Annotated in this window: 119 protein-coding genes (2 of these 119 running past the window's edge); 41 read left to right on the top strand and 78 right to left on the bottom strand. The window is 37.7% G+C overall.

Going from position 1 to position 114,489, the window contains the following annotated elements; all coding sequences use genetic code 11:
• From AC1RJ8_RS12795 to AC1RJ8_RS12775, 5 genes are all read right to left on the bottom strand, one after another.
• A protein-coding gene (locus AC1RJ8_RS12795) for a hypothetical protein (RefSeq protein ID WP_492954026.1) crosses the window boundary here: on the bottom strand, positions 1 to 90 show its 5' portion. Its footprint begins 219 nt before the window's first position; only the first 90 of its 309 coding nucleotides appear in the window; the start codon lies at positions 88 to 90; the stop codon falls past the left edge of the window.
• Between the two features lie 17 nt (positions 91 to 107).
• Positions 108 to 2,309 carry a peptidase domain-containing ABC transporter gene (locus AC1RJ8_RS12790; protein ID WP_492954027.1) on the bottom strand — a complete coding sequence of 734 codons (2,202 nt, stop codon included), beginning with the start codon at positions 2,307 to 2,309 and terminating at the stop codon, positions 108 to 110.
• 78 nt (positions 2,310 to 2,387) lie between these two features.
• Positions 2,388 to 3,548, bottom strand: a complete 1,161-nt coding sequence (locus tag AC1RJ8_RS12785) for an HlyD family secretion protein (RefSeq protein ID WP_492954028.1) — start codon at positions 3,546 to 3,548, stop codon at positions 2,388 to 2,390.
• Between the two features lie 272 nt (positions 3,549 to 3,820).
• Positions 3,821 to 5,530 carry a peptidase associated/transthyretin-like domain-containing protein gene (locus AC1RJ8_RS12780; RefSeq protein ID WP_492954029.1) on the bottom strand — a complete coding sequence of 570 codons (1,710 nt, stop codon included), beginning with the start codon at positions 5,528 to 5,530 and terminating at the stop codon, positions 3,821 to 3,823.
• Between the two features lie 99 nt (positions 5,531 to 5,629).
• Positions 5,630 to 5,863, bottom strand: coding sequence for a hypothetical protein (locus tag AC1RJ8_RS12775; protein ID WP_492954030.1), 234 nt, complete (start codon positions 5,861 to 5,863; stop codon positions 5,630 to 5,632).
• 306 nt (positions 5,864 to 6,169) lie between these two features.
• On the opposite strand from AC1RJ8_RS12775, the gene AC1RJ8_RS12770 reads away from it, so the two are divergent.
• The 8 genes from AC1RJ8_RS12770 (at position 6,170) to AC1RJ8_RS12735 (ending at position 13,937) form a co-directional block, all read left to right on the top strand.
• Positions 6,170 to 6,322 carry a hypothetical protein gene (locus AC1RJ8_RS12770; protein ID WP_492954031.1) on the top strand — a complete coding sequence of 51 codons (153 nt, stop codon included), beginning with the start codon at positions 6,170 to 6,172 and terminating at the stop codon, positions 6,320 to 6,322.
• Between the two features lie 131 nt (positions 6,323 to 6,453).
• Positions 6,454 to 6,636 (top strand): hypothetical protein, encoded by a 183-nt coding sequence (locus tag AC1RJ8_RS12765; RefSeq protein WP_492954032.1) that lies wholly within the window; start codon positions 6,454 to 6,456, stop codon positions 6,634 to 6,636.
• A gap of 63 nt (positions 6,637 to 6,699) precedes the next feature.
• Entirely contained in the window at positions 6,700 to 8,133 is a 1,434-nt protein-coding gene (locus AC1RJ8_RS12760; protein ID WP_492954033.1) for a S41 family peptidase, read from the top strand.
• A 338-nt stretch (positions 8,134 to 8,471) separates the two neighbouring features.
• The gene (locus AC1RJ8_RS12755) at positions 8,472 to 9,257 is read left to right on the top strand and encodes a sensor histidine kinase (protein ID WP_492954034.1); all 786 of its coding nucleotides are present in this window, start codon (positions 8,472 to 8,474) and stop codon (positions 9,255 to 9,257) included.
• On the top strand, positions 9,257 to 9,982 hold the full coding sequence (locus AC1RJ8_RS12750) for a LytR/AlgR family response regulator transcription factor (protein ID WP_492954035.1): 726 nt from the start codon (positions 9,257 to 9,259) through the stop codon (positions 9,980 to 9,982). Before AC1RJ8_RS12755 ends, AC1RJ8_RS12750 begins: the two co-directional genes overlap by 1 nt.
• Positions 9,983 to 10,352: 370 nt before the next feature.
• Entirely contained in the window at positions 10,353 to 11,987 is a 1,635-nt protein-coding gene (gene pruA, locus AC1RJ8_RS12745) for an L-glutamate gamma-semialdehyde dehydrogenase (protein ID WP_492954036.1), read from the top strand.
• Between the two features lie 68 nt (positions 11,988 to 12,055).
• Complete coding sequence (locus AC1RJ8_RS12740; RefSeq protein ID WP_492954037.1) at positions 12,056 to 13,564, top strand: sulfatase family protein; 1,509 nt, start codon at positions 12,056 to 12,058, stop codon at positions 13,562 to 13,564.
• A gap of 112 nt (positions 13,565 to 13,676) precedes the next feature.
• Positions 13,677 to 13,937, top strand: coding sequence for a hypothetical protein (locus AC1RJ8_RS12735; protein ID WP_492954038.1), 261 nt, complete (start codon positions 13,677 to 13,679; stop codon positions 13,935 to 13,937).
• A gap of 65 nt (positions 13,938 to 14,002) precedes the next feature.
• Here AC1RJ8_RS12735 and can read toward each other — a convergent pair whose 3' ends face one another.
• The 3 genes from can to AC1RJ8_RS12720 all read right to left on the bottom strand — a co-directional run bounded on the left by can (position 14,003) and on the right by AC1RJ8_RS12720 (position 16,763).
• Positions 14,003 to 14,659, bottom strand: a complete 657-nt coding sequence (gene can / locus AC1RJ8_RS12730) for a carbonate dehydratase (RefSeq protein WP_426326018.1) — start codon at positions 14,657 to 14,659, stop codon at positions 14,003 to 14,005.
• A gap of 2 nt (positions 14,660 to 14,661) precedes the next feature.
• Positions 14,662 to 16,269 carry a SulP family inorganic anion transporter gene (locus AC1RJ8_RS12725; RefSeq protein WP_492954039.1) on the bottom strand — a complete coding sequence of 536 codons (1,608 nt, stop codon included), beginning with the start codon at positions 16,267 to 16,269 and terminating at the stop codon, positions 14,662 to 14,664.
• A gap of 149 nt (positions 16,270 to 16,418) precedes the next feature.
• Positions 16,419 to 16,763: a hypothetical protein gene (locus tag AC1RJ8_RS12720; RefSeq protein ID WP_167296971.1), complete on the bottom strand. Its 345-nt coding sequence runs from the start codon at positions 16,761 to 16,763 to the stop codon at positions 16,419 to 16,421.
• A gap of 884 nt (positions 16,764 to 17,647) precedes the next feature.
• Here AC1RJ8_RS12720 and AC1RJ8_RS12715 point away from each other — a divergent pair.
• The 7 genes from AC1RJ8_RS12715 to AC1RJ8_RS12685 all read left to right on the top strand — a co-directional run bounded on the left by AC1RJ8_RS12715 (position 17,648) and on the right by AC1RJ8_RS12685 (position 23,552).
• On the top strand, positions 17,648 to 19,189 hold the full coding sequence (locus AC1RJ8_RS12715; RefSeq protein ID WP_492954040.1) for an acyl-CoA carboxylase subunit beta: 1,542 nt from the start codon (positions 17,648 to 17,650) through the stop codon (positions 19,187 to 19,189).
• Positions 19,190 to 19,279: 90 nt separating this feature from the next.
• Positions 19,280 to 20,452 (top strand): MFS transporter, encoded by a 1,173-nt coding sequence (locus tag AC1RJ8_RS12710; protein WP_492954041.1) that lies wholly within the window; start codon positions 19,280 to 19,282, stop codon positions 20,450 to 20,452.
• Positions 20,453 to 20,470: 18 nt separating this feature from the next.
• Positions 20,471 to 21,073, top strand: a complete 603-nt coding sequence (locus tag AC1RJ8_RS12705; RefSeq protein ID WP_492954042.1) for a hypothetical protein — start codon at positions 20,471 to 20,473, stop codon at positions 21,071 to 21,073.
• A 2-nt stretch (positions 21,074 to 21,075) separates the two neighbouring features.
• Positions 21,076 to 21,483, top strand: coding sequence for a GNAT family N-acetyltransferase (locus AC1RJ8_RS12700; protein ID WP_492954043.1), 408 nt, complete (start codon positions 21,076 to 21,078; stop codon positions 21,481 to 21,483).
• Positions 21,484 to 21,574: 91 nt separating this feature from the next.
• The gene (locus tag AC1RJ8_RS12695; protein ID WP_057932128.1) at positions 21,575 to 22,690 is read left to right on the top strand and encodes a M42 family metallopeptidase; all 1,116 of its coding nucleotides are present in this window, start codon (positions 21,575 to 21,577) and stop codon (positions 22,688 to 22,690) included.
• Positions 22,690 to 22,956 (top strand): hypothetical protein, encoded by a 267-nt coding sequence (locus tag AC1RJ8_RS12690; protein ID WP_492954044.1) that lies wholly within the window; start codon positions 22,690 to 22,692, stop codon positions 22,954 to 22,956. Before AC1RJ8_RS12695 ends, AC1RJ8_RS12690 begins: the two co-directional genes overlap by 1 nt.
• 188 nt (positions 22,957 to 23,144) lie before the next feature.
• Complete coding sequence (locus AC1RJ8_RS12685; protein ID WP_492954045.1) at positions 23,145 to 23,552, top strand: PAS domain-containing protein; 408 nt, start codon at positions 23,145 to 23,147, stop codon at positions 23,550 to 23,552.
• A gap of 5 nt (positions 23,553 to 23,557) precedes the next feature.
• On the opposite strand, the gene xth is transcribed toward AC1RJ8_RS12685, so the two are convergent.
• The 7 genes from xth to AC1RJ8_RS12650 form a co-directional block, all read right to left on the bottom strand.
• Positions 23,558 to 24,334 (bottom strand): exodeoxyribonuclease III, encoded by a 777-nt coding sequence (gene xth / locus AC1RJ8_RS12680; RefSeq protein WP_492954046.1) that lies wholly within the window; start codon positions 24,332 to 24,334, stop codon positions 23,558 to 23,560.
• Positions 24,335 to 24,648: 314 nt separating this feature from the next.
• Positions 24,649 to 25,017, bottom strand: a complete 369-nt coding sequence (locus tag AC1RJ8_RS12675) for a response regulator (RefSeq protein ID WP_492954047.1) — start codon at positions 25,015 to 25,017, stop codon at positions 24,649 to 24,651.
• Positions 25,018 to 25,095: 78 nt separating this feature from the next.
• Positions 25,096 to 25,614, bottom strand: coding sequence for an RNA polymerase sigma factor (locus tag AC1RJ8_RS12670; protein ID WP_492954048.1), 519 nt, complete (start codon positions 25,612 to 25,614; stop codon positions 25,096 to 25,098).
• Between the two features lie 125 nt (positions 25,615 to 25,739).
• Entirely contained in the window at positions 25,740 to 26,390 is a 651-nt protein-coding gene (locus tag AC1RJ8_RS12665; RefSeq protein ID WP_492954049.1) for a response regulator, read from the bottom strand.
• Between the two features lie 40 nt (positions 26,391 to 26,430).
• Positions 26,431 to 27,507, bottom strand: a complete 1,077-nt coding sequence (locus tag AC1RJ8_RS12660) for a PAS domain-containing sensor histidine kinase (protein WP_492954050.1) — start codon at positions 27,505 to 27,507, stop codon at positions 26,431 to 26,433.
• 366 nt (positions 27,508 to 27,873) lie between these two features.
• Positions 27,874 to 28,989 (bottom strand): Gfo/Idh/MocA family protein, encoded by a 1,116-nt coding sequence (locus tag AC1RJ8_RS12655; protein ID WP_492954051.1) that lies wholly within the window; start codon positions 28,987 to 28,989, stop codon positions 27,874 to 27,876.
• A gap of 178 nt (positions 28,990 to 29,167) precedes the next feature.
• Positions 29,168 to 29,593 (bottom strand): helix-turn-helix domain-containing protein, encoded by a 426-nt coding sequence (locus AC1RJ8_RS12650; protein ID WP_492954052.1) that lies wholly within the window; start codon positions 29,591 to 29,593, stop codon positions 29,168 to 29,170.
• Positions 29,594 to 29,868: 275 nt separating this feature from the next.
• On the opposite strand from AC1RJ8_RS12650, the gene AC1RJ8_RS12645 reads away from it, so the two are divergent.
• From AC1RJ8_RS12645 to AC1RJ8_RS12610, 8 genes are all read left to right on the top strand, one after another.
• Positions 29,869 to 30,285 carry a DUF1801 domain-containing protein gene (locus AC1RJ8_RS12645; protein ID WP_492954053.1) on the top strand — a complete coding sequence of 139 codons (417 nt, stop codon included), beginning with the start codon at positions 29,869 to 29,871 and terminating at the stop codon, positions 30,283 to 30,285.
• A 366-nt stretch (positions 30,286 to 30,651) separates the two neighbouring features.
• The gene (locus tag AC1RJ8_RS12640) at positions 30,652 to 33,069 is read left to right on the top strand and encodes an alpha/beta hydrolase family protein (protein WP_492954054.1); all 2,418 of its coding nucleotides are present in this window, start codon (positions 30,652 to 30,654) and stop codon (positions 33,067 to 33,069) included.
• A 378-nt stretch (positions 33,070 to 33,447) separates the two neighbouring features.
• Positions 33,448 to 34,344, top strand: a complete 897-nt coding sequence (locus AC1RJ8_RS12635; RefSeq protein WP_492954055.1) for a DnaJ C-terminal domain-containing protein — start codon at positions 33,448 to 33,450, stop codon at positions 34,342 to 34,344.
• A gap of 5 nt (positions 34,345 to 34,349) precedes the next feature.
• The gene (locus AC1RJ8_RS12630; RefSeq protein WP_492954056.1) at positions 34,350 to 34,655 is read left to right on the top strand and encodes a chaperone modulator CbpM; all 306 of its coding nucleotides are present in this window, start codon (positions 34,350 to 34,352) and stop codon (positions 34,653 to 34,655) included.
• Between the two features lie 94 nt (positions 34,656 to 34,749).
• The gene (locus tag AC1RJ8_RS12625; protein ID WP_492954057.1) at positions 34,750 to 36,324 is read left to right on the top strand and encodes a helicase HerA-like domain-containing protein; all 1,575 of its coding nucleotides are present in this window, start codon (positions 34,750 to 34,752) and stop codon (positions 36,322 to 36,324) included.
• A gap of 11 nt (positions 36,325 to 36,335) precedes the next feature.
• Positions 36,336 to 36,998, top strand: coding sequence for a hypothetical protein (locus AC1RJ8_RS12620; protein ID WP_492954058.1), 663 nt, complete (start codon positions 36,336 to 36,338; stop codon positions 36,996 to 36,998).
• A gap of 125 nt (positions 36,999 to 37,123) precedes the next feature.
• The gene (locus AC1RJ8_RS12615) at positions 37,124 to 38,023 is read left to right on the top strand and encodes a nucleotidyltransferase family protein (protein ID WP_492954059.1); all 900 of its coding nucleotides are present in this window, start codon (positions 37,124 to 37,126) and stop codon (positions 38,021 to 38,023) included.
• Entirely contained in the window at positions 38,014 to 39,090 is a 1,077-nt protein-coding gene (locus AC1RJ8_RS12610; RefSeq protein ID WP_492954060.1) for a phosphotransferase enzyme family protein, read from the top strand. Before AC1RJ8_RS12615 ends, AC1RJ8_RS12610 begins: the two co-directional genes overlap by 10 nt.
• A 689-nt stretch (positions 39,091 to 39,779) precedes the next feature.
• On the opposite strand, the gene dnaK is transcribed toward AC1RJ8_RS12610, so the two are convergent.
• Entirely contained in the window at positions 39,780 to 41,690 is a 1,911-nt protein-coding gene (gene dnaK, locus AC1RJ8_RS12605; RefSeq protein ID WP_057932249.1) for a molecular chaperone DnaK, read from the bottom strand.
• Positions 41,691 to 42,121: 431 nt separating this feature from the next.
• Between dnaK and AC1RJ8_RS12600 the strand changes: the two genes are divergently transcribed.
• Both AC1RJ8_RS12600 and AC1RJ8_RS12595 read left to right on the top strand, forming a co-directional pair.
• Positions 42,122 to 42,481, top strand: coding sequence for a DUF1304 domain-containing protein (locus AC1RJ8_RS12600; protein WP_492954061.1), 360 nt, complete (start codon positions 42,122 to 42,124; stop codon positions 42,479 to 42,481).
• A gap of 50 nt (positions 42,482 to 42,531) precedes the next feature.
• Complete coding sequence (locus tag AC1RJ8_RS12595; protein ID WP_492954062.1) at positions 42,532 to 43,107, top strand: murein L,D-transpeptidase catalytic domain-containing protein; 576 nt, start codon at positions 42,532 to 42,534, stop codon at positions 43,105 to 43,107.
• A gap of 169 nt (positions 43,108 to 43,276) precedes the next feature.
• Here the strand turns inward: AC1RJ8_RS12595 and AC1RJ8_RS12590 are convergent, their stop codons facing one another.
• A complete protein-coding gene (locus tag AC1RJ8_RS12590) occupies positions 43,277 to 44,464 on the bottom strand; it encodes a class I SAM-dependent methyltransferase (protein WP_492954063.1) in 1,188 nt (395 codons plus the stop codon).
• A 245-nt stretch (positions 44,465 to 44,709) separates the two neighbouring features.
• Between AC1RJ8_RS12590 and AC1RJ8_RS12585 the strand changes: the two genes are divergently transcribed.
• Together AC1RJ8_RS12585 and AC1RJ8_RS12580 are read left to right on the top strand one after the other, a co-directional pair.
• A complete protein-coding gene (locus tag AC1RJ8_RS12585; protein ID WP_492954064.1) occupies positions 44,710 to 46,446 on the top strand; it encodes a GMC family oxidoreductase in 1,737 nt (578 codons plus the stop codon).
• A 10-nt stretch (positions 46,447 to 46,456) separates the two neighbouring features.
• Entirely contained in the window at positions 46,457 to 47,089 is a 633-nt protein-coding gene (locus AC1RJ8_RS12580; RefSeq protein ID WP_492954065.1) for a gluconate 2-dehydrogenase subunit 3 family protein, read from the top strand.
• Between the two features lie 174 nt (positions 47,090 to 47,263).
• Here AC1RJ8_RS12580 and AC1RJ8_RS12575 read toward each other — a convergent pair whose 3' ends face one another.
• From AC1RJ8_RS12575 to AC1RJ8_RS12410, 34 genes are all read right to left on the bottom strand, one after another.
• Complete coding sequence (locus AC1RJ8_RS12575; RefSeq protein WP_492954066.1) at positions 47,264 to 50,233, bottom strand: glycoside hydrolase domain-containing protein; 2,970 nt, start codon at positions 50,231 to 50,233, stop codon at positions 47,264 to 47,266.
• A 471-nt stretch (positions 50,234 to 50,704) separates the two neighbouring features.
• Complete coding sequence (gene rplQ, locus AC1RJ8_RS12570) at positions 50,705 to 51,229, bottom strand: 50S ribosomal protein L17 (protein WP_492954067.1); 525 nt, start codon at positions 51,227 to 51,229, stop codon at positions 50,705 to 50,707.
• 104 nt (positions 51,230 to 51,333) lie between these two features.
• Positions 51,334 to 52,326, bottom strand: a complete 993-nt coding sequence (locus AC1RJ8_RS12565) for a DNA-directed RNA polymerase subunit alpha (protein WP_025145205.1) — start codon at positions 52,324 to 52,326, stop codon at positions 51,334 to 51,336.
• 85 nt (positions 52,327 to 52,411) lie between these two features.
• Positions 52,412 to 53,020 (bottom strand): 30S ribosomal protein S4, encoded by a 609-nt coding sequence (gene rpsD / locus AC1RJ8_RS12560; protein WP_029282720.1) that lies wholly within the window; start codon positions 53,018 to 53,020, stop codon positions 52,412 to 52,414.
• A 61-nt stretch (positions 53,021 to 53,081) separates the two neighbouring features.
• Complete coding sequence (gene rpsK, locus AC1RJ8_RS12555; protein WP_010599885.1) at positions 53,082 to 53,471, bottom strand: 30S ribosomal protein S11; 390 nt, start codon at positions 53,469 to 53,471, stop codon at positions 53,082 to 53,084.
• Between the two features lie 151 nt (positions 53,472 to 53,622).
• Positions 53,623 to 54,000, bottom strand: coding sequence for a 30S ribosomal protein S13 (gene rpsM / locus AC1RJ8_RS12550; protein WP_010599886.1), 378 nt, complete (start codon positions 53,998 to 54,000; stop codon positions 53,623 to 53,625).
• 68 nt (positions 54,001 to 54,068) lie between these two features.
• Complete coding sequence (gene rpmJ, locus AC1RJ8_RS12545; RefSeq protein ID WP_010599887.1) at positions 54,069 to 54,185, bottom strand: 50S ribosomal protein L36; 117 nt, start codon at positions 54,183 to 54,185, stop codon at positions 54,069 to 54,071.
• A gap of 1 nt (position 54,186) precedes the next feature.
• Positions 54,187 to 54,405 carry a translation initiation factor IF-1 gene (gene infA, locus AC1RJ8_RS12540; RefSeq protein WP_010599888.1) on the bottom strand — a complete coding sequence of 73 codons (219 nt, stop codon included), beginning with the start codon at positions 54,403 to 54,405 and terminating at the stop codon, positions 54,187 to 54,189.
• 71 nt (positions 54,406 to 54,476) lie between these two features.
• On the bottom strand, positions 54,477 to 55,262 hold the full coding sequence (map, locus tag AC1RJ8_RS12535; RefSeq protein WP_230149484.1) for a type I methionyl aminopeptidase: 786 nt from the start codon (positions 55,260 to 55,262) through the stop codon (positions 54,477 to 54,479).
• Positions 55,263 to 55,270: 8 nt separating this feature from the next.
• The gene (gene secY, locus AC1RJ8_RS12530; protein WP_029278656.1) at positions 55,271 to 56,611 is read right to left on the bottom strand and encodes a preprotein translocase subunit SecY; all 1,341 of its coding nucleotides are present in this window, start codon (positions 56,609 to 56,611) and stop codon (positions 55,271 to 55,273) included.
• A 7-nt stretch (positions 56,612 to 56,618) separates the two neighbouring features.
• Positions 56,619 to 57,065 carry a 50S ribosomal protein L15 gene (gene rplO / locus AC1RJ8_RS12525; RefSeq protein ID WP_025145210.1) on the bottom strand — a complete coding sequence of 149 codons (447 nt, stop codon included), beginning with the start codon at positions 57,063 to 57,065 and terminating at the stop codon, positions 56,619 to 56,621.
• A 104-nt stretch (positions 57,066 to 57,169) separates the two neighbouring features.
• On the bottom strand, positions 57,170 to 57,349 hold the full coding sequence (rpmD, locus tag AC1RJ8_RS12520; protein WP_010599892.1) for a 50S ribosomal protein L30: 180 nt from the start codon (positions 57,347 to 57,349) through the stop codon (positions 57,170 to 57,172).
• Between the two features lie 4 nt (positions 57,350 to 57,353).
• Positions 57,354 to 57,872: a 30S ribosomal protein S5 gene (gene rpsE, locus AC1RJ8_RS12515; protein WP_010599893.1), complete on the bottom strand. Its 519-nt coding sequence runs from the start codon at positions 57,870 to 57,872 to the stop codon at positions 57,354 to 57,356.
• A 17-nt stretch (positions 57,873 to 57,889) separates the two neighbouring features.
• A complete protein-coding gene (gene rplR, locus AC1RJ8_RS12510) occupies positions 57,890 to 58,243 on the bottom strand; it encodes a 50S ribosomal protein L18 (RefSeq protein ID WP_029278655.1) in 354 nt (117 codons plus the stop codon).
• A gap of 5 nt (positions 58,244 to 58,248) precedes the next feature.
• The gene (gene rplF / locus AC1RJ8_RS12505; protein ID WP_492954068.1) at positions 58,249 to 58,806 is read right to left on the bottom strand and encodes a 50S ribosomal protein L6; all 558 of its coding nucleotides are present in this window, start codon (positions 58,804 to 58,806) and stop codon (positions 58,249 to 58,251) included.
• A gap of 18 nt (positions 58,807 to 58,824) precedes the next feature.
• A complete protein-coding gene (gene rpsH / locus AC1RJ8_RS12500) occupies positions 58,825 to 59,223 on the bottom strand; it encodes a 30S ribosomal protein S8 (RefSeq protein WP_010599896.1) in 399 nt (132 codons plus the stop codon).
• A 175-nt stretch (positions 59,224 to 59,398) separates the two neighbouring features.
• On the bottom strand, positions 59,399 to 59,668 hold the full coding sequence (rpsN, locus tag AC1RJ8_RS12495; RefSeq protein WP_025145214.1) for a 30S ribosomal protein S14: 270 nt from the start codon (positions 59,666 to 59,668) through the stop codon (positions 59,399 to 59,401).
• Positions 59,668 to 60,234 (bottom strand): 50S ribosomal protein L5, encoded by a 567-nt coding sequence (rplE, locus tag AC1RJ8_RS12490; RefSeq protein WP_086547740.1) that lies wholly within the window; start codon positions 60,232 to 60,234, stop codon positions 59,668 to 59,670. The genes rpsN and rplE overlap by 1 nt, the downstream gene beginning before the upstream one ends.
• The gene (gene rplX, locus AC1RJ8_RS12485; protein WP_029278653.1) at positions 60,231 to 60,572 is read right to left on the bottom strand and encodes a 50S ribosomal protein L24; all 342 of its coding nucleotides are present in this window, start codon (positions 60,570 to 60,572) and stop codon (positions 60,231 to 60,233) included. Before rplX ends, rplE begins: the two co-directional genes overlap by 4 nt.
• Position 60,573: 1 nt before the next feature.
• Positions 60,574 to 60,942: a 50S ribosomal protein L14 gene (rplN, locus tag AC1RJ8_RS12480; RefSeq protein WP_010599900.1), complete on the bottom strand. Its 369-nt coding sequence runs from the start codon at positions 60,940 to 60,942 to the stop codon at positions 60,574 to 60,576.
• A 1-nt stretch (position 60,943) separates the two neighbouring features.
• Positions 60,944 to 61,198, bottom strand: a complete 255-nt coding sequence (gene rpsQ, locus AC1RJ8_RS12475) for a 30S ribosomal protein S17 (protein ID WP_010599901.1) — start codon at positions 61,196 to 61,198, stop codon at positions 60,944 to 60,946.
• Between the two features lie 13 nt (positions 61,199 to 61,211).
• Entirely contained in the window at positions 61,212 to 61,424 is a 213-nt protein-coding gene (gene rpmC, locus AC1RJ8_RS12470) for a 50S ribosomal protein L29 (protein WP_025145217.1), read from the bottom strand.
• Positions 61,425 to 61,497: 73 nt separating this feature from the next.
• Complete coding sequence (rplP, locus tag AC1RJ8_RS12465) at positions 61,498 to 61,920, bottom strand: 50S ribosomal protein L16 (protein ID WP_010599903.1); 423 nt, start codon at positions 61,918 to 61,920, stop codon at positions 61,498 to 61,500.
• 40 nt (positions 61,921 to 61,960) lie between these two features.
• Entirely contained in the window at positions 61,961 to 62,806 is an 846-nt protein-coding gene (gene rpsC, locus AC1RJ8_RS12460; protein ID WP_086547741.1) for a 30S ribosomal protein S3, read from the bottom strand.
• Between the two features lie 9 nt (positions 62,807 to 62,815).
• Complete coding sequence (gene rplV / locus AC1RJ8_RS12455) at positions 62,816 to 63,178, bottom strand: 50S ribosomal protein L22 (protein WP_029278650.1); 363 nt, start codon at positions 63,176 to 63,178, stop codon at positions 62,816 to 62,818.
• A gap of 7 nt (positions 63,179 to 63,185) precedes the next feature.
• Positions 63,186 to 63,452, bottom strand: coding sequence for a 30S ribosomal protein S19 (gene rpsS, locus AC1RJ8_RS12450; RefSeq protein ID WP_010599906.1), 267 nt, complete (start codon positions 63,450 to 63,452; stop codon positions 63,186 to 63,188).
• Entirely contained in the window at positions 63,452 to 64,276 is an 825-nt protein-coding gene (gene rplB, locus AC1RJ8_RS12445) for a 50S ribosomal protein L2 (RefSeq protein WP_492954069.1), read from the bottom strand. Before rplB ends, rpsS begins: the two co-directional genes overlap by 1 nt.
• A 20-nt stretch (positions 64,277 to 64,296) precedes the next feature.
• A complete protein-coding gene (gene rplW, locus AC1RJ8_RS12440; protein ID WP_029278648.1) occupies positions 64,297 to 64,587 on the bottom strand; it encodes a 50S ribosomal protein L23 in 291 nt (96 codons plus the stop codon).
• Position 64,588: 1 nt separating this feature from the next.
• Entirely contained in the window at positions 64,589 to 65,218 is a 630-nt protein-coding gene (rplD, locus tag AC1RJ8_RS12435; protein ID WP_029278647.1) for a 50S ribosomal protein L4, read from the bottom strand.
• Between the two features lie 4 nt (positions 65,219 to 65,222).
• On the bottom strand, positions 65,223 to 65,840 hold the full coding sequence (rplC, locus tag AC1RJ8_RS12430) for a 50S ribosomal protein L3 (RefSeq protein WP_492954070.1): 618 nt from the start codon (positions 65,838 to 65,840) through the stop codon (positions 65,223 to 65,225).
• 172 nt (positions 65,841 to 66,012) lie between these two features.
• Positions 66,013 to 66,408 carry a DUF1634 domain-containing protein gene (locus AC1RJ8_RS12425; RefSeq protein ID WP_492954071.1) on the bottom strand — a complete coding sequence of 132 codons (396 nt, stop codon included), beginning with the start codon at positions 66,406 to 66,408 and terminating at the stop codon, positions 66,013 to 66,015.
• Positions 66,408 to 67,241: a sulfite exporter TauE/SafE family protein gene (locus AC1RJ8_RS12420; protein ID WP_492954072.1), complete on the bottom strand. Its 834-nt coding sequence runs from the start codon at positions 67,239 to 67,241 to the stop codon at positions 66,408 to 66,410. The genes AC1RJ8_RS12425 and AC1RJ8_RS12420 overlap by 1 nt, the downstream gene beginning before the upstream one ends.
• A 194-nt stretch (positions 67,242 to 67,435) precedes the next feature.
• Positions 67,436 to 68,023, bottom strand: coding sequence for a hypothetical protein (locus AC1RJ8_RS12415; protein ID WP_492954073.1), 588 nt, complete (start codon positions 68,021 to 68,023; stop codon positions 67,436 to 67,438).
• A 9-nt stretch (positions 68,024 to 68,032) separates the two neighbouring features.
• Complete coding sequence (locus AC1RJ8_RS12410; RefSeq protein ID WP_492954074.1) at positions 68,033 to 69,289, bottom strand: prephenate dehydrogenase/arogenate dehydrogenase family protein; 1,257 nt, start codon at positions 69,287 to 69,289, stop codon at positions 68,033 to 68,035.
• Between the two features lie 171 nt (positions 69,290 to 69,460).
• Between AC1RJ8_RS12410 and AC1RJ8_RS12405 the strand changes: the two genes are divergently transcribed.
• The gene (locus AC1RJ8_RS12405) at positions 69,461 to 70,072 is read left to right on the top strand and encodes a hypothetical protein (protein ID WP_478359262.1); all 612 of its coding nucleotides are present in this window, start codon (positions 69,461 to 69,463) and stop codon (positions 70,070 to 70,072) included.
• Positions 70,073 to 70,452: 380 nt separating this feature from the next.
• Here the strand turns inward: AC1RJ8_RS12405 and AC1RJ8_RS12400 are convergent, their stop codons facing one another.
• The 4 genes from AC1RJ8_RS12400 to AC1RJ8_RS12385 form a co-directional block, all read right to left on the bottom strand.
• Positions 70,453 to 71,331 carry a PorP/SprF family type IX secretion system membrane protein gene (locus tag AC1RJ8_RS12400; RefSeq protein ID WP_492954075.1) on the bottom strand — a complete coding sequence of 293 codons (879 nt, stop codon included), beginning with the start codon at positions 71,329 to 71,331 and terminating at the stop codon, positions 70,453 to 70,455.
• Positions 71,332 to 71,344: 13 nt separating this feature from the next.
• On the bottom strand, positions 71,345 to 71,848 hold the full coding sequence (locus AC1RJ8_RS12395; protein ID WP_492954076.1) for a T9SS type B sorting domain-containing protein: 504 nt from the start codon (positions 71,846 to 71,848) through the stop codon (positions 71,345 to 71,347).
• 5 nt (positions 71,849 to 71,853) lie between these two features.
• Entirely contained in the window at positions 71,854 to 74,202 is a 2,349-nt protein-coding gene (locus tag AC1RJ8_RS12390) for a beta strand repeat-containing protein (protein WP_492954077.1), read from the bottom strand.
• A 279-nt stretch (positions 74,203 to 74,481) separates the two neighbouring features.
• Positions 74,482 to 75,825: a deoxyguanosinetriphosphate triphosphohydrolase gene (locus AC1RJ8_RS12385; RefSeq protein WP_492954078.1), complete on the bottom strand. Its 1,344-nt coding sequence runs from the start codon at positions 75,823 to 75,825 to the stop codon at positions 74,482 to 74,484.
• Positions 75,826 to 75,962: 137 nt separating this feature from the next.
• On the opposite strand from AC1RJ8_RS12385, the gene AC1RJ8_RS12380 reads away from it, so the two are divergent.
• Both AC1RJ8_RS12380 and AC1RJ8_RS12375 read left to right on the top strand, forming a co-directional pair.
• The gene (locus AC1RJ8_RS12380) at positions 75,963 to 76,610 is read left to right on the top strand and encodes a hypothetical protein (protein WP_492954079.1); all 648 of its coding nucleotides are present in this window, start codon (positions 75,963 to 75,965) and stop codon (positions 76,608 to 76,610) included.
• A 109-nt stretch (positions 76,611 to 76,719) separates the two neighbouring features.
• Complete coding sequence (locus tag AC1RJ8_RS12375; protein WP_492954080.1) at positions 76,720 to 77,082, top strand: hypothetical protein; 363 nt, start codon at positions 76,720 to 76,722, stop codon at positions 77,080 to 77,082.
• 481 nt (positions 77,083 to 77,563) lie between these two features.
• On the opposite strand, the gene AC1RJ8_RS12370 is transcribed toward AC1RJ8_RS12375, so the two are convergent.
• The 8 genes from AC1RJ8_RS12370 to AC1RJ8_RS12335 all read right to left on the bottom strand — a co-directional run bounded on the left by AC1RJ8_RS12370 (position 77,564) and on the right by AC1RJ8_RS12335 (position 82,885).
• Complete coding sequence (locus tag AC1RJ8_RS12370) at positions 77,564 to 77,833, bottom strand: hypothetical protein (RefSeq protein WP_492954081.1); 270 nt, start codon at positions 77,831 to 77,833, stop codon at positions 77,564 to 77,566.
• 127 nt (positions 77,834 to 77,960) lie between these two features.
• The gene (locus tag AC1RJ8_RS12365; RefSeq protein ID WP_492954082.1) at positions 77,961 to 78,254 is read right to left on the bottom strand and encodes a hypothetical protein; all 294 of its coding nucleotides are present in this window, start codon (positions 78,252 to 78,254) and stop codon (positions 77,961 to 77,963) included.
• A gap of 51 nt (positions 78,255 to 78,305) precedes the next feature.
• On the bottom strand, positions 78,306 to 78,611 hold the full coding sequence (gene rpsJ / locus AC1RJ8_RS12360) for a 30S ribosomal protein S10 (RefSeq protein WP_008244591.1): 306 nt from the start codon (positions 78,609 to 78,611) through the stop codon (positions 78,306 to 78,308).
• Positions 78,612 to 78,747: 136 nt separating this feature from the next.
• A complete protein-coding gene (gene fusA / locus AC1RJ8_RS12355; RefSeq protein WP_086547756.1) occupies positions 78,748 to 80,862 on the bottom strand; it encodes an elongation factor G in 2,115 nt (704 codons plus the stop codon).
• Between the two features lie 129 nt (positions 80,863 to 80,991).
• The gene (rpsG, locus tag AC1RJ8_RS12350) at positions 80,992 to 81,459 is read right to left on the bottom strand and encodes a 30S ribosomal protein S7 (RefSeq protein WP_029278632.1); all 468 of its coding nucleotides are present in this window, start codon (positions 81,457 to 81,459) and stop codon (positions 80,992 to 80,994) included.
• Positions 81,460 to 81,476: 17 nt separating this feature from the next.
• Positions 81,477 to 81,890 carry a 30S ribosomal protein S12 gene (rpsL, locus tag AC1RJ8_RS12345; protein ID WP_029278631.1) on the bottom strand — a complete coding sequence of 138 codons (414 nt, stop codon included), beginning with the start codon at positions 81,888 to 81,890 and terminating at the stop codon, positions 81,477 to 81,479.
• 340 nt (positions 81,891 to 82,230) lie between these two features.
• A complete protein-coding gene (locus tag AC1RJ8_RS12340; protein ID WP_492954083.1) occupies positions 82,231 to 82,590 on the bottom strand; it encodes a helix-turn-helix domain-containing protein in 360 nt (119 codons plus the stop codon).
• On the bottom strand, positions 82,574 to 82,885 hold the full coding sequence (locus AC1RJ8_RS12335; RefSeq protein ID WP_492954084.1) for a type II toxin-antitoxin system HigB family toxin: 312 nt from the start codon (positions 82,883 to 82,885) through the stop codon (positions 82,574 to 82,576). Before AC1RJ8_RS12335 ends, AC1RJ8_RS12340 begins: the two co-directional genes overlap by 17 nt.
• A gap of 177 nt (positions 82,886 to 83,062) precedes the next feature.
• Here AC1RJ8_RS12335 and AC1RJ8_RS12330 point away from each other — a divergent pair, with 177 nt between their 5' ends.
• Both AC1RJ8_RS12330 and AC1RJ8_RS12325 read left to right on the top strand, forming a co-directional pair.
• Positions 83,063 to 83,968, top strand: coding sequence for a prohibitin family protein (locus AC1RJ8_RS12330; protein WP_492954085.1), 906 nt, complete (start codon positions 83,063 to 83,065; stop codon positions 83,966 to 83,968).
• Positions 83,969 to 83,986: 18 nt separating this feature from the next.
• Complete coding sequence (locus tag AC1RJ8_RS12325) at positions 83,987 to 84,559, top strand: rhodanese-like domain-containing protein (RefSeq protein ID WP_492954086.1); 573 nt, start codon at positions 83,987 to 83,989, stop codon at positions 84,557 to 84,559.
• A gap of 12 nt (positions 84,560 to 84,571) precedes the next feature.
• On the opposite strand, the gene AC1RJ8_RS12320 is transcribed toward AC1RJ8_RS12325, so the two are convergent.
• The 9 genes from AC1RJ8_RS12320 to AC1RJ8_RS12280 form a co-directional block, all read right to left on the bottom strand.
• Positions 84,572 to 85,030 carry a hypothetical protein gene (locus AC1RJ8_RS12320; RefSeq protein ID WP_492954087.1) on the bottom strand — a complete coding sequence of 153 codons (459 nt, stop codon included), beginning with the start codon at positions 85,028 to 85,030 and terminating at the stop codon, positions 84,572 to 84,574.
• Positions 85,031 to 85,175: 145 nt separating this feature from the next.
• A complete protein-coding gene (locus AC1RJ8_RS12315; protein WP_492954088.1) occupies positions 85,176 to 87,992 on the bottom strand; it encodes a TonB-dependent receptor in 2,817 nt (938 codons plus the stop codon).
• A 114-nt stretch (positions 87,993 to 88,106) separates the two neighbouring features.
• Positions 88,107 to 88,505 (bottom strand): hypothetical protein, encoded by a 399-nt coding sequence (locus tag AC1RJ8_RS12310; protein ID WP_492954089.1) that lies wholly within the window; start codon positions 88,503 to 88,505, stop codon positions 88,107 to 88,109.
• A gap of 177 nt (positions 88,506 to 88,682) precedes the next feature.
• On the bottom strand, positions 88,683 to 88,904 hold the full coding sequence (locus tag AC1RJ8_RS12305; RefSeq protein ID WP_230144600.1) for a VF530 family protein: 222 nt from the start codon (positions 88,902 to 88,904) through the stop codon (positions 88,683 to 88,685).
• Between the two features lie 23 nt (positions 88,905 to 88,927).
• A complete protein-coding gene (locus tag AC1RJ8_RS12300; RefSeq protein ID WP_492954090.1) occupies positions 88,928 to 89,536 on the bottom strand; it encodes a class I SAM-dependent methyltransferase in 609 nt (202 codons plus the stop codon).
• 16 nt (positions 89,537 to 89,552) lie between these two features.
• Positions 89,553 to 89,960, bottom strand: a complete 408-nt coding sequence (locus tag AC1RJ8_RS12295) for a RidA family protein (protein WP_492954091.1) — start codon at positions 89,958 to 89,960, stop codon at positions 89,553 to 89,555.
• A 120-nt stretch (positions 89,961 to 90,080) separates the two neighbouring features.
• Positions 90,081 to 92,066, bottom strand: coding sequence for a M1 family metallopeptidase (locus AC1RJ8_RS12290; protein WP_492954092.1), 1,986 nt, complete (start codon positions 92,064 to 92,066; stop codon positions 90,081 to 90,083).
• Positions 92,067 to 92,390: 324 nt separating this feature from the next.
• Positions 92,391 to 93,131, bottom strand: a complete 741-nt coding sequence (locus AC1RJ8_RS12285; RefSeq protein WP_492954093.1) for a carboxypeptidase-like regulatory domain-containing protein — start codon at positions 93,129 to 93,131, stop codon at positions 92,391 to 92,393.
• A gap of 68 nt (positions 93,132 to 93,199) precedes the next feature.
• The gene (locus AC1RJ8_RS12280) at positions 93,200 to 93,547 is read right to left on the bottom strand and encodes a Spx/MgsR family RNA polymerase-binding regulatory protein (protein WP_492954094.1); all 348 of its coding nucleotides are present in this window, start codon (positions 93,545 to 93,547) and stop codon (positions 93,200 to 93,202) included.
• A gap of 351 nt (positions 93,548 to 93,898) precedes the next feature.
• Here AC1RJ8_RS12280 and AC1RJ8_RS12275 point away from each other — a divergent pair, with 351 nt between their 5' ends.
• From AC1RJ8_RS12275 to AC1RJ8_RS12265, 3 genes are all read left to right on the top strand, one after another.
• Positions 93,899 to 95,434, top strand: coding sequence for a sensor histidine kinase (locus AC1RJ8_RS12275; RefSeq protein ID WP_492954095.1), 1,536 nt, complete (start codon positions 93,899 to 93,901; stop codon positions 95,432 to 95,434).
• A gap of 224 nt (positions 95,435 to 95,658) precedes the next feature.
• Entirely contained in the window at positions 95,659 to 95,973 is a 315-nt protein-coding gene (locus AC1RJ8_RS12270; RefSeq protein ID WP_492954096.1) for a GIY-YIG nuclease family protein, read from the top strand.
• A gap of 47 nt (positions 95,974 to 96,020) precedes the next feature.
• On the top strand, positions 96,021 to 96,695 hold the full coding sequence (locus AC1RJ8_RS12265; RefSeq protein WP_492954097.1) for a LytR/AlgR family response regulator transcription factor: 675 nt from the start codon (positions 96,021 to 96,023) through the stop codon (positions 96,693 to 96,695).
• A 263-nt stretch (positions 96,696 to 96,958) separates the two neighbouring features.
• On the opposite strand, the gene AC1RJ8_RS12260 is transcribed toward AC1RJ8_RS12265, so the two are convergent.
• Positions 96,959 to 103,348, bottom strand: a complete 6,390-nt coding sequence (locus AC1RJ8_RS12260; RefSeq protein WP_492954098.1) for an alpha-2-macroglobulin family protein — start codon at positions 103,346 to 103,348, stop codon at positions 96,959 to 96,961.
• Between the two features lie 164 nt (positions 103,349 to 103,512).
• Between AC1RJ8_RS12260 and ribH the strand changes: the two genes are divergently transcribed.
• Positions 103,513 to 104,004, top strand: coding sequence for a 6,7-dimethyl-8-ribityllumazine synthase (gene ribH / locus AC1RJ8_RS12255; RefSeq protein WP_492954099.1), 492 nt, complete (start codon positions 103,513 to 103,515; stop codon positions 104,002 to 104,004).
• Positions 104,005 to 104,334: 330 nt separating this feature from the next.
• Entirely contained in the window at positions 104,335 to 104,667 is a 333-nt protein-coding gene (gene ytxJ / locus AC1RJ8_RS12250; RefSeq protein WP_492954100.1) for a bacillithiol system redox-active protein YtxJ, read from the top strand.
• A gap of 540 nt (positions 104,668 to 105,207) precedes the next feature.
• On the opposite strand, the gene AC1RJ8_RS12245 is transcribed toward ytxJ, so the two are convergent.
• A complete protein-coding gene (locus tag AC1RJ8_RS12245; protein WP_492954101.1) occupies positions 105,208 to 106,725 on the bottom strand; it encodes a malate:quinone oxidoreductase in 1,518 nt (505 codons plus the stop codon).
• A 385-nt stretch (positions 106,726 to 107,110) separates the two neighbouring features.
• Between AC1RJ8_RS12245 and AC1RJ8_RS12240 the strand changes: the two genes are divergently transcribed.
• Positions 107,111 to 108,412 (top strand): hypothetical protein, encoded by a 1,302-nt coding sequence (locus AC1RJ8_RS12240; RefSeq protein ID WP_492954102.1) that lies wholly within the window; start codon positions 107,111 to 107,113, stop codon positions 108,410 to 108,412.
• Positions 108,413 to 108,568: 156 nt separating this feature from the next.
• On the opposite strand, the gene AC1RJ8_RS12235 is transcribed toward AC1RJ8_RS12240, so the two are convergent.
• Both AC1RJ8_RS12235 and msrA read right to left on the bottom strand, forming a co-directional pair.
• On the bottom strand, positions 108,569 to 108,919 hold the full coding sequence (locus AC1RJ8_RS12235; protein WP_492954103.1) for a VOC family protein: 351 nt from the start codon (positions 108,917 to 108,919) through the stop codon (positions 108,569 to 108,571).
• A gap of 193 nt (positions 108,920 to 109,112) precedes the next feature.
• Positions 109,113 to 109,712, bottom strand: a complete 600-nt coding sequence (gene msrA / locus AC1RJ8_RS12230) for a peptide-methionine (S)-S-oxide reductase MsrA (protein WP_029279958.1) — start codon at positions 109,710 to 109,712, stop codon at positions 109,113 to 109,115.
• 270 nt (positions 109,713 to 109,982) lie between these two features.
• On the opposite strand from msrA, the gene AC1RJ8_RS12225 reads away from it, so the two are divergent.
• The 3 genes from AC1RJ8_RS12225 to AC1RJ8_RS12215 all read left to right on the top strand — a co-directional run bounded on the left by AC1RJ8_RS12225 (position 109,983) and on the right by AC1RJ8_RS12215 (position 113,408).
• Positions 109,983 to 110,945, top strand: coding sequence for an isopenicillin N synthase family dioxygenase (locus tag AC1RJ8_RS12225; protein WP_057932189.1), 963 nt, complete (start codon positions 109,983 to 109,985; stop codon positions 110,943 to 110,945).
• 111 nt (positions 110,946 to 111,056) lie between these two features.
• A complete protein-coding gene (locus AC1RJ8_RS12220; protein WP_492954104.1) occupies positions 111,057 to 111,899 on the top strand; it encodes a DUF6929 family protein in 843 nt (280 codons plus the stop codon).
• Positions 111,900 to 111,989: 90 nt separating this feature from the next.
• Positions 111,990 to 113,408 carry an FAD-binding oxidoreductase gene (locus AC1RJ8_RS12215; RefSeq protein ID WP_492954105.1) on the top strand — a complete coding sequence of 473 codons (1,419 nt, stop codon included), beginning with the start codon at positions 111,990 to 111,992 and terminating at the stop codon, positions 113,406 to 113,408.
• Between the two features lie 60 nt (positions 113,409 to 113,468).
• On the opposite strand, the gene AC1RJ8_RS12210 is transcribed toward AC1RJ8_RS12215, so the two are convergent.
• Positions 113,469 to 113,990 (bottom strand): hypothetical protein, encoded by a 522-nt coding sequence (locus tag AC1RJ8_RS12210; protein ID WP_492954106.1) that lies wholly within the window; start codon positions 113,988 to 113,990, stop codon positions 113,469 to 113,471.
• 19 nt (positions 113,991 to 114,009) lie between these two features.
• Positions 114,010 to 114,489, bottom strand: the final stretch of a protein-coding gene (locus AC1RJ8_RS12205) for a serine hydrolase domain-containing protein (protein ID WP_492954107.1). The gene runs 1,278 nt beyond the window's last position; the window shows 480 of its 1,758 coding nt (coding positions 1,279-1,758); its start codon lies beyond the right edge, outside the window; it ends in the stop codon at positions 114,010 to 114,012.

The raw sequence follows: 114,489 nt of genomic DNA, 5'->3' as shown, positions 1-114,489 counted from the left end.
TCTTGCTAAATTTTCAGGAGCACCCGTACGGCTTTCTTTTATCAGTTTATGGATAATCTTAATGCGATCGATATATTCTAATAGTTTCATAGTAAAACTGATGAGGATTAAATGCTATCTCTTACAAACTCTAGTGCGGGTGTTATCAAACTTGGCAGGTCATCATCACCAAATTGCTGTTTCCATAAATTGGCGTAATGGCCATTTGCCATCATCATTTCAGTATGACTTCCCTCTTCTACAACCTTTCCTTTATCTAATACAATAATCTGATCGGCTTTTCTAATCGTAGGTAACCGATGCGCAATGATGATGATTGTTTTCTTTTGCATCCTCAATAAATCTATTGTTCGTTGCACATACTGCTCTGAGGCTGAATCTAAAGAGGAAGTGGCTTCATCTAGAATTAAAATTTCAGGATTACGGTACAGTGCCCTTGCTATTGCAATCCTTTGCTTTTGTCCGCCTGACAAAGAGGCTCCATTTTCGCCTAAGTAAGTCTGAAAACCTTCTGGCAAAGCTTCAATAAAATCGATAATCCCCAGTTGTGTACAAATACTAATAATCTGTTGCATATTGGGTTCATAATCGCCAATGGCAATATTTTCGATTACATTTCCTGCAAAAAGGTCAATTTTTTGCGGCACAACACTTAGCAAATTTCTTAAAGAGGCGTTGTTCAAATACTTAAGCGCATGATTACCGATAAAAATATTGCCTGATTGTATGGGATAAATATTTTGAAGTAATGACATTAAGGTAGACTTCCCAGATCCGCTCTCTCCTACAATTGCAGTAAAACTTCCAACCTTAATTTTTAGGTTTAAATCATCAAACACATTTACACGACTGCCATACCTAAAAGCGACATGTTCGAACCTGATATCGCCCATTAATTCTTTCGTAAGGAAAATGCTCGACGAATTTTGTTCAATCTCCAGGTCCATAATTTCGAACAAACGATCAGAGGCGATCATGGCATCCTGGATAGATTTATTTGCTCCAATTAAGGAAGTAGCCGGGCCAGTAAAATAACCAATGAGGGTATAGAAAGAAAATAATTCCCCAGGGGTAATTTCGCCATCTAAAACATAACCTGCACCCACCCAAAGCAAAATAATAGTGAGCATACGGGCAATAACCTCGGTAGATGTTCCGGAAAAAACTGAATTTAATCCTGATTTATAAATTGTTCTGAGCAGACCAATAAAATGAGTTTCTGTTTTTTCGTTGGTAAACCTTTCAAGGCCAAATCTTTTAATTGTGGCTACATTATTTAAGCCCTCAACCAATTGCGATTCCAACTCGGCCGACTCCTCCATCAACTTCCTTTGCATCTTCTTGTTTAGTTTATTGCTGATGAAATAAATCAATAAATACAATGGAATAACAGCCAACATTATTAAGGCAAGTTTCCAATAATAACTGAACATTAAAATAAAAGAGAATACAACAATAAAGCCGTTTACAACCAGGTTAATGGAAACATCGTTGATAAAAGCCCTTATTTTAACGGCATCGTTTACCCTTGAGATAATTTCGCCCACCCGCATGGTATCGAAAAACTGTTGAGGCAGTTTTAAGAGGTGTTTATAGTAGCCCAATATCAACCGGGCATCTATCTGCTGCCCCGTACGGATTGTAAAAATGGTTTTAGCCGTTCCAATAAATAATTGCAGCGCTAAAATGGCCACCATCATTAAGCTCATTAAATTAAGCAGGTTCCGATTACCTTCTACCAAAACATGGTCGGTTATTTTTTGAACAAAAACTGAGGTAGATAGTCCAAGTATGGTATAAATCAAAGCACCAAAAAGTGCCTGCGTTACAATACTTTTATGCGGTTTAATCAGGTTCCAAAAACGGCTTCTGGTATCAACCTTTTCATTGCCTTGCTTAAAATCCTCATCAGGTAACAACAGAACCAGTACGCCTGTCCATTCACTTGTAAATTCATCAATAGTTTTGCGGTGTTTTTTCCCATCACCCGGGTCCATTACTTCAATGTATTTATCGGTTACGCCATAAATAACTACATAATGCTGCAATTGTTTCCTTACCACCACATGCGCAATAGCGGGCAATGGAATTTTAGAAAGACTATCTAAACTGCCCTTTACGCCTTTTGCTTCAAACCCCAGTTTATTTGCAGCTTCTATCAAACCTAAAACATTGGTTCCTTTTTGATCGGTGCTGGCCAATTGGCGGATGCGTGCAACGGGCATTTTTAATTTATAAAACGCAGCTATAGATGCCAAACAAGCGGCGCCACAATCGGTAATATCGCGTTGTTTTATTAGTGTAGACATTAGAAGAGAGATGTGAGATTTGAGACTGGAGAACTGAAATTGGTGATTTGCGTGTTTTCGACTTTGGTCTTTAAGCTTTTAGCTTTTAACTCCGTTTGGATTTAACCAATCATCGACTTTATCATAAAGTAATTGATACAAGTTTCGTTCTGCAATGGTAAAGTGTGCATTAAAGGTCATCCCCTTTTTTACCTGCCCTTTATAACCATTTTTTAACTTTAAATAATCCTTGTCCAGTTTACACTTTACTTTAAAATAAGGGCTTTGATTAATCAATATAATATCATCAGAAATGTCGGCTGCTACACCAGCAAGCAAGCCCCATTGGTTATAGTTAAAAGCATCGATCTGAAACCTGACGGTTTGACCAGCTTTAATTAAACCGATGTCAGCAGGTTTAATATAACAAATGGCCAGCAAAGCACTATCAGGCGATATCTCGCCAATTTTCTGATTGGCGGCAATGAACGAACCCAATTGTAAACCTGATAGATTTTGCACCGTTCCGGACACTCCTGCGGTTAAATGATATAATTTCTCCTGCTCGGTTAGCTGGATTTTCTGGCCAGCGAGATCTTTTAATTCTTTTCTATACTGATTAGATTCTGTTTGCCACTGCGTTTTGTACTTTTTAGCCACCAAATTAAAATCAGAGCGCGCCTGATCGTAGTTAAACTTATATTGCTCATACTCTGCTTCGGTAACAACCTTCTTGCTATACAATGTTTCATACCTTTTATAAATTTTGTAGGCCTGTTCGCGTGCATTTAGTGCATTTTGAATCTGTTCCGCGTATTGTTGCCAGCTTGCTGCATACAGGCCGGTTTGCAATGCAGGTTGCCCTGCATTGCTTAAGTCGACCAGTTTTAGAACGAGGAGCGCATCATTTAACAAATTTTTTAATTCACCGGAACGATTATTCAAAATCACATTTTGTGTTTCGGGTATAGTAGGGTCTATATTTAAAAGGAGCTGGCCTTTCTTAATTTTTTTGTTATCGGTTAAATTAATCAAGGTAATTTTCCCTGCCACTGGTGCCAGCAGTTCTGTTCTTTCGATATTACTCTGTAAAGAACCATTCCCTTTAATGCTTACTGTTGTGTAAATAAAAGGTAGTGCGGCAAAAGCAACAAGCGTGAATAATATGGTGGCAGAATAAATAATTTGTGTCCGCACCTTGGTATGGTGTAAAAAAATGATGGAATTATCTTCAAAATTGGCGTCTTCTATAAAGGGCATAATCATCAATTAGCTTGGTTAAGACCAAGTTTGCAATTATTAAATTATGTCAGAAAAAAGATACACGAAAAGGGAGATTGTAGGGATGAAAATGTTTTTGACCTTTAGAAAATAAAAAACCGATAGATGCACAAATAGGCATTATTGGCTAAAAATATTTCAATCGTATTAAGCTTTCTAAGCATTAATCTATATCACATCTAATTAAATATAGCCCTTTACTCAAATACAGTTTAAATTAATTTGAATTTTTAATAGGAATCAGCCCTCTGTTATTTCTTAAATATAATGCCTAGCCCTATAGCATAATGGCTAGGGGTAATACTTAGGGTATTTAGAATAGTGTTATTTAGACCAGAGTTAAATCCTGAAGATAAAAATATTGCTTTTTTGTGGGTTAACTCATAGGATAGCCTTAGCCCATAATTAAAAGTATTATTGCGGACTTTACCTTCATGATAACGAACAACTATCTGTTCAAAACCAGCGTAAGGTGTAAATGTTAAATTTCTTGAATTTTTATTCAAAATAAAATCGTTTGAAATATTCAAATTATAGGTAGAAAGATTGATATGTTTATCGTTACGCAGGTTCGTATTTACCTGAAATCCTAAAAATAGATTTTTATACAATCTATAATTAATGCCTAATCCAAGGCCATAATTAATGCTTTCTGAAACGTGGTAAAATTGATCTTTTATTAATACGGGAAATTTTGTCAAGCCTAATGCGGTACGCACATTATCTTTATTAAAATAGTCAAATATCCTTCTTCCAAACTGTCTCTTTATTTTTTGATTATCTAAATTAGCTATTCCATTATTACTTTTGATTGTATCAAGCGATTCACTGGATAATCTTTCCATTCGCCCATCCTTTTCGGCTTTTTGAAACAAACGACGATTATTCTCCCATTCCTCATTATTTCCGGGTTTATTAATTAATAAAACATCATCCCGATGTTGAACAATATCTTTATATGAAATCTTATCCACATTTATGCTATCGATTTCGGTTCTAATAAAATCAACTGTAGTGTGAGGTGACTCTTTTTTCAATTCGGACGAAGCGAAAGTGTGGGTTTCTTTTAAGTACCACTTCGCCCCTATTTTTTCATAAGCAACCCGATAATTTAATATTTTAAGAGGCAAAAAGCCAACCCTAACCAGGTTGTAAGTATATGTGTTTGCGGCAACAAATGCGTAGGTGGCTGTATCTATGTACAATGTTGCCTGGATTTTATCATATTGCTTACTGGTATCACGTGTTGTTATATTAATTACAAATACTTTATGATTATCATACATCTCCTTACCTGCAAGTAAATAATCAAACTTCTTTTTTTTAACAATTTTATGTAGGATATAATTATTATGAGCAATATCCTGGAAATCAACAACATTATAGTTCGATGTGTGCTTCAGATACTTAAGAGTTTTATCATACAACGTATCCATTCGATTTTGCACCACAGCAACCGTGGTTTTTTCATTTGAATTGTAAGCTGGTACATAAGCTTTTATTAAAGCATCCGATTTAAAATATTCAGACTGGTTACGCCATGATTGTGTTCTCAATATTCCTTTGATAATAATAGGCTTATTGGGGTAGTTATAAACAATTCTTTTAATTGCTTTTTTTATAATATCATCACCTGCTCCAATTATAACTTCCTGTAATTCAGTGCTGCTTTCGGTTAATTTAACATCATAAAAATGGTTAGCCTGATATATTAAACGAATATTAAAATAGCCTACATGACTGAAGTTTATTCCAAGCGCTGTTAAAGTCTTTAATGGAGCAGTTATTTCAAAAGAACCATCATGATCTGTACGTGCATATACATTACCTACTTTTACGGTCGCTCCTGATAATTTTATGTTATTTTTTGCATCTACTACCCTACCTTTTAAAGTTGCGGATTGTGTATAAGCATTGCTTGATACTAATAATAAAAGATAAATTATAAGTGTAAATTTCATATTTAACAATAAGTGATCTGAAGAATATTTTAAAAATAGATAAAGAAGGAATTGGATATAATTTAAAATTATTTCCAATTCCTAATTAATATTAGTCAATTAGATTGGAATAATAACTGCACCGGCTCCGGCGCCAATTAATCCTGCGGTAAACCAGTTATCGCTACCAGATACCACCTCACCATTTATGGTAACCTCGCCAGAAACAAGAGCAAGAGTGGCACCAACAACAAAACCAATTAGCGCTCCAAAAATGCCACCGCCTACAGTTTCATTTATTTCCTTAGCATCCATCTCCTGAACACCGAAGTCTTGTAATTTTAAATTTTTCATTTTAGTTTTTTAAGTTTATTCCCTACTCTTTTAAGGCTTTTCAGGTTCCGCCTATGTTGGCCTAACATGAAACAAGTATTGGACATTAAATTTCAATCAAAAAAAAAGATACACTAAAAGGCTTTTTATAGGGATAAAAGAGATATAACATCGAAATAGTTCAATATTGAATCAAACTGGCGCCAATTAGATCTTACATTAAACTACACAGAAGGTAATACAAATATGTATTTTAAAATAGTTTATCCTTTAAGTATAAATATCGACTATAATTGTAATTGAAAACTATGAAAAAAATTATCCCAAATGCCCTGTAATTTCTTCAATTTAATTTACCCGGCAGCCGGATTAATACGTGCAGGCAATGATGGGACCGATTTAGGTATTAAACCGGATATAGCTATACCAGCAGATGGTACCGATTGGGTTGGCTATGTAAAGAAGTATAAAACTAAATAACAGTCATCGTTTAAGACCTACAATCTATTGGTTTGGTACAGATAAACGACCGTTTGGTGTATATTTTTTGGCTATTGAATTCAGAAATAACACTTTTAAACACATTTAATTAACTATCTAATATTACAATTATGAAAAACAAAAAATTAGAAAAAAAGACTTTGTTTGTTTTTAAGAAAAACAACCTTACCAATTTGACAAAAGAGCAAATGAGAAAAATTTATGGAGGGGAGACAACAAATGGGGCCGGAGGAGACTTGTCTACAAATCATGGGTGCGTAGAGCAAAAAACGTTAGTCACAATAAGTGATTAAAATTCTAAATAAGCCTCTCCAAACTACTGCCCGCTAATAAATACTTAATAAGATTAAAGTAAAATGCCATATTATTTAAAAAACCTTCTTTTAATAATCCTTCTAATTATAAATTTCTCGGCTAATGCGCAAAATTGTAATTGCGGAGAAAATTTCAAATTTATGGTGGAAAAAATCCAGAAAAATTATGTTGGTTATAATGACAAAATTAAACCTTCTAATCGAGGAAAATTTTCTTTTTTTACGGATAGCCTTCAAAAGGTAGCAAATAACGCAGGTGATTATCAATGTCTACCCATTTTTAGAGAATGGATTTCTTATTTTAATGATAAACATCTTAGTATTATTTATAATGATTCACATTTTAACAAAGATCAAATAAGAAAATATTATTCAAATGAAGAAAAAACGGATTGGTCTAAGGCTTCTTTGAGTGCTTATCTAGCTTCAAATTCAACTGACCAAATTGAAGGCATTTGGAATAGTTACACAGGAACTTATCAGATTGGAATTGTTAAGGATAAAAATGATACTAAAAAATTTATTGGCTTTATCATTAAAGCGGATGGAGTAAGATGGGTTGAGCAACAAATCAAACTAAAAATTACAAAAAAGGATAATCAATACTTTTTAGATTATTTTAAGGCAAGTGATCATTCGATCACACAAATACCATTTAATAAGCTGGGGGATACTTTAACTATGGGTGAAGGGATGAATGCTAAATGGTATAAAAGCTCTGTTAATATTTCACAATTATCAAATAAGAGTGCAGATAAAGATCTTCCGCCAAGCTTTAAAGTTTTAGATAATAAAACTTGTCTATTTGAAATGCCTACATATGCTTCACTAGATTATGTAACTACTGTTGATAGCCTCATTAAAGAAAATGCAAGTATCTTAAGGAAAAGTGATCATTTGATAATTGATCTTCGTAATAATTTTGGAGGTTCTATACTCGTTTACAAGAAATTAATCCCTTATTTATATACCAATCCAATTTTAACAGAGGGCGGTAGTGTACTTGCAACAGAGGATAATATCCGTGATTATTATTCAGATATCCCAACTAATGTTTCAGATAGTATGAAAAAGATATTCACTAAGAATCTAAATCTGCTAAAAAATCATGTTGGTGAAATTTATAATTTATATCCTGTGGATACCATTATCTTAGCTAAAAAACTTAGTTATCCAAAAACTGTCTCCATATTGATTAATCGCAACACATCTAGTGCTGCTGAACTTTTCCTTTTAGAAGCAAAGCAAAGTTCTAAAGTAAAGGTTTTTGGAACCAATTCTTCAGGTGCTATAGACTATCTTGAGGTTGTGCGAACAAAAATGCCTTGTGGCTTTTACACAATTGGCTATTCAGCCGCCAAATCTAATCGTTTACCAGATAATCCCTTAGATAATGTTGGGATCAAACCTGATATCGAAATACCTAATAATGTAGTCGATTGGGTAAAATTTATCAGAAATTATAAAAAGAAGTAATGTCAAACAAAAAAAATATATTTATATATCATATTATTTTTTGGCTAGGCTATATGTCATTAAGTAGTTTGATGGAATTTGCTGGAGATCCAAAAAATTATTTTTTTAGTATCCCAGATTTTATTTTCACGCAATTTCCTAATATCTGTACCTTTTATTTGAGTCTTTTAGTATATTCAAAGTATGTAAGCCCAGTTAAAATTCTGCCACTAATATCGGGGTTTATTTTGGTATATCTTTTCTCGTCTTTTAATTGGTATGTGACTGGTTATCATATAAGACCTCTCGTGCGCGCCAATGGAGACCCAACGCCTCCATTTGTTTTTTGGCGGCATTTAATGGGTACATTTTGGGTATTTATTAGATATTCGACATTAGCTTTTGGTTATTATTATGCCAGAGAAGGGATAAAATATCAAAAAAAACTACGCCTCATCGAAAAAGAAAAACATGAAGCAGAATATGCTTTTCTCCGTGCACAGATTAACCCACACTTTTTAAATAACACGCTTAATTTCTTTTTCGCAAAGTCTTTACCCTTATCAGAAGAATTGGCCAACGGGATCATGACGCTTAGTGAAATCATGCGCTATTCCCTAGAAATGGATAAAGATGATCGCATGACTTTAATAGATGAAGAAATCGAGCACATTAAAAATGTAATTAAAATTAATCAACTTCGTTTCAATAATAAGTTACAGATCGATTTTAATGTGAATGGAAATACCGATAATGTAAGACTGATTCCATTAATTCTAATTACCATTGTAGAGAATATCTTAAAACATGGCGATTGTACAGATAATTTGCATCCGGTTAAAATAGCCCTAAACATTAACGAAATTGATCATCATATCCATTTAAACACCTGGAACAAAAAGAAAAAAGGGCCTAAAGAACTCTCGAGTGGTATAGGTATGGAAAACATAAAAAAACGCCTTATTAATCATTACAATAAAGGCTTTGCTTTAAGTATTAACGAAACCGAACTCGATTATAGCCTCGAGTTAGTTTTACCTTATAATAAAGCGACCGATCATCAAGAAAAACCAAGTTCATCTGATAATTTAGGCTTTTTAGAGCATTTCAAGTTACCGCAAATTAAACCTCAACCATACGCCTAATGATTAACTGCATCATTGTTGATGACGAAGACCATGCCATTGAAGTAATACAACATTACCTTAAATCCGTTGCCGCAATACAGATCACCGCAACATTTACCAATCCGATTGATGCCCTGAGTTTTTTAAGCTGCAACCCGGTAGATCTCATTTTTCTGGATATTCATATGCCAGAGATATCGGGCATTGATTTCATCCAAACGATGAATAACAAAGATGTACAGGTGATACTTACTACTGCCTATAAAGAGTTTGCCACTGCCGGTTTTGATCTTGATGTAGTTGATTATTTAGTTAAACCTATCCCCTTGCCCCGTTTTTTACAAGCCATCAACAAGGCTCAAAAAATCATTAACACTAAAAAAGTTCATACCCCCGTGAACCAGCAGGATAATGATTATTTCATGGTTAAAACAGAGGCTAAAGGTAAAATGCTAAAAATTAATATTGCCGAAATTGATTTTGTTGAAGGCATGAAAAATTATATTGCTTTCCACCATAATGGGATTAGAACGCTTGCACTCCTAACCATGAAAGATGCAGAGGAAAGATTGCCCAAAACGCAATTTATCCGGGTGCAGAAATCGTTTATAGTGGCACTTAATAAAATCACCTCCATTGATGGAAACAGGATTATTTTAAAAGGTATTTCGGCTGAAATATTGATAGGAGAAACTTACCGTAAAGATTTTTTAGATATGATGAAACAAAAGCTACTTTTGTAACCGGTATCGACAACTTTCTTGCCGCCTTATCTGTAAAGTTGTCAAATCTTATTATAAAATCTAAACTAACCATATTTCCGTGCAGTCAGATGTTACCATCTGACTGGTAATACGTAAATCTAATTAACCAGTGTCGGTTGGTAACAACCGACACCACAAAGGGCAAAAAAATGTATAAATAAATCTGTGGTTAAAAAACCTTTTACATCTTAAACCCCACACTACCCATATTTTAACCTCAATACCCTCAAAATTAACCACTACCTAAACCCATCAACACAGTCAAACGTTTGCTCTATTTTCTTTACAGAATAATAGAATTGCCTACCCCAAAAAGCATTATCTTTGTCCAAATCATAAAAAATAAAATATGCTTAAAGGATTTTTTAACGTACCCACTCCGGTAAACGAACCTATATTAAATTATGGCCCAGGCAGTAAAGAACGTGCACTTTTAAAAGAAGCACTTGCAGAGGCACGCTCACACCAACAAGACATTCCGATGTATATTGGCGGCAAACAAGTTCATACCCAAAAAAAGGGGAAAGTTGTTCCACCGCACGATCACCAACATATTTTAGCTCAATTTAGCATTGGCGACAAAACACATATTACACAAGCGATTGATGCTGCTTTAGCGGCAAAAGCAGATTGGGAAAACCTGGCTTGGGAACACCGGGCTGCAATTTTCTTAAAAGCTGCCGACCTAATTGCAGGTAAATACCGTTATAAATTAAATGCTGCAACCATGCTTGGCCAAAGCAAAAATGCCTACCAGGCTGAAATTGATGCAGCATGTGAGCTTATCGATTTCTTACGTTTTAACGTAAGCTACATGGTAGATATTTACAAACAACAACCTCCTGTTTCTCCTCGTGGAAGCTGGAACCGTGTTGAACAACGCCCATTGGAAGGCTTTGTGTTCGCCCTTACTCCTTTCAACTTTACTGCAATTGCTGCTAATTTACCGGCATCGGCAGCTATGATGGGTAATGTTGTAGTTTGGAAACCTGCTGATACACAAGTTTACGCGGCTAACCTTTTAATGGAAATTTTCCGTGAAGCAGGTGTGCCTGATGGCGTAATTAACTTAGTATATGCTGATGGCCCTGAAACCGGTGAAGTGATTTTTAACCACCCGGATTTTGCAGGTATCCACTTTACAGGCTCTACAAAAGTTTTTCAGGAAATCTGGAAAACAATTGGAACGAACATCCACAAATACAAATCGTATCCGCGTATTGTTGGCGAAACCGGTGGTAAAGATTTTATCCTGGTTCACCCATCTGCACAAACAAAAGCAGCAAGTACGGCAATTGTTCGTGGTGCTTTCGAATACCAGGGACAAAAATGTTCAGCGGCGAGTCGTGTTTATATTGCAGAAAGCCTTTGGCCAGAAATTAAAGAGCAGATGTTAACCGATCTTGCCAGCTTTAAAATGGGCGGGACAGAAGATTTTGGCAACTTTATTAATGCTGTTATCGATGAACGTTCTTTTGATAAATTGGCAAAATACATTGATCAGGCTAAAAAAGATAAAGGAGTTGAAGTTATTGCCGGTGGAAATTATGATAAGAGCAAAGGTTATTTCATCGAACCAACAGTTTTAGTGGTTGATGATCCAAAATATACAACCATGTGCGAAGAGTTGTTCGGCCCTGTTTTAACGGTTTATGTTTACGCAGATAAAAATTTCGACCAGATTTTAGAAGTAATCGATACTACCTCGCCGTATGCCTTAACTGGTGCTTTAATAGCACAAGATAGATATGCAATTGAAAAAGCAAGTCATGCGCTACGCAATTCGGCCGGTAACTTTTACATCAACGATAAGTGTACAGGTGCTGTTGTAGGTCAACAGCCATTTGGCGGCGCAAGAGGCTCCGGCACAAATGATAAAGCGGGCTCAATGATCAATTTATTGCGTTGGGTTTCTCCTCGCACTATTAAAGAGGTTTTCGAATCGCCAACTGATTACCGTTACCCATTCTTAGCAGAAGATTAATATTAAATATAAGGCCAAGCATGATTGTTTGGCCTTTTTTATGCCTAACCGGATATCCTTTTCTAACCATGAACCACAAATTTTTATTATCCCTCCTTATTGGCCTCGCCAGCTTTAACTTTTACGCTACCGCACAAAAGAAACCCAATGTAATTATCATCTATGCCGACGATTTAGGTTACGGCGACCTCAGCTGTTACGGCGCAACAAAAATTAAAACCCCAAATATTGACGCCCTGGCAAAGCAAGGGCTGCGATTTACCAATGGTCACGCAACCGCATCTACTTGTACGCCTTCGCGTTATTCTTTAATGACTGGAAGATATGCATGGCGTAAAAAAGGAACAGGTGTATTGCCAGGCGATGCTGCATTGATTATCCCAACAGATAATAGTGCTCTACCTTCAATTTTCCAGCAAGCTGGTTATAAAACAGGTCTTGTTGGCAAATGGCACTTAGGCTTGGGCAATGCAGTAGAAAAAGACTGGAACAAAGAAGTAAAGCCCGGGCCAAAAGAAGTAGGTTTTGATTATTCCTTTATTTTCCCGGCTACGGCCGATAGGGTACCAACTGTTTTTATGGAGAATCAATTGGTTGTAGGTTTAGACCCTAAAGATCCGATTACAGTTGATTATAAAAATCCAATCGGTACCGACCCAACAGGAAAAGACCATCCAGAACTGTTAAAAATGCCTGCTGAAGCCAATCATGGGCATAACCAAACCATTGTTAATGGCATTGGCCGTATTGGTTATATGCAGGGAGGCAAACTTGCCCGCTGGACTGATGAGGAGATTCCGTTCACCTTTTTAACCAAAGCGAAAAATTTTATCGAAGAGCATAAACAGGAACCTTTTTTCCTGTATTATGCGTTAACAGAACCGCATGTACCACGCTTATCTGCCACTATGTTTAAAGGGAAAAGTGAATTGGGTAATCGTGGTGATGTAATTTTACAACTCGATTGGGCGGTTGGCGAAATAACAAAACAACTAAAATACCTTGGCCTTGATAAAAATACGATGATCATTTTCAGTAGCGATAATGGCCCTGTAATTATGGATGGCTACGAAGATCAAGGTTTCGAAAAATTAAATGGCCATACACCTGCAGGTAGTTTACGCGGAGGCAAATACAGCATTTTAGAAGGCGGCACACGCGAACCTTTTATTATTTCGTGGCCCGCACAAATCAGACCGGGCGTTTCTGGAGCCTTAGTTTCACAGATTGATTTTTTGGCCTCGTTTGCCAGCTTTTTCAATGTAGAAAGCAAAAATGCAATTGACAGTAAAAATGTGTGGGGTGCTTTTACCGGAAAAGACCAAAAAGGCCGTGATTTTTTTATCGAACAGAGTAATCAACTGGCAATTGTTAAAGATAACTGGAAATATATCAGGCCATCAAAGGGAGAAGCTTTTTACAAACTTACCCATACCGATAGTGGAAACCTGCCCATAGTGCAACTGTATAATTTAAATGATGATCTGGGTGAAAAGAACAACCTTGCATTAAAATACCCGGAAAAGGTGAAAGAATTGGAAACTTTATTAAGTACTGAAGAAGCGAAAACTAGATAAAACAGATCAGTTGTTCGATTTCCCTGACCAATTCGATTTATACAACGCCTGTTAAAGATGTAAAACCAATCTTCTTTTATGCTGTTTTATATAAGTAGCTTAAAATAAGATCATGGAAAACACAAAAGATAACAATAAAAACCTAGGCAATAAAAATGCTGATAACGGTGCCGATAAAACCAATATGCCCGAGCAGCAGGTACCGCGCCACCGGAGCAACGATAACGAAAAGAAAAATAGTGTTGAAACTGAAGCAGGTAACCTCGGGAGAGATTTCGGAATGGGCGATTTTGGTTCGGAAGAAGCAAGAACAGATGCCGAGAAAGGCAATAAAGGAGAAGCAGGTAATATGCCCAATACCACAGAAAAATAAAAGCCCCCGATGTAAAATCGGGAGCTTTTCCTAACAACTAAAAAATAGCACTTATTATGGTGCTTTTATCCTACTTTAAACGCAGGAGCAACATCATCAAGACAAGTACAGGTTACTTTTAAGTCTTTAATGATTCCTGTTTTTAAACTATAAACCCAGGCATGGACTGCTAACTCCTGGCCATTGGCCCAGGCACTTTGTACAATTGATGTATTAGTTACATTTGCAGCACCCTCAATGGCATTTAATTCAACTAAGCGGTCAAAACGCTGATCAGGATCTTTGATTGTTGCCATTTCACGTTCGTGCGTACGGTATACATCGCGGATATTTCTCAACCAGTTATCAATAATTCCAACCTGTTTATTGCCCAATGCAGCTTTTACGCCACCGCAGCCGTAATGACCACAAACAATTACGTGCTTAACCTTTAATACATTAATGGAATAATCCAGCACTGAAAGTAAATTCATATCGGTATGTACCACCACATTGGCGATGTTTCTATGTACAAAAATATCGCCTGGTCTGGTATTGGTGATCTGGTTTGCAGGCACACGGCTATCAGAACAACCAATCCACAATACTGGTGGGCTCTGACCTTCAGAAAGTTTATCAAAAAAGGCAGGATCACTGTCGATCGTATCTTTAACCCAGTCCTTATTGCCTTGTAACAGGCTATCGTACGTTATATCTTTCGTATCTATTGTTTTTGCGCACATAATTATAATTTATTAATATCTTCTTCTACTTTAATATTTAATTTTGGTACTGTATAATGTTTTTGGATGTTCTCCAACTTTACGATAATACCCTTGGTATAGGCATTATGTTTGTAATTATAAATCGTTTCCAGTACATCAGGATCGATATACCTGGCATTCGAACCATCAATAATTACATCTGTTTCTTTCGGAATATTCGTTAAAACTACTTGTATTGCTGCTTTGTTCAGAAAGGAAACCTCTTCTGCCAGTTTAATCCTGATGTGCTTTTTGTCGCCTTCATTTGTAATCCTGTAAAAGAAAGGGTTACGCATATTGGTACGGAGTAAATAAAAAATAGAAACCAACATACCAACAGCCACACCTTTTAGCAGATCGGTAAATAAAACTGCAAGTACCGTAACTACAAATGGCACAAACTGGTCCCATCCCTTATGGTACATGTGTTTAAATAAACTAATACGGGTTAGTTTATATCCCGTTACCAGAAGGATTGCGGCTAAACATGACAACGGAATCATGTTAATTACCCCTGGAATAAACAAAAGTGAAAGTAATAACCAGCAGCCATGAAAAATAGCCGACATTTTTGTCCTGGCACCAGCATTAACATTTGCCGAACTACGAACAATTACCGATGTCATAGGTAAACCCCCAACCATTCCACTGGTGATGTTGCCTAAACCCTGGGCGATTAATTCTCTGTTTGTTGGCGTTACACGTTTAATTGGATCTATTTTATCAACAGCCTCTATGCTTAGTAACGTTTCTAAACTTGCTACTACAGCAATAGTTGCAGCTGTAATATAAACATTTTTATTAGCCAACTGAGAGAAATCGGGCATGGTAAACAGGCCTAAAAATTCGCCGAAGCCACTTACCACTGGAATTTTCACCATCTGATCGGCACGTAGTGGATGATCAGTACCGGCAAAAAGTATAGTTCCAATAACACCTAGTGTTACTACCAATAGTGGTGCAGGTACAACCGCTAATTTTGGAAATTTAGGCCAAACAATCAGAATAGCTATCGATAATAAACTGATAACCACCGCAGCCAAACTAAAATGGCTTAATGCTGCAGTAATCGCAGAAAAAGTATTTTCGTGATCTTGCTGAAAAAATCCTTCGTCGCCACTAAAATCGGTATCAACCCCCAATGCATGTGGCAACTGCTTTAAAATCAAAATCAGTCCGATTGCTGCAAGCATCCCCTCAATTACACTCGAAGGGAAGTAGTTACCAATAGTTCCCGCTTTAACCAGGCCTAAAATCATTTGGAATACCCCTGCCAGTACAACTGCCAGTAAAAAGGTTTGATAATTGCCCAATGATGTTATGGCACCCAAAACGATAACGGTTAAACCCGCTGCTGGGCCACTAACGCTCAGTTGCGATCCACTGAAAGAGGCAACCACTACCCCTCCAATAATACCAGTGATTAAACCAGCAAATAACGGTGCACCTGAGGCTAGTGCAATACCTAAACATAATGGCAAAGCCACCAAAAACACTACAATACTTGCAGGTAAATCTTTCTTTAAATTCTTTTTAAGAATATATTTCTTCACATCCGAACCTGAAAAGGCCGGGTTAAACTTTTGCATAACGATATAATTATCTAGTAAATTTTAACGAATAAATCGCGGGGGAATCTTAAAAGCGATCAAGGAACAGCATATCGTATAAATATTTAAACACAACATCGCCGCTCAAATCACTGATTGCACATAATAAAGTTACCCCAATAAAAAGACTAGATAAAGTTAGGTGGAGGTGTTGGCACCGTAGGGTGATATGGATCTACATATCTTTTGAAATGTTCGATAAAACTGCTCTTCAGAAAGAAATGGCTTGAAGAGAACTCGTAAGAAAAGATAGGATGATTAAGTTCAACGAGTTTGAAATCGGTAAATTTTGCAGTGTCTTTGGCGGTATCTTTTCCGCCTTCATGCTCTAACTCGATTTGCATGATTACAGCGTTCATAATTTCCTTATCAATACTCGTACAAAATACCGGTGCACCAGATATACCCATCTTCGCCATGAAGATGAACATGAATGAAGCAACGATTAAATACTTGTATTTCCTTAAAAACATCTAAAATCCTAATGTTGTTTTAATACTAACGGTTACAAAAATAAACGGATAATTGGTTTTTCAATGCTTTAAGCTGTAAAAAAAATGTAATATAACAGATAGGCGACTGTATTCGAGATAAAAAAATTTACTGTTTAAAGATTTTGGGAAACACTGATCCAGTTATAAAATTAAATTAACCATGGCCAAAAAAGATATTGCTCCAGTTAGATTTAGTGAACAAGGCATGATCCAAATAGCATAATTTTGCCTATAGGCGGATGAAAGGCTTGGGTTTCTTGCACCAGCCCAGGTTAAATAAACCCGATTGTCGGGAAGAGCTTCCGATCCTTCATCGGAACTCGTACCAAAAAGCGGGACCTAACCTGCCAAAAGCCCAGAACCATTCGTTTCCTATTAAATATTATTATTTTTTATTTGGAAATGAAAGGTTAGTATTTCATAGGTGCTGTAGCCCCGCCATCCGCTTTACTTCGTTGCACTATGTGTTCGCTCCTGTCGGGTTTATTTAACAGCGGTTTGTTTTCAAAGCACCAGCCCAGGTTAAATAAACCCGGTTGTCGGGAAGCGCTTCCGATCCTTCATCGGAACTCGTACCAAAAAGCGAGCCCTAACCTGTATAATCTTTAGACATTTTTGTATTTTATCGTCACCCTGAATTTATTTCAGGGTCTTAATGGGCAGAAAGATGCTGACCACGTAGTAGCTACAAGGCAATTGAAAACACTATTTCTACTTGTAAAATAAATTCAGCATGACGATCGCAACTCTAGCCCGCCATCTGCATTACTCAACATCACCTGTTGGGCTGGGATAAAATAACATTCCGTTGGCCTTGCATTACCGTTAGTAATTTTTAATTTTAAAATCTCATAGCTTCAGCAATGGATAAAAAAATAGCATTACTCAAAGATAAAATCAACCAGGCCAACCTTGGTGGCGGGCAGGCACGAATCGACAGTCAGCATAAAAAAGGTAAACTTACGGCCCGCGAGCGCATTCATTTTTTAATGGACGAAGGGAGCTTCGAAGAAATTGGTATGATGGTTACCCACCGAAGTACTGACTTTGGCATGGAACGCGAAAAATATCTTGGCGATGGTGTAGTAACGGGCTATGGAACAATTAATGGCAGGTTAACCTATGTATTCTCTCAGGATTTCACCGTGTTTGGAGGCTCACTCTCTGAAACTCATGCCGAGAAAATTTGCAAGCTTATGGATATGGCCATGAAAAATGGTGCACCACTGATCGGTTTAAATGATAGTGGCGGTGCCCGTATTCAGGAAGGGGTTGTTTCTTTGGGCGGCTATGCCGATATCTTTTATAAAAATGTACAGGCCTCTGGCGTAATTCCGCAGCTATCGGCCATTATGGGGCCATGCGCAGGTGGAGCTGTATATTCGCCAGCCATTACCGATTTTATTTTGATGGTAGAAAATACTTCTTATATGTTTGTTACTGGCCCAAATGTAGTTAAAACGGTAACACACGAAGAAGTAACCTCAGAAGAATTAGGGGGTGCCAGTACACATGCTACAAAATCGGGCGTTACCCATTTTGCCTGTGCCAATGAAATTGAGGCGATTAACCATGTAAAGAAATTACTGAGCTATATGCCGCAAAATTGTGAGGAAATAGCCGATCATTTACCCTACGAAACAGCTGATGAAAGCCGACCAGAATTAAATACGTTTATGCCAGAAAATGCTTCGCAGCCTTATGATATACGCGAAGTGATTTCTGCCGTGACCGATGCCGGCAGCTTTTTAGAAGTGCATGCGGCTTATGCTGAAAATATTGTGGTAGGCTTTGCCCGTCTTGCAGGAAGAAGCATTGGGATTGTAGCCAATCAGCCCGCTTATTTAGCAGGTGTTTTAGATAGCAACTCTTCTACCAAAGCGGCACGTTTTGTGCGCTTTTGCGACTGCTTTAATATCCCATTATTGGTATTTGAAGATGTTCCGGGATTTTTACCAGGTACAGATCAAGAGTGGAATGGTATTATCACCAATGGGGCAAAATTATTGTACGCTTTTAGCGAGGCTACTGTACCGCGCATTACTGTAATTACCAGAAAAGCTTATGGTGGCGCGTATGATGTGATGAACAGCAAACATATTGGTGCAGATATGAACTACGCCTGGCCTAGTGCAGAAATTGCTGTAATGGGTGCAAAAGGCGCCGCAGAAATTATTTTTAAAAGAGAAATTACTTCAGCAGAAAACCCTGAAGAAAAATGGCTGGAGAAAGAAAAATTATATTCAGACATCTTTGCTAATCCTTATCGTGCGGCCGAACGCGGCTTTGTTGATGAGGTGATTGAACCAGCGCAAACCCGTACAAAGTTGATAAAAGCCTTTAAGATGTTGGAAAATAAGGTGGTGAATAATCCGAGAAAGAAACATGGAAATATACCTTTGTAGAAAATAATCCACAGTCATTGGTCAATAGTTAGGTTTGTATCAATCCATAACATTAAGATTCATGGCTGAGGACTTCCGACTTAAGACTAAATGCAGATTACTCAGAAATTATCACGCGCCGATATCCTCCTCATGGCTTTTTGCACCGGCCTAATTGTTGCAAATATTTATTACTGTCAACCGCTGGTGATCTTAATTGCGAAAGATTTTAACCTCACCGAAACCGATGCAGGAAAAATCACCTACCTCACGCAAATTGGCTATGCCCTGGGTCTTTTTCTTTTGGTACCACTGGGAGATATGTTTGAGCGTAAAAAACAGATTCTTGTGATTACCGGCCTGGCCATTCTGGCGCTGCTGATTGCTGCTGTTTCGCATACCTTCTTTGTATTAGAAGTTGCTTCTGTCTTGATCGGAGGCTGTTCTATCGTCCCCCAACTGATTTTGCCCTTAGCAGCGAATTTAAGTACCGATGAGAACCGGGGAGCCAACATTGGCATGATTATGAGCGGTTTACTGGTTGGGATTTTGGCCTCAAGAGCAGTAAGCGGAAGCATTGGTTTTTGGTTAGGCTGGAGAGCCGTTTATTATATCGCGGCCGGAATTTGTGGTCTGCTTATTCTTTTAATGGCCAAACGTTTTCCACAAAGTCATCCTGCTTTTAAAGGCAGCTACAAAGAACTCATGCGTTCGATGTTCAGTTATATCAAAACCCAACCTGCCCTAAGGGAGACTTCGATTATTAACTTCCTGGCTTTCGCCATTATTAGCGCATTCTGGACGACAATGGTATTGTTTCTGGCTAACCCGCCCTTTAATTTGCAAACGTTACAGATTGGATTATTTGGAATTGCTGGCGCAGCGGGTGCATTGGCGGCACCGTTAGTTGGAAAGTTAAGCGATGGCAACAATCCACGCAAGAACTTAATGATTGGTTTTATATTACAAATCGTTAGTATCGCTTTGTTTTATTTTACTGGCAGCCATTTGTACCTATTTGTAATTGGCATTGTGCTTATAGACATCGGCCAGCAAGCCATACATGTAACCAACCAGACCCGAATTTACACCTTAATACCAGAGGCAAGAAACAGACTGAACACCATTTTTATGTCGGTTAGTTTTATTGGTGCCAGTTGCGGCTCAGCCTTGGGTTTGTGGCTTTGGGACCAAGGCGGATGGGCATTATTCTGTTATGGAATGACGGGTATAATCGTTCTAAATATTTTAATTTATCAGTTTTACGGAAGAAAAAACAAATAACTAATCGATAAAAATTTCATGAAATCTAAAAACGCAATCAAAACATTTTCGGCCTTACTTATTTGCCTGGCCATTTTCGGTAAAGCAAAAGCTCAAGACAGTACGAATGTAGAGCAGCCAACCGAAGTAAAATCATTAAATAAAATAAGGCTGAACCTCTTGTCTTTGCATTATGAAAGAGAACAAAAGATAGGAAAACTAACTACAGCCTACGTAGGTGCGGGTATAGCAGGAACCTTTTTGTTAGAGTATAATTACAATTATAACAGTGGAAGTGACACTAAAACCTATTTTGATCTTTCACCAAACATGTACGCCGGAATCAGGAAATATTACAATTTTGAAAACAGAATAAAAAAAGGAAAAAAAACCATTAATAACGCGGCTAATTATTTTGGTCTCGATGTAGCTACATATTTTTCTCCCTTGCTTAAAGAAGGCAACATTAATCAATATAATGTGATAGATTTTGAAATCGGAATCACTCCTCAATGGGGCATCCAACGAAGTATTGGTAAAAAAACAAATTTTGAACTCTCATTAGGTCCAACTATACGCATCAATAAATATGAAACCTATTATGGTGTTGATGGTAGAATAGGCTTTAGCTTTTTATTATAACTATGGTTCAAATTGAGCAAATATTCCCTTCTCTAACCTGGCGGATCAGGCATGAGGCTATGTATCCAGAATTACCTTTTGATAGTGTAAAACTTCCCGATGATTTTGACGGCATCCATTTTGGATTATACCTCGATCATAAATTAACGGGAGTAGTTTCTTTATTTCATGATGGGGATATTTATCAGTTCCGTAAGCTTGCTATCCTGCCCGATACTCAAAAAGCAGGTTATGGCTCGCAACTAATGGCCTATATCCTTGATTTTTGTAAAATTCAAAAAGCGACAAAACTATGGTGCAATGCACGTGTAAATGCTAAGGAATTTTATTTTAAATTTGGCTTCCATGAAACAGATAAAACCTTTTTTAAAGATGGTTACGATTTTGTGGTAATGGAAAAAGAACTTTAAATTACCAACCGTCATGCTGAATTTAGTTCAGCATCTCATTAATCAGATCCTGAATCAAGTTCAGGATGACGAATAATTATAGAATAATATTATGGCTAAGAAAAAAGACGACGAAAAGAAAAAACATGTTGCTGTGGTAACTAAAAAATCGCTGCAGTTTCTAGAAGAATACATCAATAACCCTGCGCCTACCGGTTACGAATGGGAAGGGCAAAAACTTTGGTTAAACTATTTAAAACCATATATCGACGAACATTTTATCGATAACTACGGTACTGCTGTAGGTGTTATTAACCCTAAAGCTGCTTTTAAAGTAGTTATAGAAGCACATGCCGATGAAATTTCATGGTATGTAAATTATATTACCGCAGATGGTTTAATATATGTAATCCGCAATGGCGGTTCAGATCATCAGATTGCGCCATCAAAACGTGTGAATATTCATACTGAAAAGGGCTTGGTTAAAGCGGTATTCGGTTGGCCGGCAATCCATACCCGACATGGCGAAAAGGAACAGGCACCAGAATTAAAAAATATCTTTTTAGACTGTGGTTGTACTACAAAAGAAGAAGTAGAAAAATTGGGCATTCACGTAGGCTGTGTAATTACCTACGAAGATGAGTTTATGGTTTTGAACGACCGCTATTATGTTGGCCGTGCCTTAGATAACCGTGTGGGCGGCTTTATGATTGCCGAAGTAGCACGTTTATTAAAAGAGAACAAGAAAAAACTTCCTTTCGGCTTATATATTGTAAACTCTGTGCAGGAAGAAATCGGTTTACGCGGTGCCGAGATGATTGCCCAGCGCATTAAACCAAATGTGGCCATTATTACCGATGTAACACACGATACCACTACGCCAATGATCAACAAAAACATTCAGGGCGATTTATCGGCCGGTAAAGGTCCAGTAGTTTCGTATGCACCAGCTGTTCAAACCAATTTAAATAAATTATTAATTAAAACGGCTGAAAAAAACCATATTCCTTTCCAGCGCCAGGCATCTTCGCGTTCTACCGGAACCGATACCGATGCTTTTGCCTATTCGAATGGCGGCGTACCATCAGCATTAATTTCGCTGCCGTTACGCTATATGCATACTACCGTAGAAATGGTACACAAAGAGGATGTTGACAATGTAATCAGCTTGATTTATGAAAGCTTGTTGAACATTACAGACGGTCAGGATTTCAGAGAGTTTAAATAATGAAAAAAGTAAATCACCAAAAAATCATCATCAGCACCTTGCTAAAGGTTTTGCTAATGATTGTTATTATTTTCATTCTTAACTCCTGGCCAAACATTAAACAGAGTTTTAGTGGTAATATCCCACCATTTAGTTACTGGCTGGATCATAGTTTCAAAATAAGTAATATCATCCTCATCTTAGGATTTGGTGGTTATTTCTATTATAAAGATTTAAGCGATCAAAAAGAACTGATAGAAAAGTCGAAAAATACCAATCAGCATTAATTAATTCCCATATAAGTCAAGTTTTAAAGCTTGACTTATTTTTTTACCTGCTCGGGCAGCTACGCTAAACATCCTACCTTTTGCTCCGCATTTTATTTAAATCCCTGGGCACTACGTTTATTTTTATTAATGCTCAAAATATTTTTACATTGTTTATGTAATTTCCCCAAATAGTTTATCCTTTATTTATGAGTCCAAATAAGAAAAATATTGATCTATCCATTATTTGCGATGATCATTGGGATGTGGTATTTGACCACGTTGGCCTTGGTTTTTGGGAGTTGAGTATCGCAACTGGCATACTCCGTTCAACCCGGTCATTTAAGAAAAACTTAGGCTGTCCACCAGATGAGGTTTTAAGTTATGAAAAAGTTTTAGGCTTAATCCTACCTGAAGACCTTGACCTCGTTCAGGACGAAATTGAACTCACGGTTTCGCGAGAAAAAAAGAGTTACCACACAATATATAGAATTTGCCGGCCTGATGGAGAAATTAGGTGGATAAAAGCCGATGGAATACTATCGCAACAGGACGGCGAATGCTTAAAATTAATAGGAACAATTTTAGATGTAACCGATTTAAAGAATAAGCCTTAATCATATTAAGCCTCGTTTAGTTCAATCCATACCGGACCGTGATCGCTTGTTTTTTCCCAGCCCCTCACTTGTTTGTCTACTCCTGCAGATTTTAAGCGATCACTAACTTGGGGACTCAGTAAAAAGTGATCAATTCTTAATCCCGCATCTCTACCATATGCATTCCTGAAATAATCCCAAAAGGTATATATCGTTTCTGTAGGGTATAATTTTCTGATCGCATCTGTCCAGCCTTGCGCCATTAAATTTTGAAATGCCAACCGGGTTTCGGGACGGAATAAAGCATCTTCAACCCAACGTTCTGGTTTATAAGCATCCAGCTCCGTAGGTATTACATTATAATCACCACATAAAACTACTGGCAAGTTATATTCTAACAGTTTTGCCGCGTGGGCTGTAAAACGTTCAAACCATCGTAACTTATATTCGAATTTTGGTCCTGGCGCCGGATTTCCGTTCGGAAGGTAAAGACAACCAATTATAACATTATTCACCATCGCTTCGATGTACCGGCTGTGCAAATCTTCAGGATCGCCATCCAAATTTCGTTTTAGCTCTTTTATTTCCAGGTTTCGAGCCAGTATAGCAACGCCATTCCAACTTTTTTGACCATGCCAAATGGCATTATAACCAACATCTTTAATAGCCTGCTCGGGAAACTTTTCTTGCGGTGCCTTTAGTTCCTGTAAACAAACTACATCGGGTTGGGTTTCTTCCAGCCAACGTAAAAGAACAGGTAAGCGCCCATTTATTCCGTTTACATTATAAGTTGCTATTTTCATCTGTATCAATATGTTTTAATGGTGATGAAGCAATCATGATTGATCAGAGTATAATTTTGGAAAATCATGATAATTTCATTTTATAAATCTCCGCAATAAAACTCAAAAATGAAACTAAGTATTTCAGATCTTAAAACTAAGAGTGGCTCAACAATCCTTCTAATATGTAATCTTTAACTATTTACACCGCTTTTTAAAACTAATAATAAACTAAAATGTTTAATTTTGGAGATTCATTCATGTTTGAGCGCATGTTTGAGTTTAGATATAGGGATAGGCTGTTTAGTCTATCCCTTTTTTTGCTCAAATGATCTTCAATTTTTATCCAACAATGTTTTCACTATCTGTTGGAGATCCATAATATCAAAAGGTTTTTCAATGATGGCAGTTGGTGAGCAGCCTAAATTTTCCATGTTTACAGCCGAAAGCAATATAATGGGCAAATGAGCTGTTTTACGATTGTGTTTTAATTTATTGCAAATATCCCGACCATCATGTTTACCAATACGGATATCCAATAAAATAACATCTGGCAGAAAATCAGCGATTGCATCTTCCAGATCATCGGCGCTTAAAACGCCTTTAACCAGGTAATGCTCTCCCTCAAAAATTAAATTTATAATGTCGTGGATGTTCTCATCATCATCAACTATGAAGATTTTTTTAACTAGCATGTTGCTCATATGCAACAAATCTAATTTAAGTTAATTAGCCCACATGACGTATTTATACCTGAATTTACCGAATAAATGAGGAGAAAATTAGGCAGCCAAACCAGATTTATAATTTTTAAGCATCTTTTTTAAAAGTCCTCTCGCTACATGTATTTTGGTTTTAACAGTACCCAAAGGGATATCGAGCTCAGCAGCAATTTCATGATATTTATAACCTTCAAAATAACGGCAAAAACAAAAACGACAATCTTCTGGCAAGGCATTTAATGATTTTTGGATGTCCTCCATCATAAATTTTGCTGTACCACCGTTAGATGATGCGCTTGGAACCAGTTGGATGGAAGTTAAATCCTCTTCCTGCTGGATCATTTCATTTTTCCGTTTTACCTTATAATAGTGATTAAGAAAGGTATTTTTTAGAATTGTAAAAAGCCAGGCGCGCACATTACTTCCCATTTCAAACTTAGCCGAAAACCTAAATGCCTTCATAAAGGTATCTTGAACTAAATCAGCTGCATCGTCTTCATCACGCGTATAGGCTAATGCACGATCAAAAAGTGGTTGTCTGTATTGGTATATGTCACAATTGAAATTTAATGTTTCCATGATTCGTTTTAGGTATGATGTAAATATTCAACAAACAGTACCTTGCAATGTTATTTGTAGAAATACCCGATTTTTTACGGTTTATTTAAAACGTTGAAAAAATGCCCTAAAACGATCAAAAAATACTAAGCTACATAACCATTTCGCATAGCAAAACGAACTAAAGAAGCAGAGTTTTTTGTGCCGGTTTTACTGATCAACGCTTCTCTCTGGCTCTCTACTGTCCGCCTGCTTAGGTACAATTTGTCTGCTATCTCTTGGTTGGTCAACCCATCTGCAATGAGTTTTAATACATTAATTTCGCGTTCAGAAAAGTTGATTTCAGTATTCATTTTTTGCGAAAGCATGTTTAACTGGGTATTAAAACGCTCTAAAATGGAGATGCATAAATTAGAGGAAAGATACCGTTTTCCCTTCATTACATGCTTTAAGCAAAACAGCAATTCATCTTCTTCGATATCTTTTGACAGGTAAGCAAAAGCACCTGATGTAAAGGCATTTGACGCATACTTTTCATCATCTAAAATAGACAAAACAACAACTTTTATATCGTATCCCCGCTCCCTAATGGTACTGGCTAAAGCTATTCCATCGAGCCTGGGCATTACAATATCTGATAAAATGATATCAGCTTTTATTCCCTTTTCCAAAAGATCCAAAACCGCTAAACCGTCTGATACTTCTGCAACAACCTTGATGCCTTCGTGTTTTTCTATAAGTGCTTTAAGTGAGGTTCGGATAATATGGTGATCATCCGCAAGAATAATGTTAATCATAACTCAAATATAACTTACGCTGTTTTAAAATTAAAAAAGGCTACTTAGGCAGCTCAATATAGAAGGTAGTTCCGATACCAATTTTGCTTTTAAACCAGATTTTTCCTTGGTGCAGCTCAACAATTGCTTTGATTATGCCCATACCAAATCCTCCCGATTCTTCGCCTTTTAAACCTGGCCTTAAAGTTTCGGGCAAATGATCAAAAAGCCCAGCCTGCAAGGCATCTGGAATTCCAACCCCATTATCGGCTACAGTAATTAAAACAGTACTTTCATGTTCCTCGGCATGTAAAGTGATATTTCCATGATCGGCAGTAAATTTTATTGAATTTGAGATTAGATTATTGATTACCTGCATAAATTTCATACTATCCAAGTGCAGATAAATCTGTTCGGCAGAACTTGTGAATTTAATATTCTTCATTTTGCCTAGTTTTGATCGTTTGTAAAAACGAACCACATCTCTAAGTTCCCAGACTAAATCGGCACGCTCCTTGCCAATTTCTATTATCGATGATTTTAAAAACTCCCGGTTAATCATACTCCGTACCAAAAGCAGGTTACGCTCACACATATCATGAATAAACGCTAACGAGTTTATCATCTGCTCATCGCCTGTTTGGGCAACACCTTTTTTCATAGATGAGGCAGTTAATTTCATCATGGCCAGCGGTTCTTTTAAATCGTGCGCCAATACTTCCAAGGTGATATTTTTTCTGGCGTTTATTTGTTCAATATGGATTTTATTATGGCGCATTATCGTGGTATCTTCTACTGTACCCACTAAACGCTTTACTTCCCCATCGGCAACAGCAAACACAGTTACCCGCACATACTTTTCTCTATCAACAAATAGTAAACGGAATTCATATTTTTTCTCTGTACCATCTTCAAGGCACTCCTTGTAACAGGACTTTACATGTGCCGAATCTTCAGGGTGTACCCGCTTAAAAAGTAACTGTGGCTTGGCCATAATTTCATCAATGCCAAGTTCCCAAATTTTACTTATCGATTTATTGAGGTATGAAAAATTTTGCGCCGTGTAATCGAAAATAAAATACCCGTCAGCAGAACGATCCCCCAGATTACAAAAAAGTTCGTTATTTAATTCGGTCATGATTTAGTGCTTGATAACTTGTACATAAGGATAATTAAGAAGCTCCTGAGCAGTCAAATCACAAACACCATACACCGTAAAATGTTTTATATAAAAAAATTACGTAAACCTACTTTACATATAGTGGTATTTTGTTCCGTTATGTAAATATCATACACGATTCTGTAGAGATATTAACATTTTCCACACGATGTGCAAAATTATTTTGCAGATCAAAACCAACTATTGCCTAAATTGTTAAGCATAAAGGAAAGATAAAAAAGTCCTGTGAGCGGGAGATCCGCGGAGGGCAGGCACACCATAGAGAAGGCACCATTCTTCTTACCAATAGCCATCACACAGGTGGCTATTTTTATTATTTAGTAACTATCTTAAAATCACCTTTTTACCCGTTTGAGCTGATTTTTTCGCAGCCGCTAAAATTTTGACCACAATTAAATTATTCGGCAGCGAGGATAAATCATTTGCAGGATTAATTTCTCCTTTTAAAACTGCAGATAGATAACTTAAGTGGTTTGAATAAATTGGCTTCAATGTCTTAGCCTGGTAAATTTTATAGTCGTCCTTCCCATTATTCTTTAGCCTTAACGTTTTATCATTAATGGCCTGCATGTATCCATTTACACCAAATACTTCCATATCTTTTATGCTAAAGGGCCAATTCCATGATGCTTCGATAATTCCTGTAGCTGATGGATACTCCAATAAAATTGTTGCATCGTCATCAACATTCGGATAAACATCTTTTTTAATCTGATGGGTAACTGCGCTAACCGAGATTGGGGCTTTTCCATCCATTAACCAGGTCATTAAATTGGCACCATAACAGCCAAAATCTACCAATGCGCCTGCCCCGTTCTGATTTGGATCAGTTAACCAGCTTAAAAACTCAGCACTTACCCCAATTTCTTTTGGTCCCTGATGGCCGTCGTGCACAATTATTTTTCGCAAGGCACCAATGGTATTCGCTTCCTTTACATCTTTATAAAGCTCCTGATTACTCGCATACCAGGTAGTTTCATAATTGGTGAGTACGTGTACTTTATACTGTGCAGCTAGTGCAGCCATTCTTTCTGCCTGTTTAACTGTTATCGCCAACGGTTTTTCTACCATTACCGATATGCCGAGGGGAGCGGCAGCTTCAACTACAGCCAAATGTTCGCTTATGGCATTGTATGCCAAAACAACATCAGGTTTCTTTTTCTTTAATAAATCAGGAAGGTTCTTATAAAATAGGCTATCGGGAATTTTATAGCGGTTTTTAAACCTTTTAACCAGCTCAGGATTACTTTCGGCAATGCCAATAATGTTCACTTCAGCTTTTTGGTAACTGTTCATAATAAGATAAACATGATCGTGAGTTAGCCCTGCTATTGCCACATTTAATTTTTGCTGTGCTTTAACAGCACAAGAAATAACTAAAAAGCAAAGAATAAAGCTATTGGTGATAAAAAAGTACCTAATCAGATAAGTAGTCCTCATACGCTCATTTCTAAAATTGATATTACCAAATTAGAAATTTAAAAAGCTCTTGATGTTAATACCTAAAAATATTACAATGTTGAAGATAGGAAAATGAGATGACCAGCGGTAAGATGTAAATAAAAAGAAAAATCTAACGGGATGACTTAGCTTATTTCTATTGGCAAAAAACTTAGTTTTATTGATATAAAAATGTATCAGATCTTTTATTTCTAAGGGGGAATTCCTTATCAATTGGCTCTAACTCTTGCTGCTCTTCTGTAATTAACAGGTCGTTGTACTTTTCCAGCAGATGAATATATTTATTCATCCAGAAATACACAGAATTATTATCCGAACCGATTTGTTTACCCGGATCTGCCGTTTGATTGATGGATTCGGCATTGTATTTAGGGAAAGCTTCCGGAAATGCCGAAGAAAGATCCTGACCTAATAACTTGCCTACCTGCCAAATTACTTCGTGCCCAATTCTGTCTTGACCAAACCAGTTGTAAATTGTTCTGCGGCTTACATTAAGTTTCCTTGAAAGCTCACTGATGCCCATGCGATCTCTGCGCACTAAGCGTTCAAGAATTTCTCCTTGTTTTTGTTGTTGTGTTGTCATTGAGATAATTAATTTTTAAAAAAATGAAAAAAATAATTAAATCAGTTATCGGGGACGATTGACAATTCAAATGTAAGAATAAGTGTATAAGGTTGTATAAAAGGTGTTGATTTTTTGACATATGTCAAACTGCATTAGCGAAATACTGTGAAATACGCTCAAAATGAATGATTTTTAAGCCTACTCTTCTTAAGAAATAACGTATTACTTTAAATACAATAACCGCAGAAATTGAAATTATTTGATCAAATCCTTATATTCATCATAAAAAAGACATGGCACAGAATAAAACTACCGAAAACGATTTAAGCGTTCCAGACTTTTTAAATACCATTCCCAATGAAAATAAAAGAGCCGATTGTTTTAACCTGTCGGATATCTTAAGTTTAACCACAGGTTTTAAAGCTAAAATGTGGGGAAATGCCATTGTTGGTTTTGGAAGTTACCATTACAAATATGAAAGCGGCCGTGAAGGCGATGCACCATTGGTTGGTTTTTCTCCAAGAAAAGATGCCATAGTTTTATATCTATCTTCTCAATTTAAAGATCGTGAAGAATTGCTTTCCAAATTCGGTAAACATAAAACATCCAAAGCCTGTATCTATGTAAAAAAAATGAGTGATATCCATATCGAAGTTTTAAAAGAAATGATTATCAACGCTGTAGCCCACACAAGCAGCTTGTATCCTTAATAGAAGATGTAAAACATATGATGGAACTGGGCTACTATAGTATGAGCGTTTTTCATTTGCCACAAATGCACAGAAATCAACATAAGATATAGACTATCCTCCCAAGTACAGCAAAGCATCTTATTACCACTTCATATGCATCTATTCTTGCGGCTAAAAGATTGCCGCATAATCTTAACTCCTCAATGGTTAAAACAATAATATCGGGAACTTAAAGACATTAAAAAGGTCGTTTATTAAAAAGATTATTCAGTACCTTCAGAATGACAGAAAATCATCCCTTCGTGATGTAAATAAGAAGTTACGCGATAATAATTTAAATTTTACAATATTTGATCATTCCTTATTTCGAACAAAAAACTGGAAATGATAAAAAAATTACACCTCTATTTATTAATAGCGGGCACTTGTGTTTCGCTTAATTCGATTGCACAAGATGCAGTAAGCTACCAAACACCCCCAAAAGAAATTGCCGATTTATTACTTGCCAAACCAACACCTGGTATAAGTATTGATGGCAAAGCAGAATGGATCTTGTTTAGCGAGCGAAACTCGTATCCTTCAGTAGAAGAACTGGCTTTACCCGAATACAGAATTGCAGGCTTACGGTTAAACCCAAATAATTACTCCCCCAGCAGGCAAACCTACATCAACAATTTCAGCTTAAAAAACATCAAATCCAACCAAACGTTTCAGGTTTCAGGATTACCAACTCCATTATACGCCAGCAACATTAGCTGGAACCCATCAGAAAATAAAATTGCCTTTACCCATACCACTCAAAAAGGAGTAGATCTTTATATTATTGATCTTGCTACAAAAAAAGCAGTCAAAACCAATAAGGCTTTTTTAAATGTGGTTTTAGGTAGTGGCCTTACGTGGTTAAACGATAATACCATTATCTACCGCACGGTAACTAAACCTGCAAGCGCTGCACCTACAAAACCGTTGATGCCCAAGGGGCCAACCATTCAACAAAATTTAGGGAAAGCTGCACCAAGCGCCACTTTTCAGGATCTGATTAAATCACCTTTTGACGAACAACTGTTCGAGTTTTTTGCAACTTCACAATTGGTAAAAAATACAGCAGGTGTAGAAACAGCCATTGGTAAACCAGCTATTTACGGATCTACAAGTTTATCGCCTGATAAAAATTACATGATGATCGAAACCATACGCAAACCTTTTTCTTATTTGGTTACTGCCAATGGTTTTCCATCAACGGTAACCATTACTGATTTAACCGGTAAAACCATTAAGGTTGTTGCTGAACTACCTTCATCAGAGGGTACGCCATCTGGTTATGACAATACGCAAAATGTACCGCGTGGTTTCGATTGGAGAGATGATGAACCTGCTACACTGGTTTGGAGTAAGCCATTGGATAGTGGTTTAATTAAAAAAGATGTTCCCTTTCATGATGCGGTTTATGCGCTAAGCGCACCTTTTACAGGTACAGAAAAAGAATTATTTAAAACACAGACCCGCTACCGTGGCGTACAATGGGGTGATGCCAACCTTGCCCTGATTATGGAAGGTTTACGTAGCAAACAAACCAATAAAGTGAGCCGTTATAACCCTACAACAGGCGAAGTAGAAGAACTATACAGCCGCAACCAAACAGATGCTTACGGCAACCCAGGTTCTCCGGTTACTACGAAAAACAAATATGGCCGGCAGGTAATTAAAACAGTTGATAATGGCACTAAACTGTTAATGAACAATATAGTAGGTTCATCAGAAAAAGGAGACTTACCTTTCTTAGCCAAATTCGACTTAACCACTAAAAAGAATGAGATTATCTGGCGCAGCGCCGAAGGAACCTTCGAATATGTAAGTGATGTAATAAATCCTGATAAACTGGTTTTGCTTACCCGTAAAGAGAGTCAGAAATTAGTACCTAACTACTTTATTAAAAACTTGATGCTTCGCATCGCCGATCAACCAATTACTAATTTCACTAATCCATATCCATCTTTAGAAGGCATTACCAAACAGAAAATTTCTTACAAACGTGCCGATGGTGTAGATTTAACAGGCGACCTGTATTTACCTAAAGGTTACAACAAAGACAAAGACGGGCCATTACCTTCATTAATTTGGGCTTACCCACGCGAGTTTAACTCTGCAGCCGATGCCGCACAGATTCGTGGTTCGAAAGATAAATTTACTACAATTAGCTGGGCCTCTCCTATTTTCTGGGTAACCCGTGGTTATGCAGTCCTCGATAACGCAGAAATGCCAATCGTAGCCAAAGACGGTAAAAAACCTAACGATACTTTTGTAGATCAGTTACAGCTCAATGCGGAGGCAGCCATTAATAAACTGGCCGACTTAGGCGTTGGCGATAAAAAACGGATGGCCGTTGGAGGACATAGTTACGGCGCATTTATGACCGCAAACCTACTGGCTCATACTAATCTTTTTGCTGCAGGTATTGCCCGCAGCGGCGCTTATAACCGTACACTTACACCCTTTGGCTTCCAAAACGAAGAACGCACCTATTGGCAGGTACCTCAGTTGTATTACGAAATGAGCCCGTTCAGTTATGCAGATAAGATTAAAACTCCGATATTGTTAATCCATGGTGATTCTGACGATAACCCAGGCACCTTCCCTATTAATAGCGAACGTTTGTTCAATGCCATTAAAGGTGCCGGTGGTACTACCCGTTTTGTATTTTTACCTTATGAAGCACATAGCTATCGCGGCAAAGAAAACTTGTTGCATATGCTTTGGGAGCAAGACCAATGGTTAGAAAAATATGTAAAAAACAAAAAATAAATCTCTCTCTACCTTTATCGATTAAAGTGCCTCTATATGGGGCACTTTTTTTGTTTAAGGATGTTTCCTTTTCGTGGTGTCAGATATTTCTATCTGATACTATACAATAAATATTAGTTCAATCACTCAGTTTCTGTCTTTCCGATAATTATGTTTATTATAAGTCTATTGATCAGTCAGATGGTAACATCTGACAGCACATAAAAGCCAGTTAAGATAATTGCCGAAAATCTTAATGTTCTTAATTTCTTAATGGCGAAGTATCTCAAACTATCCTACCTAAGTGGTTAAGACAATTCCCATTGAAATACACCATTATAAAACCTACATTTATACAATAAAATTGAACATTACTGTTATTTATTTGTTAAAGCCATTATGGACTACATAGACTATTATAAAATCCTCGATTTAAAAAAAGACGCAACGACTGAGGATATTAAAAAAGCTTATAGAAAATTAGCCCGAAAGCACCATCCCGATCTTAACCCCAACAATGAGGAAGCCAATAAAAAATTTCAGCAAATTAATGAGGCAAACGAAGTTTTAAGTGATCCGGAAAAGCGTAAGAAATATGACAAGTATGGTAAAGATTGGCAACATGCCGATCAGTTAGATGCGCAGCAACAGCAGCAAAGGCAATACCAGTCGCAAAGTGGTGGATATGGCGGTAATAGCTATTCAGGAGGTTTTGGAGGCGAAGATTTTTCTGATTTCTTTTCTTCGATGTTTGGCGGTGGCGGAGGCAGAAGCAGTAGAAATTCTCCTTTTAAAGGTCAGGATTATAATGCCGATTTGCAACTGAATCTACTCGATGCTTATACCACGCATAAACAAACCTTAACCGTAAATGGTAAACAAGTACGCATTACCATTCCGGCGGGAGTAGAAAATGGGCAGAAAATTAAACTAGCAGGTTACGGTGCACCAGGTGTTAACAATGGTCCCCCGGGAGATTTATACATTAAATTCAACATTACAGATCATCCAAAATTTAAACGAAAAGGAAACGACATCTACATCCAGGAAGAAATAGACCTATACACCGCCATTTTAGGTGGCGAAAAAATTGTAGAAAGCTTAAACGGCAAGGTCAAACTTAAAGTGCCTGAGGGGACACAGCCCGATGCTACACTACGTTTAAAAGGAAAAGGGTTTCCTCTTTATAAAAAAGATAATCAGTTTGGCGATTTATATATCAAATGGCAGGTAAAATTACCTACCAATCTAAATGTAGAACAAAAAGAACTATTCGAAAAACTTTCCAAATTCTAACCATTATGGGAACCAATCTAATACCTGTAGAAGACATCTGTGCTTACCACCACGTTGAGATCAACTTTATCCAATCGCTTGAAGATTTTGGCCTGATCCACACCACGGTTAAAAAGCAATCGCACTTTTTGCCTGTTGATGAGTTGACCAAACTGGAGCAGTATCTTCGTCTAGCACACGACCTGGAAATCAACTTAGAGGGTATTCATGCTGTTTCGCATCTGCTTAATCAATTGCAAAATATGCAGGAGGAAATAACCGCACTTCAGAACGAACTAAATTATTATAAGCAACTTAACCAACACCGTTAAACAACCGTTTGTGCAGTGTTTTGCATTAAAAGTGGAAACAAAAACACAATCTTTTTAAGATATCTTTCTTAAATTGGCAATCTAATTTAAAAAAATGAGTGATATTTCTTCAAAATTCATCGAAAAAATAAAATCATCCTACGCCCCTTCAGGCTCGTACATTTATTTAGGCGCCGGAATTTTAGACGGTCAGGTTTACAGCGAAGCTGAGGTTAATTTGTCGTTAAAAATGATGAATAGACATGGTTTAATTGCTGGAGCAACCGGAACAGGTAAAACACGTACCCTGCAATTATTGGCAGAGCAACTGTCAGATGCCAGCGTCCCTGTTTTTATGTTAGATGTTAAAGGAGATTTATCAGGTTTAAACCAGCCAGGCTCCGTTAATCCAAAAATAGAAGAAAGAGCACAACAGCTCAACAAACCCTTTTCTCCATCTGGTTTTCCGATAGAGGTTTACTCGCTCTCCGGCAAAATGGGTGCACAAATGCGGGCAACCGTGCTTGAGTTTGGTCCCACGTTATTATCGAAAGTTTTAGACCTGAACGATACCCAGGCAGGCGTAATGGCCGTAATCTTTAAATATGCCGATGATAACAAAATGCCTATTATCGATTTAAATGATTTAAAGAAACTGGTTTCTTATCTATCAGAAGGTGCCGGAGCCGCCGAAATAAAAAGCAGTTATGGCACTATTTCTACCGCTACTTCCGGTACAATATTAAGAAAGATTGTCGCTATTGAGCAGCAAGGATTAGCGGGTATGTTTGGCGAAAAATCTTTTGACATTGAAGACCTTTTCGAGCGTGTTGATGGCAAAGGAACCATAAGTTTGTTAAATATTGCAGATGTTCAAAATCAACCAGTACTGTATTCTACCTTTTTGTTAAGCTTACTGGCGGAGTTATTTAATACCATGCCCGAAGTTGGCGATTTAGACAAACCAAAACTGATTTTCTTTTTTGATGAAGCCCATTTATTGTTCAAAAATTCTTCGAAAGCATTTTTAGAGCAGATTGAAACCATTATCAGGTTAATTCGTTCAAAAGGAATTGGTGTTTTCTTCTGTACCCAGGCACCTACCGATGTACCTGAAAGTGTTTTAGGGCAATTGGGTAACCGTGTACAACATGCATTAAGGGCATTTACACCTAATGATGTAGATGCTTTGAAAAAAACAGTTAATACCTATCCAAAATCAGATTTCTACGAGATCGACAAAATATTAACTTCACTGGGAACAGGACAGGCTTTGGTTACGGTATTAAATGAAAAAGGCATACCTACAGAGGTATCTGCTACCATGCTCACCCCACCAAGAGCTGTAATGGGCCCACTTACCGCTGCAGATTTCGATCAGCTTGTTCATGCCAGTTCTAAGTATGCTAAATATAAAGACCCTATCGATCCTGAAAGTGCTTATGATATTTTAACTAAACGCATTAATGAGCAAACTGCAGCAGCAGAACAAGAAAAACAGGAAGCTGAAGCTCAAAAACAGGCCGAACAAGAAAGCAAGCCTAAACCGGGCGAAAAGAGCCTTGTTGAACAGGTAATGGGTGCAACAATAACACGCCAAATTGGTAAAGAAATTGTTCGCGGTATTTTTGGCATGCTTACAGGAAAGAAAACTCGCTCAAAAACTGGTGGTGGTTTATTTGGATTTTAAATAACTTAACTATGAAGTATCTATTTTTAGTTCTCTCGCTTATTTCATTAAATTCCTACAGTCAATATGCACTTACTCCATTTGCAGAAGTTCAGGGCACCCAATTAAGAGAAATAAAGTACGAAGATGTAACAGGCTCTCCCTATTTATTTGATTACTGGCTTAAAGGGAAAGTAACGACCAAATCGGGTAAACATTATGAAAACATGCCATTAAAATATAATGTAATGGATGATAAGCTGATTTTCAAACATGAAAACGGCAATTTGATGCATTTTGCAGAACCAGTTACAGCATTTGAACTTTTAAATCCAGAATTAAACATATCGAATAAGTACATTAATGGGTTGCCGATAGTAGATCATTTTAATAATGATTCTTATTTTGAAGTTATCTTTTCAGGACAGACTTCATTATTTAAAAAAACGAATAAAAAGATTATTGAAAGTAAACAATACGGCTCTGCAGTTATCAATAAATCTTTTAATACGACAGATAGCTATTTTATACTTAGCAATGGTGATTTTTCAAAAATTACGCCAACAAGAAAGACAATTCTGGCTTTATTCCCTTCTAAAGAACAAGAATTAAATAATTATTTAAAAAAAGAAAAGATTGATTTCAAACAAGACAGTGATTTAAAAAGGTTATTTGAATACTTAACTAAAATATAAAAATAAAACCCCTGGTTATTTATAATTAAAATTAAAATAGCATTACTATTTTCGCATTATGAATACAATATGATTAAACTAATTTATTTTAATCATATAAAATTCTCAAAATAAAATAACAATAGATGAAACCTACCCTATTAATATTGGCTGCAGGTATGGCAAGCCGTTATGGAAGTATGAAACAAATCGATGGTTTTGGCCCCAATGGCGAAACCATTATCGATTATTCAATATATGATGCAATTAACGCTGGCTTTGGCAAAGTTGTATTTATTATCAAAGAAGAGTTTGTAAATGAATTTAAAGCCATTTTCGAACCAAAACTTGAAGGAAGAATAGAAACCGAATATGTTTTCCAAAACTTCGATCTAAAACAATTTGGCATAGAAGAAGAAATATACAGGGAGAAACCCTGGGGTACTGCACATGCAATCCTTTCAGGCAGAAACGCAATTAAAGAACCATTTTGTGTAATTAACGCTGATGATTACTATGGTTTTGATGCCTTTAAAAAGATGGTCGATTTCTTAACTACAGAGGTAACAGACAGCAACTATGCTATTATCGGTTATGAGGTTGGCAAAACTTTATCAGAATTTGGTGCTGTTTCGCGTGGCGTTTGCAAAGTAGATGCAGCTGGCAATCTGGAAGAAATTGTAGAACGCACAAAAGTTTATCCTAAAAATGGCAGTATTTTTTATGAGGAAAATGGCGAAGAGTTCCCATTAGCCTATGAAACGCCTGTTTCAATGAATTTCTGGGGATTTACACCTGCGGTTTTCAAAATTACGGAAGAATTGTTCAGAGAATTTGCTGAAGCAAACAAAGATAAACCTAAGGCAGAATTCTTTATTCCATTAATTGGCGAAAACCTGGTAAAAAGTAATACAGCGACCTTTAAAGTAGTACCAACCTCAAACAAATGGTTTGGTGTTACCTATAAAGAAGACAAACCTTATGTTCAGGATAGCATTGACCAATTGGTTAAAAACGGAACATATCCAGAAAAACTATGGAACTAGATTTAGATTCCGAAGTTTTAAAAGCCTACGGATACGCTAAAGAAAATACAAAAATTACACAAATAGGTACGGGTTTAATTAACCGTACTTATTTGCTTTCGCCCCTATCCGAAAAGAAGAAATACATTCTTCAAAATATAAATACTTCGGTTTTTAAATCACCACAGGCCATTGCCAACAACCTGCGGGCTATTGCCGATTACCTCACCTTCACTTACCCTGAATATCTTTTTATCAAACCTGTTTCTACCACAAATAGTGAAGAAATGGCGCACATTCATCATGAATATTGGCGGATGCTTCCTTTCGTGCCAAACACCATCTCATTAGACGTTTTAGCCGATCCTAAGCAGGCATATGAAGCTGCAAAACAATTTGGCAAACTGAGTAGATTATTAGATGATTTTGATGCAAAAACACTTCAGCCTACTATCCCGGGTTTCCACGATTTAGGTTTAAGGTACGAACAGTTTACTTTGGCCCTAAGCCATGCAGAAGAAACTTTAAAAGAAGAGGCAAAAACACAAATTGAAGATGCGCTGGCACATAAATATATTTTAGATTATTATACCTCATACTCCCACAGAACGGATTTTCCAGATCGTGTAATGCACCACGATACCAAAATCAGCAATGTTTTATTAGATAATAAAACTTACGAAGGTATCTGCGTAATCGATTTGGATACCATTATGCCTGGCAAGTTTATTTCCGACCTGGGCGATATGATGCGTACTTATCTTTGTGCCTTCTCTGAAAACGAAACCGATCTGGATAAAGTGAAGATTCGTTTACCTTACTTTGGGGCCACAATAAAAGGTTACTTATCTGAAATGAAAAGTATTTTAACCAAAACAGAAAAAGAGCTGATCTTATTCTCAGGAAAATATATTATTTATATGCAGGCCCTGCGCTTCCTAACTGATTTTTTAAGCGGTGATAAATACTATCCTATTAGTTACCCCACACAAAACTTAGACCGTACCAAGAATCAGTTTAAACTATTGCATGAAATTGCTATAAACGAAAAAGAGTTACAGGATATTATTGAACAGAATTTAATTTAGATTTTGTCGTTCGTCAACCTGATCCCATAGCTATCGGATTTATTTCAGTGGCCAAAGCTTGGTTGCACTCTGCTACCAATTGATAGTTTAATAAAAATCCTCGTCATCTCGACTGAAACGCAGTGGAATGGAGATATCTATCTCGATAGATTTAGCTTCGCTGAACACTTCGTGGTTCTCGGCTACGCTACACCCGATAGCTATCGGGTCAGCTCGAAATGACGACCTCTATTAAAACCTCGCAGATTTTTAAGACCTGCGAGGTCTAAAACATCAGCCATAAACAACAAACCCTCCTCCATAAACCCGACAGCAGCGAAAATACTTTTTTAAAACAGTTGCGCTAATACGAGGCGAAGTAACCAATAGAAAAGATGCTTCGTTCCTCAGCCTGACAGTTGTTCTTTAAAAAGATTGAAGCGAATGGCGGGACTGCTGTTTCCGAAAAGGTACAGAACCCTTGATTTTCTAATTGTTTTCAACCATAGACATATAAGTATAAGTTCTTGTTTAAACCTGCGAGGTTAGCATGAAAAGATTGCTTCCCCGAAAGGTCGGGACAGGCTGTCGGCTGAAAAAGCCTTCTCGCAATGATGATTTTGCACAAAAAAAGCGCTCCTGAACTTAATCAGAAACGCTTTTATTTTATCTCCCCAAGACTTAAGGCTCAGGAATCAGACTCAAGACTATTATTTCTTATCGTCTTCTTTTACTTCTTCAAAATCAACATCAGTAACGTTATCGCCACCACCTTGAGGCTGACCATCAGCTTGTGGTTGTTCGCCACCTTGAGGTTGCTCACCAGCTTTGTACATTTCTTCTGATGCTACGTTCCATGCAGCTTGCAATTCAGCTTGTGCTGCATCGATATCTGCAAAGTTACGTGATAAATGCGCAGCTTTTAATTTCTCTAAACCAGCTTCGATTGGTGCTTTTTTATCAGCAGATAATTTATCACCAAACTCTTTCAATTGTTTCTCGGTAGAGAAAATTAAAGCATCAGCACCATTGATTTTATCAGCTTCTTCTTTCTGCTTAGCATCGTCTGCTGCATTAGCTTCAGCTTCTTCTTTCATTTTTTTGATCTCAGCATCAGTTAAACCTGAAGATGCTTCGATACGGATTTTTTGCTCTTTACCGGTCGCTTTATCTTTAGCACTAACGTGTAAGATACCATTGGCATCAATATCAAACGATACTTCTACCTGAGGCACACCACGAGGTGCTGGTGGAATACCATCTAAAATGAAACGGCCAATTGTACGGTTCTGAGCAGCCATTGGGCGCTCACCTTGTAAAATGTGGATCTCTACTGAAGGCTGGTTATCAGCTGCCGTTGAGAAAGTTTCCGATTTTTTAGTTGGGATAGTTGTGTTAGACTCGATTAATTTAGTCATTACACCACCCATCGTTTCAATACCTAATGATAAAGGCGTAACGTCTAATAACAATACATCTTTAACATCACCAGTTAACACACCACCTTGAATAGCAGCACCGATTGCCACAACCTCATCAGGGTTAACACCTTTACTTGGCTCTTTACCGAAGAAAGCTTTAACCGCTTCCTGAATAGCAGGGATACGTGTAGAACCACCTACCAAGATAATTTCGTCGATATCGCTTGTGCTTAAACCAGCATTTTTCAAAGCAGATTTACAAGGATCGATTGTACGTTTAATCAAACTATCAGCCAATTGCTCAAATTTAGCACGAGATAATGTACGTACCAAGTGTTTAGGGCCACTAGCATCAGCAGTAATGTATGGTAAGTTAATTTCAGTAGAAGTTGTGCTTGATAACTCAATTTTAGCTTTCTCAGCAGCCTCTTTTAAACGTTGTAAAGCCATTGGATCTTTAGCTAAATCCATGCTGTTTTCAGCTTTGAATTCGCTCGTTAACCAATCAATAATAATGTGGTCAAAGTCATCACCACCTAAGTGTGTATCACCATCAGTAGATTTTACTTCAAAAACGCCATCACCCAATTCTAAAACAGAAACGTCATGCGTACCACCACCACAGTCAAAAACAACGATTTTCATGTCTTTGTGTGCTTTATCCAAACCATAAGCTAAAGCAGCTGCTGTAGGCTCGTTAATGATACGTTTTACAGTTAAACCTGCAATCTCGCCAGCTTCTTTAGTAGCTTGACGTTGTGCATCGTTAAAATAAGCTGGTACAGTAATTACCGCTTCAGTTACTTCCTGACCCAAGAAATCTTCAGCAGTTTTTTTCATTTTCTGTAAAATCATCGCAGAAATCTCTTGTGGAGTATATTTTCTGTCGTCGATTTCAACACGTGGTGTATTGTTATCACCTTTAACTACTTTATATGGTACACGTCCAGCTTCTTTCGCACTTTCGTCGTAGCTGTTACCCATAAAGCGTTTAATCGAATATATCGTTTTTGTTGGGTTGGTTATAGCCTGACGTTTAGCAGGCTCGCCAACCTTACGCTCACCGTTTTCTGCAAAAGCAACAATAGACGGTGTAGTACGTTTACCCTCACTGTTTGCGATAACTACAGGCTCGTTGCCCTCCATTACGCTCACGCAAGAGTTTGTTGTTCCTAAGTCTATTCCAATAATTTTTCCCATTGTATTTGTATTTTCTCTTTTTAAAGTATTATAATTTCTACTCCTGTTAAACAATGCTTGTGCCAATTGGGTTTTGGCAGATAATACCGGTGAAAGACTGATAAAATGTAAAAAAAGAGGCAATAGTTTACTGACAGCATGACAGAATAAGCTGAAAGGCTAAAGCTTTAAAGACTAAAGCTAAGTGTAAATTCCCTAAAATGATTTGAAAATGACAGTCAGCAGTACTTCGGAAGCAGCAGTCCCGCTAACCGCTTTACTTCGTTTCACTCGTGTTCGCTATTATCGGGTTTATTAAACAGCTTTTTTGCGCTTGGGTAATAAAAACACAAGCAGAAATAAGGAGTGATTATCTAAATCCCCTCAAAGTTTTATATCTTTAAATGACAATTAATCGGTGCAATCATTAAATCTGTGTAATCCAATCTATAATGCAATTAGCAGCTCAAATCGTAATTGGCTTAGTAGCCTTCATCCACATCTATATCCTTTGGTTAGAAATGTTTGCCTGGACCACAAGAGCGCCAAAGGTTTTTAAAACGATCCCAAAAGATTTATTTGTGCCAACAAAAACATTGGCAGCAAACCAGGGATTATATAATGGCTTTTTAGCTGCAGGTTTAATTTGGTCATTATGCATAACCGATCATCACTGGAAATTTTATGTAGCCGTATTCTTTTTAACCTGTGTTATTATCGCTGGCATTTATGGTGCAGCCACAGCAAGTAAAAAAATTCTTTACGTACAATCAATTCCAGCTTTAATAGCACTGATTTTATTGCATCTGTAAGTTGCATTCTATTGGTTGGTGTCGCACCAACCGACATGCCATAACATTATATGCACAAGCTATCCGTTCTCCTTATCTTGTTTACGCTGCTCGGTTTTAAACCCAGGGCCAATAACAAAATAAGTGCAGACAGAATTAAGGGTGCATTAGCCTTCTGTAAGAAAAATAAGATGGATACCACAATCGCCATTATGGTTGATATGAGTATCCATTCAGGTAAAAAAAGAATTTTTGTTTACGATTTTAAGCAAAAAGAAATCACCATCGGGGGGCTTTGTGCCCATGGTGTTGGTAGCGGAAGTACCCCAACAAAACCGGTTTTCAGCAATAAAGGAGGGAGTTATTGTACTTCATTAGGTAAATACAAAGTTAAAGGCCGCTCATACAGCAATTGGGGGATTAATGTGCATTATAAAATGTACGGTTTAGAAAAAACAAATAGTAGTGCTTTTAAACGGATTGTGGTTTTACATTCCTACACGCCAGTTCCCAACCAGGAAATTTACCCCCAAACTTTATTCGGACAAAGTGCTGGCTGTCCCGTTTTGTCAGACGGTACCATGCGAAAGATTGATGCATTGCTCAAAGCCAAGAAAAAACCGGTACTACTTTGGATTTATGAATAAGTGTTAAATTAATAAAAGCGGTCGTCACCCTGAACTTGCTTCAAGGTCTGGTTAACAAGGAGGATCGATACAATTGACCAGTGTCTTACCCAACGAAAACGCGCCATCTGTTTTTATAATGCATAATGGATGCTGAAATAAATTCAGCATGACGGCCATATTAGAAAATCTACAACTCCAACAATCTTTCCAAATGATGGTAACCAATTCCAAAATATTCTTTACTGGCTTTAATTTTTTGTAAAATTTCCGCCTTCCGCTCTGCGCCAAGCCCTTTGCCCTTCACCCCAACCACAAGCACATTTTTAGGTGTATGCGCATCCGAAATAAATTCGAAAACTTTGGTTTTATATCCGAAGTATTCTAAGATCAAGGCGCGGATCCCATCGGTAACCATTTCTGCCTGGCGTTCTAAAAAGATACCATATTTAGTTAAAAACGACACATCATTCTTCACTTTATTTTGCTCTATTTCCCTGCGAATCTGTTTGTGGCAACAAGGTGCAACAACAATCAGTTCAGCATTGGCTTTAATTCCTTTAAAAATGGCGTCATCGGTAGCGGTATCACAGGCATGGAGGGCAATTAACAAATTTACATGCTCAGCATTATAATCCTCAATCGTTCCCTGAACAAAATTCAATCTACCGAAAGCAGATTTAACAGCAACCTGATTACACAAATCAACCATATCCTGGCGATATTCTACGCCTACAACTTCAGTTTCCAATTTTAAAACCGAATGCAGGTAATCGTAGAGTGCAAAAGTTAGATAACCTTTACCAGAGCCCATATCAGCCACCTTTTTAATGGTTCCTTCTGGCAGCTCTTTAATCAAAGAACTTAAAATTTCGATATAATGGTTAATCTGGCGGAATTTATCCTGCGCATTCTTGAATACCTTTCCTTCTGCATCGGTGATTTTCAGTTCTGTCAAATATGACTTCGCATCAGGTTTAATCAACCTGGCTTTTTCTTTATCATGGTTGGCCGACGGCGCTGCTGCACTTGATGCTTTGCTTTCCCTAAAAACAACCTTACCATTGTTCAGTTCCTCCAAAATCAGATCCTTTTCGGTGGTAAACAAAGTACCGATTTTAAAACCTTTATTCAGATAATTACCAATCAAATCTATTGCTTCATCAACTACATAGTTTTTTACCACATCGCGGGTTTTATAGCGATAGGTAAAGGCCAGTTTATCTTCACGTTTAATCACAACCTTGCGGATAAGAATCTGCTTTAGTGCTACTTCTTCACCTTTATAGTTCCCTAAAGATACCTTTACAAAACTTGCTGTATTTAGGCTTTCTTTTAAAGCTGCAGTAAATTGTTCTATATATTCTGACTCTGGCATTGATAAATTTTAACGACAAAGATAATCAAGTTTATCCGGAGCAGAACATATCCATAATAATGTAACAATAGAGCGACCGTTTTAAGGGTTATTTGATTAAAAACGGCTAATCGGGCGATCACGTAATACGATTTAGAAATACAAATGGGCAATATTATCTATATTGATTCCAAAATAGTCGGACACTTCTATTTCAAAAAAATAAACTTTAGATTAGAGTATATAAAAATAGCTAACCACAATTCATGAGTGACTTTCAGATAAAAAAATCGCCTACCGTTTATGATGCCATTATTGTTGGCTCAGGTGCGGGTGGTGGAATGGCTGCATATGTACTGGCACATGCAGGTCAAAAGGTTTTAATGCTCGAAGCTGGTCAAAATTTCGATCCGCGATTAGATTCACATCAATTAAAATGGCCTTGGGAATCTCCCCGTCGCGGCGCCAGTACAACGCGTCCATTTGGAGATTTTGATGCTTCTTATGGAGGATGGGAATTAGAAGGCGAGCCTTATACCCAGAAAAACAAAAGCGAATTCGAATGGTTCCGTTCACGGATGCTCGGTGGGCGCACCAATCACTGGGGACGAATTTCTTTGCGGATGGGTCCGGACGATTTTAAACCTAAAGATGGCTTAACCGATGCCTGGCCCATTACCTACGCGGATGTAAAACCGTTCTACGATAAAGTTGACCGTATGATCGGTATTTATGGAACGGCAGAGGGTTTAGAAAATGAACCAGACGGAATCTTTATGAAACCGCCAAAACCGAGATTAAACGAACTTTTCATCAAAAAAGGTGCAGAAAAAGCTGGTGTAAAGGTAATTACCGGCCGTGGATCTGTACTTACCGAAGCCTTACCCAATAACAACGACCGTGCACCTTGTTTTTACTGTGGTCAGTGCGGAAGAAGCTGCAAGGTTTATGGCGATTTTTCTTCTTCTTCATGTTTGGTAAACCCTGCCGTAAAAACAGGAAATCTGACTGTGATTACCGATGCCATGGTGCGCGAAGTAATTACCGATAAAGACGGTACTGCAAAAGGCGTTTCATACGTAAACCGAAAAGACTTGCAAGAGTATCAGGTAAATGGTAAACTCGTTATTTTAGGTGCCAGTGCCTGCGAATCGGCCCGCATATTGTTGAATTCAAAATCAACATCTCACCCAAACGGCCTGGCCAATAGCAGTGGCGTGGTTGGAAAATATCTGCACGATTCTACCGGAGCAAGTGTTTCGGGTTTTCTCCCTCAGTTAATGGACAGAAAACGTTATAATGAAGATGGTTTGGGCAGTGTACATATCTATTCGCCGTGGTGGTTAGATAACCGTAAACTAAACTTCCCGCGTGGTTACCACATCGAATATTGGGGCGGCATGGGGATGCCTGCATATGGTTTTGGCGGCGGCGTAGCCCAAATGAACGGAATGGTACCTGGCAGAGATGGCAAAATGAAAGAAGCCGGAGGTTACGGAAAATCGTTAAAGGATGATTACCGCCGTTTCTATGGAACTGGTGTCGGAATGGCTGGTCGCGGAACGGCAATAGCCAGAGAAGACAACTATTGTGAAATTGACCCCAATACGGTAGATAAATATGGTATTCCGGTTTTAAGGTTTAACTATAAATGGGCTAAAGATGAAATTCTGCAGGCTAAACATATGCAAGAAACCTTCCTTTCCATCATGAAAGAAATGGGTGCAGTGGTTACTTCCGAAATTCAGGGCGCAGATACCAATTACGGTTTACTCAACCCCGGAAAAATTATCCACGAAGTTGGAACCATCCGCATGGGCGACGATCCTAAAAAATCAGCATTGAATAAATACTGCCAGGCGCACGACTGTAAAAACCTGTTTGTGGTTGATGCTGGTCCATTTGTTCAACAAGGTGATAAAAATGCCACCTGGACTATCCTGGCCCTATCTATGCGTACTGCTGAATATATTTTAGCTCAAAAGAAAAAACAAAACATTTAAGAATTACCATATGAATAGACGTGATTCCATAAAAGCATTAGGTTTAACAGCTGTTAGTACTGCGGTACTGTTAGAAGCCTGTAAACAGCCTGAAACAAAAACCGAAGTAGCCGCACCAGAAGAAACTGCAAAAGAAGCTGGAAGAGAACAGTGGGAAATAGACCGTGATAAGAAATTAAAAGCGGAAACCTTTTTCACTAAACACGAAATGGCTACCATTACCGTTCTTGCCGATATTATCATTCCTAAAGATGATGTATCGGGCAGTGCGTCTGATGCCAAAGTGCCGGAGTTTATCGAATTTATTGTAAAAGATATCCCTGAACATAAAGTACCGATGCGTGGCGGCCTGAAATGGCTGGATATATACAGCTTTAATAAATTCCAAAAATCATTTGTTGAGGCATCCGAGGATCAACAAATTTCAATTGTAGATGAAATTGCATACCCTAAAAAAGCGAGACCGGAAATGCAGGCGGGTGTAACCTTTTTCAATAGAATGAGAAATTTAACTGCATCAGGTTTTTACACTACAGAAATTGGCGTAAAAGATATTGGTTATGTGGGTAATGCACCAAACCAGTGGGCCGGTGTTCCAGCAGATGTGCTGAAACAGTACGGAATGGAGAATGTGAAGATATAGCTTCTCAAAAAAAATCGTCATCTCGACTGGAGCATAGCGAAATGGAGAGATCTATAATAGATTTCTCGACTGCGCTGCACTCCGCTCGAAATGACGATATAATATTATTTGCATTATCGGTACGTCGCTTCTGTTACAAAGTTCCTGAAACAAGTTCAGGGTGACGACGATATTTTATTCCACTATCAAAATCAAACCTTTTCCTTTTTCAAGAGGAACCGATTTTCCATCAGGATAACTTCCAGAAGTTTGAAACTTATCAATCGCAGGAGCTGTTATTTTTACTTTACCGGCTTCTAAACCCAGTTTGGCCCAGTCGATGGTTAAATTAACCTTTACATCCCCCTCTGCCCAGCTTGCCAATGCAATCATTGTTTTACCTTTTTGTTTGTAAACAGTTGCCAGCACTTTTGCATTGTCGGTTTTAACCGGACAGTTTTCACTCCAGTAACCGATCATCTCAGATCCTTTTATGCCGAAATTGTCCCAAGCTTTCCATAACGGTTTTGGATCACTTTTGTCAGACCAGCCCAAGCGGCTTGTCATGCCATAAATCATACCACGCCAAGGGTTTCCATCATCCTGTAACATCTCTCCCATTAATCCAAAAGGAATTCCGCTTACTTCTGTTAAAAAGAAATCGGGATTGTTTTTCTGGTAATCGAAGTATTCGCCAAACCATAAACGGTTCAAATAAGGGAAATGCTCCAGATATAAAATGGCACTATTGTTAAAACCATCACTTTTGTTGTACTGATTTGCTGAGTGCAGGTCGATAATACCCGGGTGGCTATCCTGTGTCAATACACGTTTTATACGTTTCATGGTTACGCGGTCAAATGCCACATCATCCAAGTATACCCCATCAATCCCAACGTTGTTTACCAACCAGTTCATCCCTTCTACGTAATAGTTGTGCCAACGGTTCATTCCGCTGTTAATTACGGCCGCATCTTTAATTTCGGGTACAAACCAGGCGGCAATATAATTAGAATCTAAATGCTCCTGTAACCAGCTAAACCCTCCTCCTTTACCCGGAGAATATACTTCAGTTCCCAAACTTCTTAAAGCTGGCCACTCGTAAGCATGGTTAGAAAGCTCCCGAACCGTATTATAAATTTTAACTTTTAAACCTTTAGAATGTGCACTACCAATATAATCTTTCATCTTTTTCCATTCGATAAATGGATAGTTGATCCAGGGGTTGATCGGTGTGGCATGGTGAATGTTCACTACTGTTGCGCCTTTAGCTTTGATCGTATCTAAATCACCATATTTATGGTAAAAACGGTTATCCCATTGAAAATCGGTGTTAAGCAAATGAAAAGGCGTGATCAGTAAATTGAAATTATAGTATAACACATCACCCTTTTTCATGCTTCTTGCACCGGTAAAATTGTCGGCAAGCATCGAACTGCCCTTAACATTGATCTGGATACCACCTTTATCTCCATTACCCCACGATTTAGGCAACAATAAAGGCTTTTGAAGGTAGAAATTAGTATTAAGCGGGCGAACATAGTTTTCGTCTCTTAAGTTGTAATACAGACCCGCATTTACGTTCCCAATCCAAACGGCATCCTGATTTTTATTGGCCACATCCCATTTCCACTTTACGGTATCTGGTCTAACGCCACCCTTTTCACCTAAGCCCATCAAATATTTTGTCGAATTCTTATCAAAAGGGATATGAAAATCGACATTACTAAACTCCACATCCTTTAAAGCAGTTACCTTAACTACATAATGTACATAGCCATCAAACTCCAAAGCACCTTCCAAATCCATTTTCAGGTTTTCTGAAGTGTTGGTTGCTTTCCATTTTACTGTTCCAGCTTCTTTACTCGTGATCTGGAAATCACTTGGAACAAATTTCTCCTGCGTTTTCGGCGTATTAAAAAAGTGAAAGTGAATAGGCTCTGCCAAAATGTTATTGGGTTTTTCGCTGTAAGCCGTCATCTCTGCGTTGAAGAACGTTTGAATCTGCTTAGGGAAACCATCAGTATTAATTTCGAACTTTCTACCTAAAAGCGAGATTACATTGCCCTCAACAGTTAGCGGTGTGTAAGGCGCAACAACCGTGTTCGCTTGTGCCAAAGTAGAATTTAACCAGGTTAAGCGGGTCTGTTTATCTGGGGTTCCTACACCCGCATCGGCTAAAACTTCGTTACCTACCGTAATTTTGGCATCGATTACTTTAGATTTCCCATTGGCTTTGACCGTAAATTTTCCGGCATAAATGCCTGCAGCTGTATTTTTAGGGATGTTAACCGTAATCCACATTGGCTGAATTTTCCCAGAGGTCACATTTACGGTTTCAACCAAAGGTTTGTTATCGTAACTCGTTCCATTGGTATTTAAGCAATTGATATATTTTGAAGAAATTACTTTTCCGGCTTCATTTTTTAAATCTCCGAAGCTAACCACAACATTCTTGAGATCTTTCAAAGCAAATACGCCTAATTGAAAAGCATAGTTTTCGCCTTTACCAGCCGAGCCTGTAAAAGTATTTGCAGCACCTTTTTGTACCCAACGATAAGGTAAATCGTGCTGCATTTTGATTGGAAACATTCTATCTTCTGGAAAAACGATAAAAGCTTCTGCTGCATATTTGGCCTTTATTGCAGCGGTTTCTTTTCCAGTGGCAATTACTTCCATTGGATAAAAAGAATTGAAAGTATCGATCGACTGGATCTCGACAACAGAAGCATTCACTTTAACCTGCTTAGCCGCTGTTAACCATGCCTGGTCAGCCTGTTTGGGCTTTAAGTAAACTCCTTTCGGATAATTACTTCTTCCTTCATTTTTATAAGCGAGGTAGTAAATATAATATTTTCCAGCTCCACGTGCTTCGAAATAAACATCAGCACTTTCTCTTGTCAGTTTATCTGTACCCACAACCGAAACCATTTTACCATTGGCATCTTGTACGAGGATTCCTTTTAATTCCGGATGTTCATCCCTCCGGCGCCAATCAATTTTAGCATGGGCAATTTTGCCTGTACCAGCAAACTGCACAACAACTCTATGGTTGCCTAACGAATCAGGGTTCCAGGCATTGTTACCATTGGTATATTTTAGCGTTTGTGCATTAAGAGATAGCTGTCCGAAAAGACAGAGTAATAGAAAAAGCCTAAATTTCATTTCAAATTTGTTTGAGGCTAATTTATAGATAGCTAGCTAAAATAATGCTATGTAATAAAAAAATGAGACAAACGTTTGCTTGATTTGGTTCATTGGTTCATTGATCAATAGTTCAATAGTTCAATAGTTCAATAGTTCAATGGTGCTGATCATGTGCCTAATGGAATGATGCCAAAAGTAATGCTACTCAAATAACTATTATCTGACAGCAAAAAAATCTTGCAGACTATTGCGATTGCATAGGTTCATAGTGGTGTCAGATGTTCCCATCTGACACAAAAAATTAATCAATTTCCACAAATCACTTATAAACCTTCGGTATCCATCAGATGGTAACATTTGACGGCACGAAAATTCTATGCTTTTAATAATATAGAAACAGTCAGATGGCAACATCTGACAGCATAAAACGGCACAAAAAAAAGTCCTGCTCTTTCGAACAGGACTTTTTTGATCTTAAGGTGAATAAAATTATTCTCCTTTTGGTTCTTCAGTAGCTGGAACTTCTTCAGCAGGAGCAACTTCTTCGGCAACTTCAGCTTTCGCTTCAGCAGCTTTAGGTGCAGCAGTAGCTTTACTTCTACCACGACGAGTTGTTTTCTTCTCTTCTTTAACCTCTGCATCTTTACCGTAAACTGTATTGTAGTCTACCAATTCAATTAAAGCCATTTCGGCGTTATCACCTAAACGGTTGTTTAATTTAATGATACGAGTATAACCACCTGGACGGTTTGCAACTTTCTCAGCAATTTCGCGGAATAAGATTGTTACTACTTCTTTATCTTGTAAGTAAGCAAATACGGTACGACGTGAGTGAGTAGTATCATTTTTTGATTTAGTGATAATTGGCTCAACATAAGTACGTAAAGCTTTAGCTTTAGCTAAAGTTGTTGTAATTCTTTTGTGCAAAATAAGTGATGAAGCCATGTTAGCTAACATCGCCTTTCTGTGGCTTGCGGTTCTACCTAAGTGGTTTACTTTTTTACCGTGTCTCATTGTTTTTTAATTGAGTGTATACCGTCTCGTTGCAATTAAGCTGAGGGAATTATACACTGTGAAAAATTATTTATTTTTCTAAGTCCCTTTAGGGGATTTAGGGGTTACTCTTCGTCTAATTTGAATTTAGACAGGTTCATACCAAATGATAAACCTTTTGATTTTACTAATTCCTGGATCTCTGTTAAAGATTTTTTACCGAAGTTTCTGAATTTTAACATATCAGCAACATCGTAAGAAACTAAATCAGCTAAAGTACGGATATCAGCAGCTTTTAAGCAGTTTAATGCCCTAACCGAAAGATCCATATCTACCAATTCAGTTTTAAGGATTTTACGCATGTGTAAAATTTCCTCATCAACTTCTTTAGTTTCTTCTTTAGCTTGAGATTCTAATACTAAATTCTCATCAGAGAATAACATAAAGTGTTGGATAAGGATCTTAGCCGCTTCTTTTAATGCTTCTTCTGGATGAATTGAACCGTCAGTAGAGATATCTAAAACCAATTTTTCATAATCCGTTTTTTGCTCAACACGAAAGTTTTCGATCGTGTATTTTACATTTTTCATTGGAGTATAAATCGAATCGATTGCGATTACACCTACAACAGCATCAGCAACTTTATTTTCTTCAGCAGGTACATAACCACGTCCTTTATTGATGGTTAATTCCACTTCCAAAGTAACAGATTTATCCATGTTGCAAATTACATGCTCAGGATTTAAAACTGTAAAGTTGTTAGAGAATTTAGTGATATCACCAGCTTTAAACTGATCTTGACCATTAACGATGATGAAAACTTTTTCAGAATCACCTGAATCACCTGTTTTCTTAAAACGAACTTGTTTTAAGTTTAAGATAATGTCAGTTAAATCTTCTACAACACCTTTCATGGTAGAAAACTCGTGAGAAACGCCTGAAAAACGAATAGTAGTAATAGCATAACCTTCTAATGAAGAAAGTAAAATTCTTCTTAAGGCATTACCAATTGTTACACCGAAACCGGGCTCTAAAGGACGAAATTCAAATGTGCCATCGAAATCAGTTGATTTCTGCATGATCACTTTGTCTGGTTTCTGAAATGCTAAAATTGCCATTTATAATTTTTTAAATTCGTTATTGAATATATAGTAATATGAAAAAAGTTAATTACCCTTTTGAGGTAATTAACTAGCTCATTTATTACTTTGAGTACAACTCGATGATTAAGTTTTCCTTGATGTTCTCAGGAATCTCATCACGTTGAGGGTAGGTTAAGAATTTACCAGTTAATTCACTGGCGTTCCATTCTAACCAAGCAAACTTATTAATAGTTCTACCTGCAACTGAGTTACTAATTGATTCTAAAGATTTAGATTTTTCACGAACAGCAACCACATCACCAGCTTTTAACTGATATGAAGGGATATTTACAACTTCACCATTCACGGTAACGTGTTTATGGCTAACTAACTGGCGTGCACCAGAACGGGTTGTTGAAATACCTAAACGGTAAACTGTGTTATCTAAACGTGCTTCTAATAACTGAAGTAAGTTATCACCGGTAATACCAGCACGAGAAGATGCTTTTTTAAACAAGTTACTGAATTGTTTTTCTAATACACCATAAGTATATTTTACTTTTTGTTTCTCCATTAACTGGATAGCATATTCAGATTGTTTTCCTCTTCTTTTTGATGAGCCATGTTGCCCAGGAGGATAATTTTTTCTGTCTAACACCTTATCAGGACCGAAGATTGGTTCTCTGAATTTACGGGCGATTTTTGATTTTGGGCCTGTATATCTTGCCATTTTTTTTCTGTTTTAAAGTATCATCCAACCTGAAGCTGGAGATTCTTAGCTTTAAAATTAATTAAACTCTTCTCTTTTTAGGAGGACGACATCCGTTGTGAGGAAGTGGAGTAATATCTTTAATAGATGTTACTTCGATACCTGCTACTTGCAAAGTTCTGATTGCAGATTCACGACCTGAACCCGGACCTTTTACAAATACTTCAACTTTACGTAAACCTAAATCAAACGCAACTTTACCACAATCTGAAGCTGCTTGACCAGCTGCATATGGTGTGTTCTTTTTAGAACCTTTAAAGCCCATTTTACCAGCAGAAGACCATGAAATAGTCTGTCCGTTGTTGTTTGTTAAGGTAACGATAATGTTGTTGAAGGTAGCATTGATATGTGCCTGACCAACAGGCTCAATTACAACGATACGTTTTTTTGTTACTTTTTTACTCTTAGCCATTTTATCTTTTAGATTTTAGATATGAGACTTGAGGTATGAGACTTTCTCTACCCCGATACTCAGTATCCTACTTTTTATCTTTATTCCAGATCTGAGCAGATTTTAAAGACATGGTGCCCACATCTAAAATCTCATATCTCATATCTATCTATTACTTAGTAGCTTTTTTCTTGTTAGCAACTGTTTTTCTCTTACCCTTACGAGTACGTGAGTTGTTTTTAGTACGCTGACCACGAGAAGGTAAACCTTTTCTGTGACGTAAACCACGGTAACAACCAATATCCATTAAACGTTTGATGTTTAACTGAACCTCTGAGCGTAAAGCACCTTCTACTTTAATCTCATCGTTGATCATTGTACGGATTGCTGATAACTCATCATCAGACCAGTCTTGTACTTTTTTATTTAAATCGATACCTGCCGTAGTTAAAATACGTTGAGCAGTTGTTCTACCAATTCCGTAGATATAGGTTAAACCGATCTCACCTCTTTTGTTTCTTGGTAAATCAATACCTGAAATCCTTGCCATATTTATTTATTTTTTAAGTAATTCCGAACGGCGGGCCACCGTTGTGCGGTTCATTACAATATTCTTAATTACCCTTGACGTTGCTTGTATTTAGGATTTTTCTTGTTGATTACGTAAAGTTTACCTTTACGGCGAATAATCTTACAATCAGCGCTACGTTTTTTAATTGATGATCTAACTTTCATTTTATTTATATCTATAAGTGATGCGACCTTTTGTTAAATCATACGGCGACATCTCTAATTTTACTTTGTCACCAGGAAGAATCTTGATGTAGTGCATCCTCATCTTTCCTGAAATGTGCGCAATAATCTCATGCCCGTTCTCGAGTTCTACCCGGAACATCGCATTGGATAATGCTTCTCTTATTACTCCGTCTTGTTCAATTGAGGCTTGTTTAGCCATATTTTATTGATTGTTACTTAATTAGCTGCTTCTAAACAGGGTTGCAAAATTAAATAAAAAATTTTAATTATTTATTTTTTTTGTTGTAAAACTTCTTCTATTATAGAAAACGTCGATAAAACATCTGCTTTGCCCTTTTTTACGGCTACTGTGTGTTCAAAATGTGCCGATGGTTTATTGTCTTTACTGGTTACCGTCCATCCATCGTTATGGAATTTAACACCGGCTACGCCTGCATTGATCATGGGTTCTATCGCAATTACCATTCCTTCTTCAAGTTTTGGCCCTGCACCACGTTTCCCATAATTCGGAACTTCTGGTTTCTCATGAAGTTTTACACCAACACCATGTCCTACAAGCTCTCTTACTACACCAAATCCATTAGCTTCTGCATACTGTTGAACCGCGAAACCGATATCACCGATACGCATACCTACAACAGCTTTTTCTATACCCAGTTCCAGGCAACGTTTAGTAACCTCAACTAATTTCTGTTTTTCGGCATCAATCTCCCCGATAGAGAAGGTATAAGCCGAATCGCCAAAATAATTGTTTTTAATTACCCCACAATCAACTGAAATTAAGTCGCCCTCCTGGATTACGTATTCGCTTGGAAAACCGTGAACAACCTGTTCATTTGGCGAAATACATAAAGAATTAGGGAAACCATTGTAGTTTAAAAATGCCGGAATCGCTCCGTGGTCACTTATAAACTCGTAGGCTAGTTTATCTAATTGGATAGTAGTCATGCCTGCTTTTATCACCTTGGCCACTTCGGCTAAAGTTTTAGAAACAAGCATGGAACTTTCTCTTATTAACTCGATCTCCTCAAGAGATTTGTAATAAATTTTAGACATCCGTTACACTACAACGCTGCGTTGCTACTTGCAGCAGGAACACCTGTTCTACCAGTAACTCTACCCGTTTTCATCAAACCATCATAATGGCGCATCAATAAATAACTTTCGATCTGCTGTAAAGTATCCAATACAACACCAACCAAAATCAATAAAGAAGTACCACCGAAGAAGTGTGCAAACTCTTGTTTAATGCCGAACTTAACCGCTAATGAAGGTAAAATAGCAATGATCGCTAAAAATACCGCACCTGGGAAAGTGATTTTAGAAATTACATCATCAATAAAAGTTGATGTTGCAAAACCCGGTTTAACACCTGGGATAAAACCACCGTTTTTCTTCATATCATCACTCATTTGAGTTGGATTAACTGTAATTGCAGTATAGAAGAAAGTAAATGCGATAATTAAAAATGCGAACGTTAAGCTATAAGCCAACGAAGTTGTGTTGCTGAACTGGATTAACCAAGAACCTTGTAATGAAGGAACAAACTGCATTAAAGCACCCGGAATAAACATTAACGCTTGAGCAAAAATGATCGGCATAACACCTGCAGCATTTACCTTTAAAGGAATGTACTGACGAACACCACCAAACTGGCGGTTACCAACAATTTTCTTTGCGTACTGTACAGGTACTTTACGTACACCTTGAACAATTAAAATGGTAAACATTACCACTGCAAATAATGCAACGATCTCTAAAACCAATGCAACCGGGCCTCCACCTTCACTAGATGAGCCTACACGCGCACTAAATTCTTGAGAAATTGCAACTGGTAAACGGGCAATAATACCAACCATAATGATTAGTGACGTACCGTTACCAATACCTTTATCAGTAATTTTTTCACCTAACCACATTACAAATAATGTACCTGCCGTTAATACAAACGTAGATAACACTAAGAATAAAGTGTTTGGCAATAAAATAGCTTCTGCAGGAACTTGCGTTTTAACGTAACCAACAGATTGAACGATTGTGATCGCTACCGTTAGGTAACGCGTAATCTGGTTCATTTTCTTTCTACCACTTTCGCCCTCTTTCTGCATTTTTTGGAAAGAAGGAACAGCAATACCCAATAGTTGCACCACAATCGATGCAGAGATATAAGGCATTACCCCCAATGCTAAAATAGACACACGAGAGAAAGAACCTCCGGCAAACATATCTAGTAAGCCTAAGATTCCTGATTTTTCGTTATTGCCTAAAGCAGTTGGATCTACACCTGGTAAAACCACGTGAGATACGAAACGGTATACCAAAAGAATTAAGAGCGTAAACAATATACGCTCTTTTAATTCCTGAATTTTCCAGATATTACTTAAAGTAGTAAATAGCTTCTTCATTTAATAATTACAATTTTACAATAGAACCACCTGCGGCTTCAATAGCTTTTTGTGCGGTTGCAGAGAACGCATGTGCTGTAATTTCTAGCTTAGCTTTAACTTCACCACGACCTAAAATTTTAACTAAGTCGTTTTTAGAAGCTAAACCATGTGCTTGTAAAGCAGCGAAATCGATAGTTGTTAAGCTGTGTTTTTCAGCTAAAGCTTGTAAAACATCTAAGTTTACACCAACATATTCTGTACGGTTGATTGGTTTGAAACCAACTTTAGGCACACGACGTTGTAAAGGCATCTGACCACCTTCGAAACCGATTTTGGTTTTGTGACCTGAACGAGAACCCGCACCTTTGTGACCACGAGTTGAAGTACCGCCACGACCAGAACCTGTACCACGACCAATTCTTTTGCTGTTTTTTGTAGAACCTACTGCAGGTTTTAAATTACTTAAATTCATTTTTTTGAATTTGTGTTGCCCTTCGCTTTCACTAAACAGGTACAACGATTAAACATATATAAAGGTAGTACCGGCTTTTACCCATACTACCTTTAAAACTTTTACTAGATTGCTTCGATTGCTACCAAATGGTTCACTTTGCGAACCATACCGATAATCTGCGGAGTAGCTTCAACCTCAACACTTTGGTTCATTTTAGATAAACCCAAAGCCTGAACGGTTCTTTTTTGGCGCTCGCTTCTGTCGATAACGCTTTTTACTTGTGTTATTTTGATCTTAGCCATGATATTATCCGTTAAATACTTTGTTTAAATCTATACCACGAGTTTGAGCTACTGTATAAGCATCACGCATTTTAGTTAATGCATCAACAGTTGCTTTTACCACGTTGTGTGGGTTAGATGATCCTTTAGATTTTGCCAATACGTTATGCACGCCAGCACTCTCTAATACAGCACGCATCGCACCACCAGCAATTACTCCGGTACCTACTGCAGCTGGTTTAATTAAAACGAAACCACCTGAGAATTTACCGATTTGCTCGTGAGGAACAGTACCGTTTAAAATTGGAACTTTTACCAAGTTCTTTTTAGCATCATCCACACCTTTAGCGATTGCTTCAGTTACCTCTTTCGCTTTACCTAAACCGAAACCAACAACACCGTTTTCATCACCTACAACAACAATTGCTGAGAAGCTGAAAGTACGGCCACCTTTGGTTACTTTGGCAACACGTTGTATACTAACCAAACGATCCTTTAATTCGATATCGGTGGTTTTTACTCTTTTTATATTAATAGTTGACATCTTACTTTTTCTTCAGATTAAAATACTAAACCAGCTTCGCGGGCACCCTCTGCCAACGATTTTACACGACCGTGGTATAAATAGCCATTTCTATCGAAAACAACTTCTTTAACACCTGCAGCGATTGCTTTTTCGGCAACTAATTTGCCTACTGCTACCGACTGGTCGCTTTTGTTTCCAGTACCAGTAAAATCTTTCGATAATGATGATGCTGATGCTATTGTTTTACCGGTTACATCGTTAATTACCTGCGCATAAATCCCTTTATTGCTTCTATATACAGATAACCTTGGACGTTCTTCCGAACCGGTAAGTCTTTTTCTGATCCCTTTTTTAATACGATCTCTTCTTGATAATTTTTTACCTGCCATGATTACTATTTTTTAGATGCTGATTTACCTGCTTTTCTTCTTAACACTTCACCTACAAACTTGATACCTTTACCTTTATATGGCTCTGGTGCACGTAACGAACGGATTTTCGCTGCTACCTGACCGATCAATTGTTTGTCAATACTTTCTAAAACGATTTTAGGCGTCTGACCTTTTTCTGAAGATGTAGTTACTTTAATCTCTTCTGGCAATTGGAATACATAGTGGTGAGAATAACCTAAAACCAGATCTAATGTGTTACCTTGGTTTGTAGCACGGTAACCAACACCTACTAATTCTTGAGTTAATTTATAACCTTCTGTAACACCAACAACCATGTTGTTAAGCAATGAGCGATATAAACCGTGTAATGCTTTGTGTTTCTTTTGTTCTGAAGGACGTTGAACTGTTAAAATTCCGTCTTCCTGACTTACAGTGATATCTGAATCTACTGCTTGTGTTAATTCACCTTTAGGACCTTTTACAGTTACTACGTTATCTTTTGATACGGTAATTGTAACACCTGCAGGGATTGTAATTGGGGCTTTTCCTATTCTTGACATTGTGCTGTTCTCCTAATATTAATAAACGTGACACAATACCTCACCACCAATGTTTAATTTGGCTGCTTCTTTATCGGTCATTACACCTTTAGAAGTAGATAAGATTGCGATACCTAAACCGTTTAATACTCTTGGCATATTTTCAACACCAGCATAGTTTCTCAAACCTGGTTTACTTACTCGCACTAATGTACGAATAGCAGGAACTTTAGTAATTGGATTGTACTTCAAAGCAATTTTAATAGTGCCTTGAACTGTAGTATCTTCAAACTTGTAGTTCGCGATGTAACCTTTGTCAAAAAGAACTTTAGTAATTTCTTTTTTAAGGTTTGATGCAGGAATTTCTACAACACGGTGGTTGGCCTTAATGGCATTCCTTACTCTTGTTAAATAATCTGCTATTGGATCTGTATTCATTTTTTATTGTTTTTGATAGTGGTTTCCTTCTGCTACCCAGCTGTGGGACCTGCTACCTGTTAAAATTCTTTTTTAGCATAGAAATAAGTATCAAGTAATAAGATACAAGTATCAAGTCCGATATGGTCCTGATACTTGCTACTCTATACTTGATACTCAGTACTAGTACTTTATATTACCAAGATGCTTTTTTAACACCTGGTATTTTACCGTCTAGTGCCATCTGGCGGAACGTTACCCTTGAAATACCAAAGGTACGCATATATCCACGAGGGCGACCAGTTAATTTACAACGGTTGTGTAAACGTACTGGAGATGAGTTTTTAGGTAATTTATCTAAACCCTCGAAATCTCCTGCAGCTTTTAATACTGCACGTTTTTCAGCGTATCTAGCTACCAATTTTTGGCGCTTAACTTCGCGTGCTTTTACACCTTCTTTTGCCATTATTCTGCTGTTTTTTGATTTTTAAATGGTAATCCGAATTGTTTCAATAACTCAAGCGCTTCAACGTCAGATTTTGCCGAAGTTACGAAAGTTATATCCATACCTAAAATTTTATTGATTTTATCGATATTAATCTCAGGGAAGATGATTTGCTCAGTAACGCCTAATGTATAGTTACCTTTTCCATCAAATCCTTTATCATTAATACCTTTGAAATCGCGGATACGAGGCAAAGCTACAGAGATCAAACGATCTAAGAACTCGTACATGTTGTTATCGCGCAACGTAACACGTACACCTACTGGCATGCCTTTACGTAATTTAAAGTTAGAGATATCTTTCTTTGAATTAGCCGGAACCGCTTGCTGACCAGTAATGGTAGTCAACTCAACGATAGTGGTATCCATAATTTTCTTATCAGTAACAGAAAAACGACCAACACCCTGATTGATACAGATTTTTTCCAATTTAGGAACCTGCATTACAGTTTTGTACTGAAATTTTTCTTTTAATGCATTTACAACTTCTTCTTTGTATTTGCTTTTTAATCTTGGTGTAGCCATTATTTAATCTCCTCTCCTGAAATTTTAGCAACTCTAACTAATTTACCATCTGCGTTAAGTTTACGACCTACGCGGGTAGCTTTACCAGATTTTGGATCAACCAACATCAAGTTAGAAATGTGAAGAGCAGCTTCTTTTTTAATAATACCACCGTTAGGATTAGCAGCATTTGGTTTAGTATGTTTAGATACTAAGTTAATGCCTTCTACAATGGCTCTGTTTTTATCTATAAGTACTGAAAGTACTTTTCCTTGTTGACCTTTTGAATCGCCAGCAATGACTTTAACTAAATCTCCTGTGCGGATTTTAAGTTTTGATGGTGTATTTACTTTGTTTCCCATTTTATAATACCTCCGGTGCTAATGATACAATTTTCATGAATTGTTTTTCACGTAGTTCTCTCGCAACCGGGCCAAAGATACGTGTACCTCTTGGCTCATCCTGTGCGTTCAATAATACAGCAGCATTATCGTCAAAACGGATATAAGAACCATCTTTACGACGGATTTCTTTTTTAGTTCTTACAACAACTGCTTTAGAAACTGTACCTTTTTTAATGTTACCTGAAGGTAACGCGCTTTTTACGGTAACAACTACTTTATCACCAATTGAAGCATAACGTTTGCCGGTTCCACCTAGCACGCGAATTACCAATACTTCTTTTGCGCCGCTGTTATCAGCAACGTTTAATCTCGATTCCTGTTGTACCATCTTATTTAGCTCTTTCTAAAATTTGTACCAATCTCCAGTTCTTGTTTTTACTCAAAGGACGAGTTTCCATAATCAATACTGTATCACCGATACCGCATTCGTTTTTCTCGTCGTGAGCCATAAATTTGGTAGTTTTCTTTACGAACTTACCATAAATCGGGTGTTTTACTTTACGTTCCACGCTCACTACAACAGATTTATCCATCTTGTTGCTTACCACTAACCCGGTTCTTGTTTTTCTTAATTGTCTTTCCATGTCGACTCTCAAATTATTTAGTTTCAGTAGCTGACTCAGTGTTTTTCACTTTAGTCAACTCAGTGTTTAAACGGGCTATGTCTTTCCTTACTTTTGCAATGCGTGAAGGATTTTCGATAGCTGAAATAGTGTGAGCGAACTTCAATTTTGATAAGTTCTCTTTTTCTTCCGCAATCTTAGCTACTAATTCTTCTTTTGAAAGCCCTGTGATTTCTGAATTTTTCATTTTTCTTTTTCTTTTACGTTGAGTGTAGCGGTTATAATAAACAAGTATTTACAACATTCACCTCAACACTTTACTATGCTTCTACGTAATCTCTACGTACTACGAATTTGGTTTGGATCGGTAATTTCTGAGCTGCTAAACGCAATGCTTCTTTAGCAACTTCTAAAGGCACACCTTCAGCTTCGAAAATTACGCGTCCTGGTCTTACAACTGCTACCCAATACTCAGGAGCACCTTTACCTTTACCCATACGTACCTCAGCAGGTTTTTTAGTTACCGGTTTGTCCGGGAAGATCCTGATCCATACTTGGCCTTCACGTTTCATGAAACGAGTTACGGCAATACGGGCAGCCTCTATCTGACGACTTGTGATCCAAGTAGCTTCTAGAGATTTGATACCGAAAGATCCGAATGCTAACTCAGCTCCACGAGAAGCTAAACCCTTCATTCTGCCTTTTTGCATCTTCCTGAACTTCGTTCTTTTTGGCTGTAACATTTTATTTTGTTCTAATCGTTAAACGATGTTAATAAATCAATTATTTACGAGGACCTCTGTTAGCGCCTGCGCCACCACCTCTGTTTGCACCACCCTGGCCTGGACCACGACCACCGCCTTGGTTTCCACCACGTCTGTCGTTACCACCGCCACGGTTATCTCTTCCACCACCACGGTTATCTCTTCCACCGAAAGCTGGTTTATCTGATTGGCCTTTTGGACCGTTGTTTGCTGCACCAATGTTTGGAGACAAATCACGTTTTCCATAAACCTCACCTTTACAGATCCAAACTTTTACACCTATTTTACCATAAGTAGTTAAGGCTTCAGCTAAAGCGTAGTCGATATCAGCACGGAATGTATGCAAAGGCACTCTTCCTTCTTTGTACTGCTCAGTACGTGCCATCTCAGCACCACCTAAACGACCAGAAGTCATGATTTTGATACCTTCAGCACCCATACGCATGGTTGATGCGATAGAAGATTTCATTGCTCTACGGAATGAGATCCTTGCTTCTAATTGTTTTGCAACACCTTCTGCAACTAATTGTGCATCAAGTTCTGGGCGTTTAATTTCGAAGATGTTAATTTGAATTTCCTTTTTAGTTAATTTCTTTAACTCTTCTTTAATTTTATCAACCTCAGCACCTGCTTTACCGATTACGATACCTGGACGAGCTGTGTGGATAGTTACCGTGATACGTTTTAACGTACGCTCGATTACTACTTTTGCAACACCGCCTTTAGCGATACGGGCAGAAAGGTATTTTCTTATTTTCTCATCTTCAACTAATTTATCGGAGTAGTTGTTGCCACCGAACCAGTTAGAATCCCATCCTTTGATGATACCTAACCTGTTACCTATTGGATTTGCTTTTTGTCCCATTTCCTAAAATTAGTTTTGAGTTGTTTCTGTACTTTTACTATCTACAATCAGCGTTACGTGGTTAGAACGTTTACGAATTCTATATCCACGGCCTTGAGGAGCTGGACGTAAGCGTTTTAACTGACGGCCACCATCAACCATAACTGTTTTTACAAAAAGTTGGTTTTCTTCAGGGCGAGCACCTTCATTTTTAGATTCCCAGTTTTTGATAGCAGATAATAATAATTTCTCAACTCTTATTGCTGCTTCTTTATTGGTAAACTTTAAAATGCTTAATGCTTTTTCTACACGTTCACCTCTGATAAGATCTACAACCAAACGCATCTTACGCGGTGAGGTTGGACAATTGTTTAATTTTGCTATTGCTTCCATTGTCTAATTATTTTTTCTTTTCAGCGTGTCCTCTGAATGTTCTGGTTGGAGCAAATTCTCCCAACTTGTGACCAACCATGTTTTCTGTTACGTACACAGGGATAAATTTATTTCCGTTGTGTACAGCAAATGTATGATTCACGAAATCTGGTGATATCATTGATCTGCGAGACCAAGTTTTGATTACAGACTTTTTGCCTGAATCATTCATAGAGTTTACTTTTTTCTCTACGTTATGGTCAATATAAGGTCCTTTTTTTATCGAACGAGCCATTATTTCTTCCTTCTCTCTATGATGTAACGATTAGAATATTTTTTAAGTTCTCTGGTTTTAAAGCCTTTAGCTAAAACGCCATTTCTTGAACGTGGGTGACCACCTGATGATCTACCTTCACCACCACCCATTGGGTGATCGACAGGGTTCATCGCTACCGGTCTAGTTCTCGGACGACGGCCCAACCAACGTTTACGACCAGCTTTACCTAATACTTCGTTTGCGTGATCTGAGTTAGATACAGCACCGATAGTAGCCAGACAAGTAGTCAAGATTAAACGGGTTTCGCCTGAAGGCATTTTTAAAGTAGCATATTTACCATCGCGGGCAGCTAATTGTGCGTAAGCACCTGCACTACGAGCTAATTGTGCTCCTTTTCCAGGGTGAATCTCCACGTTGTGGATGATAGAACCTAATGGAATGTTCGATAATTTTAAAGTGTTACCTACTTCTGGTGTTGCTTTATCGCCCGATAATAATACCGAACCAACTTGCAATCCTTCAGGAGCGATGATATAACGCTTCTCGCCATCTGCATAATGTAATAATGCGATGCGGGCAGTACGGTTTGGATCGTATTCAACAGTAGCTACTGTTGCAGGAATATCGAATTTATCGCGTTTGAAGTCGATTAAACGATATGATTTTTTGTGACCACCGCCCATGTAGCGCATAGTCATTTTTCCTGTGTTGTTACGTCCACCAGACTTTTTTGATGATACAACCAATGATTTTTCGGGCTTGGTTGCTGTAATCTCCGTAAAACTAGCACCAACTCTGAAGCGGGTACCTGGAGTAACTGGTTTAAATTTTCTTAAGCCCATAGTTATAATGAATTATTAAATTAAAGGGTTGCGTAATAATCTATTGTTTCGCCGTCTTTTAACGTTACGATTGCTTTTTTGTATTTCGGGCTACGGCCAGATACAAAACCTGCTTTAGTGTAACGAGATTTAGCTTTTCCATCAACAACCATGGTGTTAACTGCAACGATGGTTACACCGTACAATTTCTCAATTGCTTGTTTAATCTGGATTTTGTTAGCCTTGTGGTTAACGCTAAATGTGAAACGGTTAGATTTCTCAGTTAAAGCTGAAGCTTTTTCGGTTAATATTGGTTTTTTTAAAATTTCCATATTATTTGGCAAACGCCTCCTCCAAAGTTTTAACAGAATCAGCAGTTAACACAAGTACACCAGCGTTTAATACATCATAAGTATTTAAATCTGCTGCCGAGATTACTTTAGTTTTCTGAATATTTCTGCTTGATAAATAGATATTATTATTTTGTGCAGGTAAAACCAATAAAGTTTTTTGAGTACCTACGTTTAACGCAGCCAATAAACTTGTATAGTTTTTAGTTTTAGCCGTATCGAAGTTGAAATCTTCTAAAACTACCACGTTGTTGTCTTTTGCTTTATAAGCCAAAGCAGATTTACGTGCTAATGATTTTAATTTCTTGTTCAATTTAAAGCTATAATCACGTGGCTGAGGACCGAAAACACGACCACCACCGTTAAATAACGGAGATTTAATGCTACCAGCACGGGCACCACCTGTACCTTTTTGTTTGTATAGTTTACGAGTTGAACCAGCAATCTCATTACGTTGTTTAGATTTGTGAGTACCTTGACGTTGGTTAGCCAAATACTGTTTTACATCTAAATAAATCGCGTGGTCGTTAGGCTCGATACCAAATACCGATTCAGGAAGTTGCACCTTGGCACCTGTTTCTTTACCTGAAATGTTTAATACTTTAACTTCCATCTGATTACTTGTCTAAGATTACGTAAGAACCTTTAGCTCCTGGAATGGAACCACTAACTACTAATAAGTTTTGCTCAGCATAAACTTTCAAAACCTGTAAGTTCTGAACTTTTACCCTGTCTCCACCTGTTCTTCCAGCCATGCGCATTCCTTTGAATACACGTGAAGGGAATGATGATGCTCCCAATGAACCTGGGGCACGTAAACGGTTATGCTGACCGTGAGTCTGCATACCAACACCGGCAAATCCGTGGCGTTTTACAACACCTTGAAAACCTTTACCTTTTGAGGTACCTACAACATCAACAAAATCGCCTTCTGCGAATGCCTCAACGGTTACTACATCACCTAAATTAAGTGAAGTTGTAAACGAATCGAATTCTACCAGCTTGCGTTTCGGAGTTGTGTTTGCTTTCGCGAAATGGCCTTTTAACGGTTGAGTTGTGTTTTTCTCTTTTTTCTCATCGTAACCCAATTGGATTGATGAATACCCGTCTTTTTCTTCGGTCTTTACTTGTGTAACTACACAAGGCCCAGCCTCGATTACCGTACAAGGAATGTTTCTTCCTTCGGCATCAAAGATACTGGTCATTCCTACTTTTTTTCCAATAATTCCTGACATTTTATCTTTTCTTTTTAACACCCATCGAAGCAGTAGGGCTTCGTTCAAGGTGGTTGTACATCCCCCGAAAGGGACGGCAAAGATAGACAAGAATTATTAATTTTCAAATAGTTAGCCAAATATTTTTTCAAATAAATTGCTGATATGATGGGATTTAACTAAAAAAGAGATGTTAATGTGCCAAACCACCATTTAAACTGATGGTTATGATCGCTAAAATGATCATTCCAATGAGTACATAGAGGTAATCACGCTCAATTAAAAAGCTAAAAATAGCGAAAACAATGCGGGCTATCGGCGTAAAAATCAACATCAGGATACCAAACTGCACGATGGCGTCGCCCTGAAAACTAGATACTCCCCTAAATATAGCCACTATGGATGAAAACTTGTTTAGTTCGGGTTTAAAAACTTTATAGTCGGTGATTGCGCCCTTGTTATGGATCAGGAAAATGGCACCGCCTATTAGTACAATGCTCATCGAAATAATTACGCCTGCACGCAGAAGTGTACCCAGAATTACCTGAATATCCTTATCGTTTAGGTTTTCTTTTCCTGTTGTATCCATTATAATCCGCTTATTCCTTTATATATCATCTGCAGTGCTAAAAAGGCAACTACAATGGCAAATACAATTTTAAGTTTATCGGTTTTGGCCCTCAGCAAAACTTTCGAGCCAACTGTTGCCCCTGTTAAAACGCCGATACACACTGGCATGGCAATACCAGGGTCGATCTGGCCACGGTGCAAATAAACCACTGCACTGGCCGCTGCCGTAACCCCCATCATAAAATTACTGGTAGTGGTTGATACCTTAAAGGGCAAACGCATAATATTATCCATTGCAATTACCTTCAGTGCCCCACTCCCAATACCAAGCAAACCGGATAATGTTCCGGCAAACAGCATCATTAAAAAACCTCCGGGAACATGTTTTACTGCATATGGATGATCTACCCCTTTATCAGGATAAGATCCGTTAAGCTTAAAAAAATTGGCCCATTTATCGGTATTGTCTAAAGTAGTATGATCTACTTTTTTCTTCAAGGTCATGATGGCCGAAAAAATGAGGATGCAGCCAAAAAGAATAGCAATATAGTTGGCATTGAGGTAAACGGCCACAATTGCTCCACAAACCGCTCCTATTGTAGTCGCGATTTCTAAAAACATACCTATACGGATATTCGTAATCCCTTCTTTAACATAGGCTGCCGCAGAACCTGAAGAGGTAGCAATAACAGAAACAATGGATGCACCTATAGCATAATGAATATCTACACCCAAAGCCAGGGTAAGTAAGGGAATAATAATTACCCCTCCACCTAAACCTGTTAGTGAACCCAATAGTCCGGCTAAAAAAGCACCTAATAAAACGATAATGGTAAACAGCAATACCGACATGCGGGCAAATATAATGCACTGTTTTTGGCTAAACGAAGGATCGAGGGAATAAAATAAAGTCTATATGTTATATGGATAAATAGAATTTTGAAGGAGTGAATGATGGAGTAGGTGAGTTTTAACGGGAGAATAACAGGCGAATGCCCATTCAGTAATTGATTCATTCAAAATTCAATAATTCTTTCATTCCATTATTACTTATGAAGCTTACTTTCCTTATTCAAATCAACACCCCGAAAACTTTCAAGCAGTTCGAAAGCAATTTGCCGAACAGTTTCAGGAATTGGATTAATGGCCGATTTATTACCTTTTGCATCTTTTACTGTCCAGCCCGAAGTATTGAGCACCAAAGGCTCACTATTGGCTAATGATTTAATTATTTTAGCTCTTGTAAAAGCAACCCCGTCCGAATCGACAATTATTTTTTTATTGTTCCACCAGTTTTCTTGTGTTACTGCTTTTAAAGCAGACCGGTCTAGCCTGCCAGCATATCCCCAGCCCTTTCCTTCACGATGCATCAATTTCAATAATCCGATAAAATTAGTGAGGCTTTTGGAATTGTAAATTTCCGAACTGCAGTACATATCGAGGTGATTTAATTTAAGCTGACTCAACAATGCTTTTGCTTGATCGGAGTTATGGAAAATCACGACGGTTTTTTCGGCGATGGATAAAATAACAGCATCATCTCCCTTATCGTACTCATCACAAAGAATTTCTATTTCTTTTAAATGTTGCTGCAAAAGCGAAACCCGTTCAGGTTTATTCAGAATGGTCTTCATCCCTAATTGTTACTTACCTAATCGCTTAATCATTTCCGCACTCAAATCCCTACCATCATTTAAACGGTTCGCGAAGAATGATTTGGCAGCTTCGAAATGCTCTTTGTACCCTTTTAAATCACCATAACCGATAATCGATGCCCATTCGTGCACAGCGGTATGGAATTCCAAATCGTCGCCACGGATAGATTTATCATATAAAGCAGTACTAATCGATTCCTCTAGCATCGCTTCATTCTTGAAAAGGTATTCGGCAATGCCCAGCCTCAATTTAAAAGGAGGCGTTTGGCAGATCAGGTTATCGTAAGGATTTACACCCATCTTATACCAGGCATATACCATGCTCAGCAAACTCAAATGCGAATTTGGTTTCTGTTTATGGCTGGCATCTGATAGGCTGAATTCTTTCATGATGTTATCATCCAGCAGTAAAAGCGCACGACTTTCATGAAAAACAAAATCGCGGGCCGCATAGATCTTTTCCCTAAACTCCGCTTCATTTTCACAGATCATGAGCTTAAACAGTTCAGATTCTGCCTGCGCATAATATTTTACCTGTTTCTGGGCATAAGGATTTAAAATAGCCAAACCCGCATAAATGTGCGATTTATAGCTAAAAATCCTCAGCGTGGTCAAAATTTTCACGTTGTCGATTCCACCCGCATATGCCGGATTATCCCAGGGAAAAAACCCTGCATTTTTCCATGCCGAGCCCATGCTTTCGAAACCCATATGTGTTACTGCCTGTGTATCGGCCACAATGCGGTCGTGTTCTCTATAATCGTCCATTTCAATAATGTTCGATTTTAAAGATTTATAAACTTCTAAAGCTTTGGCATAAACAGCATCGGTAGCACGGTGACGTACCACTACGAGCGTTTGCCCTTCCGGACTAAATGCCGGACCGTGCAAAGAATGGCAGGTTACAATCTGGGTATCTTCCGGAAGGTGTTTTTCGAAAGCAGCAATTTCAGGATGTTTAACCGAAGTTTGTCCGGCAACTATGGCGCCATATTTAGTTGAGCGTGCAAAAGTAGCCACCACTTCATCAATTTTTTCGGCTTCAACGCAATAGATAATAAAGTCTGATTTACGGGCAACCTCATGACCATCGATTAAAACCTCGATTCCTTTAGGTTCCAGCTCTTTTTTTAAATCTGTAAAACGTAAGGGCATATCTGCCCCACATACCTTATAACCAGCGTTTAAGAACGATAGCGCATACAATTTGCCCATATCGCCCAAACCAATAATTCCTATTTGCATGAAACAAATGTAACCTATCGCAAATAAATTTATAATAAAACTTAGATAAAATTGTTATTTAGAATGTTAAACCAGCACAATTTTATCGATTTACCAAAACCTTAAACAAATTTTATTAACCGGAAAATGGATAAAAATGTAGTTTTACATTCTAACACCTATATTTAAACTATGCAGAAAATTAAACACACCCTATTGTTTTTAGGCGCTATGCTATTTTTAAACGTTGCCTTTGGGCAAACTTTACCTGACACTACCAAAAATACCGACCCATCTCTAAATGGCCAGTATCAGTTCATGTTAAAGAAATCTAAAAGCTTCAACGGCGCAAGGCTGATCAATCCATCACGGTTATCATCTTTATGGAAAAGTGTTAGTGATACGCTAAGAAAAGAACGTAAACAGTTGCAGGAAGCCCGTCAGGAAATTAAAGCACAGGCCGATAACATTTCGAGCTTAAAAGGCGAAGTAAATGGAAAAGAAAGTTCGCTGGCCAATGCCAATGCAGCCGTTAACGAAATTAAATTTTTAGGCATATCTTTTAATAAAGGCACCTATAATACCATTGTTTGGGCCATTATTATTGTACTTGGGGTAGGTTTGGCCTTTGTCATTTTCCAATCGGGTAAATTAAGGCACGAAGCAAAATATAGAACAGAACTTTATCAGGAAGTGGCTGATGAATTTCAGGCGCACAAGGTAAAGGCAAAAGATAAGGAAATGAAACTTGCCCGTGAACTGCAAGACGAGCGTAATAAATGGGACGACGGCCGGGGAAGGTAGTCGAAGACCTTTTAATTAATTGAAAAAACTTACTTTTTTTTTAGAAAGCAGGGCTAGTTGTGCTTCGGTTCCGCTAGCCCCGCCATTCGCTTTACCTCACTGCGTTCAGTGTCCGCTACTGTCGGGTTTATTTGAATATGGGCTTGTACTTGATAGAAAATACCACACGCCTACAACATGAAACGTTCCTACGGAACGAAAAAAATAAAATATTTTTTTTCTACCCACAAGTCGTCCCCATGGGACGAATAATCCATCAAAAGCTACTGGAACTGCTTTCCAAAAAATAACGGTTTAAAATTATTGGATAAATCTGTAGGTACACTTAACAATAGATTTATCCATTCCTTTACACTTCAGTCGAAATGACGATAACACGTTTAATTCTTAATGCTGTACTTTAAGCCCACTTCAAATTCGCCATTGCTATAACTCTGCATTTTTGAAGTATTGGTGGTGTACTGGAACAAAACCGAAAACTGGTTTTTGTAGTTTGCGCCAAAACCCGCGGTAAAACTATTGGTGCTATGATATATACCGTTCAACATCAATTTATTCTCTAAAAACTGAAGGTTTACGCCTGCATCAAAAATACCATCATAATTCTGTACGCCTCTATACACCAATTTTGGTTCAATACTGTTAATTACCTTATCCGTGTTAAATTTATAACCTGCGGCAATAAAATAAATCGATCGGTCTACGACGTTTCTCAGTACATCTCTTTTAAAAAACCGTTTAAGATTAGGTAAAGCTCCCTGCAATGTTAATTTATCGGTGCGGTAAGCTACTCCAAAATCGCCATCCAGATATAACCTGCGATCGTTAAAACTATTCAGCACATCGTCGTCTAAATCGCCTTTGGCTTTACCAAAGTCAATCCATTCATTCATTAGGCCAGCCGACAAACCAAAATCCAAAAAGTTATTCCCGCCGTTTAAAGGTAAATGATAAGCATAAGTTACAGTTGCCCTTGTACGGTTAATGGCTCCAGCACCTTCATTGTAAAAAAGCACACCCAAACCTACTTTATTACCGGCCAGACCGTAATCACCAGTTAAATATTGAATCTTTGGCGCTCCGTCTACCCCGGTCCACTGTGTTTTAAATGCCGCATTTAAATTTAGTCCGGTTTCTAAACCTGCCATTGCCGGGTTGGCCAAAAACTGGTTCTGATAGTAGATGCTCCCCATGGGGTTAAGTTGAGCAAACGCTGGTGCAACAAACAAAAACAACAGCCCCGCCATATAACATTTCATTTTTTTCACACTGTTATTTTTTATATAAGATTGATATAAAACCTTTAATAGAGCCATCTGCTCCTAAATCGAGCATATAATAATAGGTATCCTCTGTAAGTAGCTTTCCGTTAAAGTAGCCATCCCAGTCGTTCTGGTAGCTTTGGGTAGCATAAATCAGCCTTCCTCCCCTATCAAAAATGGATAATTTGTTGTTCGGATACTTTTCCAAGCCCTTAACTACAAAAAAATCATTTTTCCCGTCTCCGTTTGGGGTAAGGATATTATTTACAATGGCCAGGTCGGCTGTGGTCTGTATAATCAGAAAAGGCTGTAAAAACCCTTGGGTCAATGTAATGTTGGCAACCTGAAAAGTTTGTACCAGGGCCATTTCTCCAATACTGAAATCATATAATTGATTATTAATCTTACCGCTGCCACTGGCCAAATTAACTGCATAGGGCAAACTTTGTGCGTTTACACTTGTCTCGAAAAACATCAATAGCAAGAGAACAAACAAATAGGATATTTTTCTCATCGTGTTTAGTTTAAAGAAATCCATGCCGAACCATCGCTTTGAATGGTAAAAGTTTTTGCTCCCGTAATGGTGGTTACATTAGAATCATCATTCAACAAAATAGGATTGTTTAACGTAACATCACCTGATGATAAAGCCTTTACAATTACATAAATTCTTCCTTTACAGCTCGAGGCTGTTGGAAGATTAACACTTACCGCCGAACCAGCATTTTTTATCCTTACTGTGTAATGGCTGCCATCGAGCGTTAGTGCGCCTGTGGCCGTATAGGTTAAAACACTTGCTGCAACAGAACCATTAATGTTTAAAGTACTGGCATTTGCCGGGGCATAAGCTACAGAAGATGGAGCGGCAGTTCCATTAATGGTTAATGCGCCACCATTTGCTGCAAAATCGCCAGCAATTAAAGGGTATGAGGTATTGGAGTTAGCGACCACCAGGGTATTATTTGCATTAGTGTTATTAGCGGCGGCATTGCTTCCGATAAAAACATTCCCTGCCCCGTTGTTTTTCGAACCAGCGGCATAGCCCAATGCTGTATTATTGTCGCCATTACTGGCTTCAAGTGCCAAACTTCCGATAGCCGTATTTGAGATACCGGTTCTATTCGCCATTAGGGTATGTGTACCAATTGCTGTATTATTAGAACCAACGGTATTAATGGCTAAGGCCTGCGAGCCAAAGCCGCTGTTGTTAATAGCACTAAAACTCCGCTGTAACACCAGGTAACCAAAAGCACTGTTTTCGTAACCTGAAATGTTAACAGATAGTGCTTCGCGGCCAAATGCACTGTTGTAAAAGCCGGATACATTAGCAGTAAGTGTTTTATAACCGTAAGAAATATTGCTTTCGGATGAGTTGCCTAAACGGCCAGACTTTAAACCATTAACCAAAAAGTTAATGGCTACGTCATCAGTATTGCCCAGGAAATTATTATTTTGATCGGTACTACCCGTATTCCCTTTTAATGCCCAGGCATTGGCATTTGCAAATAATGTCCTGCTGATTAATTCGGGTTTACCGGTTGTTGCATTGGTGATATACACTTTATTTGCATCGCTTACCCCATCAGTAGTTAATTTAGCCACTGTAACTGAAGCATCAGCAAGTTTTGGTGTAGTTACCGATCCATCGGCCAGTTGAAGCGTATTTACCGCCAAATCGTCGATATTAATATTCTTAACTTCCTTGTTCCCGATTTTTACAGAGGTTACCGCAGCGTCAGCCAGTTTAGGAGTACTTACCGATCCATCGGCCAGCTGTAATGTATTAACAGCAGCATCGTTTATATTAATATTCTTAACTTCTTTGTTTCCAATTTTTACAGAGCTTACTGCAGCGTCGGCTAATTTTGCTGTTGTTACTGCCCCATCTGCCAGTTTAAGCGTGCTAACCGCCCCTGCGTTGATATCAATTACCACATCTTTCAATAAAGCAGTAGCGCCATTAGCACTAATACTCAAATCAGTTGAAGTTAACGCCTTAGCGCCAGACAGTTGGCTTACATCCAATGTTACTGGTTTCCATGCAGCCCCATCGAATAGGAGCACCTGGTTATTGGCTGGCGAAGTGGCATTTAATGTTTTTCCCTGAAGATTAGCTAATGTAGGATTTGGATAATTCCCTGTTAAATCACCGCCAGCTACGCCTGTTGAAGGACCAACCGGGCCTACGTCACCTTTATCCCCCTTATCGCCTTTTACGCCAGGTATACCCTGCAAACCTTGTAATCCGGTAGCTCCTGTTGCACCTATATCTCCTTTCGCTCCCTGTGGACCTGTTGCACCCACTGCGCCTTGTGCACCTGCAGCACCAGTTAAGCCTATTGGCCCCTGAGGACCGGTTGCTCCTGTAGCTCCCGCCGGGCCTTGTGGACCTGCAATGCCTGCAATACCTTGTGCACCAGCAGGACCGGCTACACCCGGATCGCCTTTGGCTCCGGTTGGCCCATTAGCGGCGTAAAGTGCGTATGGAACACTTAGTAATTGTGCTGTACCAGCCAAACTAAAATTTGTACCGTTATCAGGATCAATTTCAACCTTAACAAACTTTAATCCACTTGCCCAGGTTACTCCAGCTATTGTGCCGTTAACCGAGCCTGCACCAGTAGCCCCAATTGCCAATGCGTATAAACCTAACGCATTGGTTGTTACATTTCTTACCTCCGAATACTGAACGGTTCCGGTTGAAGATCCATCTAAAATGCTAATCCGCAGGGCTATATTTTTATTGGCCAGTGGGGTACCATTGGCATTTCTTGCCGCTCCTTGATAGTTAAATTGTTGTGGGGCTTGCGCTTTAACAGCCAAGGTGAAGCCCATGCTTAACAAAGCAATTAGTAAAAGTTTTTTCATGAATCGGGATGAGATGTAAAGCGTTAGACTTAAAAAATAAGAGAGCCTAACGATCAAATCTAACAATTAGTGCAAGCCGCTCCATTCGCTTTACACGAAATACTAATTACAAATACTAAAACGATTTTAAAGAACTACAAATCAACTACTTAAATAAAATTTAATTTCATAATTTTACACAAACACCCAATTTAAGACCGATTTAATCCTCAAAATCAGAAGAAAACAGGGTGAGCCAGTAATTAATCGAACATAAATAGTAAAAGCCAGAATTTATCTTTAGGTTTCCGAAGGGAAGGATATTCCCTTAATATTACGGTATAGATCAACTGCGTACAGATCGGTCATACCCGAAACGAAATCTAATACACTCTGTATGATAGAATATATATCAGTTAAATCGGTATGATATTGTTTAGGAATAAGTTTAACCAGTTTTTTGTAATAGTGTGTATTGTTGTGGATTAATGCAGGAACAAACTCTTCCAATAAACCGGCCATGATTTTATATCCAGCCACTTCTTTTTGTATTACCGATGAGAAATTGTAGATACGCTCAACAGAAATTTTTTCTACGGCTTTCCAGGCAGAAATATAAGGCTCGGGCAATAAATCAGTTAAACTTTGATTAAGCTCACCTTTCAATAATTTTTCTTGCTCCCTAAAAAATATACCTGCGCATTGGTTGGTTAATGTGTTAATTGCTTTTGCCCTTAGCAGACCGATTTTTGCATCGTCGTCTTCATAATCATTTTTTAGACGTTCTTCTATAGTGGTAGAGTTGGCAAAAGGCAACAGATAACTTTTTACTTCTTCGTAGGAAAGAATCTTTAAACGGTGTGCATCTTCCAAATCAATGATGCTGTAACAGATATCATCGGCAGCCTCCACCAGATAAACCAAGGGGTGGCGTTTGTAAATGAGGTATTCGCCTTCTTCTTTGTCCAAATTGAGTTCGGCCGCTATCTTTTTAAAAGTTTCTTCTTCTGATTGAAAGAAACCGTATTTCTTACGGTGTAGCACTCCCTTTTGTTTACCCGCAATTGAGGCGCAAGGGTATTTTGCAATCGAAGCCAAGGTAGAATAGGTTAACGCATAAGCATCATTGCCTTTTCCTTTTAGCGGATGGGTAAGAATCCGGATGGCGTTTGCATTACCTTCAAAATTAATTAAATCGTGCCACTGCGATGCGTTCATTTCTTTCTGATAAACTTTCCCATCGCCATCGGTAAAATACCGTGAAATAGCGGCTTCACCCGAGTGCCCAAAAGCTGGGTTTCCCAGATCATGCGCCAGTGCAGCAGCAGCCACAATATTACCTACTTCATTAATTAATGGAACATCTTTAATCAGTTGCGGTTGTTGCTCTTCTACACTTTTTAAAAAAATATTAGCCATAGAGCGGGCTACACTGGCCACCTCTAAACTATGCGTTAACCGGTTATGTACAAAAACACTTCCTGGCAATGGGAAAACCTGGGTTTTATTCTGCAATCTTCTAAAAGGAGACGAAAAAATCAACCGATCATAATCACGCTGAAAATCTGACCGTGCCCGATCTGTGCTGGCACCATATTGTTCTTGTCCGTATCTCTTATTCGAAAGTAAATATTTCCACTCCATTTATCCCTTTGGCATTTAAAATTTGGCGCAAGTTAAACAAAACGCGAAAATGGTTAAGCATAAAGACTCAGGTAAAATTTATATTATATCAATTAAAAGATATTTTTATATTCGCTACTAAATTAAACAAACAAATAATGAAGAAAATCTTATTAACGCTCGCTATCTTGTGCTGCTTTACGGTTTTAACCAAAGCGCAATTTGAAGGCTCGAAGCAAATTTTTGAAAGTCCAAAACTAAAGGAAACAATCAAAACACAAAAAACTGTAGCCATTTTACCTTTCGAGGTAAAAATTTCTTACCGGAAACAACCAAAAAACTTCAGTGCAGAAGGAAACAAAAGCCAGGAAGAGTCGATGGCAAGATCGATACAGGCCAGTATGTACACCTTTTTGTTAAGGAAAGCGTCTGACTATACCGTAACTTTCCAGGATGTTGACAAAACAAACATCTTATTAAAAAAAGCAGGTGTTTTAGGTAAGTTAGACGAAACAACTAAAGATGAACTGGCCAAAATACTTGGTGTTGATGCCGTTATCGGTGGACGTTTTGAAACTGAACAAACCAAATCTGAAGCTGGTGCAATCGCCTCAGCTGTTTTATTTGGTGGCTTTGGAGGAAAATCTGGAACAGGCACCATGTTCTTAACCATAAACAATGGAGCGGACGGAGAATTATTATGGCGTTTCTTTAAAACGATGGACGATTCCATTATGAGCTCTACTGATGATATGGTAGAACGGATGATGCGAAAAATATCACGGAATTTCCCATATAAAAGTTAAAACGAAGGCAGATAGAAATATCTGCCTTTTTTGTTATTACCTATTTTTTGATTTATCCCGATTCAAACTATTTAGTCTGCGTTCTGTTTATTCATAAAGCGATAATACTATGAAAACGAACATATATAACAAGGAAGAGCATATTGAAGGTTATGTAGGATCAGGTGATGAGCAATCAGAAAAATCTGATGTACAAAAAGCTTACGAAGAAGGCAACAACACCGACGTAGTAACCAGTTATGGCAAAGAACCGAGCGAACTGATTAAGGGAAATCCTTTAGCCAAAGACGGCCGGGATAATTCTGGCACACAAGGTAAAGATTCTCTCAGCGACGATGCCTACAACAGTTCAGATAAAAACCCAACCGTACAGAGCGCTGCAAGCCATACTGGAAGTTCTTCCGACGATTTTAAAACGAATACCAGCATTAATGAGGCTGATGAAAACCATGCTTTAAATACAGGAATATAAACAGATAATTATGGGACTATTAAAATATGCCATTTTAAGTGCAGCAGCAGTATATGGTTTTAAGTATGCCACAAAAAAAGCGGGTAACTGACGGTAAATCGTTGATTGATGACTTTAAGGAAAAAGCTCCAGAATACGTAGAGAAGATTAAGAATTATTCTGAAAAAATAAGACAGGATTATCGGCAAACAAGTGATTTATACTGACAATTAATCGAGTGTAGAAATACACATTAAATTGACATATATCAATATATTAATAGCGAAAGTGTTGTAAATTGGCGATAAGTTCTTGAAATTTGCAGCCCTGTAGGATTCGCGACAAAGATTAACTAAAAAAAATCAGAGACTAAAGATTTAAGGGCATTTGCTTCTTGATTAACGCATTTCAGTTGTGGAATCCTAATTAATTTCCATCTACCGGAAAATGCATAAATTTTATAAAGGGACTATTCTATATGGATAGTCTCTTTATAACTAGATCATAAATCTTTTCCGCTCAAACCTTTCTCGTTATTCTTGTTTCTGTTTCCAATGTCTTCACCCTGACTTAAATTCGAATTATTTAAATTTTCATTTACGGCATGTGTAGGATCATTTTCTGTTTTCAATAAATGCGCCTCATCTGGCTGATCTTTACGCTTAAAATCAGCTCGTTTATGCCCGTAAGTAGCCTCTCCATTATCCCATTCAATATCTTCCTCACTGCGGTTAATCTCCGAATTAGGATCGATATTTTTATTTTCATTCATTTCCATAGCATTATATTTTTTATAGATACTTCTTATTTAACAACAATTGGTACAATAAAAAAGTTTAATCGGGCATTGCTATATAAATCGCAGCCTTTTGCTTTTTTAACCAAATCCCACCATCAATTTACTTTACGCCTTTACTTTGGTCTATCGCTGTACTACTATCCAAATCATCTTTAGATGATCCATTTTCATCACGATGCTTTGGTGGATTTTCCATTCTACTTTCTTCCAGTTCAGAAAAATCACCATCTTTTTGATTGGCCACTTCGCCATGCGAGGAAGGTTTTTCTTTCAGTGCTTCTTTAGGATCTGCAAAATCCTGTCCTTCAACTGGTAATCCTTCGTGCTTTTTATCTTCCTTAGTCATATCAGTACAACCAGCCAGCGCTGCTTTTGTTTTAGGATTTGAAAGCATAAAAAAAGGCCCCGATTTGCATCGGGGCCTTTTCTGTTCTTTTAAAATCAATTAAACTTTGATTTCAACTTCAACACCGCTAGGTAATTCAAGTTTCATTAAAGCATCAACTGTTTTAGAGTTAGAGCTATAAATATCCAATAAACGTTTGTAAGCGCATAATTGGAACTGCTCTCTAGCTTTTTTGTTTACGTGCGGAGAACGTAAAACAGTAAAGATTTTTTTCTCTGTAGGAAGTGGAATTGGTCCACTTACAACTGCACCCGTAGGCTTAACAGTTTTTACGATTTTCTCAGCAGATTTATCTACTAAGTTGTAATCGTAAGATTTTAATTTAATTCTGATTCTTTGGCTCATCTTATTTTTAATTATGGTTTCCTGTTAGAGCTATTAACAACAGAAACCGGATTTATCTTTTTAGTAGCGAGTATTAGTATCGAGTATCAAGACTGATAATCCATCTTGATACTTGATACCTTTATCTTAATACTAATTAATCTTCAGATTTTACTCTTCCTTTAGATTTAGCAACTACTTCATCCTGTACGTTTTTAGGCGCAGCTTCATAGTGGTCAAATTCCATTGTAGAAGTTGCACGGCCTGAAGTGATTGTACGTAACTGCGTTACATAACCAAACATTTCAGAAAGCGGCACAGTAGCTTTAATTACTTGAGATCCATTACGGGTATCCATACCTAATAATTGACCACGACGACGGTTCATATCACCGATCACATCACCCATGTTTTCTTCAGGGGTTAAGATTTCGATTTTCATGATTGGCTCCATCAAAGTAGGTTTACATTTAGGTAAAGCCTCACGATATGCCATACGGGCAGCAAGCTCGAATGATAAAGCATCTGAATCGACTGCGTGGAATGAACCATCAATCAAACGTACTTTCATATCAGGAAGCGGATAACCAGCTAATACACCATTAGCCATTGCAGCAGCAAATCCTTTTTCTACTGAAGGAATAAATTCACGTGGAATTGAACCACCTGTAATTTCGTTTACGAACTGTAAACCACCTTTTTCGAAATCAGCATCAATTGGTGAAATAACTACCTGGATATCGGCAAATTTACCACGACCACCAGATTGTTTTTTATATGTTTCACGGTGTTGAGTACTACCAAAAATTGCTTCTTTGTAAGCTACTTGTGGCGCACCTTGGTTAACCTCTACTTTAAATTCGCGTTTTAAACGGTCAATTAAAATATCTAAGTGTAACTCACCCATACCAGAGATAACAGTTTGACCAGTTTCCTGATCAGTCTGAACCCTGAATGTAGGATCTTCTTCAGCTAATTTAGCTAAGCCCATACCTAATTTATCAACATCAGCTTGAGTTTTAGGCTCAATAGCTAAACCGATAACTGGCTCAGGGAAGTTCATAGACTCAAGAACGATTGGGTTTTTCTCTTCACAAAGTGTATCACCAGTTTTGATATCTTTAAATCCTACTACCGCAGCAATATCACCAGCAGCCACATTAGGCACAGGGTTTTGCTTGTTAGCGTGCATTTGGAAGATACGAGAAATACGCTCTTTACTTTCTGAACGTGTGTTATACACGTAAGAACCAGCTTCTAAGTTACCCGAATAAACGCGGATAAAACATAAACGGCCTACGAATGGGTCAGTTGCAATTTTAAATGCTAAAGCTGCAAATGGCTCATTGATACTTGGTTTTAATAAAACTTCAGCACCTGTATCTGGGTTAGTACCTGTAACACCTTCTGAATCAAGAGGTGAAGGCAATAATTCCATCACATAATCCAACATGGTTTGAACACCTTTGTTTTTGAAAGATGAACCACAAACCATAGGAACGATTTTAGCATCTAAAACAGCTGCACGTAAAGCATCTAAAATTTCGCGTTCGGTGATTGAATTTGGATCTTCGAAGAATTTCTCCATTAAAGACTCATCATAATCAGCAACTGATTCTAGTAATTTCTCTCTCCACTCAGCAACTTCGTCTAACATATCTTCTGGGATTGGCACTTCAGTAAAGGTCATACCTTTATCATGCTCATTCCAAACGATACCACGGTTGTTGATCAAATCAACCACACCTTTAAAGTTATCTTCAGAACCGATAGGTAATTGTAATGGAACTGCATTACTACCTAACATATCTTTAACTTGTTTAACAACTTTTAAGAAGTCAGCTCCAGAACGGTCCATTTTGTTAACGAAACCGATACGGGCAACATTATAGTTGTTAGCCAAACGCCAGTTGGTTTCTGATTGAGGCTCAACACCATCAACTGCAGAAAACAAGAACACTAAACCATCTAATACGCGTAACGAACGGTTTACCTCAACGGTAAAATCCACGTGTCCTGGTGTATCGATAATGTTCATGTGGTAAGCCTGACCTCTGTATTTCCACTCAACCGTAGTTGCAGCAGAAGTGATCGTGATACCACGCTCTTGCTCTTGTGCCATCCAGTCCATTGTTGCAGCACCTTCGTGCACTTCACCAATTTTATGACTTACACCAGCATAATAAAGAATACGCTCAGTTGTTGTAGTTTTACCCGCATCAATGTGAGCCGCGATTCCAATATTTCTTGTAAATTTTAAATCTCTTGCCATGTTATGTTTTTGATTTATCTGATTTTAAATGATTACACCGATTATGTTAAAACAAATCGGTGTAATTTATCTAATCAGTATAATCTTCTAATTAAATCTGTGTAATCTTACTAATCTGTTAATCCTAAATTAGAATCTGAAGTGAGAGAACGCTTTGTTAGCCTCAGCCATTTTGTGCGTATCTTCTTTCTTCTTAACAGCAGCACCTTCACCTTTAGCAGCAGCTACGATTTCACCAGCTAATTTCTCTTTCATGGTTTTTTCGCCACGTTTACGAGCGTATAAAATTAACCATTTCATACCTAAAGCTGTTTTACGCTCTGGTCTAACCTCAGTTGGAACCTGGAAGTTAGCACCACCAACACGACGAGATTTAACCTCTACAGCTGGCATAATGTTAGTTAAAGCACGTTTAAAGATCTCTAAACCGTTTTCACCTGCTTTTTTCTCAGCAATTTCAACAGCATCGTAAAAAATTGAATAAGCGATAGATTTTTTTCCATCGTACATCATATTGTTTACAAAACGAGTTACCTGAACATCATTAAATTTTGGATCAGGAAGAATAATTCTCTTTTTTGGTTTTGACTTTCTCATTTCTTATTTCCTCCCGATTATTTCTTTTTACCTTTTGTTGGTGCCGCAACTACCTGTCCTGGTTTAGGACGTTTAGTACCATATTTAGAACGACGTTGGTTACGACCAGCTACACCTGATGTATCTAATGCACCACGGATGATGTGGTAACGTACACCTGGTAAATCTTTAACACGACCACCACGGATCAATACGATTGAGTGCTCCTGTAAGTTGTGACCTTCCCCAGGAATGTAAGCATTCACCTCTTTACCGTTCGTTAAACGAACACGGGCTACTTTACGCATTGCTGAGTTTGGTTTTTTAGGGGTAGTGGTGTACACACGTGTACATACACCTCTTCGCTGTGGACAGCTGTCCAACGCTGGAGACTTACTCTTGAACTCCAGTGCTACTCTACCTTTTCTAACTAATTGTTGAATGGTTGGCATTGTGCTTTTTTATGTTTTTTTATTAAAAAATTTACCGCTCCCCCGGCATCCTTGCAGATAGCCCATAAAACGGACTGCAAAAGTAGAACAATTCTTTTTAAAAATCAAGGGGTTAGCGTAAAAAGTTTTCAGTTGGCAATTATCAGTTTTCAATTGAAAATTAAGGAGTTGCAGTTCAGTTTGCAGTTTTGAGTTTTCAGCCAAAGGTTTTCTCCCCAAACTCTTTGGCGTGCTCGTCAAGCTGAACCTTTTTTAGTATCTAATTTAGGTGTTTAAATACTTTTTGGAAAGCAGTTGTAGCAATCTTGGCTTAGTTTGAGCGTTTTAGATAAAAAATAGCTTAATAAGCACTAATCAAACTACTGGCCGGAATATTCAAAATCTCATGTAATTTTCTAATCATACTTAAACTGAGTTTGCGCTTACCGCTCAATATTTCAGATTGGCGACTGCGGGCACCTAAAATTTTAGATAGCTCACTTGGCGCTTTACCCAATTGTTCTAACCTAAATTTGATGGCTTCAATTGGTGATGGAGGTGCAATTGGATAATGACTTTCTTCGTAATGTTCTATTAATAATGTTAACAAATCCAATTCATCAGCTTGCTCGGTATCTAAATCAAGATCTTTTTGCATCAACAAGTAGGCCCTTTCTAAAGCCAACTCATACTCATTCTCGGTTTTAATTACTTTTAACATATTTTACCTCCTCCACATTAATTTTATCATAATTAGCATGCGTGCCAATCCAAACTATAAAAACAATTTTTAATTTAAATTCTATATCGGCAACCAACCTATAATCGTTACCCTTAATGTTAAATACGAACCGTTTACCTGTTATTACATCTGCAGTTGCATACAACTTAATTACGTCTGCAGGCATATTCCAATCTTGCTCAACAACCTCACCGTACCAAGCCTCTAAACTAGCCTTGGCGGCGCTGTGTTTCTTGTAATATTCAACAAGTGTCTTTTTAGCAATAATCCGCATGCACAAATATATTACCAAAATGGTAACAAAAACAAATTTATTTCATTACCTCATAATTTCATGAGACTAATTAGACACTATCACAGAAGTTATATCTGTTAGTAATGGGTTAAATACATAACTGTTTTTTCACACCATTATATTAAATACTTTATCTTTAATAAAAATCTAAATTATATGTTCTTAAGTATCGTTGGAATTATTATCATTTTTATCGGCTATGCAGTATCAAGCCAAAATAATCTGGTTGGCCGTTACAGCAATATCACCAAAATTATCGGTGTAGTACTGGTCATCATCGGCTTATCTTTCTCTATGTTTAAAGTTATTGATGCTGGTGAAGTTGGCGTCAAAACCGTTTTCGGAAAGGTAGATAATGAAGTTTTATATAGCGGCCTAAATGTAATTAATCCTATAGCGGTAATTACCCCATTTGATGTTAAAACACAAAACTACACCATGTCTGGCGTGCATGATGAGGGCAATAAACAAACTGATGATGCTTTACGTGTTTTATCGGCAGATGGCCTGGAGGTCATTATTGATCTTTCGGTACTCTTCAGGGTAAAGGGGAGTGCCGCTCCAAATATCTTAAGGGAAATAGGCACCGACTATCTGGAAAAGATTGTACGCCCGGTTTCCCGTACTGCCATACGCGATAATGCTGTTGCTTACGATGCCGTTGCATTGTACTCGAGTAAACGGGATGAATTTCAATCGAAAATATTTAATACCATAGAGAAGAGTTTTGCCAAAAGAGGTTTAGAGTTAGAGCAGCTTTTGGTGCGTAACATTACTTTACCTGCATCAGTAAAAGCAAGTATCGAATCGAAAATAAACGCAGAACAAGATGCACAAAAGATGACATTTGTACTCCAAAAAGAACGCCAGGAAGCAGAACGGAAAAGAGTAGAAGCGCAGGGAATTGCCGATTATCAGCGGATCCTTTCAACAGGTTTAAGCGATCGCCAGCTCCAATACGAATCTATATTGGCTCAAAAAGAAATTGCAAAATCTGCCAATACCAAAGTTATTATTATGGGTAATGGCAAAAGTGCACCAATTATTTTAGGTGGAAATTAATATTCAAGTGTTCCAAAAATGAAAACAAAAATTATCACCATCATATGCTGTAGTGTTGCATACCTATGTAATGCACAAACTTCTTCAACTATTAAAAGAAAGGCCAATGTAGATTTTGATGCTTACGAAAAACTTATTCCTGAGGTTAAAGCCCATCGTAAAGGTAGGCTCGTAGATTTACCAACTTTTTTAAAAATGGCTGAAGAGAAAGGCACTATTATTTTAGATACACGTTCTGACAGTCTATTTAAACGCAAACATATTAAGGGTGCCATTCATTTAAATTTTTCTGATTTCACACAACAAAATCTGTTAAGGATTATACCAAATGCGGATACGAAAATATTAATCTATTGCAATAATAATTTTATAGATGACCAGGCAAATTTTGCCAGTAAAGTAGTTGTGCCTGTTTTGATAAAGAAAAAAATAGCCCCAATTTCATTGGCCTTAAATATTCCTACTTATATTAATCTATATGGCTATGGTTATAGAAATGTATATGAGCTCTCCGAACTGGTAAGCACACGGGATAAACGAATAACCTTTGAAGGAACCGAAATCAGAAGTGCTATTGTTAAGGCACGATGATAAAGTTAAAACTTAATTACAATCCTTAAAACTATCTTTCAAAACCTTCAGCCGCGCAACTGCAGCTTCTAATTCTTTTGGTGCTTTACCATACTCGTAAGTAATTTTATATTGTTTGCCATCGGCATTAATGGCAATCCACTCTGCTCCTCCATCAGCACAATCAGGACAGCCAATTACTTCAGGCAGGGCCGAAATCTTCTCCAAATTCAATTCTTTTTTGATCGCATTTATATCAGCTTCAGAGATTGTTTTGCTACAGGTTTTGGTATCAGCTGTTTGCCCGTTTTTCGATTTAGAAAAAGTAAGTTTCAGGTCGCTAATGAGTAAATTATTGGAACAATAGCCTACACACATCCCAAACGACGATCCATAACCAATACTGTTTAGGGTTTTAATGTCGCCTTTTTTACATGCCGAAAAGGACAGGGTTATCAAAATTGCAAAAATGAGTGGTAAAGTTCTTTTCATATGTTGAGGTTTACAAACAAGCCTATTCTATCCCGAAGATACAAATATCGTACTACATAGAGCTAAACTAATCTCCGCAACAAACAACTATTTCAACACCAGGTATAGATGGACTGTATACTAGGGATAAGATATTTTTAGGCACCTAATTAACGGTATTACGCGGGTTGCTCCGTTGGTTGTTTGCGCCAACTTTGGTTAACTTGTAATTTAGTGATAAATAAAAGTACCTGGTGATGTTGTTATACCTTACATCTTCAATCCGGCTGCTGTTTACAATTCTATCAATGCTGGTATTCTGGTTTAAAATATCAAAACCTTTTAAACCCAGTGTTACCCTGCGTTTCATTAAATATTTGTTTATGCCTGCGTTAAGCAAAAAGTAATTGTTATTAAACCCATCAGCGCGGCCTGCTGAACCAATGTGATCCAAATCAGCTTCTATCCGTAAGTCTTTAATGAACTCGTAACTCAGATTTAAAGTGTTATTTAGCGTAAAATATTTATTATCGATCGCTGATTCTGCCGTATTATTAACTTTGGTATAGGCAACATAAGCATAAATACCGGCATTAAATTTATCATCTATATCATAACTCCAGTTAATGTTCGGACCGATTTCGAACCTGTTGGTGATGTTTTTAGCGCCGCTGATAAAGTTTGTTCTATGTTCAGTAAAGAAATTTGCACCATAATTCATCCTTAAACCTTTAAGTTTTGATGGCATTCCAAAAAATGTTCCGGCACGCAGGTAATAATTACCATTTACATTGATCGGCTTTACCGTTTGGATACCATTGTTATAAGTAATATCATTTCCGGTATCATCAAAAGATAAGTTGTAGAGGAAATACCCATTCCAATAGCGGTTATTATCAGGACTAAAGGTATTGAAGTTTACCGATAGGCGATGGTTTTTCCGAGCTTCGAGATCAGGGTTCCCTATTCTTTGATATAATGGATTGGTATTGTTCTGTACAGGCTGCAGATCGGTAACGGAAGGCAGATTAACACTTGCCCGGTAATTGATCGCAATGGTTTGATTCGCTTTATTTTTAAAATTGACCGTTAAACGCGGCAATAGGTTATAATATGATTTTTCAATATTGCCAATATTGGCACCTACGTTATTAAATACATTGGCATTTAACAAACTTTCCTGTGCATTGAATCCGAAATTATAGGTCCAATCCTTTCCGGTGTAGATAAAACCCAAACCAGCAACTTGTTGGCTGTTATGATTATCGAAAGTATTGGTTAAGGATGGCACAATGGTTTCGTAGCGATCGGTAGTCGGGTTATAATCAAAGGTAATCTGCTGTGCATCAACAATGCTTCTTGTATAACCGTAAGCAAGATTAGCACTCCACTTTTGATTTAACTGCCTGGCATAATTCCCGTTGATGGTATAGGTTTTTGAGGCGTTTTCCTGACTCGCCTGCTGATTGATATTGGTAACGGTCTTATCACCATTTACATATTGATGAAGCAGTGATTGATTTAACCAGTCGGAATTAAAGGTATTCTGTGTACCATTTAACCGGAGCGAAACCGAGCCTTTTTTATTGGCCAATCTCCTCAGCACGGTAAACTCGCCAAATAAGGATGGGGTGAAATTATGCTGATTGTAATACTGGCTTCCATCATTTGCTTTTCCTGAAGCATCAAAATTAGCATTGAATGTACGGTTGTTGATGTTGGTGGTACTGTTGAGGATCACATTCGGACGGAATACCATATCTGTTAACGAATCGGGATGGTATTCTGCTTTAAAATTAAAGCGGTGTGCTTGATTGTTGCTATTGCGGTCGGTATTATCCAATGTGCGCAAAATATCACCTGAGCTTAAGTCTTGAATATTGGATAATTTATTACCTAAACCAGAAGAAAAATAAGTAAAATAACTTCCGCTAATTGCTAACTTATTATTCTTGCCCCAAGAATTACTGTAGTTTACTCCGCCACTATGTGTGGTGTAGAGTCCAATGGCATTGTTATCAAAAACACCGCTGCCGCCAATAGTGGTTTTACCATTATTGTTATTTATAGAGAAACTTCCTCCAGCAGGTGGGGCAAAAATATTCCCGATATTTCCACCGCTGAAACTACTCAGGTCATCGTAGCCGAAACTGGCATCGTTGGTATTATTGCTCATCCCCAAAACAGCAAATTGCAGGTTCTTATTAAAATGGTTGGCACTTAAATAACTTCCATATTTATCTGTTGTCCCCCCCGCAAGATTAGCGTTACCGAACCAGCCCTTTTTCTTATCTTCTTTAATGGTGAGGTTCAATACTTTTTCGCGCTGACCGTCGTCAATGCCAGTAGCTTTCGCTTCCTGCGTTTTACTGTCAATCAACTGTACTTTGGCGATAGCATCTGCAGGGAGGTTTTTTGTTGCCGTTTTAGGGTCAGTGCCAAAAAAGTCTTTTCCATCAACGGTTAGACGGGTAACTTTCTGCCCCTGTACCAAAATACTTCCGTCTTTATCAACAGTTACGCCCGGGAGCTTCTTCAATAAATCTTCAACCGCAGCATTTGGCCTGGTTTTATACGCATCGGCATTAAATTCTACGGTATCTTTTTTTACTGATGCTATTGCATAGCGGCCATTTACAGCAACATCCTTTAAGGCAATGGCATCCTCTTTCAATTTTAAGGTGCCAATGTTAACAGTCTTTCCGTTCAAATTGATCTCTTTAGTGATGGAATTGTATCCCAAGGCCGAAATTCTGATTTTGTAATCACCATTGGCAACCGCATTAAAAGAAAATTCTCCGCCTTTGTTGGTTACCATACCTACTTTTTTGGTCGAATCAGTTTTACCCGATAAAATAATGCCCACATATTCAATGGGCTGGTTTGTTTTCCCATCAATAATTTTTCCATTTATATTACCCGCTTGTTGTGCGAAGACTTTCGTAGATAATATGCACAGCAACATCCATAAATAGGTTTTCATAGTTAAAATTGTCTTTTTTGTTGGTTGGTTTGATTAACCCTTTTTTAAGGTTTCAACTATAAGACACCAAAAAAATTAAAATGTGACAAGAAAAAATATTTTTTTGCTCATGAATCAGGGCAAGTCGAAAGCGAAGGTATATTTTAACTTTTTTCCACTCAGCACATATTCAGATACTACCTTTCCGTCAACAAGGATTTTATACTCACCTTTAGATTTTTGCTTAGCAGTGGCAAAAGTTGTAAGCTGAACATGTGTTCCTGATTTTAGGGTAACACTTTTTTCCCAGATGCCACTTACCTCGCTTAGTTCAGTCTCCTTTCCATTTTCATCGGTGTAAGCTACATCAGCTTTTAAACCATCGCCAAAGCTGGCCTGATAAACTACATGGTAACTTTCTTTTTTAGGGGTATCTATTTTGCCTTTCGACATGGAATAGAACGTTGTCATGGTTGAAATAGCGCAACTGCCCAGTACAAGCATCAGCAAAAAACAATAAAAAATATTTTTCATTAGACAAGGTTTAGATCAAGATGACGAGTATACGCGGATAAAGGTTGCAAGGTGAGATAATTATTGAATGAGAGAATGACAGGATGATTGAATGAAGAAATTACTGGATGGCTGATTGAAGGAATGTTGGATTTGATCACTAGCACATTCGCTCATTCAAAATTCACTCATTAGATCTCATTTATGAAACGTATCAAGATATAATTCTTCTACCTTTTTACGGGCCCAGGGCATTCTTCTTAAAAATTTTAAGCTCGATTTTATAGTTTGGTTGTTGTTAAAACAATCAATCCTAATTAGTGACCCCAGTTTTTCCCAGCCGTAATGTAGCTGAAGATCGGTTACAATTTTTTCTAAGGTGATACCGTGTAAGGGATTGTTTTTTTGCTGTTCGGCCATGCTGCAAAGTTAAGGCAAAATTATCAGGGTTTATATTGCGCCATCCAAACATTTGCGCCGCCACAGGCGAGGTCGTTTATTTTATGTGTAAGCACCTCAAATTGATTCGATTCGAGCAACGATTGATATTCCTCTGTATCCAAAGAAGCATGAAATAAGTTTTCACCACCGTTCATCCCCCAAACCTCTCCGCTATCCGTTCCCGAGGTAAACAATAAAATGCCATTTTGTTTAAGGTGACGCCTAAAAATACCGAACATACCAGGCTGATCGGCTGCTGGAAGATGAAAAAAACTGTGCCAGGCAATTATTGCATCGAATTTTTCACTCAAATCAAGTTTACGCATATCTTTTAGCATAAACTGTGTGTCGGGAAAATTTAGTCTGGCCAACTCTAGCATCTGCTCACTGGCATCGATTCCGAGAACGTTTATATTTTGGCTGATCAGGTATTCCAATATAGGTTTTCCGCTACCACAGCCCAAATCTAAAATGCTTGCATTTGGAGGCATCCGCTTAAGTAAACCGTCTAAATAGGCTTTCTCCTCTAAACCAGCATAACGGTTTTGGGCAAACCACTTACCCATTTTATTGTAAGCCTTATAAACGTTTTTGCGTTCTCCTTTTTCCATCTTAAAGTCTTTGAATTTATCCAATGGCAGTGGCATCAATTTCAATTAGCATGCCATTTAAGGCCAATCTTTGTACCGGAATAAGCGTGTTTACAGGAAATTTCTGATCAGGCCATATTTTGTTTGATTCTTCGATCAGGATTTCGTGTTTCTCCTCATCATAATCTACCACCAATGTAGTGAGCTTTGCAATATTGTCCATACCTAAATTCTTACTTTTTAAGGCTAAAGCGATATTCTCGAAGACAATACTTACCTGCGTCCTGAAATCATCACTCAGTATGCCATCGGTTCTGCTACCACCCTGGCCCGCCACAAATACAAGTGAGGAATTGGCTGAAACTGAAGCAACATGAGAATATCCATGCGGACGGGGATTGTATATGCCTGCGGGGTTGGTAATTTCTAAATTAGTTTTTTCCATTTGCTGTAAATTAACTGGTGCTAAATTATTCGATAAGAATTAGGAAACCGTCGGTTGTTTGCAATAAAAAACCTCCTGATCTTTTAAAATCAGGAGGCTATAATAATTATTCAGGTTAAATTAGTTACCTGTGGCTGTCCAGGTATTATTATCCGTATTCGAATCTGGTAATACTTTATTAGGATCCAAAGTAACTGATTCAATCTCTTCAGTTGTTGGATAACGTACCAACCAAGTTGCGTTTTTCATCCAAACATCAACAGGAATTTTTACGATATCCGTTTTACCGCTTTTGGTTTTAACCTGCAGGATAATCGGCATTGGCATTTTCTCCAGGTTTACAACTTTAATTGCGTAGCCCACCAATTTACCGTCTTGCTTAACGGCCTCAACACTGGCAATACCCTGATCCATTTTCCAGTTGTTTAACCACCAGCTTCTCCAGAACCAGGCTAAATCTTCGCCTGCGCCATTCTCCATCGATCGAAAGAAATCAAATGGGGTTGGATGTTTAAATGCCCAGTTTTTAATGTACTGGCGGAAAGCATAATCAAAACGGTCTTCGCCTAAAATTTGCGTTCTTAAAATATCCAGGCCCCATCCCGGTTTACTGTACAGGTTAACCCCGATATTTCTTTCGGCCATACCATCTGGCATCTGCATAATGTTTTCGTAAATTGGGTTACCAATAACGGCTTTACCGATCCTGTTTAAATCAGCAGGAGGACTAGCGTACTCGCCATTATTGAAATTTTTCTCAGAAATACCGTTGATGAAAGTATTAAAACCTTCGTCCATCCAGCCATATTTACGCTCGTTAGACCCCACAATCATCGGGAACCAGGTATGACCAAATTCGTGATCGATTACACCCCAGGCACCTGCTTTTTTAGCTTTCCAACCACAAAACACAATACCAGGATATTCCATACCGCCAATATTGGTTGCTACATTAACCGCCATTGGATATGGATATTCGAACCATTTGGTTGAATAGTGCTCAATGGTAGATTTTACATATTCTACACCACGGCCATATGAATCAACACCGTTGCTTTCTACAGGTTGTGCAGAAACAGCCAGAGATTTTTTACCGCTTGGCAGATTGATTCTTGCTGCATCTAACACAAAAGATTTAGATGAAGCCCAAGCCGCATCGCGTGCATTTAAGATTTTAAATCTCCAGGTTAATTTATCTTTCGCCGGACGGGATTTTGGATCTGTTACCTCCTCTTCTGTACGGATGTGAACGGTAGCATCGCTTAGTTTAGCGGCATTCCACCTTTTTAATTGTTCTGGGGTAAAAACTTCTGCAGGATTTAACAACTCGCCCGAGCCCATTACAATATGGCTTGCCGGTGCGGTAATGGCAAAATTAATATCGCCATACTCGCAATAAAATTCACCGCCGCCCCAATACGGCAAAGTATTCCATCCAATTACATCATCATATACACACATGCGTGGAAACCACTGTGCAATGGCAAAAATTTCACCGTTTTTTGTAGTTAAATGTCCTGTTCTGTCCGACCCCTCTTTTGGTACAACAAAAGAATAATCCATTTTAATCGTTACAATATCGCCATTGGCTGCCATTGGTTGGTCTAAACGGATCTGCATGCGCGTATCTTCTACCAAAGAAGTAAATTTTACAGCTGCAGCTTTTTGCGATACACTGATGTTCTGGATTTTATAACCACCATCAAATTTTTCCCCTTGTGCACCATAACGGCTACGCGCTGGCGTAATAGCATAGCCACGTGAAGTTTCTTTAAAAGTATTCTGGTCTAATTGCAGCCATAAATAAGGCAATTTATCGGGACTGTTATTTTTGTAAGTAATGGTAACGGTACCCGTAACCATGTTCTTTGTTTCATCGAGGCTAGCTGTAATGTTATAATCAACGCGGTTCTGCCAATATTTTGGGCCAGGTGCCCCAATTGCAGAGCGGAATTCATTCCCGTTTTGTGTATAAAATAATGGTCCAAAGGCTTCAGCAGGGTTATAATTGGTAGCTGGTGCTGGTGTTGTAGCTTGTTGGGCAGATGCAGAAAAGGCAAAAACGCAACAAACTAAACAAAAAGTTATTAGTTTAGTCAATTTCATGATAATAATAAGGTTGTAATCAGGCGGTAAATATAAAAAATAACCACATATAGATTGATATGTGGTTATAATGTTACCAATAATGGCTATAATGTAGTTAAAAAGGCTTTTTTAACTCTAATTCGGTCAATATTTACTCGTATCTGTTAATTTTAATTTCCTTTCCTAACGCTACGGAATGCTGACCTGTAACGAAGTGGAAAGCTACGAAGTAAATTTATTTTACAAGTAGAAATAGTGTTTTCAATTGTCTTGTAGCTACTATGTAGTCAGCACCTTTCATGTAAAGAGACCCTGAAATGAATTCAGGGTGACGAGTATTTATTAATTCGCTTTTAATTTGGGCAAATCCTGCAGTTTTCTTTCTTGCGGGGTTAATTTTTTCCATGCGACAAAGGCACGGGATATATAATAAGCATAACGGTATGGCCTTTCTGCCTTTACTGTCTCTACCGAAGGGCGATAAATAATCATGAAGTTTTTAAGTTCCTCCCCCTCTAGTTTGGTCATATCCGTAATGGCCTTTGCGGTAAAGTTCTCATCAATTTCCTGGAGATACATTTCCTTTTCCTCTAAATCGGCCTCTTTTCGTTGTTGTCTTTTGTATTTACCATAGCCAAGGTTTAGGTTTAAGCCACCAACCTTGTCGGTCATCCGTTTACGGTTTAGGTTTCCACCTGTACTCAGTAGTGTATATTTTTCGGCCAATGGATCTTTCGCATCAGTAACCTGACTATTCATCCGCACTGCTGTAATATCTACATCTTTTAAACTGTTCGATTTAACCGGAAGATATATTGTTCTATTTAACAGGTTGGTTAAGTACAGTGTATCGGTATGGTAACCTACGGCAGAAAACTCTAAAAGATCGCCAATATTGGCACTAATGGTATACTTACCTTCTTTATTTGTACTGGTTGATTTTTTACTGTTCAGATTTCTGATGCTAACACCAGGAAGAGAGAGCGTTTTTTTCGAGTAATCGAAAACCGTACCCGTGGTTACCGTTTGTGCAAAAACACCAACTGGCAAGGCAAGCAATAGAAAAATGATCAGTTTGTACATATTCAAAAGTAACTTAGTTCGACATTTAAAAGCTGCATTTAACAAACTTTAACATTAAAACAATTGAATTAGGCTAGTGTTTTTAAATAATTCTCATCATCAAACCCAATTAATATGGCTTTGTTGTTCTGCTCAATAATCGGGCGTTTTATGGCGCTGGTATTTTCTTTTAAATAAGCTATTGCCAAATCCTGGTTATCAATTTTAGCCTGCTCCTCTTTAGTGAGTTTTTTCCAGGTTAAACCTTTGCGGTTTAATACCGTTTCCCAGCCGAAGGTATTACACCATTCATTTAATTTTTCAGTTGTAATGCCTTTTTTCTTGAAATCATGAAATTCAAAATCAACCTGATGTGCTTTTAACCAATCGAGCGATTTTTTAACTGTATTGCAATTTGGAATTCCGTAAACGGTCATATTGAATGAATGAATTTTGAATGAGTGAATATTTGATGATGAATGAATGTAAAAGCAAAGTTAATAAACTGTTTAGCTTTATGCTTAATATTTTGAAGATCCTTGTTTTATTGTGGCGATGGATGTGGTGTCCAATATTTCTATCTGACACAAATCGTGATTATTCATTTGGGTATTAATTCAGTCGCCAGTCAGATGGCAACATCTGACAGCACAACAAACAAGAAACTTAATCTTAAAATCAAATAATCCTAAAAATCCTGTTCATTCATCACATTTTTTAGCTCATCCATCACATTTTAAATATAGATGTAAATTCTGTTCGTAAAATTGTGGTATAAACTAAAACAAATGGTAATTCTTTCAGGCAACCCGTCAATAAAAACCAAAAACATCAACCAGCTTGAGTTTTGGATTTCTACAACACTATATATTCTGGCATTGATCAGTATTTGTTCGTCTACCGTTTATAACAGGGGTAATTCGTATCGTTTTGAAGAAAGCCAAATCGATTATAGTGTAATATCAAATTTCTTTGTACCCGAAGTATTTAAGATCAGCATTTTATATATCAGTTTTTTATTGTTCAATTTTTGCTTCATGCCTCAACTGGCAAACAGGAAAAACATCGCACTCAATCTTATTCTTAGCATTTTGGTAACATCGTTTTCTGTTGTTGCATGGATGGTTTTTAACACCTATTCTCAAGCTTACCGACTGTTAGAATATGATAACATCGAAAATGCCTACGGTATCTTTTTTGGAGAGGCTTTTACATATATCTTTTTTCTTTACCTGCTTTTTAATGCCTACGCATATTTTAATGAGCGGGGTTTAGAACTACTAAAAAGAATTCCCTTTTTAAAGCATTACAATAACAACATCATCCCAGAAATTTTTATTTCAACTAAAGTCTGGTTGATTTCGCTCATGGTATTTGCCGCAATACTTTCTTTAAAGATCGATCACGAAATATTGATTATCTGGCTAATTGTACCACCCGTAAATATTTTCTTTGCCTTTTGTGCTATTTATTACATCATTCCAAATCTCAGAAAGAATTTTAAAGGTTTTGGTCGGTATTTTTGGGGAAATGTAGGTTTAACCATTATCATTTCGCTGCTACTGCTCATGATCTTAATCCCCTTTATGCACAATGGCGAAGCCGTACCCATTACTTTAATTTTCAATGCAATATGTTTAATGTGTATTACTACGCCATCTGCCTGGTATGTTTACAAGCATAAATTTGAAAAACTCAGCGAAATCCAGATGCTTAAAACGGAGTTGGGTAAATCGGATGCGAACCTTAATTTCTTAAAATCGCAGATCAATCCGCACTTCTTGTTTAATGCTTTAAATACCTTATTCGGAACAGCTTTGCAGGAAAATGCAGAAAGAACAGGAGAAGGGATCCAGAAACTGGGTGATATGATGCGTTTTATGCTCCATGAAAATACCCAGGATAAAATTTCATTAACCCGCGAGGTAGAATACCTGAACAATTATATTGATTTGCAAAAGCTCCGTACCTCTCGCTCTGCAGATATCAGGATTGATACACATATTGAAGAGCAGTTGAATAACCTGCAGATTACGCCGATGCTGTTGATTCCATTTATAGAAAATGCGTTTAAACATGGTATCAGCCTGCAACAGCCTTCGTACATTAAGATTACACTGCAAACCAAAGAAAAAACTTTATATTTTGATGTAAGCAATAGCATTTATATCAAGGCAGATAACGATCCTGAAAAATTAAAAAGTGGCATTGGACTAGAAAATGTTAAACAACGTTTATCATTACTTTATCATGGAAAACACGAATTGATTATCCGCGAAAGTGCCAATGAGTTTTTTGTTCATTTAACTTTGACGTTGGATTAGTCCTTCGACTTTGCTTATGGCAACCCATAATTTGTCATGTCAATATAAATGATAATTTATCTGCGACTGTCACCCTGAGCGTAGTCGAAGGGCAGTAGATCAAAAATATCTGTTGGGATTAATCTTGATTTTATTATATTTAAAATGTCCTTCGACTCCGCTCAGGATGACACCACGCGTTAGTATAAAGCAAAGACGAAGTACCGACAAGTCAAAATAAAAATATGAATACCTACACCGTTTATATTCTAAAATGTGCTGATAATTCATATTACACAGGGGTTACCAATGATATTAATAGACGGTTATATGAACATCATAATGCTATAAATCCAACTTGCTATACTTCAACAAAAAGACCGCTAGTTTTAGTATTTTGCGAGCACTTTGAAGATATTAATGAAGCGATTAGCTTTGAAAAGCAAGTTAAAGGCTGGTCCAGAAAAAAGAAAGAGGCCATTATAAACGATAACTGGGATAAACTTAAAGAACTATCCATTTGTAAAAACATTACCAGCCATACAAATTTTACCAGATAATTGGCTTCGACTACACTCCGCCTGATATCCACCAACACAAATACAAAATGATTGCCATTGCTATAGATGATGAACCGATTGCATTAGAGATTATACAATCACACGCCTCAAAAGTTCCATTTGTAACGTTGCAACAAACTTTTACCGATGCCTTTGCTGCCATCAGCTATCTTCAGCAAAACAAGGTTGATTTAATTTTTCTGGATATCAAAATGCCAGATATCAGTGGTATTGATTTTTTAAAGAGTTTGAACAAGCCCCCAATGGTTATCTTTACAACGGCCTATACGGAGCATGCTGTGCAGAGTTTTGAGCTCGATGCTGTCGATTATCTGTTAAAACCTTTTTCACTTTCTCGTTTTTTAAAGGCTTGCAATAAAGCCCAGGAACTATTTAACCTGCGCAACCAGAAGCAGGGAACAAAAACAGAATATATTTTCGTAAAAGACGGTTACGAGCAGATTAAAGTGGAGTTGGACGAAATTCTTTATGTGGAGGCCTCGGGCAACTATACCCAGATCCAGCTAAAAAACAAACTTTTAAGCTCAAGGATTACCATTAACGATTTGGCTGAACTGTTGCCAAAAGCAGATTTTATCCGCTGTCACCGGGCTTTTATTGTAGCTAAAAATAAAATATCCAAATTTGACCGCAGCCAAATTTGGATTGGAGAAAAAATTATCCCTATCGGGGCAACCTATACCAATATTAAACTTACTTAATGTAATTTAAGAGGTTATATCATAAAGGCAATTTCACCTCAGATGATGTCATGTTGAGCTTGTCAAAACACCTTAAAGCGTATTTAAGCAGGTCCTTCGACAAGCTCTCCGTAGGAGTCCTTTGGACAGGATAACAAATCTATATTTATGATACAACCACTTATGCTTCGTTGGTTAGACCCTGAAATAAATTACCTTCAGTGAACTCGCTTGAAGCTCGGTTTACTCTGTAGCTTTCCGCTTCGCTCTAGGCGGCCAACCTCTTAAGGTTTTACATTTACCCTTACCCCTGCTGAGTGGGTAGTAAACTCAGGTGCATACATGCTTTGCAAAGAGGTAATTCCATTTGAAAAATTTCCGGCATGCGTAACCCGCAGGGGATATTCAAATACGTAGGTTCCTTTAGGCATGTAACTGATAAAGAAATTGGTTGAAGCATCTTTTGTACTTTCATAATAACCCAAACCATCCTGATATTTATACCTAGAGATTACGTTTACAGGTTCAAAACCCGATGAGCGCATATCTTTCAAATGAATATATTCCATATCCCGATCACAATAAATTTCAATACGCACTTTCAATAAATCGCCAGGGGCCAAAATATTGGTTGCCGTAAGCGGAATTAAAACATCGCCTTTTGCGCTAGCTTTTTGGACAAATAATTGCTTGTTGATTTTAACACCTGTATTGGCCGGGGTAATTTTATCCAGTTGCTCAAAATATTGCCAGTACAATGCGCCCCAGGCTATGGTTTGGTTATTGTTTTTAACCTGTACCTTCCCCATTTCTGGTTTTACATTAGCCGCTGCAATAGTTAATTTTTGATAACCCGTTCCGGCTTCTTTTGTGGCATTCGGCTGTTGTAAATCGGCTAGTTTTTGATTTCCGATCATAATTTCAGGATCATTACTTTCACTTAATAAGTCGGTACCTTTCATTAACAATGCATAACAGGCAGCAGCAGTAGCTTTGGTTGTTTTCCAATCGTTGGTCTGTTTGTTTTTAAGCAGCCAGATTTTCATTTCCTCCACCGATCTGGCATCGTTAGTCACCTCGTCGAAAGCCTCTATTAATAAAGCCTGTGTTTCTATCGGGCTTTGGTACCACCACCAGCCTGCTTTATTGGTAGCCCAGTACATACCGAGTTCATCATTTTGCTGAGCCGTTTGATTTAATAACGTAATAATTTTTTTGGCTTCTAATTCATTACCATTTCTATTTAAAACCAAGGCGGTTTGTGCCAACTGGTACGTATCAAATGTTTTCCAGTTCGCTATTAATTTTTTTAGATAGAAATCTTTGGCCTTTAAAAAATCTGCATTGTTGTTTTTTTGATTGGTGTAGCTTCTGGCGAATAGGTAGTGCAAAGGTAAATAGGCAAAACGTTTTCCTTTCACTTCATCTTTATAATCTTTAACCAGCTGTGCATCTAAATAAATAATGGCTTTGTTAAGCATTACATTAAAATTAGGATAAGCTTTTTCGTCAATCAGTTTTAGTTTTTTTAACTGGCCCATGCCTAAAACAATGTGCTGTGTGATGTACCGATCTTCCTGCATGCCATTAAACCAAGGAAAGGCACCATTATTAAATTGCATTTTCTCTAACTTTTCGAAGTTGTTTTTCAACTCGTAAGTCATTCTATTTAAATCGAAAAGTATGGCTAAACGTTTTTTACGCTCATTTTCATTATCGGCATTACGTACCCAAGGTGTTTCTTCTAACAAAATTGATTTGAGCTCCTGATTTTTTTCCAGGTTAGATAAGAGGGCTTCGCCATTATTTGTGTTTTGCCATTGTTCGAAAACGGTTTTAATTTTAGGTGACGAATTAATAATACCTGTTGCAAAACTATTGGCATAAAACCGGCTAAAAGTTTGCTCAGCGCACTCATAGGGATATTCCATCAAATAAGGCAATGCCTGCACAGCGTACCAGATGGGATTTGAGGTAAACTCGAAAGTTAAACTTTGGTTACGCAAGGTTTTTGAAGCTCCTGATTTCTCCAGCTTCTCAAAATCGAAAGTTTTAGTTGTATTACCGCGTACATTTATGGGCATACTTTCGGTAACCAACATGGCATTTGCCAAAACCGGAATGGTGTTTTCTTCACCATCGCTAAACTTGCCACTTTGGGCCAAAACTTTATAGGTTATGGCACTAATACCAGATGGGATAATTAATGTCCATTTTAAAACGGTGTTGCCTGCATCATCAACTTCGAAAGTTTTTTCGGTTTTTTCGTTTGCCTCAAAAATCTGGATCGGCTTAGCTGTTAAGGCATCGGTAAGTACTAAACTGGCATTGCCGATAAGTTTTTTGCCCGCCAGGTTATTTAGTTTGGCGCTTAATAAAATGGTATCCCCTTCACGGAAAAAACGTGGTGCATTAATCGCAATGGCCAACTGTTTTTGGGTAACCAATTCGTTGGTGATCGATGCCGTTTTTAAATCTTTGGTATGTGCAAACCCCATCATTTTATAGCGTGTTAAACTTTGCGGGATGGTAAACTCGATCTTGATTTCGCCTTTGGCATCGGTTAACAATTGTGGATAAAAAAATGCAAGCTCGTTGAAATTAGTACGTGGGGTGATGTTAGGTTTTTTGATGACAGGCTTGCCATTTACGATTTCTAAACCTGTTTTAGGGTCGTAACTGTTAATGCTTACGAAATCATATGACCCCGCATCATCTACTGCAACTGCTTCCCCTTTTAACTTTTCGACTGTTGGTGGCGCTACACTTAAACCTGCTGCCTTCCCTTGCAAGGTAGCTGAACCTCTGATCTGTACCGATGCACTTGCCACCTCCTTTTTCTGCGACCCATAGCCCACAACCACCACCTCATTTAAAGCATTTCCATCTTCCTTCAGGCTTACATCTATCCGTTTTTTAGCGCCTACTTTTATAGATTGGTTTTTAAAACCTATAAAAGCAAAACTCAAGGTTTCTCCTGCTTTAGCATCAATGGTATAAATACCAAAAACATTAGTAGTGGTTACTGTTTTGCCAGATTTCACCTGTACACCTGGTAATATTTCACCATGTTCATCAAATACCACCCCGTAGGTTAATTTACCATTGGCCAACTCAGCTAATTTCTGAACAGCCTCAGGAGATAAACCTCTTTTTTTTGGCCTTTTCAGACTGTTTATGTAATTACGGTAACTATAGTTATAACCACCATAGTAATTGTAACCGAATAAATTAAGATTTTCGTAACCACGGGTAATTACACTATAATTATTTTCAGACCTTAAAAACCATAAATAACCCGCGTTAGCGACATCATTTACATTGAAATTCCAAGTGTAAAAATAATAGTTAAAGCCTGTTGGTAACTGCGTGTTCCAATCCATTCTTTTCAAGTCGTCCAAACTTGCGTCGTATAGCGTAGCTACCATTTCGGCCATCTGTTTCTCGCCATTTTTATTACTGATCTGCAGCTTCCAACTCTCCTTTTCTCCGGGCTGCAGTTTATTTCTAAAGGTTAAAAATTTAATATCTAACTCTTTTTTCGGATCTATAATTTTAACCTGTTGCATAGAACTGTAAATCATACCCTGATGTACCATGGTAAACTGTACGGCAAAACCATCCTCGTAATTACCTTTCGGTTTAATTTTAACAAAACTTTGCTTTGGTGATAGATTAAGCCATACCTTTTCGGCTATACTATCACGATAATAAACTTCATAATAAGCCCTGCTGTTATCGGCTAAGCCTGCCAAGCGAAAAACAGCACTTTCAGTCGGTTTAATTACACTAACCTCAGCGGCAATCCATTCGATATTAGATTGTATCGTTACAGGCTCTTCTTCCTTATAGATAACTAAATACTTATCTACGCTAATGGTATCGTTCTGCTCGTTTATAGCTATTAAATTGATTTTATAATAACCTGGTTTTAGATTTTTCTGATTGAAGGTTAAACTCCCCCGACCATTTTTGGCCGTCGGGTTTTGCTTTAATTCTACCGATTTTATGGGCCATTTGGCTACTTCGAGTTCGTTATTATAATCCTCATTAGGAAAACACTTAATAAACGCCTCTTTACTTAATGCATAGTTTTCGGCATAAAACGGACTCTTGTTCATTAATCTGGATGGTGCCTGCAACAAACTCCATTCGGCCTTAACATTCGCTTTAATGGGTTCGTAGTTTAAATTGGTTACCCAGAATTGGATACTATCGGTTTTATTGCTTACATAAATAACCTGTTCGGCACCGACACTAAGATTGATATCTTTTTGGCCCACATTTATAGCTGTGGTTTTCGTTCGGGTTTCGCCATTTAAATCTGTTACCTCAGTTTCAATTTCGTAGCTATAATTCTGTTTGGTATTGGTGGCCTTTGCAAAAAAGGTAATATCGAATTTACCACCCGGTTTGGTACTTGTTCTGCCAATGGCAATTTGCTGCCTCTCGAAACCCCTAGAACCATAAATTGCTGCATACTGTGCATAATTTGACCGATAATCGTAGATTGCCCTGCGGAAGATCTTATAATTTATTTTCGCATTGTTTACTGAATATCCAGAAAAAGCACTGGCTTTACCATGTACTTTAATACTATCGTTTAATTTGTATTTTTGGTTGGGCTTATCAAAAACGATTTCAAAAGTTGGGCGTTTATATTCTTCAACCTGCACATTAATACGTCCATAATCGGTTTCGATCTCCATGTTGCCGTTTAGTTTCCCCATTGGTATACTAAAGGAACCCTGAAAAGTACCATAATCATTACTGGTAACATTTTTTGTTGCTATTTCCTTACCATTGGCATCGTTAAAAAAAACCTCAATTACCTTATTTACCACAATTTTATTTTTGCCATCTTCCGATTGCAAGCATATACCCTTATAGTAAATGGTTTGACCCGGCCGATAAATAGGTCTATCAGTAAAAAGAATTACACGCTCTTTATCATCGTCATCCCGATAGCTGTTATAATTATTGATGTTTACTTTCAATTCGTCTTTCCCAAAAGTCGCCACCGCAAAAGACATATTCCTATCGGTTTCATTTGTCGTTGCATAACCATTTTCATCAGTGGTAATTAAATCGCCATTAATGTATTTCCGCTTGTTATAATCATATCGCTGTTGCTGGATTTTAACATTTTTTAATGGTGCACCGTTGCTCAGCTGGCTAACAAAATATTCATGTTTTTCAATATTGCGCCTGTTGATTACAGCCATTGCAGTAACCTTAAAATTAATATTGCTATAAACAGTATCTTTTTGTTCGCGGTTAACAGTTTGGGCAATCAAGGTATAATTACCAAAGGGTAAACTGTCTATTTTATCAATTAAGGTATGGCTTTGGTAATCACTGGTTTTCGGCACTATCACAAACCATTTTTTGATTACTTTATTTTGATTAAAAAAAGCTAAAAAGCCATCTTTGTTTTTAAACTGTTCGTAATCATTATGGGGTTCGGGTGCTTTAAACAGCCTGATATGTACTGTATCTGTATTTTTATATGATAAATATAACTGTGCAGGTTTATCCGGCTGGATATATCCTTTTATTTTAATTGACAATTCGCTGCTTTTAATCTGCCTGATTAAATTTTCTGCATTTTGCGCACCGATACTTTTAGGATAGGCCTCAACAGCCTTCTTAGCTAAAGCAACGGCTGTTAAAAGATTTTGTCTGTTGGTATCAACAGGCAATTGCGCATTTTTATGCATCAGTGCCTGTTCATATAAAATATCGGTATAAACTTCGGTTTGGGTGCTTTGTTCGGCTAAATTACGCAAAGCGTTATTGTATAATTCCTGATTATCGCCACTAAAATTTCGTTGTATAAATTTTAAGCGTTTTAAATCAACATCCGCCAATGCCGAAAAGTTATTGCTGTTTTGATGAAATCTGATCAGGTTTTTAAATAACAGTAAGGCTTGCGGTTTAAACAATGTACTGTCATTTCTGAGTTCCATCGCTAAAAAATCCTGTTTGTTGCCAAACCAAGCGGCATTGCTCATATCAATTGAGTCATCATCATATTGTGTAAGGTTAATCTGTGTGTTGCTAAAAACATCGATAGCCCGGTGTGCAAGCAGATCGTACAGCGTTGGCCTGTAATTCCGGTTATTTTTATCACCCGCCAAAACGGCATCCAAAACATCAACTTTAGTTTGTTGTAAAATTTTGGCTTCTTTTAACGATAACAGGTAGTACTTTATCGTTTCCTCATTTAGTTTTTTAATGCTCCAGGTTTTAATGTCGTTGCCAATATCGCCCTGTACTTGTGTTCGCGATCCAATTTGCCACCTATTTTGTTGCAAATAATTCCAATATGTTTCGGCTAGAAGCGACTGTAAAATGCTTTTTTCGGGTTGTTTGGCATTGTTGATGTCTGTACGCAGGTCAACCAAAATTTTATCAAAGGCATTTTCTTCCAAATAGCTTTGAAACATCATCCGGTAGATAACTGATTTGATCAGTAATGGTGCATTGTTCTCTTTCTGTGCCGCTTGATTTATTTTTTCGATCAAAGTCAGGGCATCCTTGGGTTTGGCTTGGTTAGCAAGAGAGTCAACCCGATAAAAATCGGCCAGCGTATATTTATGCTGAGCAGAAACATCGAAGGAAAACAAAAAGGTAAAAAGAAATAAAGCGGAGATACGTAATGATATGTTCATAAGATGGCTTTGCGTTTTAATATAGATGGGCAGAACGTAAAAATTCCATAAGCGGTTAAAATTTTATCTGATTATTATACTAATCTAACCATAACCGAACTAAATGTTACAAGTAACAAACATTAAGGTTTTTAACATTCGAAGCATAACATTATCTTTGCCCCATGTCAACACAATTAAAAAATCTATCTGATTTCTCTCACACCACAGTTCCGAGTGGAGCTAACTATACATTCGGAATTATTGTAGCCGAGTGGAATGCCGAAATTACCGGTGCTTTATACAATGGTGCATTAAAAACATTGTTAGCTAATGGTGTTGCTGAAGAAAATATAATTTCTTTACCTGTGCCGGGAAGTTTTGAATTAACAGGTGGTGCAGAAATTCTATTGAGCAAAAGAAGCGATATAGATGCTGTAATCTGTTTAGGGTGTGTGATTCAGGGCGACACAAAACATTTCGATTTTATTTGCGATGCAGTGGCACAGGGTATAACCAATGTTGGCATTAAGTATAGTAAACCAGTTATCTTCGGGGTTTTAACCACCAATAACCTAGAGCAGGCGCAAGACCGTGCTGGTGGCAAACATGGCAATAAAGGAGATGAGGCTGCAATTACTGCCATTAAAATGGCTGATTTTTCGGCTCAAATTTAAACTTGCGTTTTAATAATTATTTGTAACTTAGAAGTTTAAAAATTAACAGATCCCGATGAAACCATCATAACTCGTTCATGATCGCTTCATCACCATTGAAATAACAATATATATACGGATGAAAAAAGTAGCCATCTTACTATTGGCGGTGTTTTGCACCATTACCATTTTAGAATCTTGTTCTTCTAAACTTTGTCCTGCTTACGGATCTTATCCAGAAGGAAAACGCAGAAGGAATTAATCTGCCTCATTTGTAATCTCATATTCAGGTCATTTACAGAACTTTATTTAACTGTAATTGTTGTCCTGTAAAACAATACGTATAATATCATGACTTGGGTTAACTTAACTTCAATAGAACAGCTTGACGAGATCAAAAATGCAAGCGGTTTTAGCCTTATTTTTAAGCACAGCACACGTTGCTCAATCAGTTTAATGGCTAAAAAGAACTTCGAATTTGATTGGGACATCATTCCTGCAGACACAAAACTTTACTTTTTAGATTTAATTAGCTATCGTGATATTTCCAATCAGATCGCCGAAGTGTTTCAGGTAGCACACCAATCGCCACAGATCTTATTAATTAAAGATGGCGAGTGTGTATTGGAAGCATCGCACAGTGATATTTCTGCCGATGAAGTTGCAGAAGTAATTGCGGCTTAACCATAAAGTATTTTTCACAAAAGAGGGTATTCAAGCAATTGGATACCCTCTTTTGCGTGGTAAGAATATGTCTCATTTTTTTGAAAAGCAAGGTCCGGTTTGCTATTGGTTACTGTAGTCCTGCTGTACACTGTAGTCCCGATGAACAATCGGGAGCTGCCGTTCCCATCAGGTTTATTGAGGTAAGGCCTGTGAAGAGAAAAACACCAAACGTTCCTACGGAACGAAAAAATATTTCTCCTCAAGTGTTACCTGTGAAACGTTCCTAACGGAACGAAAGAAAACCAATGTTACTCATGAACCATCCGTAAGAATATGATGACAGATAGCTATAACGTATCGGCCGTCCCTTCGGGACGAATGGTAGGTAGCAAATAACATTTTGTTATTTGTGTTCGTTCCGTAGGAACGTTTGGTGATGCAAATGATCAATTACCTATCCCATTATGGTCTCTGTGCGGACACAGACCATGGAAATACCTAAAACAAAAAAGTCCCGATTTACACCGGGACTTTGTATAAGATATATCGTTGTTTCAATTAAGCTATTACAGCATTTTCAATTTTTAGCACTTTTGAGGTTCTGTTTCTGGTTTCTTTACAAAGATCCGCATCTTCCGCAAGTGATTTTCCATAAGTCGGAATCATCTCTTTGATTTTCGCCTGCCACTCGTCGGTAGCTAAATCTTCTGCAAAGCAACGGTTTAATAAATCGAGCATGATAGAAACAGCTGTTGATGCACCAGGAGAAGCGCCCAGCAAAGCTGCAATAGAACCATCAGCAGCACTTACCACCTCTGTACCAAACTCTAAAATACCGCCTTGTTTTTCGTCTTTTTTAATTACCTGAACACGCTGCCCGGCATATTCCAGTTCCCAATCTTTAAGTTCGGCAGTTGGTAAATATTCTTTCAACGCTTCCAATCTATCTTCTGGCGACTGCCTAACCTGCTCTATTAAATACTTTGTTAAATCGAGGTTATGCAATCCGGCAGAGAGCATCGGACGGATGTTATTAAATTTAATTGATTTTGGTAAATCCAGGAATGAGCCATTTTTAAGGAATTTGGTAGAGAAACCAGCATACGGGCCAAATAATAATGCCTGTTTGCCATTAATCATTCTGGTATCTAAGTGTGGAACCGACATTGGTGGCGCACCAACCGCTGCCTTACCATATACCTTTGCATGGTGTTTTTTGATAATTTCTTCATTGGTACATTTCAGCCATTGCCCACTAACAGGAAAACCGCCAAAACCTTTTCCCTCAGGAATATCCGATTTTTCCAATAATGGCAAAGAACCGCCACCGGCACCGATAAATACAAATTTAGCTACACGTTTACGTTTATCGCCGGTTTCTAAATCTTTAACTTTTACGATCCAATTGCCGTCTTTATTCTTTTTCAGGTCGCGGATTTCGTGATTGAAATGCAGATTAACATTGCTTTGTTCCTTTAAGTTGTTAAACATATCACGGGTTAAGGTTCCAAAATTCACATCAGTTCCCAGATCCATCTTTGTTGCTGCAACTTTTTCGCCCTTTTTACGGCCATCCATAATTAAGGGTGCCCAGTTTTTTACAAGCTCGGTATCCTCGGTATATTGCATATCGCTAAACAGATCACATTGGGTTAATGCATCGTAGCGTTTTTTAAGGTATTCTACATTCTTTTTCCCCCAGACAAAACTCATGTGAGGAATATTGCGGATAAAATTACAAGGGTCAGAAACCAATCCCTTGTTCACTAAATATGACCAAAATTGTTTAGAAACTTCAAAATGTTCTGCAATCTGAACCGCCTTTTTTATTTCAACCGTACCATCCTTCTTTTCGGGCGTATAGTTTAATTCGCAAAAAGCAGAGTGTCCCGTTCCGGCATTATTCCAGGCATCAGAACTTTCTGCCGCCGCAATATCTAAACGTTCGTAAATTTCTATGCTTAAATTGGGCTCTAATTGTTTTAACAAAACACCCAGGGTTGCACTCATGATGCCAGCCCCTATTAAAATTACATCAGCGTCAGTTTTACCAACTGTCTTTTTCTTTTTTGTCATCTTAGCTTAAAGGAGTTACAAATTTAGAATGATTTTAAACATCCTACGAATTTTAGGCCATTAAATCTGAAAAAATTGCCAAAAAATTAGAAATACTTTCCTCTTTTTGACATGTTCTAATCAAATTTTAATCCAAAAATTAGTTTAGTCAATAACAAAACAAATAGAACATAAAACTGACCACAGAAACCGATTGTTAATTTGCTAATCGTACCATCTATTTCCTTTAAAAATTTATCATTTTACTTTTAAAAACTCAAAAAAATTTAAATTTCGATAATTGAGGAATGTCCTGAAAGGCTAAATTTAGAAGAATCTGCGTTTTTCATTTTTTTTCTTTCCTAAAATGTTAGTTTTAAACATCTATTCGTTTAAAACATGCCTCATGAAGAATTTAATTTTATTTTGCGTTGTCCTATTTTTAGCTGCCTGTTCTGGCGAAAAAACCGATCAGCTTTTACTCGAACTTGATAAAAAGAAATTGGCTGAAAACATCAATTACGATAAAATCATATTTTATAAATTTGCTAAAATAGCTGTCCGTTCAACCGCTGTTCAGGATACCACGCAACCCGAGTATCAGAAATTCAGCAAACAGGCACAAAGCGTTGTTCGAACCTTAAATAAAGTGAACGGGTATGGAAATGAAAACATTTCTGTAATAGATGCCTTAAGGTTGTATAAAGAATATAGATCGGTTAAACAATTTGTAAAAGAAACCGATGAAGATGTTTTTCCTCTCCTGACAGCTGGTTTTATCGCGATGAAAACGGGTGTAAAAACGCCGCAGCCATTTTTTAAAGATACAAACAAGGCCTACTATCAAAATATAGAACATGCCATTTTAAGCATGGCTGTACTGGCCACCAGAGATCTGGGGCAACCTTTTGCTTTATATGAATGTGCTAAAACTCAACCAGAACTGCTGGATGATAACGAAATTAAAACACTTTTAGAATTTGTGCGCGGTTTCTTGTTTTTTAGCAACAACCTGTTCTATTTATCTGAAGATGGCCTTTCGAGAAACATTAAATGGCTGGATAAAAACGAGAAAATCCCACTCCCCTACACCAAATCATTTTTTGGCTGGAGCCGTTTAAATGATGAGCAGACACATTTGGCTTTCCATAGCATGAACTATCTTTTTAGAGGTTTTGACAGAATGAGAATGGAGCGAAAAATTGATGAAGAAAGATCGCTTGAAGATTTTGAGGCTTTCTTAAACGACATGAACAAATTGGGCATTCAAAATGAACTGGTTTGGGGAATAACCGCTTATCTGAATTTAAAAAAAGAAAGACCAGAGCAGTCGCTTCCAGCCCTGGAAAAACTGAGCAAAAGCCCACTATTTTCTAACAGCGAACGCGAAGCACTACAACAAACTATGATTTATGTAAAAGACCGCGACTCAGACAAGGCTTTAACCAGTGTGTACGACAAAGCATTTATCGGTAAAATTGCCACTAAATACATGGTTGCGGTACTCTCGAAAATAGACTGGGAAAAACTGATGAAACAGCAGGGTGTTCCTTATACCGAAGAAGTATTTGCTGGCATAGGCAAGTTTAAAGCGCTTTCTAATTCGGTGAGTGAGTATACACAGCCCTCAACCATAGAAAAGGGTAAAAAAGAAATTGGCAAAAAAGGTAGCGAACTGCTCGAAAAAGCTAAAGGTTTTTTGAATTAAAAGACGATTCGTCATCTCGATCCGATAGCTATCGGATGAAGCGCAGCGGAATGGAGAGATCTTTTAACATAGTTCAAAGATTTCTCCACTGCGGTCGAAATGACGCCCCACCTAAACCTGTCATCGTAACTCTAATGTTTTGTCAAAAATTAGCTCTCAATAATGACTTAAAATATTAATCAGTTTCCCAAATGGGTCTCTGGTATAAAAACGCCTAACACCCCATGGTTCATCAGCCGGGCCGTATTCGATCGGAAATCCGGCAGCTTTCACTTTCTCCAATATTTCATCAACGTTTTCAACTTCGATGGATAAATCTGGTGTTGGCGTACCCGACCCACCTTCTGAAGCAAAGCTGATCTGTACATCCATTTTTTGCCCCGGAGTACCATAAGTTGCAATCCAACCGTGATCCATTAGAAGATCAAGCCCCAAAATATCTTTATAAAAACTTGCTGCATCAGCAATTTTTTGGGTATTAATATTGAGCACTATTCTTTTTACCATAGATAGAAGTTTAAATTCCTAAAATAGGAAAAGAGGTTGTATCATAAAGGCGATTTCAGCTCTGATGCTGTCATGTTGAGCCTGTCGAAACACCTTTAAGCGTATTTAAACATGTCCTTCAACAAGCTCTCCGTAGGAGTCCTTTGGACAGGATGATAGATATTTATGATACAACCTCAGTCAACCAAGTTTATCAGTTTTTAAGCTTCGCTTTAAATATTTTTTCCAGTTTCTCTATTTTGGGCTGAATTACCAATCTGCAATAGGGTTCACTTCCGTTTTTATTGAAATAGTTCTGGTGGTAATTTTCTGCAATATAAAATGGCTTGGCTGCTTCAATTGCTGTTACCACTTTTTTGCCATAAGCATTGGTTTTATTCAACTCTGCCTTATACTTTTCTGCCAAAGCTTTTTGCTCAGCCGTGTGATAAAAAACAACTGAACGGTATTGTGTACCGCTATCGGCACCCTGACGGTTTAATGTTGTAGGATCGTGGCTTTTCCAAAAAACTTCCAATAAATCATCATAAGAAATTACCATCGGGTTATAGGTAATCTCTAAAACCTCGGCATGCCCTGTCGCACCGGTACATACTTCCTCGTAAGTTGGATTGGTTAAAGTACCGCCTTCATAACCAGATTTAACCGATACAACGCCCTTTAAACGCTGAAAAATGGCTTCAGTGCACCAAAAACAGCCCATTCCGAATGTGGCTTTCTCTGTCTTTTTCCCTTGCGCATTTGCCTGATTTAAGGCCAATACCGATAAAAGAATTAAAATTATTTTTTTCATTTTGTGTGTGTTTAATTTATTAGTCGCAAATAACCAATTTACCTCACCGTTCATCAAGTTATTTTCCAGTTAATTATACGAAATTAAATAAGCTGTAGTTTGCGTTTTAATTATAATGGATTTAATGTGACAATCGATCATTGCATTCATTTTCTAATTTTGTTAATAACTTAAAAAACTGTATATTAATTTATTAAATACTTAATACACAACCGAAACGCACTTATTAACAATTCTTTTTTAAATTCGTAAAACATTAAATATAAAATTATGTCTACACCGTATATTCCTTGTTTAGATTTAGGCTCTTACATCAATGGTTCTGCAGAAGACCGTAAAAAGTTTTCTGATGAATTGGGCAGGGCTTTTAACGATTCGGGTTTTGTTACCATTACCAACCATGGTTTAAGCCAGGAATTAATTGACAAGCTTTATGAAAATATTAAAGCTGCCTTTTCGCTTCCTGTTGAAACCAAAAGGAAATACGAGAAACCAGAATTGGCTGGTCAACGTGGTTACACCAGTGCAGGCAAAGAAACAGCTAAAGGGGCTAAAACTCCTGATTTGAAGGAATTCTGGCAGATTGGCCAGGAAGTAACTGATGGTGACCCTGTTAAAAATGAGTATCCTGATAACGAGATTTTAGAGGAATTACCAGAGTTTAACAAAGTTACAGGCGATATTTATAAAAAGCTGGAAGAAAACGGGACACATCTGTTACGTGCCATTGCGACTTACCTGGAATTGCCAATCAATTATTTCGACAAACATGTTCATAACGGAAATTCTATTTTGAGGGGTATCCATTACTTCCCGATCGAAAATCCTGAAACCATTCCAGACGATGCGGTACGTGCAGGTGCGCATGAAGACATCAATTTGATCACCTTATTAATCGGTGCCAGTGCAGATGGTTTAGAAGTATTAACCCGCAGCAATGAGTGGTTGCCGATTAAAGCACATCATACCGATATTGTGGTGAATGTGGGTGATATGTTACAGCGTTTAACCAACAATAAATTAAAATCGACTACACATAGAGTGGTAAACCCACCCCGTGAACTGATGAAAACATCGCGCTTCTCTGTTCCTTTTTTCTTACATCCACGCAGCGACATGGATTTAACAAGCTTGCCATCAACCATTGATGCGGAACACCCTAAAGCTTATAGCGATATGACTGCCGGAGAATATTTGGATGAGAGATTAAGAGAAATTGGATTGAAAAAATAAAAAAAGATCGTCATTGCTGAGAGACTCGATTTTTCATCGAGACGCTGCAATCTTATTCAAAAAAATACTAAGCATCGGCCAAAACCGGTGCTTTTTTTATTATTTTCAAACATGCATTCGACAACTTTAGACGTTTTCGCCGAGATTGATGGCATTGGTTCTGCTTCGGGTTTATTTCTTCACGAAGATTTACTGTATATCATTGGCGATAACAGTGGCTATTTGAATGAATACAATATCAAAACCAAAAAGCTACGCAAAATTCAGATCTTATTTGACAAAACACTTGATCAGTTAGAAAATATACCTAAATCCTTAAAACCCGATTTCGAAATCCTTTGTCAGCATGGCGATAAATTATACATTTTAGGTTCTGGCTCCACGTCCAAAAGAAACCTGATGATCGAATTCGACCCGAAAACGCAAAAAGTTTTTCAAAAAGACCTCACCGAAACTTATTCCTTACTTAAATCTATCTCCAAAACAGATGATCAGAACTTTAACCTGGAAGGTGCAATCTTTACAGGCAATGAGTGGCTACTTTTTAACCGTGGCAATGGGATCGATGCAAAGAACGGTATATTCAAAATCCAGGGTGCAGATTTAGCTAAAACTAAGCAAACTAAGTTCAACTCTTTTAAGCTTCCAAATATTGATCATGTTGAATCCTCTTTTACCGATGCTGTATTGGTAAAAAATGAAATATTTTTCATTGCTACCGCAGAAGATACCAAATCGACTTATGCCGATGGCGAAATTCTGGGCAGTTTTATCGGCAGTATTAACCTGAAGACTTTAAAACTAACCTTCAGCAATAAAATTTCGGCCACACATAAATTCGAAGGCATTACTTTACTTAATCAAGGTGAGCATAATACAACTTTCCTATTGTGCGAAGATCGTGATAGCGAAGAACTTAAAACGGTAATTTATAAGCTAGTTCTAAATCATTAACTTAATGGGCAGTTAACTTTCTATAAAACAACCTATTAGATTTAACAATTTTTATATCATTCCATATAAATCCAGAAACATCTGATCACTATGAAACGCTCCCCTCTCAGCATTTTTCTAATCCTCACTGCTTTACTTCTTGCGTGCCAGCCTGATAAACCGATTGTACAAAAGAACGTCGTAAACGATGTTACCGAGCTCAACCCCATAAAGGTTGCCAACATAATTACCCCGCGAACTTCTCCTGAAATTATTAAAGCAGTTAAAAACCACAACGGGCCAATCTCGATAGGTGGAGGCCGGTTTAGTCAAGGTGGACAAACGGCTACAGAAAATGCCCTGCAAATTGATATGAGAATGTTTAACAGGATTTTAAGTTTCTCAAAAGAACGGAAGGAAGTTACAGTTCAGGCCGGTATAAGGTGGCGAGAGCTGATCCAGTTTATTGACCGATATGATTTATCTGTTAAAATTATGCAGACTTATGCGAATTTCACCGTTGGTGGTTCACTTAGCGTTAATGTTCATGGGCGTTATGTTGGGCAGGGACCAATTATTTTATCGGTTAAAAGTTTTAAGATCGTTTTGGCTGACGGAAGTTTCATCACCGCGAGCCCAACAGTTAACAGTGAAGTTTTTTATACAGCCATAGGTGGCTACGGTGGAATTGGTATAATCACTGAAATAACCTTATCGCTAACAGAGAATTATAAAATAGAGAAAAACGATACGTTAATGAATATTGCAGGATACAAAAAATTCTTCTTTTCCAGCATTAGAAATAAACCTCGATTTGTATTTCATAATGCAGATATATACCCAAACAGCTACACCAAAGTTAGAGCGGTTACTTATGCCAGAACCGAAAATAAATTAACTGTAACCGAGCGTTTAAAACCAAATGACAAAAACTATTGGCTGAAAAAATTTGCCATGAAAGTAGTAGCTGGTTCTGATTTTGGAAAGTGGTTAAGGCAACACATTGCAGATCCACTACATTATACAGGTAAAGTTGTTGAATGGAGAAATTATGAAGCTACCTATGATGTAAAAGAGTTGGAACCCAACTCAAGAAAAAAAGCCACCTACGTTTTACAAGAATATTTTATCCCTGTAGATCATTTTGATTCCTTTTATCCAAAAATGGTTAATGTATTAAAAAGCAATGATGTAAATGTGATCAACATTTCAATCCGGCATGCAAATAAAGATACGGGATCGTATCTCGCCTGGGCGAAGGAGGAAGTTTTTGCTTTCGTAATTTATTACAAACAGGAAGTATCTGATACAGAAAAGGCAAAAGTAACCCAATGGACAAGGGCCCTGATTGATGCATCGCTTTCTGAAAAAGGTACTTACTATCTGCCTTACCAACTACAGGCTACTCAATCACAGTTTTCAAAAGCTTATCCAAATGCTGAATCATTTTTTAAACTGAAAAAGAAATACGATCCTAATTATAAATTCAGAAATAAGCTTTTTGATGCCTATTATAACTGTAAAAATTAATTATTTAAAGAATTATCAACTTTCTAGCCAATGGAATAGCAAAGTTGACAACTCCTAATTTTAATTTTTCAACAAGCTCCTTACGGTAACCTGTGGCGTTTCGCCTGCGGGAACAATAAAAATTGCATCGTTTTCGATTACCTGTCCTTCATCAAAGTAATATCCGGCTGTAACCGGAAGAATCGCCGTGATTGATTTTCCGTCTTTATCTTTTGTAGGATAAGTAACATTTATTAAATGGCTTTTCATGCTCACCTGAACCTTTTTTGAGGTTAACCTTGCACCTGTGGCATTGATACAATCTAACTCTATAATTTTTGAATTAGAAATCCCAGTAAGATCCAATGAACTTGCCAAACGGATATTAAAAGATTTACCGGTATTGTTTTTTACCGACGCCAACACTTTGTAACGATCGAAATTTTGATCTTTTATGGTTAATTTTTCTTTGTTAACAACAGAATAGGTTACCGCAATTCCATCTACATTTATGGTTTCTCCGTCTTTAATCTGTTGTGCATTTGCAACGCTTATCCCTCCGATAAAAAGCAAGAACAGCGCTAAAGTTTTGATTCGTTTCATATTTAGATATTTTACAGGTTTATTTCTTCGATTCGTCGATGGCTTTGTTCACCACATCTTCTATCCTACCTCTAATTTTTAAGTTCGATAACTTATCGGTAACGGTGGGATTAACACGGTTAGATAAAAATACATATACCAAACCACGGGATGGATCTACCCACACACAAGTTCCGGTATAACCGGTATGTCCATAGGTTTGTGGAGAAGCGAGCTCTGAGGGATAATGTTTAGTCGTATCCGGATCCCAACGATCGAAGCCCAAACCCCTACGGCTAACATTGGATTGCTTCGAGGTAAACATATCTACTGTCGAATTTTTGAAATATTCTACACCACCATAAGTTCCGCGGTTTAAAAGCATCTGATAAATAATGGCCAGATCGTTGGCACTGGCAAATAAACCCGCATGCCCAGAAACTCCACCCGCCAAAGCCGCGCCCTGATCGTGCACATAGCCCACTAATAATGTTTTCCTGAAGTAGGTATCCATTTCTGT

The organism is Pedobacter sp. GW822-FHT03F06, assembly GCF_058801365.1.
The sequence above is the reverse complement of the archived record's forward strand: the minus strand, read 5'-3'. Positions and strand labels throughout refer to the sequence as shown.

Bases quoted from the DNA above. Each gene is read 5' to 3' on its own strand.
- AC1RJ8_RS12790 (WP_492954027.1), bottom strand. From the start codon at position 2,309: ATGTCTACACTAATAAAACAACGCGATATTACCGATTGTGGCGCCGCT.
- AC1RJ8_RS12785 (WP_492954028.1), bottom strand. From the start codon at position 3,548: ATGCCCTTTATAGAAGACGCCAATTTTGAAGATAATTCCATCATTTTT.
- AC1RJ8_RS12780 (WP_492954029.1), bottom strand. From the start codon at position 5,530: ATGAAATTTACACTTATAATTTATCTTTTATTATTAGTATCAAGCAAT.
- AC1RJ8_RS12775 (WP_492954030.1), bottom strand. From the start codon at position 5,863: ATGAAAAATTTAAAATTACAAGACTTCGGTGTTCAGGAGATGGATGCT.
- AC1RJ8_RS12770 (WP_492954031.1), top strand. From the start codon at position 6,170: ATGCCCTGTAATTTCTTCAATTTAATTTACCCGGCAGCCGGATTAATA.
- AC1RJ8_RS12765 (WP_492954032.1), top strand. From the start codon at position 6,454: ATGAAAAACAAAAAATTAGAAAAAAAGACTTTGTTTGTTTTTAAGAAA.
- AC1RJ8_RS12760 (WP_492954033.1), top strand. From the start codon at position 6,700: ATGCCATATTATTTAAAAAACCTTCTTTTAATAATCCTTCTAATTATA.
- AC1RJ8_RS12755 (WP_492954034.1), top strand. From the start codon at position 8,472: ATGGGTACATTTTGGGTATTTATTAGATATTCGACATTAGCTTTTGGT.
- AC1RJ8_RS12750 (WP_492954035.1), top strand. From the start codon at position 9,257: ATGATTAACTGCATCATTGTTGATGACGAAGACCATGCCATTGAAGTA.
- pruA (WP_492954036.1), top strand. From the start codon at position 10,353: ATGCTTAAAGGATTTTTTAACGTACCCACTCCGGTAAACGAACCTATA.
- AC1RJ8_RS12740 (WP_492954037.1), top strand. From the start codon at position 12,056: ATGAACCACAAATTTTTATTATCCCTCCTTATTGGCCTCGCCAGCTTT.
- AC1RJ8_RS12735 (WP_492954038.1), top strand. From the start codon at position 13,677: ATGGAAAACACAAAAGATAACAATAAAAACCTAGGCAATAAAAATGCT.
- can (WP_426326018.1), bottom strand. From the start codon at position 14,659: ATGTGCGCAAAAACAATAGATACGAAAGATATAACGTACGATAGCCTG.
- AC1RJ8_RS12725 (WP_492954039.1), bottom strand. From the start codon at position 16,269: ATGCAAAAGTTTAACCCGGCCTTTTCAGGTTCGGATGTGAAGAAATAT.
- AC1RJ8_RS12720 (WP_167296971.1), bottom strand. From the start codon at position 16,763: ATGTTTTTAAGGAAATACAAGTATTTAATCGTTGCTTCATTCATGTTC.
- AC1RJ8_RS12715 (WP_492954040.1), top strand. From the start codon at position 17,648: ATGGATAAAAAAATAGCATTACTCAAAGATAAAATCAACCAGGCCAAC.
- AC1RJ8_RS12710 (WP_492954041.1), top strand. From the start codon at position 19,280: ATGCAGATTACTCAGAAATTATCACGCGCCGATATCCTCCTCATGGCT.
- AC1RJ8_RS12705 (WP_492954042.1), top strand. From the start codon at position 20,471: ATGAAATCTAAAAACGCAATCAAAACATTTTCGGCCTTACTTATTTGC.
- AC1RJ8_RS12700 (WP_492954043.1), top strand. From the start codon at position 21,076: ATGGTTCAAATTGAGCAAATATTCCCTTCTCTAACCTGGCGGATCAGG.
- AC1RJ8_RS12695 (WP_057932128.1), top strand. From the start codon at position 21,575: ATGGCTAAGAAAAAAGACGACGAAAAGAAAAAACATGTTGCTGTGGTA.
- AC1RJ8_RS12690 (WP_492954044.1), top strand. From the start codon at position 22,690: ATGAAAAAAGTAAATCACCAAAAAATCATCATCAGCACCTTGCTAAAG.
- AC1RJ8_RS12685 (WP_492954045.1), top strand. From the start codon at position 23,145: ATGAGTCCAAATAAGAAAAATATTGATCTATCCATTATTTGCGATGAT.
- xth (WP_492954046.1), bottom strand. From the start codon at position 24,334: ATGAAAATAGCAACTTATAATGTAAACGGAATAAATGGGCGCTTACCT.
- AC1RJ8_RS12675 (WP_492954047.1), bottom strand. From the start codon at position 25,017: ATGAGCAACATGCTAGTTAAAAAAATCTTCATAGTTGATGATGATGAG.
- AC1RJ8_RS12670 (WP_492954048.1), bottom strand. From the start codon at position 25,614: ATGGAAACATTAAATTTCAATTGTGACATATACCAATACAGACAACCA.
- AC1RJ8_RS12665 (WP_492954049.1), bottom strand. From the start codon at position 26,390: ATGATTAACATTATTCTTGCGGATGATCACCATATTATCCGAACCTCA.
- AC1RJ8_RS12660 (WP_492954050.1), bottom strand. From the start codon at position 27,507: ATGACCGAATTAAATAACGAACTTTTTTGTAATCTGGGGGATCGTTCT.
- AC1RJ8_RS12655 (WP_492954051.1), bottom strand. From the start codon at position 28,989: ATGAGGACTACTTATCTGATTAGGTACTTTTTTATCACCAATAGCTTT.
- AC1RJ8_RS12650 (WP_492954052.1), bottom strand. From the start codon at position 29,593: ATGACAACACAACAACAAAAACAAGGAGAAATTCTTGAACGCTTAGTG.
- AC1RJ8_RS12645 (WP_492954053.1), top strand. From the start codon at position 29,869: ATGGCACAGAATAAAACTACCGAAAACGATTTAAGCGTTCCAGACTTT.
- AC1RJ8_RS12640 (WP_492954054.1), top strand. From the start codon at position 30,652: ATGATAAAAAAATTACACCTCTATTTATTAATAGCGGGCACTTGTGTT.
- AC1RJ8_RS12635 (WP_492954055.1), top strand. From the start codon at position 33,448: ATGGACTACATAGACTATTATAAAATCCTCGATTTAAAAAAAGACGCA.
- AC1RJ8_RS12630 (WP_492954056.1), top strand. From the start codon at position 34,350: ATGGGAACCAATCTAATACCTGTAGAAGACATCTGTGCTTACCACCAC.
- AC1RJ8_RS12625 (WP_492954057.1), top strand. From the start codon at position 34,750: ATGAGTGATATTTCTTCAAAATTCATCGAAAAAATAAAATCATCCTAC.
- AC1RJ8_RS12620 (WP_492954058.1), top strand. From the start codon at position 36,336: ATGAAGTATCTATTTTTAGTTCTCTCGCTTATTTCATTAAATTCCTAC.
- AC1RJ8_RS12615 (WP_492954059.1), top strand. From the start codon at position 37,124: ATGAAACCTACCCTATTAATATTGGCTGCAGGTATGGCAAGCCGTTAT.
- AC1RJ8_RS12610 (WP_492954060.1), top strand. From the start codon at position 38,014: ATGGAACTAGATTTAGATTCCGAAGTTTTAAAAGCCTACGGATACGCT.
- dnaK (WP_057932249.1), bottom strand. From the start codon at position 41,690: ATGGGAAAAATTATTGGAATAGACTTAGGAACAACAAACTCTTGCGTG.
- AC1RJ8_RS12600 (WP_492954061.1), top strand. From the start codon at position 42,122: ATGCAATTAGCAGCTCAAATCGTAATTGGCTTAGTAGCCTTCATCCAC.
- AC1RJ8_RS12595 (WP_492954062.1), top strand. From the start codon at position 42,532: ATGCACAAGCTATCCGTTCTCCTTATCTTGTTTACGCTGCTCGGTTTT.
- AC1RJ8_RS12590 (WP_492954063.1), bottom strand. From the start codon at position 44,464: ATGCCAGAGTCAGAATATATAGAACAATTTACTGCAGCTTTAAAAGAA.
- AC1RJ8_RS12585 (WP_492954064.1), top strand. From the start codon at position 44,710: ATGAGTGACTTTCAGATAAAAAAATCGCCTACCGTTTATGATGCCATT.
- AC1RJ8_RS12580 (WP_492954065.1), top strand. From the start codon at position 46,457: ATGAATAGACGTGATTCCATAAAAGCATTAGGTTTAACAGCTGTTAGT.
- AC1RJ8_RS12575 (WP_492954066.1), bottom strand. From the start codon at position 50,233: ATGAAATTTAGGCTTTTTCTATTACTCTGTCTTTTCGGACAGCTATCT.
- rplQ (WP_492954067.1), bottom strand. From the start codon at position 51,229: ATGAGACACGGTAAAAAAGTAAACCACTTAGGTAGAACCGCAAGCCAC.
- AC1RJ8_RS12565 (WP_025145205.1), bottom strand. From the start codon at position 52,326: ATGGCAATTTTAGCATTTCAGAAACCAGACAAAGTGATCATGCAGAAA.
- rpsD (WP_029282720.1), bottom strand. From the start codon at position 53,020: ATGGCAAGATATACAGGCCCAAAATCAAAAATCGCCCGTAAATTCAGA.
- rpsK (WP_010599885.1), bottom strand. From the start codon at position 53,471: ATGGCTAAGAGTAAAAAAGTAACAAAAAAACGTATCGTTGTAATTGAG.
- rpsM (WP_010599886.1), bottom strand. From the start codon at position 54,000: ATGGCAAGGATTTCAGGTATTGATTTACCAAGAAACAAAAGAGGTGAG.
- rpmJ (WP_010599887.1), bottom strand. From the start codon at position 54,185: ATGAAAGTTAGATCATCAATTAAAAAACGTAGCGCTGATTGTAAGATT.
- infA (WP_010599888.1), bottom strand. From the start codon at position 54,405: ATGGCTAAACAAGCCTCAATTGAACAAGACGGAGTAATAAGAGAAGCA.
- map (WP_230149484.1), bottom strand. From the start codon at position 55,262: ATGTCTAAAATTTATTACAAATCTCTTGAGGAGATCGAGTTAATAAGA.
- secY (WP_029278656.1), bottom strand. From the start codon at position 56,611: ATGAAGAAGCTATTTACTACTTTAAGTAATATCTGGAAAATTCAGGAA.
- rplO (WP_025145210.1), bottom strand. From the start codon at position 57,065: ATGAATTTAAGTAATTTAAAACCTGCAGTAGGTTCTACAAAAAACAGC.
- rpmD (WP_010599892.1), bottom strand. From the start codon at position 57,349: ATGGCTAAGATCAAAATAACACAAGTAAAAAGCGTTATCGACAGAAGC.
- rpsE (WP_010599893.1), bottom strand. From the start codon at position 57,872: ATGTCAACTATTAATATAAAAAGAGTAAAAACCACCGATATCGAATTA.
- rplR (WP_029278655.1), bottom strand. From the start codon at position 58,243: ATGGCAGGTAAAAAATTATCAAGAAGAGATCGTATTAAAAAAGGGATC.
- rplF (WP_492954068.1), bottom strand. From the start codon at position 58,806: ATGTCAAGAATAGGAAAAGCCCCAATTACAATCCCTGCAGGTGTTACA.
- rpsH (WP_010599896.1), bottom strand. From the start codon at position 59,223: ATGAATACAGATCCAATAGCAGATTATTTAACAAGAGTAAGGAATGCC.
- rpsN (WP_025145214.1), bottom strand. From the start codon at position 59,668: ATGGCAAAAGAAGGTGTAAAAGCACGCGAAGTTAAGCGCCAAAAATTG.
- rplX (WP_029278653.1), bottom strand. From the start codon at position 60,572: ATGGGAAACAAAGTAAATACACCATCAAAACTTAAAATCCGCACAGGA.
- rplN (WP_010599900.1), bottom strand. From the start codon at position 60,942: ATGGTACAACAGGAATCGAGATTAAACGTTGCTGATAACAGCGGCGCA.
- rpsQ (WP_010599901.1), bottom strand. From the start codon at position 61,198: ATGGAAAGACAATTAAGAAAAACAAGAACCGGGTTAGTGGTAAGCAAC.
- rpmC (WP_025145217.1), bottom strand. From the start codon at position 61,424: ATGAAAAATTCAGAAATCACAGGGCTTTCAAAAGAAGAATTAGTAGCT.
- rplP (WP_010599903.1), bottom strand. From the start codon at position 61,920: ATGTTACAGCCAAAAAGAACGAAGTTCAGGAAGATGCAAAAAGGCAGA.
- rpsC (WP_086547741.1), bottom strand. From the start codon at position 62,806: ATGGGACAAAAAGCAAATCCAATAGGTAACAGGTTAGGTATCATCAAA.
- rplV (WP_029278650.1), bottom strand. From the start codon at position 63,178: ATGGAAGCAATAGCAAAATTAAACAATTGTCCAACCTCACCGCGTAAG.
- rpsS (WP_010599906.1), bottom strand. From the start codon at position 63,452: ATGGCTCGTTCGATAAAAAAAGGACCTTATATTGACCATAACGTAGAG.
- rplB (WP_492954069.1), bottom strand. From the start codon at position 64,276: ATGGGCTTAAGAAAATTTAAACCAGTTACTCCAGGTACCCGCTTCAGA.
- rplW (WP_029278648.1), bottom strand. From the start codon at position 64,587: ATGGAAATTTTAAAAAAACCAATATTAACCGAAAAAGCTTCAGCTTTA.
- rplD (WP_029278647.1), bottom strand. From the start codon at position 65,218: ATGGAAGTTAAAGTATTAAACATTTCAGGTAAAGAAACAGGTGCCAAG.
- rplC (WP_492954070.1), bottom strand. From the start codon at position 65,840: ATGTCAGGAATTATTGGAAAAAAAGTAGGAATGACCAGTATCTTTGAT.
- AC1RJ8_RS12425 (WP_492954071.1), bottom strand. From the start codon at position 66,408: ATGGATACAACAGGAAAAGAAAACCTAAACGATAAGGATATTCAGGTA.
- AC1RJ8_RS12420 (WP_492954072.1), bottom strand. From the start codon at position 67,241: ATGTCGGTATTGCTGTTTACCATTATCGTTTTATTAGGTGCTTTTTTA.
- AC1RJ8_RS12415 (WP_492954073.1), bottom strand. From the start codon at position 68,023: ATGAAGACCATTCTGAATAAACCTGAACGGGTTTCGCTTTTGCAGCAA.
- AC1RJ8_RS12410 (WP_492954074.1), bottom strand. From the start codon at position 69,289: ATGCAAATAGGAATTATTGGTTTGGGCGATATGGGCAAATTGTATGCG.
- AC1RJ8_RS12405 (WP_478359262.1), top strand. From the start codon at position 69,461: ATGCAGAAAATTAAACACACCCTATTGTTTTTAGGCGCTATGCTATTT.
- AC1RJ8_RS12400 (WP_492954075.1), bottom strand. From the start codon at position 71,331: ATGAAATGTTATATGGCGGGGCTGTTGTTTTTGTTTGTTGCACCAGCG.
- AC1RJ8_RS12395 (WP_492954076.1), bottom strand. From the start codon at position 71,848: ATGAGAAAAATATCCTATTTGTTTGTTCTCTTGCTATTGATGTTTTTC.
- AC1RJ8_RS12390 (WP_492954077.1), bottom strand. From the start codon at position 74,202: ATGAAAAAACTTTTACTAATTGCTTTGTTAAGCATGGGCTTCACCTTG.
- AC1RJ8_RS12385 (WP_492954078.1), bottom strand. From the start codon at position 75,825: ATGGAGTGGAAATATTTACTTTCGAATAAGAGATACGGACAAGAACAA.
- AC1RJ8_RS12380 (WP_492954079.1), top strand. From the start codon at position 75,963: ATGAAGAAAATCTTATTAACGCTCGCTATCTTGTGCTGCTTTACGGTT.
- AC1RJ8_RS12375 (WP_492954080.1), top strand. From the start codon at position 76,720: ATGAAAACGAACATATATAACAAGGAAGAGCATATTGAAGGTTATGTA.
- AC1RJ8_RS12370 (WP_492954081.1), bottom strand. From the start codon at position 77,833: ATGAATGAAAATAAAAATATCGATCCTAATTCGGAGATTAACCGCAGT.
- AC1RJ8_RS12365 (WP_492954082.1), bottom strand. From the start codon at position 78,254: ATGCTTTCAAATCCTAAAACAAAAGCAGCGCTGGCTGGTTGTACTGAT.
- rpsJ (WP_008244591.1), bottom strand. From the start codon at position 78,611: ATGAGCCAAAGAATCAGAATTAAATTAAAATCTTACGATTACAACTTA.
- fusA (WP_086547756.1), bottom strand. From the start codon at position 80,862: ATGGCAAGAGATTTAAAATTTACAAGAAATATTGGAATCGCGGCTCAC.
- rpsG (WP_029278632.1), bottom strand. From the start codon at position 81,459: ATGAGAAAGTCAAAACCAAAAAAGAGAATTATTCTTCCTGATCCAAAA.
- rpsL (WP_029278631.1), bottom strand. From the start codon at position 81,890: ATGCCAACCATTCAACAATTAGTTAGAAAAGGTAGAGTAGCACTGGAG.
- AC1RJ8_RS12340 (WP_492954083.1), bottom strand. From the start codon at position 82,590: ATGTTAAAAGTAATTAAAACCGAGAATGAGTATGAGTTGGCTTTAGAA.
- AC1RJ8_RS12335 (WP_492954084.1), bottom strand. From the start codon at position 82,885: ATGCGGATTATTGCTAAAAAGACACTTGTTGAATATTACAAGAAACAC.
- AC1RJ8_RS12330 (WP_492954085.1), top strand. From the start codon at position 83,063: ATGTTCTTAAGTATCGTTGGAATTATTATCATTTTTATCGGCTATGCA.
- AC1RJ8_RS12325 (WP_492954086.1), top strand. From the start codon at position 83,987: ATGAAAACAAAAATTATCACCATCATATGCTGTAGTGTTGCATACCTA.
- AC1RJ8_RS12320 (WP_492954087.1), bottom strand. From the start codon at position 85,030: ATGAAAAGAACTTTACCACTCATTTTTGCAATTTTGATAACCCTGTCC.
- AC1RJ8_RS12315 (WP_492954088.1), bottom strand. From the start codon at position 87,992: ATGAAAACCTATTTATGGATGTTGCTGTGCATATTATCTACGAAAGTC.
- AC1RJ8_RS12310 (WP_492954089.1), bottom strand. From the start codon at position 88,505: ATGAAAAATATTTTTTATTGTTTTTTGCTGATGCTTGTACTGGGCAGT.
- AC1RJ8_RS12305 (WP_230144600.1), bottom strand. From the start codon at position 88,904: ATGGCCGAACAGCAAAAAAACAATCCCTTACACGGTATCACCTTAGAA.
- AC1RJ8_RS12300 (WP_492954090.1), bottom strand. From the start codon at position 89,536: ATGGAAAAAGGAGAACGCAAAAACGTTTATAAGGCTTACAATAAAATG.
- AC1RJ8_RS12295 (WP_492954091.1), bottom strand. From the start codon at position 89,960: ATGGAAAAAACTAATTTAGAAATTACCAACCCCGCAGGCATATACAAT.
- AC1RJ8_RS12290 (WP_492954092.1), bottom strand. From the start codon at position 92,066: ATGAAATTGACTAAACTAATAACTTTTTGTTTAGTTTGTTGCGTTTTT.
- AC1RJ8_RS12285 (WP_492954093.1), bottom strand. From the start codon at position 93,131: ATGTACAAACTGATCATTTTTCTATTGCTTGCCTTGCCAGTTGGTGTT.
- AC1RJ8_RS12280 (WP_492954094.1), bottom strand. From the start codon at position 93,547: ATGACCGTTTACGGAATTCCAAATTGCAATACAGTTAAAAAATCGCTC.
- AC1RJ8_RS12275 (WP_492954095.1), top strand. From the start codon at position 93,899: ATGGTAATTCTTTCAGGCAACCCGTCAATAAAAACCAAAAACATCAAC.
- AC1RJ8_RS12270 (WP_492954096.1), top strand. From the start codon at position 95,659: ATGAATACCTACACCGTTTATATTCTAAAATGTGCTGATAATTCATAT.
- AC1RJ8_RS12265 (WP_492954097.1), top strand. From the start codon at position 96,021: ATGATTGCCATTGCTATAGATGATGAACCGATTGCATTAGAGATTATA.
- AC1RJ8_RS12260 (WP_492954098.1), bottom strand. From the start codon at position 103,348: ATGAACATATCATTACGTATCTCCGCTTTATTTCTTTTTACCTTTTTG.
- ribH (WP_492954099.1), top strand. From the start codon at position 103,513: ATGTCAACACAATTAAAAAATCTATCTGATTTCTCTCACACCACAGTT.
- ytxJ (WP_492954100.1), top strand. From the start codon at position 104,335: ATGACTTGGGTTAACTTAACTTCAATAGAACAGCTTGACGAGATCAAA.
- AC1RJ8_RS12245 (WP_492954101.1), bottom strand. From the start codon at position 106,725: ATGACAAAAAAGAAAAAGACAGTTGGTAAAACTGACGCTGATGTAATT.
- AC1RJ8_RS12240 (WP_492954102.1), top strand. From the start codon at position 107,111: ATGAAGAATTTAATTTTATTTTGCGTTGTCCTATTTTTAGCTGCCTGT.
- AC1RJ8_RS12235 (WP_492954103.1), bottom strand. From the start codon at position 108,919: ATGGTAAAAAGAATAGTGCTCAATATTAATACCCAAAAAATTGCTGAT.
- msrA (WP_029279958.1), bottom strand. From the start codon at position 109,712: ATGAAAAAAATAATTTTAATTCTTTTATCGGTATTGGCCTTAAATCAG.
- AC1RJ8_RS12225 (WP_057932189.1), top strand. From the start codon at position 109,983: ATGTCTACACCGTATATTCCTTGTTTAGATTTAGGCTCTTACATCAAT.
- AC1RJ8_RS12220 (WP_492954104.1), top strand. From the start codon at position 111,057: ATGCATTCGACAACTTTAGACGTTTTCGCCGAGATTGATGGCATTGGT.
- AC1RJ8_RS12215 (WP_492954105.1), top strand. From the start codon at position 111,990: ATGAAACGCTCCCCTCTCAGCATTTTTCTAATCCTCACTGCTTTACTT.
- AC1RJ8_RS12210 (WP_492954106.1), bottom strand. From the start codon at position 113,990: ATGAAACGAATCAAAACTTTAGCGCTGTTCTTGCTTTTTATCGGAGGG.